This is a genomic window from Streptomyces sp. SP17BM10, assembly GCF_036322405.1.
GTDB lineage: Bacteria > Actinomycetota > Actinomycetes > Streptomycetales > Streptomycetaceae > Kitasatospora.
Genome location: NZ_JAQYXB010000595.1, coordinates 55,848 through 171,190 on the forward strand (window position 1 = coordinate 55,848; position 115,343 = coordinate 171,190).

Genomic DNA, 115,343 nt, shown 5'->3' on the forward strand with positions numbered 1-115,343 from the left:
ACGACGACGTGGTCCAGGTGCTGGAGGACGAGGGCGTCGAGAAGTTCGAGCAGTCCTGGACCGAGCTGCTCGACACCGTCACCGCCTCGCTCGCGTCCTTCGCCGACGAGAAGTGACCCCTGCTCACAGCCAGCGCACGAAAGCGGAGCCCATCAAGTGAGCACTGATTTCCCCGAGTTGACACCGGTGTCGGACGCGGACGATCTCCCGCCCACCCCCGTCAATCCGCTTCGTGACCCCGCAGACCGACGGCTCCCGCGCATCGCGGGGCCGTCGGGCCTGGTCATCTTCGGGGTCACCGGCGACCTGTCCCGCAAGAAGCTGATGCCGGCGATCTACGACCTCGCCAACCGCGGACTGCTGCCGCCGGGCTTCTCGCTCGTCGGCTTCGCCCGCCGCGAGTGGGAGGACGAGGACTTCGCCAAGGAGGTCCACGACGCCGTCAAGGACCACGCCCGGACCCCGTTCCGGGAGGAGGTCTGGCAGCAGCTCGCCAAGGGCATGCGCTTCGTCCAGGGCACCTTCGACGACGACGACGCCTTCGACAAGCTCCGCCAGACCATCGAGGAGCTCGACAAGGCCCAGGGCACCGGCGGCAACTTCGCCTTCTACCTGTCCGTCCCGCCGAAGTTCTTCCCGACCGTCGTCCAGCAGCTCAAGAAGCACGGCCTGGCCGACCCGCCGCAGGGCTCCTGGCGCCGCGCCGTCATCGAGAAGCCGTTCGGCCACGACCTGGAGAGCGCGCAGGAGCTCAACAAGGTCGTCCACGAGGTCTTCCCGCGCGACGAGGTCTTCCGGATCGACCACTACCTGGGCAAGGAGACGGTCCAGAACATCCTGGCGCTGCGCTTCGCCAACCAGATGTTCGAGCCGATCTGGAACCGGTCCTACGTCGACCACGTGCAGATCACGATGGCCGAGGACATCGGCATCGGCGGCCGCGCCGGCTACTACGACGGCATCGGCTCCGCCCGCGACGTCATCCAGAACCACCTGCTCCAGCTGATGGCGCTCACCGCCATCGAGGAGCCCGCCTCCTTCCACCCGAAGGCGCTGGTCGCCGAGAAGCTGAAGGTGCTCAGCGCCGTCAAGCTCCCGGCCGACCTCGGCCGGCACACCGTGCGCGGCCAGTACGCGGCCGGCTGGCAGGGCGGCGAGGAGGTCGTCGGGTACCTCGACGAGGACGGCATCGACCCGGACTCCAAGACCGACACCTACGCGGCCATCAAGCTGGAGATCAACAACCGCCGCTGGGCGGGCGTCCCGTTCTACCTGCGCACCGGCAAGCGCCTGGGCCGCCGCGTCACCGAGATCGCGGTCGTCTTCCAGCGCGCCCCGTACCTGCCGTTCGACTCCTACGCGACCGAGGAGCTCGGGCAGAACGCCCTGGTCATCCGGGTCCAGCCGGACGAGGGCGTGACGGTGCGGTTCGGCTCCAAGGTGCCCGGCACCTCCTTCGAGGTCCGCGACGTCACGATGGACTTCGCCTACGGCGAGTCCTTCACGGAGTCCAGCCCCGAGGCCTACGAGCGGCTCATCCTCGACGTGCTGCTCGGCGACGCCAACCTGTTCCCGCGCCACCAGGAGGTCGAGCTCTCCTGGCAGATCCTCGACCCGATCGAGAAGTACTGGGACACCCACGGCAAGCCGGCCCAGTACGCGGCGGGGACCTGGGGCCCCGTCGAGGCGGACGAGATGCTCGCACGAGACGGCAGGAGCTGGCGCCGGCCATGAAGATCGACCTCACCAACACGACCTCGAGCAAGATCAACGCCGCGCTCATGGAGGCGCGCCGCGCCGGTGGCAGCACGGCCGCCGGCATGGTGCTCACCCTGGTGATCGTGACCGACGAGGGCAGCGCCTACGACGCCCTCAAGGCCGCCAACGACGCCTCCCGCGAGCACCCCTCGCGCACCCTCGCGGTGATCAAGCGCGCCGGGCGCTCGCCCCGGGCCCGCGCCGAGACGCGCCTGGACGCCGAGATCCTGGTCGGCTCGGACGCCGGCTCCGGCGAAACGGTCGTCCTGCGCATGCACGGCGAACTCGCCGCGCACGCCCAGTCCGTCGTGCTGCCGCTGCTGCTGCCGGACGCCCCGGTCGTCGTCTGGTGGCCGGAGAACGCGCCGCTCCACCCCGCGCAGGACCCGCTCGGCTCGATCGCCCAGCGCCGGATCACCGACGCGGTCACCGCCGAGTCCCCGGTCGGCCAGCTCGCCCAGCGGGCCCAGAGCTACACCCCGGGCGACACCGACCTCGCCTGGACCCGGATCACCGGCTGGCGCTCGATGCTCGCCGCGGCGCTCGACCAGCGCCCGTCGCACATCGTCTCCGCCGTGGTCGAGGGCGAGTCGTACAACCCCAGCGTCGAGCTGCTCGGCCTGTGGCTGCACAACCGCCTGCACGTCCCGGTCGAGCGCGTCGTCACCGGCGGCCCCGGCATCACCGCGGTGCACCTGCGCACCAAGGACGGGGACATCACCCTGGACCGCCCGGACGGCCTGATGGGCACCCTGTCGATGCCCGGCTCGCCGGACCGCCAGGTGGCGCTCAAGCGGCGCGAGACCGCGGAGCTGATCGCCGAGGAGCTGCGCCGGCTCGACCCGGACGACATCTACTCGACGGCCGTGCGCACGCCCGTGGACCGCCTCCGCGAGCCCTCCAACGCCGAGACGGCGGCCGCCGAGCGGGTCGCCCAGGCGGTCTCCGAGGTGCCGGTGGCCAATCCCGACCGGGTGACGGCCGGCGCCGCGGAGAAGAAGCCCGCGGCGAAGAAGGCCGCCCGGAAGGGCACGGAGAAGGCCGACGAGAAGGCCGCCGGGGGCAGCGCATGACCAACGCCACCCCGCAGCTCGTCGTCCACCGCGACAAGGAGCTGATGGCCCAGGCGGCCGCGGCCCGGCTCATCACCCGGATCGTGGACGCCCAGGCCGCCCGCGGCACCGCCTCGGTGGTGCTCACCGGCGGCCGCAACGGCAACGCCCTGCTGGCCGCGATCGCCGCCTCCCCGGCGCGCGACGCGGTCGACTGGGCGCGGCTGGACCTCTGGTGGGGCGACGAGCGCTTCGTGCCCGCCGCGGACCCGGACCGCAACGCCGTCCAGGCCCGCGCCGAGCTGCTCGACGCCGTCCCGCTCGACCCGGCGCGGGTGCACGAGATGCCCGCCTCGGACGGCGTGGACGGCTCGGACGTCGAGGCCGCCGCCGCCCGCTACGCGCAGGAGCTGGCGAAGGCGGCCGGCCCGGGCGACCGGAGCGGCGTGCCGGCCTTCGACGTGCTGCTGCTGGGCGTCGGCCCGGACACCCACGTCGCGTCGCTGTTCCCGGAGCACCCGGGCGTGCGGGAGACCGAGCTGACGGTGGTCGGCGTGCGCGGGGCCCCCAAGCCCCCGCCGACCCGGATCTCGCTCACCCTCCCGGCGATCCGGGCTGCCCGCGAGGTCTGGCTGCTGGCCGCCGGCGAGGACAAGGCGGGCGCGGTCGCGCTGGCCCTGTCCGGCCCGGGCGAGATCCAGGCGCCCGCCTCCGGCGCGTACGGCCGCGGCCGTACGCTGTGGCTGCTGGACCGGGCCGCCGCCGAGCGGATCCCGCCGCAGCTGTACCCGCCGGCCTCCGCCTAGGGACGACGCCTCAAGGGGCTCAACGCCGAAGGGCGCCACCGTCGTTGACGGTGGCGCCCTTCGGGTCTTGCGGCTCAGATCTCGCCGCGCAGCTTGGCCAGCGCCTCGGCGAGGATCGCCTCGCCGTCGGCGTCGGTGCGCCGCTCGCGGACGTAGGCGAGGTGGGTCTTGTACGGCTCGTTGCGCGAGGGGGCGGGCGGGTTGTGCTCGTCCTGGCCGGCCGGGAAGCCACAGCGCGGGCAGTCCCAGGTGTCCGGGATGACGGCTTCGGCGGCGAAGCTGGGACGGGTCTCATGCTTGTTGGCACACCAGAAGGAGATCCGGTTGCGCGGGGCGGACTCGCCGCGCTCCGCCTCACCCATCGGGCCCGCTCCGACCCTGCTGCCACGGATGGCGTTGCCACTTGCCACGGTCTGACTCCCTGCGTGCTGGTACGCCGACCCGCCGCGGTGCGCGTCGGTGGCGAAAGTCGTCCTAGTGTAAGCAGGAGTTAAGGGTGCACCACCATCGCCTCCGCCCCCCGACCGTCCCAGGATAGGCGCTCGGGCGACGGGGCGTCAGGCTTGTGCGGGCTCCGTTACCAGCAGAGGTCTTCGACCGGTCCTAGCCCTTGTACTTGAGCAGCAGGCCCAGCACGATGATGCAGGCGAACCAGCCCAGGCCGACCACGATCGTGATGCGGTCGAGGTTGCGCTCGGCCACCGCGGAGCCGCCGCCGGTGGACATCGCGCCACCGCCGAACATGTCGGACAGACCGCCGCCCTTCCCCTTGTGCAGCAGCACGAGAAGGATCATCAGCAGGCTGAAGATGATCAGGGCAATCGAGAACCCGAGAACCACGACGGGACCAACTCTCTCGTATCTTCGGCGAAGGGGCCGGGCCGCTTCCGGCGGTCCGGCCCCAAAGCCTACGTTGCTGCGGCGGCGTTAGCCTACTGCCTGGTCACGGTAACGCACGATCTTGGCGAACTCCGCAGCGTCCAGCGAGGCACCGCCGATCAGGCCGCCGTCGATGTCGGGCTTGGCCATCAGGCCGGCCGCGCTCGACGACTTGACCGAACCGCCGTACAGCACACGGACCTTGTCGGCCAGCGCGCCGTCGTACAGCTCGGCGATCCGCTGGCGGATGGCGGCGCAGACCTCCTGCGCGTCCTCCGGGGTGGCCACCTCGCCGGTGCCGATCGCCCAGACCGGCTCGTAGGCGATCACGACGGTCTCGGCCTGCTCGGCCGGGACGTCCTTGAGGCCACCGTCCAGCTGGGCGAGCGTGTGCTCGACGTGGGTGCCGGCCTTGCGGACCTCCAGCGGCTCGCCGATGCACAGGATCGGGGTGATCCCGGCCCGGTAGGCGGCCTTGACCTTGGCGTTGACGATCTCGTCGGTCTCGGCGTGGTACTGGCGGCGCTCCGAGTGGCCGATCACCGCGTAGGTGCAGCGGAGCTTGGCCAGCATCGGGCCGGAGACCTCGCCGGTGTAGGCGCCGGAGTCGTGCTGCGAGATGTCCTGCGAACCGTACTTGATCTTCAGCTTGTCCGTCTCGACCAGCGTCTGCACCGAGCGCAGGTCGGTGAACGGGGTCAGGACGGCGACCTCGACGGCCGCGTAGTCCTTGTCGTTCAGGGTGAAGGCGAGCTTCTGGGTGTGCTGGATGGCCTCGAGGTGGTTGAGGTTCATCTTCCAGTTGCCCGCCATGAGCGGGAGACGTTCGGTCATTGCGTTCAGCCTTCCAGGGCGGTGAGACCCGGGAGCTGCTTGCCCTCCAGGTACTCCAGGCTCGCGCCACCGCCGGTCGAGATGTGTCCAAAGGCGTTCTCGTCGAAGCCCAGGATGCGGACGGCTGCGGCGGAGTCGCCGCCGCCGACCACGGTGAAGCCGGGGCTGTCGAGCAGCGCCTGCGCGACGGCCTTGGTGCCGTTGGCGTAGTCGGGGTGCTCGAAGACGCCCATCGGGCCGTTCCAGAACACCGTCCCGGCGTCGGCCAGCTTCTCCGCGTACAGCTCGCGGGTCTTCGGGCCGATGTCCAGGCCCTCCTTGTCGGCCGGGATGGCGTCCGAGGCGACGAGGTCGAAGGTGGCCGGGGTCTTGCCCTTGAGGTCCGGGAAGTCGGCCGACACCAGGACGTCGACCGGCAGGACGAACTCGACGCCCCGCTTCTCGGCCTCGGCCAGGTAGTTCAGGCAGACCTGGATCTGGTCCTCCTGCAGCAGCGAGATGCCGACCTCGTGGCCCTGGGCCTTGAGGAAGGTGTAGGCCATGCCGCCGCCGATCAGGATGCGGTCGGCCTTCTTCAGCAGGTTGTCGATCACGCCCAGCTTGTCGGACACCTTGGCGCCGCCGAGCACGACGACGTACGGCCGCGCGACCTCGTCGGTGAGCTTCTTCAGCACGCCGACCTCGGTGGCGATCAGGTCGCCGGCCGCGTGCGGCAGCAGGGCCGGGAGGTCGAACACCGAGGCGTGCTTGCGGTGCACCGCGCCGAAGCCGTCGCCGACGTACAGGTCGGCCAGGGCGGCCAGCCGCTCGGCGAAGGCCTTGCGCTCGGCGTCGTCCTTGCTGGTCTCGCCGGCGTTGAAGCGCAGGTTCTCCAGCAGCGCGACCTGGCCGTCGGCCAGGCCCGCGACGGCGGCCGCGGCGCCCTCGCCCACCGTGTCGGTGGCGAAGGCGACGTCCTTGCCGAGGATCTCGCCGAGGCGCACGGCCACCGGAGCGAGGGAGAACTTCGGGTCCGGCTCACCCTTCGGGCGGCCGAGGTGGGAGGCGACGACGACCTTCGCGCCGCGCTCCAGGAGCTTGGCGATGGTCGGCGCGACCGCGCGGATGCGGCCGTCGTCGGTGATCGTGGCGCCGTCCAGCGGCACGTTCAGGTCGGCGCGGACGAAGACGCGCTTGCCGGCGACGTCGAGGTCTTCGATGGTCTTCACGGGTTCTTCGGTCTCCTGGGGAGATGGTGGATGCGCAGAGGGGCGGCACGGCGCAGGGGCCGCCCAGAAGGTTCTTGTACGCAGAACGAGGGCCCGGTCGGCATCCTGCGCCGTCCGGGCCCTCGCCCTCACATCACGTCAGCTCCCACTGCGTCAGAGCCGGCCACCGACGAGGGTGACCAGGTCGACGACGCGGTTCGAGTAGCCCCACTCGTTGTCGTACCAGCCGAGCACCTTGACCTGGTTGCCCTGGACCATGGTGAGCTGCGAGTCGAAGATGCAGGAGGCCGGGTCGTTGACGATGTCCGAGGAGACGATCGGGTCCTCGGTGTAGGCCAGGATGCCCTTGAGCGGGCCCTCCTGCGCGGCCTTCTGGAAGGCGGCGTTGACCTCGTCCTTGGTCACCTCGCGCTCCAGCGTGACGACCAGGTCGGTGATGGAGCCGGTCGGGACCGGGACGCGCAGCGAGGTGCCGTCCAGCTTGCCCTTGAGCTCCGGCAGGACCAGGGCGGTCGCCTTGGCGGCACCCGTCGAGGTCGGGATGATGTTCTGCGAGGCCGCACGAGCACGGCGCAGGTCCTTGTGCGGGAAGTCCAGGGTCACCTGGTCGTTGGTGAACGCGTGGACGGTGGTCATCAGACCCTTGACGATGCCGAAGCTCTCGTTCAGCACCTTGGCCATCGGCGCCACGCAGTTGGTGGTGCACGAGGCGTTGGAGATGACGTGGTGGTTGGCGGCGTCGTACTTCTCGTCGTTGACACCCAGGACGATGGTGACGTCCTCGTCGGTGGCGGGCGCCGAGATGATGACCTTCTTCGCGCCGGCGGTGAGGTGCTTCTTCGCGGCCTCGGCCTTGGTGAAGATGCCGGTGGACTCGACGACGATGTCGGCGCCCAGGGCGGCCCACGGCAGGTTCGCCGGGTCGCGCTCGGCCGTCACCTTGAAGGTGTGGCCGTCGACGGTGATGCTGTCCTCGGTGTGCGAGACCTCGCCCGGGAAGGTGCCCAGGGTGGTGTCGTACTTGAGCAGGTGAGCCAGGGTCTTCGTGTCAGTCAGGTCGTTGACACCGACGATCTCGATGTCCGCGCCCTGGGCCTTGACCGCGCGGAAGAAGTTGCGGCCGATGCGGCCGAATCCGTTGATGCCTACCCGGATCGTCACGAACCGATCTCCTCGTTAGGTACGCCGGAGCTAAGCCGACGGGGGTGAGATTTGGGAAGTCCCCGACCGCCTATGACCCTACCCCTCCGGGGCCTGGGAGGGCACATCGCACCGATTCGCGAGACTTGGCGTGGCGCGGCCCAAACCCCATTTCAGGCCTTCCGTCCTTGGCCCTGCGGGCAGTTGGCCCCGGTCAAGTGGTCTCTACCAATTTGCCAAGCCGGGATCGGACCGCACCGGCGCGCGAAGGCGTCCGGACACGACGGCGGCCGGTGCCCGGAATCCGGACACCGGCCGCGAATCGGTCACGAACCGTGGTCGTCAGGTCGTCAGTTGAGCGCCATCTCGTCGGTGAGGTTCGCCTCGGTGCTCGGCAGGCCGAGTTCACAGGCCCGCTTGTCGGCCATCGCCAGCAGGCGGCGGATCCGGCCGGCCACCGCGTCCTTGGTCAGCGGCGGGTCGGCGAGTGCGCCGAGCTCCTCCAGCGAGGCCTGCTTGTGCTGCATCCGCAGCTGGCCGGCCGCGGCCAGGTGCTCGGGCACCTCGTCGCCGAGGATCTCCAGCGCGCGGGCCACCCGGGCGCCGGCCGCGACCGCGGCGCGGGCCGAGCGGCGCAGGTTGGCGTCGTCGAAGTTGGCGAGGCGGTTGGCGGTGGCCCGGACCTCGCGGCGCATCCGGCGCTCCTCCCAGGCGAGCACCGACTCGTGCGCGCCCAGGCGCGTCAGCAGCGCGCCGATCGCGTCACCGTCCCGGATGACGACCCGGTCCACCCCGCGCACCTCGCGGGCCTTGGCGGGGATGCCGAGCCGGCGGGCGGCGCCGACGAGGGCGAGGGCCGCCTCGGAACCGGGGCAGGTGATCTCCAGCGACGACGAGCGGCCGGGCTCGGTGAGGGAGCCGTGCGCGAGGAAGGCCCCGCGCCAGGCCGCCTCGGCGTCGCAGGTGGCCCCGGAGACGACCGCCGGGGGCAGGCCCCGGATCGGGCGCCCGCGGCCGTCGACGAGGCCGGTCTGGCGAGCGAGCAGTTCGCCGTCCTTGACCACGCGCACGACGAAGCGGCTGCCGCGGCGCAGCCCGCCGGGGGCCATCACGACGAGGTCGGAGGAGTGCCCGAAGATCTCCAGCAGGTCCTTGCGCAGGCGCCGCGCGGCCGCCCCCGTGTCGAGCTCGGCCTCGATCACGATCCGGCCGCTCACGATGTGCAGCCCGCCTGCGAACCGCAGGATCGCCGACACCTCCGCCTTGCGGCAGCAGGCCCGGGTGACCGGGAGCCGGCTGATCTCGTCCTTCACCGCTGGAGTCATCGCCATGGCCCGATCCTTCCATGTGTCCGGAAAATCCGGTCGTACGCTGCCGCCAACAGCTCCGGGTCGTGTCGCGGGGTGCCGTCGGTGCGGGCCACCCGGCCGAGCACCAGGGCCGCGCCCATCCGCTCGGCGGCCTTCTCCAGACCGTCCAGGTCGGCCTGGCCGAAGGCGCCGCCGGTGACGGCCCGCTCGTCCACCAGGATCGCATCCACGGCGAGCCCCGGGGCGTGGTCGGCGATGACCTCCAGGTGGCGCTGCGGCGTGAAGCCCTCGGTCTCGCCGGGCTGGGGGGCCAGGTTCAGGGTGAGCAGGCGGCGGGCGCGGGTCTCGACCAGGGCCTTGGCGAGGTCGGGCACCAGCAGGTGCGGCAGGACGCTGGTGAACCAGGATCCCGGCCCGAGCACCACCCAGTCCGCCTCGCGCACGGCGGCGACGGCCTCCGGGACGGCCGGCGGCTCCTCCGGCACCAGCCGGATCGACTGCACGGTGCCCGGCGTGACGGCGACGCTGGCCTGGCCGCGGACGGCCGTGACCGCGCCGGGGTGCTCCGGGTCGTGGCCGCGGACGGTGGCCTCGATGTCCAGCGGCACCGCCGACATCGGCAGCACCCGGCCCTGGACGTTCAGCAGCCGGCCGACCCAGTCCAGCGCGGCGACCGGGTCGCCGAGCTTCTCCCACAGCGCGACGATCAGCAGGTTGCCCACGGCGTGCCCGCCGAGGTCCCCGCTGCCGGTGAAGCGCTGCTGGATCACCTCGGACCAGGTGCGGCCCCAGTCGTCGTCCCCGCACAGCGCCGCCAGGGCCTTGCGCAGGTCGCCCGGGGGCAGCACGCCGAGTTCGGCGCGCAGCCGCCCGCTGGAGCCGCCGTCGTCGGCGACGGTGACCACGGCGGTCAGATCACTGGTGAGCCGGCGCAGGGCCGACAGCGACGCGGACAGGCCCTGGCCGCCGCCGAGGGCGGTGATCCGGGGGGCCGGGTTGGCCCGGGCGGGGCTGCTGCGCGGCTTGCTGGGGGCCGGGGTCCTCGCGGGGACCCCGCTCCGGTCGCCGTTCTTGTGGTGCGGCTGCCGTCCGGGCACGTATCCCGTCACACCCACCTCGCGTTCCTCGTCGCCCGCGGCCGCCCGGCCGGCGGCCCGGCGAGGAGGCGGCGGTTACTCCCGTCCCATGTCTCGGTGGACCAGCACCGTTTCGACGCCGTCGGCGATGAGGCGCTTGGTCAGGCGCTCGGACATCGCGACGCTGCGGTGCTTGCCACCGGTGCAGCCTACGGCAAGCGTCATGTAGCGCTTCCCCTCCCTGCGGTACCCCTCCGTGACGATGCGCAGCAGCTCGGCGTAGCCGTCGAGGAACTCGTTGGCGCCGGGCTGCTGGAACACGTAGTCGGCGACGTCGGAGTCGGTGCCGGTGCGGGCCCGCAGCTCGGGCACCCAGTGCGGGTTGGGCAGGAAGCGGCAGTCCACCACGAGGTCGGCGTCGACCGGCAGGCCGTACTTGAAGCCGAAGGACATCACGGTGGCGCGCAGCTCGGGCTCGTCGTGGTCGGCGAACTGGGCGTCGAGCTTGGCGCGCAGCTGGTGCACGTTGAGGTTGGAGGTGTCGATCACCAGGTCGGCCTCGCCGCGCAGGTCGCGCAGCAGGTCGCGCTCCAGGGCGATGCCGTCGACGATCCGGCCGTCGGCCTGGAGGGGGTGCGGGCGGCGCACGCTCTCGAAGCGGCGGACCAGCGCCTCGTCGGAGGAGTCCAGGAAGACGACCTGGAGCCGGACGCCGCGCTTCTCCAACTCGTCGAGCGAGGTGAGCAGGTCGTCGAAGAACTGGCGGCCGCGGACGTCCACGACGGCGCCGATCCTGGCCACGTTGCCCTGGGAGCGGGCCCCGAGGTCGACCATGGTCGGGATGAGGGCCGGCGGCAGGTTGTCCACCACGAACCAGCCGAGGTCCTCCAGGCACTTGGCCGCGGTGGAGCGGCCGGCTCCGGACATGCCGGAGATGATCACCAGCTCCGGGACGTTCTCGGCCACGTCTGACACGGTCACTTCGGTTCCCCGCTCTCGGTCTTTCTGCTGGGGAGCACGCGCATGGCGCGGCCGTACGGCGCCGGTCCGCCCGGGCGGTCGGCGGCCGGGCGCGCCGGCTGACGGGCGGCGTCGGCCGTCATGGCGTCTCCTGGGATGGTGCGGTCGTGGGTGCTGCGGCCACCGGCGCGGTGGCCCGGTCGGTCCCGTCCTCGATGATCTCGCCGGTCGCGGTGTTGACCGCGGGTGCGGCGGGTGTACGGGAGGACAACGCCGCCGCAACAGTCTCCGCCGTGCGGCGTCCGATGCCGGGTACGGCGCAGAGTTCGTCGACGGTGGCGGCCCGGAGCCTCTTCAGCGAGCCGAAGTGCTTGAGCAGCGCCTGGCGGCGAGTCTCGCCGAGGCCCGGGACGGAGTCCAGTTCCCCGGCGGTGAGTCGCTTGGAACGCTTGCTGCGCTGGTAGCCGATCGCGAAGCGGTGGGCCTCGTCGCGCACGCGCTGGAGCAGGTAGAGGCCCTCGCTGCTGCGCGGCAGGACGACGGGGTCGTCCTCGCCCGGCAGCCAGACCTCCTCCAGGCGCTTGGCGAGGCCGCACAGGGCGACGTCGTCGATGCCGAGTTCGTCCAGGGCCCGCTTGGCGGCGGCGACCTGGGGGCGGCCGCCGTCGACGACGAGCAGCTGCGGCGGGTACGCGAAGCGGCGCGGTCGGCCGTCGTCGTTGCGCAGCCCGTCGTCGCTGTGCAGGCCGTCGTCGCTGTGCAGGCCGTCGTCGCCGTGCAGGCCGTCCTCGGTCGCGGCGCCCGGGTCGTCCTCCTCGGGGACGGCCCACTCGCCGGTCTGCTCGCGCTCCTGGAGGTAGCGGCGGAAGCGGCGGCCGATCACCTCGTGCATCGAGCGGACGTCGTCCTGGCCGGCGAAGCCCTTGATCTGGAAGCGCCGGTACTCGCTCTTGCGGGCCAGGCCGTCCTCGAAGACGACCATCGACGCGACCACGTCCTCGCCCTGGAGGTGGGAGATGTCGAAGCACTCGATGCGCAGCGGGACGGAGTCCAGCTCCAGCGCGTCGGCGATCTCCTGGAGGGCGCGGCTGCGGGTGGTGAGGTCGGAGGCGCGCTTGGTCTTGTGCAGGGCCAGCGCCTGTTGGGCGTTGCGCTGCACGGTGGCCATCAGGTCCTTCTTGTCGCCGCGCTGCGGGACGCGCAGGTCGACCTGGGCTCCGCGCAGGCCGCTCAGCCACTCCCGGACCGGCCCGTCCGGCTCGGGCAGGGCCGGGACGAGCACCTCGCGCGGGACGCTCTCGCTGCCGCCGCCGTAGAGCTGCTGGAGGGCGTGCTCGACCAGGCCCGCGGTGTCGACGTCCTCGACCTTGTCGGTGACCCAGCCGCGCTGGCCGCGGACCCGGCCGCCGCGCACGTGGAAGATCTGGACGGCGGCCTCCAGTTCGTCCTCGGCGAGGGCCAGGAGGTCGGCGTCGGTGGCGTCGGCGAGCACGATGGCGTTCTTCTCCATCGCGCGCTTGAGGGCGCCGATGTCGTCCCGCAGGCGGGCCGCCTTCTCGTACTCCATCTCCGCGGCGGCCTCCTGCATCTGGTCCTCCAGGCGGCGCAGGTAGTTGCCGGTGCGCCCGGCCATGAAGTCGCAGAAGTCCTCGGCCAGCGCGCGGTGTTCGTCCGCGGTGACCTTGCCGACGCAGGGCGCGGCGCACTTGCCGATGTAACCGAGCAGACAGGGCCGGCCGACCTGCTGGGCGCGCTTGAACACGCCGTTGGAGCAGGTGCGCACGGGGAAGACGCGCAGCAGCAGGTCGACCGTCTCGCGGATCGCCCACGCGTGCCCGTACGGGCCGAAGTAGCGCACGCCCTTCTTGTGCGCGCCGCGCATCACCTGGACGCGCGGGTACTCCTCGTTGAGGGTGACCGCGAGCTCGGGATAGCTCTTGTCGTCGCGGTACTTGACGTTGAACCGCGGGTCGAACTCCTTGATCCAGGAGTACTCCAGCTGGAGCGCCTCGACCTCGGTGGCCACCACCGTCCACTCGACCGACGCGGCGGTGGTGACCATGGTCGCGGTGCGCGGGTGCAGCCCGGCGAGGTCCTGGAAGTAGGACGACAGGCGCGGGCGCAGGCTCTTGGCCTTGCCGACGTAGATGACCCGGCCGTGGGCGTCGCGGAACCTGTAGACGCCCGGTGAGGTCGGAATCGCGCCCGGGGCCGGGCGGTAGGTGCTCGGGTCAGCCATGGGTCCACCGTACCGAGTGGGGCCGGGGGTGCGGAGGGGTGATCCGTTCGGCGGACGCCGGCGCGGCGGGGGTCTGTTCGGCGGGGGTCAACTGCGTCAGCTCGGGGTCACCTTGAGGTTGCCGGCCTCGACCGTGACGGTGTAGGCGGGCAGCGGGGAGGGGGCCGGGCCGTCCGCCACGGCGCCGTCGGCGATGGCGAACTTGCTGCCGTGGCAGGGGCACTGGATCTGCTGGTTCTTCACCTGGTCGACGATGCAGCCCGCGTGGGTGCACTTGGCGCTGAACGCCTTGTACTGCCCGGCGGTCGGCTGGGTGACGACGATCTTCTGCTCGCGGAAGACCTTGCCGCCGCCCTCCGGCACCGCCGAGGCCGGGCCGAGGTCCACCGGGCCCTTGGGGGCGGCACCGGAACCGGACGAACCCGCGGACGAGCCGCAGCCGGTGAGCGCCACGGTGCCGCCGGCCGCCGCCAGGACGGCCGCGGCGCCGCACAGCAGGGTGCGGCGGGAGGTGGCGGGGGTGCTCTCGGGGGCCTCGGACATCGGTGCGCTCCTGCGGGTGGGTGCGGCGTGGGACCACGGAAGTCTATGCGGCGCGAACACGGCCGCTCCGGGTGGGAGCGGCCGTGCGCGCGTGCGTTACTTCTTCGCGGCGGCGGCGCGCTTGCGCGGCGCCCGCTTCGCCGGGGCGGCGACCGGGGCGTCCGCGAAGTCGCCCGGGAGGATGTCCCGGAGGAACTTGCCGGTGTGGCTCTCCGACACCGCGGCGATCTGCTCCGGGGTGCCCTCGGCGACCACCGTGCCACCGCCGGAGCCGCCCTCGGGGCCCATGTCGACGATCCAGTCGGCAGTCTTGATCACATCGAGGTTGTGCTCGATGACGATCACCGTGTTGCCCTTCTCGACCAGCCCGGTGAGCACCTTGATCAGCTTGCTGATGTCCTCGAAGTGCAGGCCGGTGGTGGGCTCGTCGAGCACGTAGACCGTCCGCCCGGTGGAGCGCTTCTGCAACTCCGAGGCGAGCTTGACGCGCTGCGCCTCGCCGCCGGAGAGCGTCGGCGCGGACTGGCCGAGCCGGACGTAGCCGAGGCCGACGTCGTTGAGCGTCCGGAGGTGGCGGGCGATCGCCGGGACGGCCTCGAAGAAGGCCAGCGCCTCCTCGATCGGCATGTCCAGCACCTCGGCGATGGACTTGCCCTTGTAGTGCACCTCCAGCGTCTCCCGGTTGTACCGGGCGCCGTGGCAGACCTCGCACGGCACGTAGACGTCCGGCAGGAAGTTCATCTCGATCTTGATGGTGCCGTCACCGGAGCAGTTCTCGCAGCGCCCGCCCTTGACGTTGAAGGAGAACCGGCCGGGCAGGTAGCCGCGGACCTTGGCCTCCTGCGTCTCCGCGAAGAGCCGGCGGACGTGGTCGAACACCCCGGTGTAGGTGGCCGGGTTGGAGCGCGGGGTGCGCCCGATCGGCGACTGGTCGACGTGCACCACCTTGTCCACCAGGTCGGTGCCGGTGATCCGGGTGTGCCGGCCCGGCACGCTGCGGGCGCCGTTCAGCTCCCGGGCGAGGTGGGTGTAGAGGATGTCGTTGACCAGCGTCGACTTGCCGGAGCCGGACACGCCGGTGATCGCGGTGAAGGTGCCGAGCGGGAAACCGACCGTGACGTCCTTGAGGTTGTGCTCGCGGGCGCCGTGGACGGTCAGCTGGCGCTTCCTGTCCCGCTCGCGGCGGGCCGCCGGGATCGGGATCGACCGCTTGCCGGACAGGTACTGGCCGGTCAGCGACTCCTTGTTGGCGAGCAGCTGCTTCAGCGAACCGGAGTGCACCACCGTGCCGCCGTGCTCGCCGGCGCCCGGGCCGATGTCGACCACCCAGTCCGCCGTCTTGATGGTGTCCTCGTCGTGCTCGACGACGATCAGGGTGTTGCCGATGTCGCGCAGACGCACCAGTGTCTCGATCAGCCGGTGGTTGTCCCGCTGGTGCAGGCCGATGGACGGCTCGTCCAGCACGTAGAGCACGCCGACCAGGCCGGAGCCGATCTGGGTGGCCAGCCGGATCCGCTGGGCCTCGCCGCCGGACAGGGTGCCGGCCGCGCGGTCGAGCGAGAGGTAGTCCAGGCCGACGTCGACCAGGAAGCGCAGTCGCTCGTTGACCTCCTTGAGGACGCGCTCGGCGATCTGCTTGTCCCGGGCGCTCAGCTTCATCGCGCCCAGGAACTCGGCGCAGTCGCTGATCGACATCGAGGAGACGTCGGCGATCGACCGGTCCTGGACGGTGACCGCGAGCACGACCGGCTTGAGCCGGGTGCCCTGGCAGGTCGGGCAGGGCACCTCGCGCATGTAGCCCTCGAAGCGCTCGCGGCTGCTGTCGCTCTCCGCCTCGGTGTGCCGGCGCTGGATGAACGGGACGGCGCCCTCGAAGCCCGTGCTGTAGGAGCGCTCGCGGCCGAAGCGGTTGCGGTAGCGCACCTCGACCTGGTGCTTGTGGCCGTACAGCAGCGCCTTCTTGGCGCGGGCCGGCAGCCCGGCCCACGGGATGTCGGTGCGGAAGCCCAGCTCCTGGGCGAGCGCGTCGATCAGGCGCTGGAAGTACTCCTTGGCGTGGCCGGCCGACCACGGGTGGATGGCGCCCTCGTCGAGCGAGCGCTCCGGGTCCGGCACGACCAGCTCCGGGTCGACCTCCATCCGGTTGCCCAGGCCCGAGCAGTCCGGGCAGGCTCCGAACGGCGAGTTGAACGAGAACGAGCGCGGCTCCAGCTCCTCGAACGACACGTCGTCGTACGGGCAGTAGAGGTGCTCGGAGTACATGCGCTCGCGCTCCGGGTCGTCCTCCGGGAGGTCGACGAAGTCGAGCACGACCATGCCGCCGGCCAGCCGCAGGGCCGTCTCCACCGAGTCGGTGAGCCGCCGCTTGGCGCTCTCCTTGACGGTCAGGCGGTCGATGACCACCTCGACGGTGTGCTTCTCCTGCTTCTTGAGCTTCGGCGGCTCGGCGAGCTGGACCGTACCGCCGTCCACCCGGGCGCGCGAGTAGCCCTTGGACTGGAGGTCGGCGAAGAGGTCGACGAACTCGCCCTTGCGCTCGCGTACCACCGGGCTGAGCACCTGGAACCGGGTGCCCTCGGGGAGTTCCAGCACCTTGTCGACGATCGCCTGCGGCGACTGCTTGGCGATGGCGCGGCCGCAGTGCGGGCAGTGCGGCTTGCCGATCCGGGCGAACAGCAGGCGCAGGTAGTCGTAGACCTCGGTGATGGTGCCGACGGTGGAACGGGGGTTGCGGTTGGTGGACTTCTGGTCGATCGAGACGGCCGGGGAGAGGCCCTCGATGAAGTCCACGTCGGGCTTGTCCATCTGCCCGAGGAACTGGCGGGCGTACGAGGACAACGACTCGACGTAGCGGCGCTGGCCCTCGGCGAAGATCGTGTCGAAGGCGAGCGAGGACTTGCCGGAGCCGGAGAGGCCCGTGAAGACGATGAGGGAGTCGCGGGGCAGGTCGAGCGAGACGTTCTTGAGGTTGTGCTCGCGAGCACCGCGGACGATGAGGCGGTCGGCCACTGCTTCTGGCGCCTTTCTCCGGGGCGAGAGGGCTTGCGGTGTGAGGTGTTCTTCTTCCAGGATGCGGCAGCCAGCCTATAGCTCAGACGTTCGAATCTCGACTTTGTCCACCCGAGTCCACCCGAACGAGTGAGGGCCGCCCCGGGGCCGTCCGTACCCGAACGCGAAAAGGCCCTGCTCAGGCCCCGGAGTCGGCGGTAGCGTCGCCTGGTCAACGAGCGAAGCCCTGTCCGGGCAACGCGCCGTTCCGCAGAGAAGGCAGATTCGATGACCGACCCGCAGTCCGCAGCCTCCGTCGCCGCCCGGTGGCTGAGCCTGGTCGAGGAGAGCACCCGCGGCATGCTGCAGAGCGTCTCCGCGCTGTTGCCCGAGGCCGTCGCCGAGCCCTCCGCGCTCCCCGGCTGGACCCGCGGCCACGTACTGGCCCACCTCTCCCGCAACGCCGACTCCCTGGTCAACCTGCTGACCGGCGCCCGCACCGGCACCGACATCCCGCAGTACGCCAGCGAGCAGGCCCGCGACCAGGGCATCGAGGACGGTGCCGGCCGCCCGCTGGACGAGCAGCTCGCCGACCTGCGCGAGTCGCACGAGCGCTTCGCCGCGGCCGCCGGGCTGATGACCGACGAGGACTGGGCCGCCGAGGTGCGCCACCGCTCCGGCGCGGTCTTCCCGGCCTGCGACCTCGTCTGGAAGCGCCTCGGCGAGCTGGAGTACCACCTGGTCGACCTGGACGCCGGCTACGGCCCCCAGCGGTGGCCGGAGGTCTTCGCGGTCACCGAGTTCCACAAGCTCGCCGTCACGCTGCACGGCACCGACCTGCCCGCCGTCGAACTGGTCGCCGAGGACACCGGCGACCTCGGTCTGATCGGCACCGGCGAGCCCGCCCTGACCGTCCGGGGCCCGGTCCGCGCCCTGCTCGCCTGGCTCTCCGGCCGCTCCGACGGCGCCGACCTGAAGCACACCCCCGACATCGCGCTCCCCCGGCTTCCCCCGCTGGGCTGACGGGGCGAGGATGATCCCAGAACCGACACGACGAGGAGCGGACGGATGACGTACCACGGAGCGGTCAAGGTCGGCGGGCCCCCGGACGTGCGCGAGCTGGCCCACCTGATCATCACCAAGGTGGCCGTCGGCCCGTACGACAACAACGCCTACCTGCTGCGCTGCCGCGCCACCGACGAGCAGCTGCTGATCGACGCGGCCGCCGACGCCCCGGTGCTGCTGGAGACCGTCGGGGACGACCTCGAAACCGTGGTCACCACCCACCGGCACCACGACCACTGGGGCGCGCTGGCCGAGGTGGTCGCCACCACCGGCGCCCGCACCGCCGCCGGCGAGCACGACGCCGAGGGCATCGACGTGCCCACCGAGCTGCTGCTCGCCGACGGCGACAGGCTGCGGGTCGGCGACGTCGAACTCACCGTCCGGCACCTGGTCGGGCACACCCCGGGCGCGATCGTGCTGATCTACGACGACCCCCAGGGCCACCCGCACGTGTTCACCGGCGACTGCCTCTTCCCGGGCGGCGTCGGCAACACCTGGGGGGACCCGGAGGCCTTCCGGACGCTCTTCCGGGACGTCAACGAGAAGCTCTTCGACGTCCTCCCGGACGAGACCTGGGTCTACCCCGGCCACGGCAACGACACCACCCTCGGCGCCGAGCGCCCGCACCTGGAGGAGTGGCGCGAGCGCGGCTGGTAGGCCCGTCGGGCGCCGAACGGCCAGGAGCCCCCGGGACGGCGTCCCGGGGGCTCCTGGCGTGCGTGCGGGGGGTCAGGCGTCGAGCTTCTCGGGCTCGCGCCCGGCCTGCTCCTGCTGCTTCTTCGAGGCCATCAGGCTGGTCACCGTGGTGACCGCCAGCACGACCACGATGAAGCCCAGCGAGAACGGGATGCCGATCTCCGGCACGTGCGCGCCGGCCTCGTGAGCGGCGTGCAGGACCAGCTTCACGCCGATGAAGCCGAGGATCACCGAGAGGCCGTAGCTCAGGTGGACCAGCTTCTTCAGCAGGCCGCCGATCAGGAAGTACAGCTGGCGCAGGCCCATCAGCGCGAAGGCGTTGGCGGTGAACACGATGTACGGGTCCTGGGTCAGGCCGAAGATGGCCGGAATCGAGTCCAGCGCGAACAGCACGTCGGTCGTGCCGATCGCCAGCATGACGATCAGCATCGGGGTCATCAGCCGGCGGCCGTTCTCCCGGACGAGGAGCTTGGTGCCGTGGTACTTGTCGGTCGACGGGAAACGCCGCTCGATGGACTTGAGCAGGCGGTTCTCCTCGAACTCGTCCTCCTCCTCGCCGGCCCGGGCCTCCTTGATCAGCTTCCAGGCGGTCCAGATCAGGAAGCCGCCGAAGATGAAGAACACCCAGGAGAACTGCGTCACCAGGGCTGCGCCACCGGCGATGAAGATCGCCCGCAGCACCAGCGCGATGATCACGCCGAACATCAGCACGCGCTGCTGGTAGATCCTGGGCACCGCGAACTTGCCCATGATCAGGATGAACACGAAGAGGTTGTCGACGCTGAGCGACTTCTCGGTGATGTAGCCGGCGAAGAACTCGCCCGCCGGCTGCGCGCCGGAGTGCCACCACAGGAAGCCGCCGAAGAGCCCCGCCAGCACGACCCAGACCGCGGTCCAGATCCCGGCCTCCTTGATCGAGACCTCGTGCGGCTTTCTCCCGCCGATGAAGAAGTCCGCCACGATCAGTGCGATCAGCACACCGACCGTGGTGACCCACATGGCTACGGAAACGTCCATTACTGCTCCTCCGGCAGCTAGGCGAGACAGGTCGTCACTGCCGGAGGTCTCTTCCGCCCACGGGACTCAGCCGGGGACCAGCGCCCCGGGGCGCCGCGACGGGGCGCCCGTGATGACGGGGACGACTGCGGGGGAATACTCCCCTCCGCTGCCGTCGAGAGTAACAGAGGAGGCAAGGGAAGGTAAAGAAGGTAAAGGATGCGACGTCAGAGGAACGGCTCGATCGCCGGGAGCAGGTCCTGGAAGGTCCGGCCGCGGGCCGGAGCGCCGATCGCCTGCATCGCCCAGCCGCCGGAGCCGTCGCGGAACACCTTCGCCATGATCTGGCCGGTGTGCGGCCCTCCCCCGGCGAGTTCGTAGCGGGCCAGCTCCATCCCGGTCGTCTCGTCCACCAGGCGGCAGTGCGCGTTCCGGACCTCGGCGAAGGTCTGGCCGGTGTAGGAGCTCACCGTGAAGACGACCTGGGTGATCTGCGTCGGCACGCGCAGCAGGTCGACCAGGATCGCCTCGTCGTCGTCCGTGCCCGAGCCGCCCTCCAGGTTGTCCCCGGTGTGCCGGATCGAGCCGTCGGTGGACTCCAGGTGCTGGAAGAACACGACGTCGGAGGGCGTCCGCTCGGCGTAGAGCAGGGCCGAGGCGTCCAGGTCGATCTTCCGGGTGCGGGTGCCGAACAGGCCCCGTTTGGGCGCGGCCTGCCAGCCGAGGCCCATCCGGACCACGGTGAGCTCGCCGCCCGAGCCCTTCTGGAGGCTGACCTTCTGGCCCTTGGCAAGGCTCACCGACACGACGTTGTCCTCTCTGCCCGGCCGCGCGCCCGGTCCGCGCGCGGCTCCCTGCTGGAACACCCCGTCGCCGTCCCCCGGCTGAGGCCCCCTCGTCTTCCGGCCCGCCACTCCGTCCCGGGAGCGCGGGTGCCGCAGGCAAGCCTAGGGCCTGCGGCACCCGCGAACCCCAAGCGTTCGCCGGTTTGTGGCAAGGCTGAGACACCGTCGGCGTTGACCGGTACCGAACCGGCCGGCGCCGACGGCGCCGGGACCGGGCCGCGGCTCAGGCGACCCCGGCCTCCCGCATCTGGCGCAGCTCCTTCTTGAGCTCCTTGACCTCGTCGCGCAGCCGGGCCGCCACCTCGAACTGGAGGTCGGCGGCGGCCGCGTGCATCCGGTCGGTCATCTCCTGGATCAGGTCCGCCAGCTCGGCGGCCGGCATCGACTTGGCGGGCTTGCGCTCGGCGCCCAGCATCGGCACCGGGGCCCTGCCCTTGCCCGCGGCGCCGCGGTAGCCGGTGGAGAGCAGCTCGTCGGTGTCGACGTCCTCGCGGGCGAGGGTGTCGAGGATGTCGCCGATCTTCTTCCGCAGCGGCTGCGGGTCGATCCCGTGCTCCTTGTTGTACGCCTGCTGGACGGCGCGGCGACGGTTCGTCTCGTCGATGGCCTTCTCCATCGCGGGGGTGATCCTGTCCGCGTACATGTGCACCTGACCGGAGACGTTGCGGGCGGCGCGCCCGATCGTCTGGATCAGCGAGGTGCCGGAGCGCAGGAAGCCCTCCTTGTCCGCGTCCAGGATCGCCACCAGCGACACCTCGGGCAGGTCGAGGCCCTCGCGGAGCAGGTTGATGCCGACCAGCACGTCGTACCGCCCGGCCCGCAGCTCGCGCAGCAGCTCGACGCGGCGCAGGGTGTCCACGTCGCTGTGCAGGTACCGGACCCGGATGTCCAGGCCGAGCATGTAGTCGGTGAGGTCCTCGGCCATCTTCTTGGTCAGCGTGGTGACCAGGACGCGCTCGTCGCGCTCGACCCGCTTGCGGACCTCGTGCACCAGGTCGTCGATCTGGCCCTCGGTCGGCTTGACGATCACCTCGGGGTCGATCAGGCCGGTCGGGCGGATGATCTGCTCGACGTGACCGTCACCGCGGGACAGCTCGTAGGCACCCGGGGTGGCCGACAGGTACACCGTCTGGCCGATCCGGCCGAGGAACTCCTCCCACTTCAGCGGGCGGTTGTCCATCGCGGACGGCAGGCGGAAGCCGTGCTCGACCAGCGTGCGCTTGCGCGAGGCGTCGCCCTCGTACATCGCGCCGATCTGCGGGACGGTGACGTGCGACTCGTCGATGACGAGGAGGAAGTCCTCGGGGAAGTAGTCGAGCAGCGTGTTCGGCGGGGAGCCGGGCTCGCGGCCGTCGAAGTGCATCGAGTAGTTCTCGACGCCCGAGCAGGTGCCGATCTGGCGCAGCATCTCGATGTCGTAGGTGGTGCGCATCCGCAGCCGCTGGGCCTCCAGCAGCTTGCCCTGCTTCTCCAGCCGGGCGAGCGTCTCCTCCAGCTCCTTCTCGATGCCGGCGACCGCCCGCTCCATGCGCTCGGGACCGGCCACGTAGTGCGAGGCGGGGAAGACGTAGACGGAGTCGTCCTGGCTGATGATCTCGCCGGTGAGCGGGTGCAGGGTGTAGAGCGCCTCGATCTCGTCGCCGAACATCTCGATCCGGACGGCGAGCTCCTCGTAGACCGGGAAGATCTCGACGGTGTCGCCGCGCACCCGGAAGGTGCCACGGGTGAAGGCGACGTCGTTGCGCGCGTACTGGATGTCGACGAAGCGGCGCAGCAGCACGTCCCGGTCGATCTCCTGGCCGACCTTGAGCGGCACCATCCGGTCGACGTACTCCTGCGGCGTGCCCAGGCCGTAGATGCAGGAGACGGACGCGACGACGATCACGTCCCGGCGGGTGAGCAGCGAGTTCGTGGCGGAGTGCCGCAGCCGCTCGACCTCCTCGTTGATCGAGGAGTCCTTCTCGATGTAGGTGTCCGTCTGCGGGACGTACGCCTCGGGCTGGTAGTAGTCGTAGTACGAGACGAAGTACTCGACCGCGTTGTTCGGCAGCAGTTCGCGGAACTCGTTGGCCAGCTGGGCGGCCAGCGTCTTGTTCGGCGCCATCACCAGGGTGGGCCGCTGCAGCTTCTCGATCATCCAGGCCGTGGTGGCCGACTTGCCGGTGCCGGTGGCGCCGAGCAGGACGACGTCCTTCTCCCCGCCCTTGATCCGCCGCTCCAGCTCGGCGATCGCCGCCGGCTGGTCCCCGTTGGGCTGGAAGGGACTGACGACCTCGAAGGGCGCCACTGACCGCTCAATACTCGTGATGGGTCGCACGTGTCCACCGTACGACCCACCACCGACAAGCGGTGCCTACTTCGCGCTGTCCCGGGCCAGGGCGACGAGGCGGGAGATCGCCCGCAGGTACTTCTTGCGGTAGCCGCCGCGGAGCATCTCCTCCGGGAAGACCCGGTCGAAGGGCAGGCCGGAGGCGGTGATCGGCAGCTCGCGGTCGTACATGCGGTCGGCGAGGACGACCAGGCGCAGCGCCGTGGACTGGTCGTCGACCTGGTGCACGCCGCGCAGGCAGACCGCGGTGACGTCGTCCAGCAGGGCGCCGTAGCGGCTGGGGTGGACGGCGGAGAGGTGGGCGAGGAGGGAGTCGAAGTCGTCCAGGGAGGCACCGGGGGTGCGCGCGGCGACGGCGTCGACCGTCTCGTCCGGGTACGGCGGCGGGGCGTCCGGCAGGCCGCGGTGGCGGTAGTCCTGGCCGTCGATCCGCATCGGGCGGAAGTGCGCGGACAGGCCCTGGATCTCGCGCAGGAAGTCGGCGGCGGCGAAGCGGCCCTCGCCGAGCTTCTCCGGCAGCGTGTTCGAGGTGGCGCAGAGCTTGACGCCGTTGTCGACCAGGCGTCCGAGCAGGGTGGAGACCAGGACGGTGTCGCCCGGGTCGTCGAGCTCGAACTCGTCGATGCACAGCAGCGTGTGCCCGGACAGCGTCTGGACGGCCTGCTGGAAGCCCAGCGCGCCGACCAGGTTGGTCAGCTCGACGAAGGTGCCGAAGGCCTTGGGGCCCGGGGCGGCGTGCCACAGCGAGGCGAGCAGGTGGGTCTTGCCGACGCCGTAGCCGCCGTCGAGGTAGACGCCGGCCGGGCCGGTGGGCGCGGGGGCGCTGCGGCGGAACCAGCTGCGCTTGGGCGCGGAACCGTTTCCCCGGCCGAGGGTGCCGGCGAACTGCTCCAGGACCTGGACGGCCTCGTACTGGCTCGGCTGGCTCTGGTCCGGGATGTACGTCCCGAAGCTCACGTCGGCGAACCGGGGCGGCGGGACCATCTCGGCGACCAGGCGCTCGGCGGGCACGACGGGGCGGCGGTCGGTCAGCGCGACCGGGGAGCCGGGCGCGGGCGCGGCGGCTATGGACTCGGTCGCGGTGGCGGGGCGGGGAGCTGCGGGCACGTTAGTAGAGGGTACGCCTGCTCCCGGGCCCCTTTGACCCCGTGCCGGGGACGGCCGGTGGAACACTGGCGGTATGCACCTGTTGATCAGCCCGCTGACCGAGCCGGTCGCCGACCCGGGCTCGCTGGAGTCGCTCGCCGCCCTCTACGCGTACCCCGACCAGGTGAATCGGGGCCGGCCGTGGCTGCGCGCCAACATGGTGGCCGGACTGGACGGCGGCGCGAAGGTCGACGGCCTGTCCGAAGGCCTCTCCGGGGACGCTGACAAGCGGATCTTCGGGGTGCTGCGCGCGCTGTCGGACGTGGTGCTGGTGGGGGCCGAGACGGTGCGCGCGGAGGGCTACCGCCCCGCCCGGGTCCGGGCGGAGTTCGCGGCGGCGCGGGCGGCGGCCGGGCAGGCGCCGGCCCCGGCGATCGCGATCGTGAGCCGGTCGCTGGCGCTGGACCTGGACGCGCCGCTGTTCACCGGGCCGCTGGTCAGGACGGTGGTGATCACCACCGCGGACGCCCCGGCCGAGCGTCGCCGGGCGGTGGCCGCGGTGGCCGACCTGGTGGTGGCCGGCGAGGGCTCGGTGGACCTGCGGGCGGGCGTGGCCGCCCTGGTGGAGCGGGGCTGGACGCGGCTGCTGACCGAGGGCGGCCCGCGCCTGCTGGGACAGCTGGCGGCGGCGGACCTGCTGGACGAGTTGTGCCTGTCGCTGGCCCCCTTGATCACGGGCGGCGACGCGCCGCGCATCGTCCACGATGCGCAAATGCCTGACGTGCGGACGATGCGGCTGGTCTCATTGATCGAGCAGAAAGGATTCCTCTTCACCCGCTACCTGCGTCACCTGCGTTCGGATGACCCCGTGACCCCCTGATCGCGATCCCGTTCCCCTTGGGGGCCTTTCGTCCGCGCGGCCCGCGTGCCGGGTGTGCAGCGAGCCGAAAGCTTCCGCCGGGCACTATGGGATGCGACGCCGGGGCCCGGGGGCCGGCCACTGGAAGGGACTCACGTGTTCAAGACGGTACTGATGATCGAAAAGGCGCTCTCCGACGCGGACGTGGAGCTCGTCACCACGCTCCACAGCGACGAGAAGGTCTCCTTCGTCGTCCTGATGCAGCCGCGCGGCAGGCAGGACGAGCTGCTGCGGGCGCTGGACGACGTCGCCCTCGGCCACCTGGACAAGGTGGTGCACGAGCACGACGAGTCCGGGACCGGGCCGACGGTGGCGTCCGAGTCGCTCGAACACAGCCTGCGCCACCTGCGCCGGGCCGGGGCCGAGGCGGTCGGCGAGCTGGTCGAGGACAAGCCGCTGGAGCGGCTGAAGGCGGTGGTGCGCGAGCAGCAGGCCGACGAGGTCGTCGTACTCACCTCCCCGCACTTCGTCGAGGAGTTCTTCCACCGGGACTGGGCCTCACAGGCCCGGCACAAGGTCGGCGTCCCGGTGCTGCGGCTGTTCGCCAGCGACTCCTGAGCCGACCGACCCGACCCGACCTTGGTGCAGAATCGTCCTTGCGGTCCGTCCGCGAGGACGATTCGCACGTCGCCCCCGTGGGCGGCGCCCGCCCGCCCACAAGCCCCCGCCCCAACGGAGCCCCGCCTTGAACGACGCCGCGCACGACCTGCACGCCCCGCACTTCATCGGCATCGGCGGCGCCGGCATGTCCGGCCTGGCGAAGATCCTCGCGGTGCGCGGTGCCAGCGTCTCGGGCAGCGACTCCAAGGAGTCCGAGACCGTCCTCGCGCTGCGCGCCCTCGGCGCGACCGTCCACGTCGGCCACGCGGCCGAGCACGTGCCGGACGGCACCAGCAGCGTGGTCGTCTCCAGCGCGATCCGCGCCGACAACCCGGAGCTGGCCGCGGCCCGCGAGCGCGCCATCCCCGTGGTGCACCGCTCCGACGCGCTGGCCGCGCTGATGGGCGGGCGCCGCGCGCTGGCCGTCGCCGGCACCCACGGCAAGACCACCACCACGAGCATGCTGGCCGTCGCGCTCGGCGAGCTCGGCCTGGACCCGTCCTACGCGATCGGCGGCGACCTCGACGCGCCGGGCTCCAACGCGCACCACGGCACCGGCGAGATCTTCGTCGCCGAGGCCGACGAGAGCGACCGCAGCTTCCACAAGTACGCGCCCGAGGTGGCGATCGTGCTCAACGTGGAGCTCGACCACCACGCCAACTACGCGTCGATCGAGGAGATCCACGAGTCGTTCGAGACCTTCGTCGGCCGGATCACCCCGGGCGGCACCCTGGTCGTCTCGGCCGACCACGACGGCGCCCGCGAGCTCACCGCCCGGGTCGCCGCGCGCGAGGGCCTGAACGTCGTCACCGTCGGCGCCGCCGAGGACGCCGACCTGCGCGTCCTGTCGGTGGTCGCCCACGGCATGACCAGCGAGGTCACCGTCCTGCTGGACGGCGCCGAGCTGACCTTCACCGTCTCGGTGCCCGGCCGCCACTACGCGCACAACGCCGTCGCCGCGCTCGCCGCGGGCGTCGCGCTCGGCGTGCCGGCCGCCGACCTGGCCAAGGCGCTCGGCGCCTACACCGGCGTGCGCCGCCGGCTCCAGCTCAAGGGCGAGGCGGGCGGCGTCCAGGTGATCGACTCCTACGCCCACCACCCGACCGAGATGGCCGCCGACCTGGAGGCCATCCGCGGGGCCGCCGAGGGCCGCGTCCTGGTGGTCTTCCAGCCGCACCTGTTCAGCCGCACCCAGCAGCTCGCCGAGGAGATGGGGCAGGCGCTCGCGCTGGCCGACGCCTCGGTCGTGCTGGACATCTACCCGGCCCGCGAGGACCCGATCCCCGGCGTGACCAGCGAGCTGATCATCGACGCGGCCCGCCGGGCCGGCGCCGACGTCACTCCCGAGCACGACTTCGCGGCCGCCCCCGCCGCGCTGGCCGGCCTCGCCCGCCCGGGCGACCTGCTGATCACGATGGGCGCCGGGGACGTCACCAACCTCGGTCCTGAAATTCTCGAGCACCTCGCGAACGTTGCCTCCAACGTCTGACCCACGCCGACGGGAGCCGTGATGAGCTACGAGATCGAGAAGACCGACGCCGAGTGGCGCGAGCAGCTCAGCCCCGAGGAGTACCACGTGCTCCGCGAGGCGGGCACCGAGCGCCCGTTCACCGGCGAGTACACCGACACCAAGACCGTCGGCGTCTACGCCTGCCGGGCCTGCGGCGCCGAGCTGTTCAGCTCCGAGACGAAGTTCGACAGCCACTGTGGCTGGCCGTCGTACTACGCGCCGCTGGCCGGGGACCGGGTCCAGTACATCGAGGACACGTCGCTCGGCATGCGCCGGGTCGAGGTGCGCTGCGCGCGCTGCGGCGGGCACCTCGGGCACGTCTTCGAGGGCGAGGGCTACGGCACGCCGACGGACCAGCGGTACTGCATCAACAGCGTCTCGCTGACGCTGAAGCCGGTGTCCGACGAGGACTGACGGCTGACGACTGGAGGACGGGAGAGGCCCGGGCATCCGTGACGGACACCCGGGCCTCCCGCGTACTCGGACCGGCTGTTCAGACAACCGGGGCGAAGCGGACCGGCAGGTGCACCAGGGCGCGGTGGAACGGGCCCGGGCGCCAGAGCAACTCCTGGGTGGGCAGCGTGAGTTCGAGGTCGCTCAGGCGGCTGGTCAGCTGCTCGATCGCCGAGATCGCGATCAGCAGGGCCGGGTCCCGGGCCGGGCAGGCGTGCGGGCCGGCCGCCCAGGCCAGGTGGGCGCTCTCGCCGCTGCGCAGTCCGGGTCCGTCGGTCGGCGGCGCCGCCTGGTTGTTGGCCGCCGCGTAGGAGACGAGCATCAGCGTGCCGGCCTTGATCTCGCGGCCGTGGAAGGTGATGTCGTACCGCGGGTAGTGCGCCGAGAGGTTGGCCAGCGGCGGCTCGTGCCACAGCACCTCGTCGATCGCCTGGTAGGCGGTCATCGCGCCGCCGAACAGCGAGCCGGCGTAGCGCTCGTCGGTGAGCAGGCGCAGCAGGGCGTTGCCGATCAGGTTGGTGGTCGGCTCGTGCCCGGCGATCATGGTCAGGGTGATCTGGCGGATCACCTCGTCGTTGTCCAGCCCGGCCGGGTGGGTGACGAACCAGGAGGTGAGGTCGTGCCGGGGGCGCCGGCGCCGGTCGGCGACCATCTCGGTGACCACGGCGAGGAGGTCCCCGTAGGCGGCGACGGCCTTCTCGGTGGACTCGATCATCTTGGAGATGCCGGCCACCAGGCGGTCGCTGTGCTCCTCGGGCACGCCGAACCAGGTGTTGAAGACGAAGACCGGCAGCTGGCGGGCGTATTCGGCGATCAGGTCGGCGGTGCCGGCCGCCTCGAAGCGGTCGATCAGCCGGTGGGCGACCTCACCGACGCGGCGCTGGAGCACGTGCGGTTCGAGCAGCCGGAGGCCGTCGGTGATCACCGCGCGGTAGCGGTCGTGGACCTCGCCGTCGCTGAACAGGGCGGTGGGGCGGTAGCCGAGCACGACCAGGAGCGGGGAGTCCGGCGGGACGGTCCGCTGCCAGGCCCGGGAGTCCTTGGAGAAGGTGTCGGTGTCGCGCAGGAGGTCCAGCGCGGCCTGGTAGTCGGTGACGAGCAGGCCCTCGACGCCGGGCGCGACCTCGACCGGGGCGACGGCGCCGTAGCGGCGCAGCCGGTCGTAGACCAGGTGCGGGTCGGCGGCGAACACCGGCCCGTAGATCGGCGTCAGGCGGGTCTCGGTGGTCACGGTCCCTCCTGGGGGTCCGGGCCGGCCGGCAGGCCGTGCAGGACGTGCTCGGTGAGCGCGATCAGCGCGTCGAGGCTGGCGTCGCGTTCGCGGGCGTCGCAGAGCACGAGCGGGGTGTCGGGGTGCAGGTCGAGGTGGGCGCGCAGGACCTCGATCGAGTGGACGGGCGCGTCCGGGAAGCCGTTGACGGCGACGGCGTAGGGCAGGCCCTGCTCCTCGACCATGTCCATGATCTCGAAGGAGTCGGCGAGCCTGCGGGTGTCGGCGAGCACCAGGGCGCCGAGGGCGCCGCGGGCGATGTCCTGCCAGAGCGGGAAGAAGCGGCGCTGGCCGGGGGTGCCGAACATGTAGAGCACGACGTTGCCGGGCAGGGTGAGCCGGCCGAAGTCGACGGCGACCGTGGTGGTGGTCTTCTCCGGCAGGTCGGCGAGGTCGTCGACCGGGCGGCCGGTCTCGGTCATCGCCTCCTCGGTGTGCAGGGTGGCGATCTCCGAGAGGGTGCGGATGAGCGTCGTCTTGCCGACCCCGAAGGGGCCGGCCACGACGAGCTTCATCAGCGTCTGGTCCGGGTCGGGCAGGTAGCCCACCCGGCTGGGCCGGTCGGCCGGGCCGCCGGGGGCCGGGCTACCGGAGCGTGCGGAGTCCAACGAGGAGCCTCTCGACGATGGAGCGGTCGGTCTGCTGGGCGCGCGGGATCGGCGCGCGGGCGTTCAGGCAGCCCGCCTCGACCAGATCGGCCGCGAGGAAGACGGTGGCGCTGACCGGCAGGCGCAGGTGCGCGGCGGCCTCCACCACGGTCAGCGCGCCGGGGCGCAGCAGTTCCCAGAGCCGTTCGTGTTCGTGTTCCAGTCCGTCCGGCGGTTCGGCGCGGGCGGCGTACAGCACGGTCAGCCGCTCGAAGCCGGCGCTGCCGGGGCGGGTGCGGCCGCCGGTGGCGAGGTAGGCGGGCACCATCCGCCTGCGGGGTACGCCGGTCATGACCGGGGCGTGCCGTCGGGCTGCCGGGCCGGGCTCGCGAGCGCGCGGCCCAGGGCGGCGACCTGGACCTGCATCTGGTAGGCCACGTTGCCGAGCTGGGCCTCGGGCGAGGTGAAGACGGCGAGCGAGGTGTTCTCCCCGGCCGGGACGACGACGGCGTAGCCGAGGTCGGACTCGACGACGGTCTGGGCCAGCCGGGGCTGGGCGCTGTCGGTGAAGGCGCTGGTGAAGGCCCGGGCGGCGGCGTGGACGGTGGCGGTCATCGCGGCGACCCGCTCGGCGCAGGCGCGGTCGAGGCCGTCCGAGGCGCCCTCGACGAGGCCGTCCCCGGTGGCGATGACCGCGTGCAGCACCCCCGGGAGCTCCAGCAGCGGGGTGAGCACCCACGAGATCTCGTCGGTGGCGGTCGGGCTGGACGTGCTGCTCACTGCTCGGCTCCTTCGGGGGTCTGGGCTTCGCCCGTGGACTGGGGTCCGCCCGTGGGCGGGGCGGCGCCGTCGCGCGCGGCGGCGGCCACCGCGGCGCGGCCCTCGCCGGTGCCCTGCTGGAGGGCGTTCCAGTGCCGGGCGGCCCGCTCGGGGGTGCGGGCGGGCGTCCCGGGGGCCTCGGACGGGCCGGGTGCGGCGGGACGTCCGGGGGCCTCGGCGGGCCCAGCCGCGGGGGCGGCGAGCGGCTGGCGGCGGCGTCGGCTGGGCAGGCCGCTGCCGTCGCCGGGCCGTCCGGCGGCCGCGGACGGCACGACGTGCATGGCGGGCGCCGGGTGGGGGCCCGGCTGGTGGTGCCGGTCGGCGAGCGGGGGCGCTCCGGCGTCCTCCCCGGCGTCGCGCATCGGCGGGACGGCCTGGACGGTCGGCGCGGGGGCGGGCCCGGCGCCGGCCCGCAGCGGCAGCGGGGTGAGCACCGACAGCGGCTGCTCGTCGTCGACGACGGTGACGAGCGCGGCCGGGATGCGCAGGATCGTCCGCATGCCGCCGTAGGGCGAGGGCTCGATGTGGCAGGAGAAGCCGTACTGGCGGGCGAGCTTGCCGATCACCGCGAAGCCGGTCTTGGGCGGGTTGCCGAGCTCGGTGAGCAGGACGTCGGGCGGGCCGGCCAGCAGACGGCGGGCGCGGCGCAGCTGGTCGTCGTCCATGCCGATGCCGCTGTCGTCGATGATCACCAGCGCGCCGCGGCCGCCCTGCTGGACGGTGACCGGGACGTCGGTCTCCGGGTGCGAGTAGGCGGTGGCGTTGGCGAGCAGTTCGGCGACGGTGATGGCGAGCGGCTCGGCGGCGCGGGCGACCACGGCGAGGCGGTTCTCGCGCAGGTGATTGGCGACCTTGATCCGTGCGTAGCCGGGCACCCGGGAGAGCGCGCCGACGACGACCTCGGCGAGCGGGGAGTCGCTGCGGGCGAGGCCGGGCCAGGCCTCGCAGAGGACGGCGACGGTCTGGATCCGGCGCAGGGCGACCTCGTTGCGGAAGTCGACCTCCAGCAGCCGGGGGTCGTCGTTGTCCTCCTGGAGCTGCTGGACCAGGCTCTGGATCTGGTAGAGCAACGTCTGGATCTTGGAGGTGGCACCGCGCATCGCGGCGCGGGCGGCGGCGTCGACCCGCTCGCGCTCGTCGGTGATGGCGCCGGCCGCGGCGTCTAGGACGGCCTGCAGCGCCTCGGTCGCGTCCGGGCCGACGACCTCGGCGGACAGCGGGCCGACGGCGGGGGCGTTGACGTGGCTGAGCCGCACAGCGGTGGCGGGCAGGCGCTCGTCGGCGAGGTGGCGGACCTCGGCGAGCAGGGCGGCGCCGCGCTCCTCGGCGACGGCGAGCCGGCGCTCGGCCTCGGCGGCCCTGGTGTCGGCGGCGGCGGTGCGGCCGTCGGCCTCGCGGGTGGCGTCCCGCGCGTCGCGGGCGGCGTCCTCGGCGGCGCGGGCGCGCAGTTCGGCGTCGCGGGTGCGCTCCTCGGCGGCCCGGTAGCGGGCCTCGGCCTCGTCGGTGGCCTCGCGGGCGGCGGTGGCCGACTCGTGCAGCCGGTGCTCGGCGCGGGCGAGCCGTTCCTCGGCGGCGCGGGCGCGCTGCTCGGCGACGTGGGCGCGCTCGTCGGCGACGGCCGCCCGGGTGGTGGCCCGGGCCCGGCCGCGGGCCAGCACGCCCGCCGTCGCGGCGGCCAGCACCGTGGTGATCAGCGCGATCAGCGCGATCTGCGTCATTGATTTCCTCGGGGGGGTTCCTCGGGGGACTTCCTCGCCGGCCGGCCGGGGGGCGGGCCGGGGCCCGGTCAGTCCCGGTAGCCGATGTCGGGGAGGAACCGCCGGGCGCGGCCGGAGTCCTCGGCGATCTCGCGGGCGACGAGGGCGACCTGGGTCATGGCCTCCAGGACGTTCGGCGCCTCGCCGCCGTCCAGGTGCCGGTACTCGGCCGCGACGGTGAGCACCAGCCTTTCGGGCAGGCCGAGTTCGGGGTGGCGCTGCTCGGCGATCACCCGGCGCGCGGCGTCCAGCGCGGGGATGCCGGCGGTGTGCAGGGCGTGGGCGCGCTCGCGGACGTACTCGAGGTAGGCGATGTGGGCGCGGACGCCGTCGCGGTCGAGCACCGGGCCGTGGCCGGGGACGACGGTCTCGGCGCCGGTGTCGAGGATGCCCTCGCACGCGGCGACGACGTTCTCCAGCGGCCCGGCCCAGTGCGAGGGGTGGTCGCCGGGCTGCTCGGCGGTCGACCCGAAGATCACGTCGCCGGCGAACACCGTGCGCTGGCGCGGCAGGTGGACGATCAGGTCGCCGCCGGTGTGGGCCGGGGGCAGGGCGGTGACGTGCACCGGGTGGTCCCCCACGGTGAGTTCGAGCTCGCCGGTGAAGACGGTGTCCGGGCGCACCGGCTCGGTCGACGACCAGTCGAAGGCGCCGAAGTGCTCGCGCAGGTAGCCGCCGAGCGGGGAGTCCGGGTCGCCGCCCGCGACCAGTGCGTGCTGCTGCTGCGGGGTGGGCTCGTAGTGGATGTGCTCCAGCGCCTCGCGGGTGGAGATCACCTCGGCGTCCGGCAGGACGCCGGCGCCCCAGAGGTGGTCGCCGTTGGCGTGCGTGACGATCACCCGGTCGACGGTGACGCCGTCGGCCAGCACCCGGCGGCTCTCGGCGAGGAACTCCGAGGCCAGCGCCAGGTCGTAGGGGGTGTCGATCCAGAGCGCGGTCTTCCGGGAGGTCAGCAGCCCGCAGTTCGCCAGTCCCCAGCCCCGCTTCGGGGGGAGCCACACGTGGAGGTCATCGGCGATCGCACTCAGGGAGGCACGGTTGATCGTCATGTGCGCGATTATGCCGACGACCTGTCAGGAGCGGGGCAAAACCTGTGCGATCGCCGTGAGTTCGTGCCCCAGACGCTCCCGAACCGTCCGGATTCGTTCCACCTGGTCGAGACCAATCGTCTCACCCGTCGGGACGGTACGTGGACACCGCGAACCGTCGCGGTTGCGGGTCCGGCGTCAGGGCACCGGCAGGATCCGGCACACCTCGACCGTCACGTCCACCGTGTCCAGCCCGATCACCCGTCCCTCGACCGCGACGAATCCTTTCTCCCCCGAGCGGAAGAGCGCCGCCAGCGGCGATTTCCGGCCCGCCCCCGCGAGCGCCTCCACCGCCATCGCGGAGCCGAACGCGAACACCCCGCACAGCACGACGCACGGCGCGTGCCGGGGCGTGCGGGTCACGAAGATGAAGCCGTGGTCCCGGATCAGCTCGTCGGAGGCGTTGTACAGCGCCTCGAACGTCATCCCGCCCCACCGGGCGCGCGCCGCCTCCGGGTACTCGATGCGGAAGTCCGGGAACGCCGCGGACAGCACGCCCCCGGTGTACGGGTTCACGCTCGGGCCGCCGATCGAGAAGGTCGGCATCCGCGGGTCCTGCGCGCCGGCCGCGACCAGCTCGATCGTCGCCTTCCGGTTGACCTTGCGGAGCAGGTCGATCAGCTGGGCGATCGCCCTGGCCTCCGCCATCGGCATGAACAGCACGTTCTTCGGCGCCCGCGCGGTCAGCCGCAGGCCGTCCCTGGCGAAGGCGAACTCCGCGACCTCGATGCTCGGGGTGATGATCTGGACCCTGCTGTACGGCGCGAGCAGTGCCCGCAGGAAGCCGTAGCGCAGGAACAGCCTGGTGCGGGCGAGGGAGCGGGCCGCGAGGAAACCGATCGCGGCCGGGACCGATGCGATCAACACTTGGAGCAGGATCTCCATTTGATCCCCCGGAGGAAGACTCGACCACGAACTGTGCGCCCTGGTTAAGTCCCCTCCCGTGGCCGGAAATACCCCAATCGCGGCGATTCGGAGCGTCACGATCTCCACACGGACCGTTACCCCAGGCGCTTGATCCCCTTGCGCTCCCCCGCGCACCGCTCGTACCCCAGCCAGGCGTTGACCGCGAGCATCGGCGCGTTGGTCGTGTCGTTGCTGGTGTACGCGTGCCGGTAGCCCGCCGCCGCGGCGAGCCGCAGCGACTCCCGCTTGGCCAGCTTGCTCAGACCGCGGCCGCGGAACTCCCGGCGGCAGCCGGTGAACGCGGACCAGTAGCGGTCCGCGCCGTCGGTCGTCGCCATGGTGAACGCCGCCGGTTCGCCGTCCACCACGGCGACGACGGTCAGCTCCCGGTCCAGGTCGGGCCGGGCCCAGTCGCCGTGCAGCCACGCCTCGTAGTCCAGGTTGTCCATCGTCACCTCGCCGGGCTCGTCCCGGATGGCGTCCGCCTCCACGAGGAACAGCGGGCGCGGGTCGTGCGCCCAGTCGGAGGCCGGGCGCAGCTCGACGCCGGCCGGCCGTTCCGGCGCCGGGGGCAGCGGCAGCCTCAGGTCCCGCCCGCCGAACTGGGCCTCGCGCCCGACCTCGTAGCCGCGGGCGGCGGCGAAGGCCAGCGAGGCGGGCTCGTCGTCCAGCCAGGTGTGCATCTCGGTCACCCCGTGCTCGGCCAGGTGCCCCTCGGCGGCGGCCAGCAGCGCGGTCGCCGCGCCGCGCCGGCGGAACTCCGGCAGCACGCTGCCGTTGGCGTAGCCGAGGCCGCCGGTCGTGGTGCCGAGCGTGAGCGCGCAGCGCACCGCGCCGACCACCCGGCCGTCCAACTCGGCGACGAAGGTGCGGAAGTGCTCGTCGGGGTTCTGCCGGGCGTTCGCCCAGAGCAGGGCCTCGGCACTCCACACCAGGTGCTCGCGCCCGGCCCGGTGGGCGGCCGCCACCGCCTCGGCGTCGGCGGGGCGGAATTCTCGGATCGTCGGTTCGTCGGAAGTCATGGGTTCGCACGCTATCCGCGGTTCCCGTCCCGCGCCTCCGAATTTCTCCCGCGCGGGCCACCCCACCTGCGCGAACGGATCCGGCCGGGCGCTAGAGTCCCTCATCGGCAAGCTCAAATAATGCTCTGAGAAGACCGGGTGGGGCTTGGCAGCCATCCCACCTGGGGACATTCTCGGCAACACGGCCCACGGGCGGTCCCGGCGACGGAGCCCGCACCACCCGACGGCCCCTCACCCCGGCCCTCCGAAGGGGGCGTACCGATGACTTCCCCTGCACTGAACCTGCCCGCACGGGCCGTCTCCGGCGACGGCGCCCCGGCCGGCCCGGCCGCCGTGCCCCGGCTGGGCGTCGGCCTCGGCTGGCGCAGCGAGATCGACACCGTGGTGGAGCGACAGCCCGGCCTGGACTGGGTCGAGGTCGTCGCGGAGAACGTCTGCGCCGGCCATCTGCCCACCTCGCTGACGGTGCTGCGCGAACGCGGCGTCACCGTCGTGCCGCACGGCGTCTCGCTCGGCCTCGGCGGCGCCGACCGGCCCGATCCCGGGCGCCTGGCCGCACTCGCCGGTACGGCCGCCGCGTTGGACTCGCCGCTGGTCACCGAGCACCTGGCGTTCGTCCGGGCCGGCGGCCTGGAGGCGGGCCACCTGCTGCCCGTCCCGCGCTCGTGGGACGCGCTGCGGGTGATCGCCGAGAACGTGCGGATCGCCCAAGACCAGCTTCCGGTGCCGCTGGCGCTGGAGAACATCGCCGCGCAGCTGGCGTGGCCGGACGACGAGCTGACCGAGGGGCAGTTCCTCGCCGAGCTCGTCGAGCGCACCGGCGTGCGACTGCTGATCGACGTCGCCAACCTGCACACCAACCGGGTGAACCTCGGCGTCGACCCGGCCGCCGAACTCGACCGCCTGCCGCTGGAGTCCATCGCCTACGTGCACGTCGCGGGCGGCACGATGGTCGACGGCGTCTGGCACGACACCCACGCCCACCCCGTCACCGAACCGGTGCTGGAGGTGCTGGCCGAACTGTGCGCGCGGGTCGCACCGCCCGGCGTCCTGCTGGAACGGGACGCGGCCTTCCCGCCGCCCGGCGAGCTGGCCGGTGAACTGGACGCCATCCGCCGGGTGCTGGAGGGGAGCATCCGACCATGACCGAACGCCTCGCGGAAGACCTCGCCACGGCTCGGCGGGAACTCGCCCGGCGTCAGGAGGAGTTGCTGGCCGCCCTGGTGGCCGGCGGCCCCGTCCCGCCGGGCTTCGACCCGGCGCAGGTCCGCGCCCAGTCCACCGGTCTCGCCGCCAAGCGGCGGGACACCGTCGCCCGCGTCGCGCCCGAACTGCCCCGCCAGCTCGGGCCGCGGTACGGGCCGCTCTTCCTCACCTACGCCCGCACCCACCCGCAGACCGCCGGCTACCGGGCCGACGCCCGGGCGTTCGCCGCGTGGGCGCTCACCCACGCGCGCCCGCTGGCCGCCGACTGCCACCGCGCCCTGGAGCAGTGGCTGCACCCGGCGCCCGCCCGCCCTCCGGGACCGCTGGCCCGTCTGCGCCGGGCCCTGCGGCGCCGGTAACACTCTTCACTCTCGGGGGAATCAGCCCATGTGGGACAACAGCTACTTCATCGTTCCCGCCATCCTCGTGGTGGCCGCGGTCCTGTACGTGGACCACACCGCGCGGCGCGTGCGGCACGTCCCGCACCCGAAGGGCCTGCCCGGCCGCGGCCTGTCACTGCTGAGCGCCGCGTTCCTGGCGGGCGGCCCGGGCCGGGTCTTCGACACGGCGCTGGTCCGGATGCACCTGGCCGAGCGCGCGGTGGTCAGCCGCGGCGGCACCGTCACCCTCACCCACGACCGGCCGTACGACGCCGTCGAGGAGGCGATCATGACGGCCGTCGGCCCGACCCGCAGCCGTGACCTCGGCCCGCTCCGCGCGGAGGTGATGCGCTCCCCCGCCGTCCAGGACCTCGGCGACGAGCTCGCCGACCGCGGTCTGCTGCGCCGCCCCGACCGGATGGGGGCCGCCCGCAAGGCCCGCCGGCTGCTGTGGCTCGCGGTGGGCGCCGTGGCGCTCGTCACGGTGCTCTCCTTCGTGCTCTCCGGCGTGGACGACGGGCGCGGCGACCGGCCGGCCGTGCTGGTCCCGGTGGTCCTGCTGGCGCTCGGCCTCGTCACCCTGGTCGCCTCCCGCCCGGCCAAGGGCCGGATCACCCCGGCCGGACAGCGACAGCTCTCGCTCATGGACACCGGCAAGCCGTGGTCGCCCGGCTCGGGCGTGTACGGGAACCCGGCCAACGGCGCGATGCTGGGCGCACTCGCGCTCGGCGGGCTGGCCGTCGCGGGGGCGGAGCTCGCGAACGAGGAGCTCCAGGAGGCGATGGTCGGCGCGGCGGCCCAGCAGGCGATGGCCCAGCAGGCGGCGGCCCGGGGCGCGTTCGGCGGCGCGTCCGGCTCCTCGAACTCGTCCTGCTCGGCGGCCTACTCCTGCGACACCTCCGGCTCCTCCGGATCGTCGTCCTGCGGCGGCGGCACGGTGTCCTGGTGCGGCGGCGTCTCGGACACCGGGACGTCCTCCGGGTGCGGCTCGTCGAGCTGCGGATCGTCATCGTCCTCGCACACCTGCGGCTCCTCGTCGCACAGCTGCGGATCCTCGTCCTCCCACAGCTGCGGCTCGTCCCACAGCTGCGGGTCCTCGTCCAGCTGCGGGTCCTCGTCCAGCTGCGGGTCGAGTTGCGGTTCCAGCTGCGGTTCCTGACGTCACAGTTCGGTATCGCGCCGCCGGAAGCCGTTCCCCGGGCCGTCGGCGGCGGCATACAACAAGGCCATGTGGTTGCTGTTCCTCATACCGGCGTGTGTGGCCGCGGTGCTCTCCTGCCTCCGGCTCGTCCGGATGACCGCCACCGCCGACGCCCTCGCCGGACAGGACGGGCCGCGCCCGCCGGAGGCCGTCGGAATCGGCCTGTACGAGACGGCCTACCTGGCCGGCGGCCCGGACCGGGTCGTCGAGCTCGCCCTCGTCCTGATGGCCGGCCGCGGCCGGCTGCACCTCGCCCACACCGGCTGGACCACCGTCGTCGACCCCAAGGGCCGCAGTCGGCTGGAGCGGGCGGTCATCTCCACCGTCGGCCCGGACGGCCAGTGCCGCACCGACGGGCTGCGCCGGGCGATGGGCGAGCACCCGACCGTGCTGGAGATCGGCGCCCGGCTCTCGCTGGCCGGGCTGGCCACCCCGGCGCTGATCCAGCGCAACACCGTCGTCGTGGTCCGCCAGGTGCGGCACGCGCTGCTGCTGGCCCTCGCCCTGCTCGCCGCCGCCCTCGCCGTCGGATGCTTCACCGACGGCGACGCCCTCGCCCCGCTCGCCTGGTTCTCGCTGCCGCTGGTGCTCACCTCCGGCACCCTGCTGATGGCCCGGGTCGACGTCTATCCGTACACCCGCTGGGCCTCCCCGATCGGCCAGGAGGTCCTGCGCGAGGTGCGCCCGGCCCGCCAGCACGGCCTCGGGGACGACGAGGAGCGCGAACTCCTCACCGCCGTCGCCATGAACGGCCCCGCCGCCCTCGCCGACCCCCGCCTGCGCGCCGCCCTGCGCCCCCACCGCACCTGAACGCGAAGGGGGGCCCGCCGAAGCGGGCCCCCTTCCACCTCACGTCTCAGACCAGGCCGTTGAGCAGCTCGCTGACCGGCTTGCGGCGCCCGGTGAAGAACGGCACCTCCTCGCGCACGTGCAGGCGCGCGCGGGACGGGCGAAGGTCGCGCATCAGGTCGACGATGCGGTGCAGCTCGTCCGCCTCGAAGGCGAGCAGCCACTCGTAGTCGCCGAGCGCGAACGAGGCGACCGTGTTGGCCCGGACGTCAGGGTAGCCGCGCGCCATCTGGCCGTGCTCGGCGAGCATCGCGCGCCGCTCGGCGTCCGGCAGCAGGTACCACTCGTAGGAGCGGACGAACGGGTACACGCAGACGTAGTCGCGCGGGCGCTCGTCGGCGAGGAACGCCGGGATGTGCGACTTGTTGAACTCGGCCGGGCGGTGCAGCGCCATGTTCGACCAGACCGGCTCCAGCTGACGGCCGAGGCCCGTGCGGCGGAAGCGGTTGTACGCCTCCTGCAGGTCGTCCGAGTCGGCGGCGTGCCACCAGACCAGGATGTCGGCGTCCGCGCGCAGACCGGACACGTCGTACGTGCCGCGCACGGTCACGTCCTTCGCGGCCAGCTGCGCGAACAGCTCGTCCACCTCGGCGGCCAGCGCGGTGCGGTCCTCGGGCAGGGCGCCCTCGAGCTTGAACACCGACCACATCGTGTAGCGGATGACCTGGTTCAGGTCGCGCGCCTTCTTCTTCTCGGGCTGCTGCTCCGGCTGCCGCTCAACGGTCTCAGTCATGCGCCCATTGTCCTCTCCGTGGAACCTTCCCCGGTCTCCGGGGTCGACAGTCTGTCGAGCGCCGCCACGGCCGCGGCCGCGGAGGCGATGCACGCCGGGATCCCCACGCCGTCGTACGCGGCGCCGCACACCGCCAGGCCGCCCGCCCCGGCCACCGCGGTGCGGATCCGGGCCACCCGGTCCAGGTGGCCCACCGGGTACTGCGGCAGGCCGGCCTCGAAGCGGGAGACGGCGCTGTCGTACGGGCGAGCGGTGAGGCCGATCGCCTCGCCCAGCTCGGCGAGCGAGAGCGCCACCAGCTCCTCGTCCGCCAGAGCCAGTGCCTGCTCCTCGCGGTGGCGGCCCAGCGAGGTGCGCAGCAGGAACGCGTCGGGGGCCGAACGCTCCAGCCAGCCCCACTTGTTGGACGAGAAGGTCGACGCCTTGATCCGCCGCCCGTCCACCGGCGGCACCAGGAAGCCGCTGCCGGACGGCACCTCGGCCAGGTCGGCCCGGCGGAACGCCAGGGTGACCAGGGCCGTGCCCGCGTACTCGACGGCGTCCAGCTCGGCGGCCGCCGCGGGCACGTCCGTGCGCAGCAGCCGGGCCGCGGCGGGCGCCGGGACGGCCAGCACGACGGCGTCCGCGGCGAGCACCTCGCCGCCGGCCACGACGCGCCAGCCCTCGGGGGTGCGGCGCAGTTCGTCGACGGCGGTCTCGGTGCGGATGTCCGCCCCCGCCTTCGCGCAGGCGGCGGCGACGGCCTCCGGGAGGGTGCCGAGGCCTCCCCGGAGCCCCTGGAAGACGGGCGTGCCGACGATCTGGGGCCGGGAGGCGAGCGCGTGCACCCCCTCGACGAGGGACCCGCCGCCGCGGGCGATCGGCAACAGCTGCGGCACGGCGGCGCGCAGCGAGATCTCGTCCGCGCGGCCGGCGTAGACGCCGCCCAGCAGCGGCTCGACGAGCCGGTCCACCACCTCGCGGCCGAGCCGGTCGGCGACGTACCGGCCGATCGCGACGTCGTCGCCGACCTCGGTGACACCCTCGTGCCGCGCCCGCTCCAGCCCCTCGGCGGACAGCACCCGCGACGCGGCCAGCGCCTCGAGGTCCCCGGGGACGCCCATGACCTGCCCGCCCGGCAGCGGGCGCAGCGCGCCCCTGGTCCAGATGGCGGCCTTCGCGGTGGTCGGCGGCTCCAGCGCCTGCGCCAGCCCGACGGCCCGCGCCAGCTCGACCGCCTCCGGCCGCCGCGCCAGCATCGACTCGGCCCCGAGGTCCACCCGCACCCCGCCGACCTCACCCCCGCGCAGCTTCCCCCCGAGCCGCCCGGAAGCCTCGACCAAGGTCACCCGCGCCCGCGCCGGCCCCCCACCGGCCGCCCCGCTGAGGAACGCGGCCGCGGCCAGCCCCGCGATCCCGCCACCGATGACGACGACATGTGCATCCGACATGCGTCGCAGTCTCGCAGGTCCTTACACGAATGCCTCAATCCCCTGCACTCCTCGCGCCCTTCGGCACCAGCGCGTCCAGGTCGATCGGGAGCCGGAACGGCACCGGCCGGAGGGCAGGCCGTGCTCGTCCGCGGCGTGCCGCCGGGGCCGTCAGCGCTCGCTGGTCTCGTGGACGAAGGCGACGAGGCGGCTGAGGGCGTCCGGGTCCATGCTGGGCAGGACGCCGTGGCCGAGGTTGAAGATGTGGCCGCTGGTGCCGAGCGCCTGGGCGGCGTGCAGGACCTCGCGGGCCTTGGTCTCGACGACCCGGGTGGGGGCGAACAGCACGGCCGGGTCGAGGTTGCCCTGCAGGCCCTTGCCGGGGCCGACCCGCTCGGCGGCGACGTTCAGCGGCACCCGCCAGTCCACGCCGACGATGTCCGCGCCGGCCTGGCCCATCAGGCCGAGCAGCTCGCCGGTGCCGACGCCGAAGTGGATCCGCGGCACGCCGTAGTGGGCGACGGCGTCGAAGACCTTGGCGCTGGACGGCATGACCGAGCGGCGGTAGTCGTCGGGGGCGAGCGAGCCGACCCAGGAGTCGAACAGCTGCACCGCCGAGGCGCCGGCCTCGATCTGCACCTTCAGGAAGGCGGAGGTGATGTCGGCGAGCCGGTCGACGAGGGCGGCCCACAGCTCGGGCTGCCCGTACATCATGGCCTTGGTGTTCTCGTGGTTCTTGGACGGCCCGCCCTCGACCAGGTAGCTGGCGAGCGTGTACGGCGCGCCGGCGAAGCCGATCAGCGGGGTGGCGCCGAGCTCCTCGACGAGCATCCCGACGGCCTCGGTGATGTAGGGGACGTCGTCCGGCTCCAGCGGGCGCAGCCGCTCGAGGTCCTCGGCGGTGCGGATCGGGTCGGCGATGACCGGGCCGACGTTCTGCTTGATCTCGACGTCGATGCCGACCGCCTTGAGCGGCACCACGATGTCGCTGAAGAAGATCGCGGCGTCCACCTTGTGCCGGCGCACCGGCTGCAGGGTGATCTCCTTGACCAGCTCGGGCCGCATGCAGGACTCCAGCATGGGGATGCCCTCGCGGACCTTCAGGTACTCGGGCAGCGAGCGGCCGGCCTGGCGCATGAACCACACCGGCGTGTGCGGCACCGGCTCGTGCCGGCAGGCGCGCAGGAACGCGGAGTCGTACGCGGCGCCGCGGCGCTCGGGGATGGACCGGCCGTCGGGGGCGGCCGCCGTGGTGTCTGCCGTAGTCTCGCTCACGGTTCAAATCTTCGCACGCGCCCCGGACCGCACTCCCCGGCCGGTCTCGTCGGTTCCTCCAAGATCTGGCCGGGTTTGCCGTTCCGGCACGCCGCGCAGGCGGAAGTTGCGGCGATAACCCGGGTCTTCGACCTAGTCTTCGGGGCATGGCAGCGGTCGGCGGGCACCCCGCGCAGGGTGGCGGAACAGGTGGCGGAACTGGTCGGGAGGGGGCGCCGAGCGAGTTCCGGGCCGCCGTGGCGGCGTTCGACGGGGCGCGGCTGCGGCCCGAGGTGCAGCTGTCCCCCGCGCCGGCCCCGCGCCGTCTGGCCCCGCACGCGTTCGCGGTGACCGCCTCGGTCGAGGTGGACGGCGAGGAGCTGGCGGACGGCCGGCTGGTGCTGCTGTACGACCCGGCCGGGCAGGAGGCCTGGAACGGGGAGTTCCGGGTGGTGACGATGACCCGGGCCGAGCTGGAGCCGGAGATGGCCGGCGACCCGATGCTGTCCGAGGTCGGCTGGGCCTGGCTGCTGGACGCGCTGCAGGCGCACGGCGCCGGGTACGCGGAGCCGTCCGGCACGGTGACCAGGTGCGCCTCGCAGTACTTCGGCGGGCTCGCCGACCGTCCGTCCTCCACCGAGATCGAGATCCGGGCCTCCTGGACGCCGGCCGACGGCCGCTTCGAGCGGCACCTGGCCGCCTGGGGGGAGCTGCTGTGCACCAGTGCGGGCCTGCCGCCGGTCGCCCCGGCCCCGCCGGCGTCCGCCGACGTCCCGTCACTCGGTGGAGTGGTCCCGATGCCCGCCCGGCGGCGCCCGCGCTCGCACTGAGGGGTGGCGTCGGGGCCGCGCGGCGCCGGTCGGCCCCGACGCCACCCCCAGGGCTGACGGAGTGTGACTTCGGATCCGCTCTGCGTCAATTCACCGGTCGAAAGCGATCGCCATCGACCTAGTCGGGGACGAATCTGATCGATTTTGTGCGAATACCAGGCATGTCGCATCAATCATTTGCGCGATTTGTCCGTATTGTTACTCACTAGATCGTGATCTTTCGCTAAAGCCGGGCACGGTAGCTGCCGAAGCAGACTGTGACCCTTTCCGAACGCGGAACACTCCGACCGCCCCCATCGGGGTTCCGTCCGCCACTCCCCGCAGGAGGCCTGGTGTCGGTCCTTCTTGAGCACCCCGCAAACGTGGTCGCCTACCGGCCGACCAAGCCCACCGCCATGGTGGTCATCGCCGATCCGCGCGTCCGTAACACCGTCACCCGCCACCTGTGGGCGCTCGGCGTCCGCGACGTGATCGAGGTGTCCTCGATCGCCGAGGCCCGCCCCCGGGTCTCCACCCCGCGCGACATCTGCGTCGCCGACGTGCACCTGCCGGACGGCTCCGGGCTGACCATCCTGGCCGAGACCCGCGCCGCGGGCTGGCCCAACGGCCTCGCCCTCTCCGCCGCGGACGACATCGGCGCCGTCCGCAGCGCCCTGGCCGGCGGCGTCAAGGGATACGTCGTCACCGGCACCCGTACCAACGTCGCGATGCCCGGCCGCCCCGGCCTGCCGCTGGGCGCCGCCGGACTGGCCGGGCGGATGCGCCGCCCCGGCATGCCGGGCGTGCCCGGTGCCCCCGGTGCGCACGGTGCGCACGGTGCCCCGGGCGCCCCCGGTGCCCCGGGCGCGCAGCCGACCGCCTACCGCGAGCTGTCCGGCCGCGAGGTCGAGGTGCTGCGGCTGGTGGCCGAGGGCCAGTCCAACAAGGCGATCGGCGTCGCGATGGGCCTGTCCGCACTGACCGTCAAGAGCCACCTGGCCCGCATCGCGCGCAAGCTCGGCACCGGCGACCGGGCCGGCATGGTCGCGGTGGCGCTGCGCACCGGGATCATCCACTGAGCCGATCGGGGCCGCGCCGTCGAACCGGAACACCGCGGCGGCTCAGGAGGAACGTTTCCTCCTGAGCCGCCGCGGCGCTCCCGGAGGTCCCGTCGGCATGCTCGGTGACCCGGTCTGACCAGTCCGACAACACTCCCGGTTCCGAGGACCGTCGTACCCTTGGTGAGTGACCGACGCCGTAGCAGCCATCCCAGAAGAAGCAGCCCCGGTCCCGCTCCTTGAGCCCAAGGAGGGGATCCCGCCCGTCGTGGCGGACGAGGAGGCGCTGGCCGCCACCGTCGCCGCCTTCGCCGCGGGCACCGGACCGGTCGCCGTCGACGCCGAGCGGGCCTCCGGCTACCGCTACGGGCAGCGCGCGTACCTCATCCAGCTGCGCCGCGCGGGCGCCGGCACCGCGCTGATCGACCCGATCGCCTGCCCCGACCTCTCCGGGCTCGGCGCCGCCCTCGCGGACGCCGAATGGGTGGTGCACGCCGCCACCCAGGACCTGCCCTGCCTGGCCGAGGTCGGCATGAGACCGCGGCGACTGTTCGACACCGAGCTGGCCGGGCGGATCGCCGGCTTCGCCCGGGTCGGCCTCGGGCCGATGACCGAGAGCGTTCTCGGCCTGAGCCTGGCCAAGGAGCACTCGGCGGTCGACTGGTCCACCCGTCCGCTGCCCGAGCCGTGGCTGCGCTACGCCGCTCTGGACGTCGAGGTGCTGGTCGAGCTGCGGAACGCACTCGAACGGGAGCTGGACGCCCAGGGCAAGCTGGGCTGGGCACTGGAGGAGTTCGCCGCGATCGCCGCCGCCCCCCGCCCGGCCCCGCGCACCGACCCGTGGCGGCGCACCTCGCAGCTGCACAAGGTCCGCCGGCGCCGCCAGCTGGCCGTGGTGCGCGAGCTGTGGCTGGCCCGGGACCGGATGGCGCAGGAGCGCGACGTCTCACCGGGCCGGGTCCTGCCGGACGCCGCGATCGTCAACGCCGCGCTGGCCATGCCGCTGAACATCGCCGCGCTCCAGGCCGTCCAGGGCTTCGGGCCCCGTGTGCACCGGCGCCAGCTGGAGCAGTGGCTGGCCGCCGTGCAGCGCGGCCGGGAGGTGCCGGAGAACCAGCTGCCGCCGGCCGCCGCGCCGCACGACGGGCCGCCGCCGCCGCGCGCCTGGGCCGAGAAGGACCCGGTCGCCGCCGCCCGGCTGTCCGGCGCCCGCAGCGCCGTCAGCGAGCTGGCCGAGAAGCACAACCTGCCGGCCGAGAACCTGATCACCCCGGACCTGGTCCGCCGGGTGTCCTGGGAGCCGCCGGCCGACCCGGGCGCCGCCGGGGTGGCGGCCGCGCTGCGCGGCCTGGGGGCCCGGCAGTGGCAGGTCGACCTGGTCGCCCCGGTGATGGCCGCCGCGTTCGCCGCGGCGACCGCCGAGCAGGCCTGACGCCGGGCACGGGTCCCGCCTCGCGCATCGGCCGGAGGGGACGTCGTCCGCAGGGACGGCGTCCCCTCCGGCGCGTCCGGGGCCGGTGCCGGGGAGCGGTCCTGGTCGGACGTGTCGCGGGACACACCGGGTGAACCCGCCGAGGGGCCTGGGCAGGTTGGTTACCGACCGGTAGCATGGCGGTGAAGCGGCGCCGCTCGGGTCTTCGCCGGCGGCAGCCTGCCCACCTCGAAATGTTGGTCCCTGGGAGGAGAGCCCCCGTGCCTCGTACCGCGAGGGACGTCGTCTTCGTCGATGGCGTCCGCACCCCGTTCGGCAAGGCCGGCCCGAAGGGCATCTACCACGAGACGCGCGCCGACGACCTGGTCGTCAAGTGCATCCGGGAGCTCGTGCGCCGTAACCCGAACCTGCCCGTCGAGCGCATCGACGAGGTCGCCATCGCGGCCACCACGCAGATCGGCGACCAGGGTCTGACCATCGGGCGCACCGCCGCCCTGCTGTCCGGCCTGCCCAAGTCCGTGCCCGGCTACGCGATCGACCGCATGTGCGCCGGTGCGCTGACCGCCGTCACCACCACGGCCGGCGGCATCGCCTTCGGTGCCTACGACGTCGTCGTGGCCGGTGGCGTCGAGCACATGGGCCGCCACCCGATGGGCGAGGGCGTCGACCCGAACCCGCGCTTCGTCTCCGAGAAGCTGGTCGACGAGTCCGCCCTGTTCATGGGCATGACTGCGGAGAACCTGCACGACCGCTTCCCGCACATCACCAAGGAGCGCTGCGACGCCTACGCCGTGCGCTCCCAGGAGAAGGCCGCCAAGGCGTACGCCAACGGCGACATCCAGCCCGACCTGGTGCCGATCACGATCCGCAACACCAACCCCGAGGTCGGCGAGACCGGCTGGGGCCTGGCCACCGTGGACGAGCCGATGCGCCCGGGCACCACGATGGAGTCGCTGGCCGGCCTGAAGACCCCGTTCCGTCCGCACGGCAACATCACCGCGGGCAACTCGGCCGGTCTGAACGACGGTGCCACCGCCTCGCTGCTGGCCGCCGAGGACGTCGCCGAGGAGCTCGGCCTCCCGGTCAAGATGCGCCTGGTCTCCTACGCCTTCGCCGGCGTCGAGCCCGAGGTCATGGGCATCGGCCCGGTCCCGGCCACCGAGAAGGCGCTGGCCAAGGCCGGTCTCACCATCGACGACATCCAGGCCTTCGAGGTCAACGAGGCCTTCGCCGTCCAGGTGCTGTCCTTCCTCGACCACTACGGCATCGCGGACGACGACGAGCGGGTCAACCCGTTCGGCGGCGCGATCGCCTTCGGCCACCCGCTGGCCTCCTCCGGCGTCCGCCTGATGAACCAGCTGGCCCGCCGCTTCGAGCAGCGCCCGGACGTCCGCTACGGCCTCACCACGATGTGCATCGGCTTCGGCATGGGCGGCACCATCATCTGGGAGAACCCCCACTTCGAGGGTGGTAAGTGAGCATGAGCAACACCACTGAGCTGCTCCAGCACGGCGCCGAGCTGTTCCCGGGCGAGGTCGTCACGACCGCGCACGTGCGCCACCTGGACCTGCCGCTGCAGGCCGGCAAGCTGGCCCTCATCACCCTGGACAACGGCTTCGACCACACCAAGCCGACCACCTTCGGGCCGGGCTCGCTGCTGAAGCTGAGCGTCGCGCTGGACCAGGTCGAGGCCGAGGCCGCCGAGGGCAGGATCGTCGGCGCCGCGATCACCGGCAAGCCGTTCATCTTCGCCGTCGGCGCCGACCTCAAGGGCGTCGAGCTGCTCAAGGAGCACGCGGACGCGCTCGCCATCGGCAAGGGCGGCCACGAGGTCTTCAAGCGGATCGCCGCGCTGCCCGTCCCCACCTTCGCCTTCTACAACGGCGCGGCGATGGGCGGCGGCGTCGAGGTCGGCCTGCACTGCGACTACCGCACGGTGTCGGCGGGCGTCCCGGCGTTCTCGCTGCCCGAGGTCTTCCTCGGCCTGGTCCCCGGCTGGGGCGGCTGCACCATCCTGCCGAACCTGATCGGCCCGGCGAAGGCCGTCAAGGTCATCATCGAGAACTCGATGGCGCAGAACAAGCAGCTCAAGGGCAAGGACGTGTTCGAGCTGGGGATCGCCGACGCGATCTTCGAGCCGGCCGACTTCCTGGAGCAGTCGCTGCTGTGGGCGGCCAAGGTCCTCAAGGGCGACGTGGCCGTCGAGCGCGAGGCGATCGACCGCGGCAAGGCCTGGGACGACGCCGTCGCCTGGGGCCGCCTGGTCGCCGACGCCAAGGTGCACGGCGCGGCACCGGCCGCCTACCGCGCGCTGGACATCATCGCCCAGGTCAAGGACCAGGACCTGCAGGCCGGCTTCGACGCCGAGGACGCCGCCCTGGCCGACCTGATCATGGGCGGCGAGCTGCGCAGCGGCATCTACGCCTTCAACCTGGTGCAGCGCCGGGCCAAGCGCCCGGTCGGCGCGCCGGACAAGTCGCTGGCCCGCCCGGTCTCCAAGGTCGGCGTCGTCGGCGCCGGTCTGATGGCCTCGCAGCTGGCGCTGCTGTTCGCCCGCCGTCTGGAGGTGCCGGTGGTCCTCACCGACATCGACCAGGAGCGCGTCGACAAGGGCGTCGGCTACGTCCACGCCGAGATCGACAAGCTTCTCGGCAAGGGCCGCATCGGCCAGGACAAGGCCAACCGCCTCAAGGGCCTGGTCACCGGCTCGCTCGACAAGGCCGCCGCCTTCGGCGACGCGGACTTCGTCATCGAGGCCGTGTTCGAGGAGATGGGCGTCAAGCAGACCGTCTTCGCGGACCTGGAGAACGTGGTCTCGCCGACCTGCGTGCTGGCGACCAACACCTCCTCGCTGTCGGTCACCGAGATGGCCTCGAAGCTGAAGCACCCCGAGCGGGTCGTCGGCTTCCACTTCTTCAACCCGGTCGCGATCCTGCCGCTGCTGGAGATCGTCCGCGGCGAGCTGACCGACGACGCCTCGCTGGCCACCGCCTTCGCGGTGTCCAAGAAGCTGAAGAAGACCTCGGTCCTGTGCAAGGACGCCCCGGCGTTCGTGGTGAACCGGATCCTGACCCGCTTCATGGGCGAGATCCAGAGCATCATCGACGAGGGCACCCCGATCGCCAGCGTCGAGAAGGCCGTCGAGCCGCTCGGCCTGCCGATGTCCCCGATCATGCTCCTGGAGCTGGTCGGCCCGGCCATCGCGCTGCACGTCTCGGAGACCCTGCACGGCGCCTTCCCGGAGCGGTTCTCCGTGTCCGAGAACCTCGGCCGGGTGGTCAAGGCCGGCAAGCGCGGCTTCTACACCTGGGTGGACGGCAAGCAGGTCCTCGACCCCGAGGTGCTGGAGCTGCTGGCCTTCGGCGACTCGGTGCTCACCGAGGAGCAGGTCCTCAGCCGCGCCCTGGAGGCCGTGGCGCAGGAGATCGGCCTGATGCTGGAGGAGGGTGTCGTCGCCGAGGCGCAGGACATCGACCTCTGCATGATCACCGGTGCCGGCTGGCCCTTCCACCTGGGCGGGATCACCCCGTACCTGGACCGTGAGGGCGTCTCGGAGCGCGTCAACGGCAAGCGGTTCCTCGCCCCCGGCGTGGCCTCGGTGCCCGCGTAAGGCGTAGCCCGTACGAACGGCGGAGCCCCGGTGACCTGGACGGTCACCGGGGCTCCTTCGTGCGCTGTCCCGGCTTCTCGCGGCTCGCGCGGCTCGTCGGGGTGTGGGGGGTCCGGCCGTGGGGGGCGGCGTCAGTGCTTGAGGCGGTAGAAGACGGTGTCGCCGATGACGCCGATCATCTCGTAGTGGGTGTCCAGCAGGTTCTCGATCCGGGGGACCAGCACGGGCTGGTAGGGGGCGATGCCGGAGTCGTCCACGAAGACCTCGGGCAGGCCGTTGGCCAGCTCCTTGTCGAAGGTCTGCCAGGCGTTGGAGACGCTGAACTGCTCGCCGACGTTCTGACCGCCGTCCTTGCCGCCGCTGTAGTTGGTGAGGAAGCCGGCGGTCAGGTAGCGGGTGGCGGGCTTGCGGTCGGCCAGCCAGTACAGCTCGGGGTGCATGCCCCAGACCAGCACGGTGTCCTTGGGGGTGGTCTGGGCGGCCACCGCCGTGGCGACCTCGGTGGTGCGGCTGAGCCGCTCCCCGGGCCAGGCCAGGGCGAGGCCCCAGAAGACGGTGGAGGCGACCGTCGTGTACACCAGGACGGGCTTCCAGCGGACCGCCGAGGTGGCCACCGCACCGGTGCCCAGGAGCACCAGCGGCGGCATCAGCTGGAGGTAGTAGTGGCCGAAGAAGTGGAAGCCCACGCTGACCGCGACGACCGACGAGAGCAGCCACACCCACAGGTCGGCGGTGGAGCCGTGCTCCTCGCCGGCGACCGGCAGCGGCCGGTGGCGGTGCTTGAGCCACACGCGTCGGCCCACCGGCAGCAGGAAGCCGAGGCCCGCGGCGACCAGGATGGCCGAGTTGCCGAGCGCGCGGCCGGTCATCTGCAGCCAGGCGCCGCCGAAGGAGGCGTAGTCGCCGCTGCCGGTGACCACCCAGAAGAGGAAGCCCTTGGGCTTGGTCAGGATGACCGCGACCAGCGCTATCGGCAGCGCGAAGCCGAAGCCGATCTTGAACAGGGCGGGCGGCCAGCGCACCCCTCGGCGGCGGGCGTCCTGGAGGAGCATCCACAGCACCGGGAGCAGCACCGCGCCGCCGGTCTGCTTGGTCAGCGAGCAGAGCGCGACGGCGATGCCGGCGGCCAGCCAGCGGCGGCGCTCGGCGTAGCGGAAGGCGGCCACCATGGCGGGCAGCATGAAGACCTCGAACGTCGCCGCCTGGGTGTCCTCCGGGGAGAGCCCGATGGAGACCAGCAGGTAGAGCAGCCCGGCGCCGGCGCCGGCCCGGTTGCCCCAGCGGCCGCGGGCGATGGAGGCCAGCAGGATCGCGGTGACCAGGTGGGCGACCACCGCGAGGGTGCGCAGCGGCCACAGCGAGGCGGAGCCGAAGACGGCGAAGCAGGCCTGGTAGAGCCAGGGCAGCAGCGGCGGCTTGCGGTCGACCACGGTGTCGTACAGGACCCCGCCGTCGGCCAGCATCCGGGCCTGGGTGGCCAGGAAGCCCTCGTCGGGGCTCCACACCGGCCGGGCGAAGGAGGGGATGTGGGTGGCGAGCGCCACCAGTGCCAGCACCGGCACCAGCCTGGTCCAGTACCCGGTCGTGACGTGGGTACGGACGCGCTCGGGCAGGCGCTGGGCCAGCCGGGCGAGGCGGGGGTGGGTGGGGGTGGTCGGCACCTTCACAACCTACCGGGCGGGATCGGCGCGGGCAGCGCCGGTCCCGCCTTTCGGTGCGATTATCAGCTCGTCCGGTGACGAGCTGTTACAGAGTTGGGGCGAACGGCCCCTGCGGCGGGGCTCAGGCCTCGACGCGCGCCTCGGTGGCGGCCTTGTCCAGACCGGCCACCAGAGCGGTCACCTTGCGGGCGATGTCCGGGGCGTTGAGGCCGATCTCGGCCAGGATCTCGGCGCGGGTCGCGTGGTCCAGGAACTCCTGCGGGATGCCGAAGTCGCGCACCGGCAGGTCCACGTCGGCGTCGCGCAGCGCCTGCGCCACGGCGGCGCCGACGCCGCCCGCGCGGCCGTTGTCCTCGATCGTGACGACCGCGCGGTGCTCGGCGGCCAGGCCGGGCAGGGCCGGGTCGACCGGCTTGACCCAGCGCGGGTCCACCACGGTCGCGGTGATGCCCCGGGCGGCCAGCAGGTCGGCGACCTCCAGGCTGGTGCCGGCCATCGCGCCGACCGAGACGATCAGCACGTCGGCGCGGTGCGCCCCGGCGGACTCCTCCGCGGCGCGCAGCACGTCCATGCCGCCGACCCGGCCGACGGCGGCGACGGCCGGGCCGACCGTGCCCTTGGAGTAGCGCACGACCGTCGGCGCGTCCTTGACCTCGACGGCCTCGCGCAGCTGGGCGCGCAGCTGGTCGGCGTCGCGCGGGGCGGCCAGGCGCAGGGTCGGGACGACCTGGAGGATCGACATGTCCCACATGCCGTTGTGCGAGGCGCCGTCGTTGCCGGTGACCCCGGCCCGGTCGAGCACGAAGGTGACGCCCAGCTTGTGCAGGGCGACGTCCATCAGGACCTGGTCGAAGGCGCGGTTGAGGAAGGTCGCGTAGACGGCGACGACCGGGTGCAGGCCGCCGGTGGCGAGGCCTGCGGCGCTGGTGACGGCGTGCTGCTCGGCGATGCCGACGTCGAAGATCCGCGTCGGGAAGGCCTCCGCGAACGGGGCGAGGCCGACCGGGTGGAGCATGGCGGCGGTGATGCCGACCACGTCCTCGCGCTCGCGGCCGATCGCGACCATCTCCTCGGCGAAGACGGACGTCCAGTCCTTGCCCGCGCTCTTGATCGGCAGGCCGGTCTCCGGGTGGATCACGCCGACCGCGTGGAAGCGGTCCTCGTCGTTGTTCTCGGCGGCGTGGTAGCCGCGGCCCTTCTCGGTGAGGCAGTGGACGATCACCGGGCCGCCGAAGCCGCGCGCCTTGGTCAGCGCGGACTCCAGGGCGGTGAGGTCGTGGCCGTCGATGGGGCCGATGTACTTGAGGCCGAGGTCCTCGAACATGCCCTGCGGGGCGATGAAGTCCTTGAGGCCCTTCTTGGCGCCGTGCAGCGTCTCGAAGAGCTGCTGGCCGACCACCGGGGTGCGCTGGAGCGCGTCCTTGCCCCAGGAGAGGAAGCGCTCGTAGCCCTGGGTGGTGCGCAGCGTGGAGAGGTGGTTGGCCATGCCGCCGATGGTCGGCGAGTAGGAGCGCTCGTTGTCGTTGACGACGATGACGACCGGGCGGTCCTTGGCGTCGGCGATGTTGTTGATCGCCTCCCAGGCCATGCCGCCGGTGAGCGCGCCGTCGCCGATGACGGCGACGACCGGGTCATTGGTGCCCTTGAGCTGGTTGGCCTTGGCCAGGCCGTCGGCGTAGGAGAGCACGGTGGAGGCGTGGGAGTTCTCGATCACGTCGTGCTCGGACTCGGCGCGGGACGGGTAGCCGGACAGGCCGCCCTTCATCCGCAGCATCGAGAAGTCCTGGCGACCGGTGAGCAGCTTGTGGACGTAGCTCTGGTGGCCGGTGTCGAAGAGGATGCGGTCGCGCGGGGAGTCGAAGACCCGGTGCAGCGCGATGGTGAGCTCCACCACCCCGAGGTTGGGGCCGAGGTGGCCGCCCGTCTTGGAGACCTCCGTCACCAGGAAGGTCCGGATCTCCTGCGCCAGTGCGGCCAGCTGGCCGGGCGTGAGCCGGTCGAGATCGCGCGGTCCCCGAATGCGGGTCAGCAGGGCCACCCGTTCCTCCTCGTTCAGTGTTCGCGGACCGCGGCCGGTCCGACGGGCGTCGCTGCCCGGTGTGCCGGTGCGCCTCGACGGTCCGCTGCGACGGTCGTGGTCGGTGCCGACCGGTCGAGTCTAATGTCCGCCTGCCGGACACCGAGCGGCGCGCCCGGTGCCACCGGCCGGTCATGGACGATCCCCGAGGTGACGGGGGTCCGGGCGGGGCCCGGTCGCGTCAAGCCCGGTTGACGGAGGCGGCCGCGAGGGCGCCCGACTCCCCCATCTCGCTCATGACGAGCGCCAGCGCGCCCAGCACCTCCGCGCGGCCGCCCAGGGTGCCCGGCACCACGGACAGCTGGCGGGCGGCGCTGGGGATCGCGTAGCGGGCGACCGAGTCCCGGATCGGGGCCAGCACCAGCTCGCCGGCCTCGGCGAGGTCGCCGCCGAGGATCACCCGGCGCGGGTTGAGCAGGTTGCACAGGGTGGCGACGCCGGTGCCGATCTGCCGGCCGGCGTCGGCGATCACCCGGCGGCAGCCGAGGTCGCCCTGGTGGGCCAGCTCGACCACCCTGGGCAGGGTGAGGTCGGGGCCGAGGGTGGGGGAGAGCAGGGAGAGCAGGTAGCGGGAGCCGACGAAGGTCTCCAGGCAGCCGCGGTTGCCGCAGCGGCAGACCGGGCCGGCCTCGTCCAGCGTGATGTGCCCTATCTCACCGGCGGTGCCGCCCGGGCCGCGGTAGATCTGGCCGTTGACGACGAGGCCGGCGCCGACCCCGCTGGCGATCTTGATGTAGGCGAGGTCGCTCAGGCCGCGGCCGGCGCCCCAGACCAGCTCGCCGAGCGCGCCGAGGTTGGCGTCGTTGTCGACGCGCACCGGCATGCCGAGCCGCTCGGCCAGCTCGCGGCCGGGGGCGATGCCCGTCCAGCCGGGCAGGATCGCGGTGGAGCCGAGCGCGCCGGTCTCCACGTCGATCGGGCCGGGCACGCCGAGGCCGACGCCGATCACCTTGTCCGGGCGGAAGCCGGCCTGTGCCAGGAGCCGCTCGACCATGGCCTCGGCGCGGTCGAAGCCCTGGGCGGCCGAGACGTCGACGTCGATCGGGGCGCTCTCCTCGGCGAGCACCCGGTGCGCGAGGTTGCCGACCGCGACCCGCAGGTGGGTGTGGCCGAAATCGATGCCCACGACGATGCCGGCGTCGCCGCTGAGCGAGACGCTGCGAGCCCGGCGGCCGCCGGAGGAGGTGTCGGCGACGACGACCGTGCCGCTCTCCTTCAGTTCCCGCACGATGTTGGAGACGGTGGCCGCCGAGAGGCCGGTGCCGCGGGCGATCTCGGCCTGGGTCAGCGAGCCGGCCATCCGCACGGCCCGCAGCACGCGCTCCAGGTTCGCCCGGTGCAGCGATGACTGAGAGCCCGGTGTGTCCGTCGCCATGATCCACCATCCCAAGGGGGCGGGGACCCCTCCACCGGGCGTCCCCTTCAACTCCTGAAGCCTACGGCTCCGGGTGCGGGGCGGGGGTATTGGAGGCGGGATCGGGCGGCGGCGGAGTGACGGCGGGCTGGACGGGCGACGGGGGCGGGAGCGCGGACCGGGCGGCCGTCGGGGCCGTCAGGTCACGGGGGCATTGAGGTGGTGGGGGGATCCCGAGGGGGTCCCGGGGGGCTTTCGGGCTCCTGCCAGCAGCCGAAAACCGGTCACCACTACCATGGTGCCCAATCTCACGCGTCCCACCGGACCGCGGACGGTACCGGCAGAGGACGAATCCAGACATGACGGGGAATCAGATGGCAGGGGATCACCCTACGCCGGGGGCAGGCGAAACACCGGGCAGCGGCCCGCAGGAACACCGCGGCGTCTCGTTCGGGCGCCAGCCCGGCGTCGACCCGGCCGCCGTCGCCGACCAGATGACGCAGTTGGACGGCTCGGCGATCCCGGGACCGGCGGCGCCCGCGGGACCGCCGGCCCAGCCGCCGGCGCCGCCGGCCGCACCGCCGACCGGCCCGGCCTACGCGCCGACCGCCGCCGCCTTCCCCTCCCAGGCCCCGCCGCCGCCCCCGGCGGGCGCGCCGGTGGGCCCGTACGACCCGGTGCCCGGCGGCGGCTACCCGGCGCCCGACGCCGGGCAGACCTACGGCGGCGGTTACGGCTACCCGCAGGAGCAGCAGCAGAGCGGCTACGCCTACCCGACCGCGCCGGTGCCGGCCGTGCCCAAGCAGCGCAACCCCGTGATGGTCTGGGGCGGCATCATCGGCGGCGTGCTCGCGATCGCCATCGTCGCCGCGCTGATCGTGCTGCTCAAGCAGTCCGACAACCCGGACACCCCGGTCGCGAACACCGGCGGGACCACCAGCGGCACCTCCGGCAGCGGCGGCAGCAGCTCCGGGACCAGCGGCAACGGCGGCACGGGCGGCGGCGGTGCCAGCTACAACGTCGCCTGGTCCGTCCCCAAGGCCGCCGACTCGGACGGCGGCAACCAGATGCTCGGCATCTGGGCCACCGACAAGGTCACCGTGCGGGTGGACTCCAACGGCGTCCGCGCGTACAACCTGTCGGACGGCAAGCCCGCGTGGTCCATCCCGGTGCCGAACGGCGCCAAGGAGCTGTGCGCCGCGTCGAACAGCACCAACTCCAAGAACATCGGGGCCATCGCCTTCAACACCGGTGACAGCGACTGCTCCACCATGGGCGCCGTCGACCTCACCTCCGGCAAGATGCTCTGGAGCGTCAAGGTCTCCAACGACCGGATCTCCTCCCCGACGCTGAGCGTCACCGACAAGGTCGTCGTCATCGGCGGCCGCGTGGTCGGCGCGGTCAACATCGACAACGGCCTCACCCTCTGGTCGTGGAAGCCGCGCGACAGCAGCTGCACCGTGACCGGCCGCACGGCCGGTGCCCAGGTCGTGGTCAGCGACCGCTGCTACGAGAGCAGCCCCAAGTCCCAGCTGTACGTGGTGGACTCGGAGACCGGCACGCAGAAGAGCACGCCGCTCGCGCTCGCCGGCAGCATCGAGGCGGTCGACAAGGTCGTCTCCGCCGACCCGCTGGTGGTGCTCATGACCAACGGCACCAACGGCGACTACGTCCTGCCGTTCGACAAGAGCGACAAGCCGGGCAACCCGATGTCGGTCAAGGAGCCCGGCGCCGACAGCCTGCGCCTGACCGGCCTGAGCGACGCGATCAGGGCGAACGTCGTCAGCGGGAACATCCTGTACGTGCAGGCCAGCGGGAGCAAGGACGCCATCAACGCGTACGACCTGACCACCGGCAAGCGCCTGTGGTCGGCCGCCAACCCGACGGCCAACCAGGACATCCGCCTCGTCTCCGGGTACGACAAGGACGGCAAGGTCCGCGCCGTCCTGACCCAGGGCTACAAGAAGCCCGCGCGGCTCGTGACGCTCTCGCCGGCCGACGGCTCGATGACCGACCTCGGGACCCTGGCCATGCCGGACGGCTTGGACATCGGCGCCGGCCTGAACGAGTACAAGATGGCGCAGGACGCCAGCGAGGTCATCACCTTCTCGCGGTACGGCTCGGACTCGCCGATCACCAAGTGGGCGAAGAAGTAGGGATGACGGACTGACGTCCGTCCCGGCGAGGGGCGGGTCGGGGCTGCGGCCCCGGCCCGCCCCTCTTCCGTCGTCTCCCCGCCGTTGCCGGGCCGGGCCGTCCGCCTGCGATTATTCGGCGGCCCCGCGCGTTGCCCGTGGGAAGATGCGCAACACCAGCCCGACGAAGGAGTTCACCGAGTGCCCGGCACCAACCTGACCCGTGAGGAAGCCCGCACCCGGGCCGACCTCCTGCACGTGGACGCGTACGACATCGAGCTCGACCTCGGCACCGCCCGCGAGGGCGGGACCTTCCGGTCCACCACCGTCGTCCGGTTCACCGCCACGACCCCCGGCGCGGACACGTTCATCGACCTCGTCGCCCCCGGCGTCGAGGAGATCACCCTCAACGGCACCGCGCTCGACCCCGCGAGTTTCGCCGACAGCCGCATCCCGCTGCCGGGCCTCGCGGCCGAGAACGAGCTGCGCGTCGTCGCCAACTGCGCCTACACCAACACCGGCGAGGGCCTGCACCGCTTCGTCGACCCGGTCGACGGCGAGACCTACCTCTACACCCAGTTCGAGGTGCCGGACGCCCGCCGCGTCTTCGCCACCTTCGAGCAGCCCGACCTGAAGGCCTCGTTCACCTTCACCGTCACCGCCCCCAAGGGCTGGGTCGTCGTCTCCAACTCCCCGACGCCGCAGCCGACCGGTGACGGCGACACCCAGGTGTGGGCGTTCGAGCCGACCGGTCGCATGTCGACCTACATCACCGCGCTGATCGCCGGCCCCTACGTCGGCGTCTTCGACACCTACGAGAACGGCGACCAGAAGGTGTCGCTCGGCGTCTACTGCCGGCCCTCGCTGCGCGAATTCCTCGACGCCGACGCCGTGTTCGAGGTGACCAAGCAGGGATTCGACTACTTCCAGGAGAAGTTCGACTACCCCTACCCGTTCCCCAAGTACGACCAGCTGTTCGTCCCGGAGTTCAACGCCGGCGCGATGGAGAACGCGGGCGCCGTCACCCTGCGCGACCAGTACGTGTTCCGCTCCAAGGTCACCGACGCCGCCTACGAGGCCCGCGCCGCGACGATCCTGCACGAGCTCGCCCACATGTGGTTCGGCGACCTCGTCACCATGGAGTGGTGGAACGACCTCTGGCTGAACGAGTCCTTCGCCACCTTCGCCGAGGCCGTCTGCCAGGCCGAGGCGCCCGGCTCCCGGTGGCCGCACTCCTGGACCACCTTCGCCAACCAGATGAAGACCTGGGCGTACCGGCAGGACCAGCTGCCGTCCACCCACCCCATCATGGCCGACATCAACGACCTGGAGGACGTCCAGGTCAACTTCGACGGCATCACGTACGCCAAGGGCGCCTCGGTGCTCAAGCAGCTCGTCGCGTACGTCGGCCAGGACGCCTTCTTCCAGGGCGTGCAGGCCTACTTCAAGCGCCACGCCTGGGGCAACACCCGCCTCGGCGACCTGCTCGGCGCGCTGGAGGAGGCCAGCGGACGCGACCTCAAGGCGTGGTCCAAGGCCTGGCTGGAGACCGCCGGCATCAACGTGCTGCACCCCTCGATCGTCCTCAACACCGACGGTGAGATCGAGTCCTTCACCGTGCTCCAGGAGGCCCCGGCCCTCCCCGCCGGCGCCAAGGGCGACGCCGTGCTGCGCCCGCACCGCATCGCCATCGGCCTGTACGAACTCGCCGACGGCGACACGCTGGTGCGCACCGACCGGATCGAGCTGGACGTCGACGGGCCGCGCACCGAGGTGCCGCAGCTCGTCGGACGGCACCGGCCGGCCGTCGTCCTGCTCAACGACGACGACCTCTCCTACGCCAAGATCCGGCTCGACGAGGACTCCCTCGCCGTCGTCACCGAACACCTCGGTGCCTTCACCGAGTCGCTGCCGCGCGCCCTGTGCTGGGCCTCGGCCTGGGACATGACCCGCGACGGCGAACTCGCCGCCCGCGACTACCTCTCGCTCGCGCTCTCCGGCATCGGGCGCGAGAGCGACATCGGCGTCGTCCAGTCCGTGCAGCGGCAGGTCAAGCTCGCCCTCGACGCCTACGCCGACCCGGCCTGGCGCGAGGAGGGCCTCGGCCGCTGGGCCGCCGCCGCCGAGGAGCACCTGCGGGCCGCCGAGGCCGGCAGCGACCACCAGCTGGCCTGGGCCCGCACCCTCGCCTCCGTCGCCCGCACCGACGCCCAGCTCGACCTGCTCGCCGGACTGCTCGCCGGGACCACCGAGATCAAGGGCCTGGCCGTCGACACCGAGCTGCGCTGGACCCTGCTGGTCCGGCTCTCGGCCACCGGCCGCGCCGACGAGGCGGCCGTCGCCGCCGAGCTCGAGCGCGACAACACCGCGGCCGGCCAGGAGCACGCCGCCACCTGCCGCGCGGCCCGGCCCACCGCCGAGGCCAAGGCGCAGGCGTGGGCGGCGGTCGTCGAGTCCGACACGCTCACCAACTACGTGCAGGAGGCCACCATCGCCGGCTTCCAGCAGGCCGACCAGCGGGAGCTGCTCGAACCGTACGCGGCGAAGTACTTCGACGCCGTCAAGGGCGTCTGGGAGACCCGCAGCCACGAGATCTCGCAGCAGATCATCGGCGGGCTCTACCCGGCGTTGCAGGTGTCGCAGGCGACGGTCGACGCGACCGACGCGTGGCTGACCGCGGCCGAGCCGGCGCCGGCGCTGCGGCGCCAGGTCGTCGAGGCCAAGGCCGGCGTCGAGCGGGCGCTGCGGGCGCAGGCCGCCGACCGGGCGGCCGGGGCGCACCGGTCCTGACGACGCGAAGGGGCGCCGGACTCGGTCCGGCGCCCCTTCGGCGTTGTGGTGCGGGTCTCACGGGTGGACGGCCGCGGGGCCGTCGGCTACTTCTTCTTGCCCTTGCCGTACGGCAGGCCCGCGAGGGCGGCGATGATCACGAAGGCCGCGATCGGGACCAGTACGTACAGGCCGATGGTCTGGCCGACGCTGAGGCCGGAACCCGGGTCGTCGCCGTCGTCCCGGGTGAAGGCCATGGCGGGCGACGACAGCAGCATCATCAGCGTGACCGTTGCGGAGACCGCGCCGGCTCGCAAAGCGTTCCTCTTGTCCACGTTTTCCAACTTACCCGGGGCTTATGGGGTGGCGCGCGTCGGGGTGGGCCTGACGGGATGGGGGGGACGTGCGGGGTGCCCTCCGGGCGGGGGGACGGGCAGGGGCGGGTGGGGCGGGGGCTCAGGGGCGGGGGTGTGGGGGGCGGGCCAGGAGGTGGGAGAGGAAGGGGGCGGCGGGGGCGGTGGCGAGGGTTTCCAGGGTCACCGGGTGGCCGGCGCCGTCGGCGATCGGGAGGCGCCAGTTCGGGTACTGGTCCCAGGTGCCGGGGAGGTTCTGCGGGCGCGGGTCGCCGACCAGGTCCGGCAGCCACACACCCACCAGCCCGGCCCCGGTCGCGCCCAGGAAGCGGTACAGCACCGGCATCGACAGCGGCTCCCCCGGCGCCAGCAGCCCCAGGCGGGTCAGCGCCGCCCGCCACTCGGCCAGCTCCGCCTGCGCCTGCGCCTGCTCGTCCCCGAGCGGCCGGGCCAGCAGCCCGAGCCGGTGGCGCAGCTCGACGTGCTCGCCGGAGAGCCGGGCCGCCGTGCTGGGCAGGTCGTGGGTGGTGAGGGTCGCCAGGCAGTCGCGGCGCCAGCGGTCCGGTGGCAGGACCTCCCCGCCGGCCGCCCAGTCCCGTTCGAACCACAGGACGGACGTCCCGAGGATCCCGCGCGAGGCCAGTTCCTCGCGGACGCCCGGCTCGACCGTGCCGAGGTCCTCGCCGATCACCGCAGTCCCGGCGCGGTGCGCCTCCAGGGCGAGCACGCCGAGCATCGCCTCGGCGTCGTAGCGGACGTACGCGCCCTCCGTCGGCGCGTGCCCCTCCGGCACCCACCACAGCCGGAACAGCCCCATCACGTGGTCGATCCGCACCGCGCCCGCGTGCCGGGCGGCGGCCCGCAGGAGTTCCGCGTACGGGGCGTAGCCGGCGGCGGCGAGGGCGTCGGGGCGCCAGGGCGGCAGGCCCCAGTCCTGGCCGTGGGCGTTGAACGCGTCCGGCGGGGCGCCGACCGAGATGCCGCCGGCCAGCACGTCCTGTAGCGCCCAGGCGTCGGCGCCGTCCGGGTGGACGCCGACCGCGAGGTCGTGGATCAGGCCGACCGGCATGCCGGCGCCGTCGGCGGCGGCCTGGGCGGCGGCGAGCTGCTGGTCGACCTGCCAGGCGAGCCAGCGGTGGAACTCGACCCGGTCGGCGAAGCCCTTGCGGGCCCGCTCGATCCCGGAGCCGTCCGGGTGGCGCAGCCCCTCGGGCCACGTGTGCCAGTCCGGGCCGTGCTCCTCGGCGATCGCGTTCCACAGCGCGTACCGCTCCAGCCACTCACCCTCGCGGCGCAGGTAGGCCCGGTAGGCGGCGTCGCGGCCGGCGCCGCGCGGCACCTCGTGCAGCGCTTCCAGGGCCTCGCGCTTGAGCGCCCAGACGGCGTCCCGGTCGATCAGGCCGTCGTGCACCAGCACCTCGGCGCGGAGCCGGGCGGCCCGGCGGCCGAGTTCCTCGGCCTCGGCGCGCTGGTCGCCGACCAGGTAGGCGTACTCGGGGACGGCTTCGACGCGCAGGTGGACGGGGTCGGCGAAGCGGCGGGAGGAGGGGCGGTAGGGGGAGGGGTCGGAGGGGGCGCCGGGAAGGCCGGCGTGGAGGGGGTTGATCTGGACGAAGCCCGCGCCGAGGTCGGCGCCGGCCCACTGGGCGAGGTCGGCGAGGTCGCCGAGGTCGCCCATGCCCCAGGAGCGGTCGGACAGGAGGGAGTACAGCTGGGCGAGGAAGCCCCAGCTGCGGGTGGGGAGTTCGGGGAGTTTGTCGGGGGCGACGACGAGGGCCGCGCGCGCCGAGCGGCCGGCGCACTCGGCGTTGAGGACGTGTCGACCGAGGGGCAGGTCGGCCGGGAGCCAGTGGGAGTGGCCGCGGGGCAGTTCCCAGACGCCGCCGTCCTCCAGATCGATGTGGAGGCGGGCGTCGGCGGGGACGTCGAGCGCGGTGCGGCGGCCCCGGCGGACGACGACGCAGGGCGGGAGCAACCTGGCCTGCTGCTCCGCCCGGTGACGTTCCAGCGCCGCCCGCACCTCCTCCGGCGTCCCGGCCTCGACCCCGAGCGCCCGCAGCACCGCCACCAGCGTCCGCGCGCCGACCGGCACGCCGCCGGGGCCCGGGTCCTTCGGGTCGACCCCGTGCGCCTGTGCCAGCGCCACCAGTTCGGGCGGCGGGGCCGGGGCGTCCTGCGCCGGCACCTTGAGCCCGTCGGCTCCGTCACGGTCGAGATAAGCGGCCACTCGCGGCTCCTGCGATGTCTCGGCAACGCCAGTTCAGGACGACACAGTCCTACCCGCGTGACGGCCCGATGACGCTGCGCGACACGGGCGCGAGCGGTCGACCGGCCGTCAGGAGGACCGCCGGCTCCGGGCCGTTCCGCTGATGACGGGGTGGCGGGGGCAGGGCCGCGAGGTGATCAATTGGGCAAAGTGGACATACCTGACGACGGCGTTGACACCGGGTTGGGTAGCTGGTGGGGTTGCGGCGATGTGGTCCAGGTCTGGCGAGGAGGCTCCTGTGCAAGCCCGAGTTTCCGTTGCGGCCGGACGACGGCTGCGGCAGCAGCTGGAGCAGAGCTCCGCGCTGCGCGAGGTCCTCCACCACCCCACGGCGCTGGCGGCCCGGCGGGCCACCGCCCGGACGTGCCGTCAGCTGGCCCCGAAGACGGCGGACCGGCTGATCGCCGACCTCAAGGGGACGGAGCCGCTGCTCGCGTCCGTCCGGGCCGAGCGGGCGGCCGGGGGCCGCGCGCCGGGGCGGCGGGCCCTGCAGATCGCGGCGGGGGTCGCCGCGGCGGCGGTGTTCGGCGGACTGCTCGCGGGGCCGGTGCCGATGGCGGCGGCGTACGCGGGGGCACCGGTGCCGGACGTGGTGAGCACCGCGCCGCAGACGCCGCTGGGGAGCGTGACGGACCCGCAGGTGTTCCCGCGGCCGCAGGAGCGGACGGTGGCCGGGAAGCCGGTCGTGGTGCCGGCCGCGGTGACGCTGGTGACGGCGCCGAAGGCGGACCACGGCGCGGTGGACGCGGTGCACGAGGTGCTCGGGATCGCCGGCGCGACGGACTTCACCACCGTGTCCGACGTCGCCGCCCCGCCGGCCGCGGGCTCGCTCGTCGTGTACGTCGGCGGGCCGGCCGAGGGCGCGGGCGGCGCGGTGGACCGGGCGCTGCGCGACCTGGCCGCCGCGGGCGGGACGAAGGACGGCGCCGCGCCGTCGCTGATCGGGATGCCGATCGGCGGCTACGTGCTGATGGCCGGTCAGCTGCCGGCGCAGGGCGGCGGGACGTACGGCGCGGTGGTGCTGGCTGGCGCGGACTCGGCGGGCACCTTCTACGCGGCGCAGAGCCTGCGGCAGATACTGGCGGCGGTGCCGGCCGGGCAGGGGCAGAACCAGGCGCCCGGCGCCTCGGGGCTCGGCCTGCCGGGGATCACGCTGCGCGACTGGCCGTCCGGGGCGCCGGTGCGCGGCACCGCGGAGGCGTTCTACGGCACGCCGTGGACGGCGCAGCAGCGGCTGGACCAGGTGGAGTTCCTGGGCCGCTCCAAGCAGAACTTCTACCTCTACGCGCCCGGCGACGACCCGTACCGGCTGTCCCGCTGGCGCGACGCGTACCCGGCGGACAAGACTGCCGAGCTGCGCGAACTGGGCGGCCGGGCGGCCGCCAACCACGTGACGCTCGGCTACGCCGTCGATCCGGGCCAGTCGTTCTGCTTCAGCTCGGGCAAGGACGTGGACGCGCTGGTGGCGAAGCTGGACGGGCTGCGCGCCCTCGGCTTCTCGGCGTTCCAGCTGCAGTTCCTGGACGTCAGCTACGACGAGTGGCACTGCTCCGACGACCGTTCGACGTACGGCACCGGGCCGGCCGCCGCGGCCAAGGCGCAGGCCGCGCTGGCGGCGAAGGTGCAGGACCGCCTGATCTCGAAGAACCCGGGCCTGGCGCCGCTGTCGATCGTGCCCACCGAGTACCACCAGTCGGGTTCGACGCCCTACCGCAAGGCGCTCGCGGACGCGCTGCCGGCCGGGGTGCAGGTGGCGTGGAGCGGGGTCGGGGTGATCCCGGAGAAGATCACCGGCGCTCAGACCTCGGACACCGCGGGCCTGTACGGGCACCCGCTGGTCACCATGGACAACTACCCGGTCAACGACGCATCCCCGGACCGGCTCTACCTCGGCGCCTACACCGGGCGCGACGCGGAGGTGGCCAGCCGGTCGGCGGTGATGCTGACCGGGGCGATGCAGCAGCCGGTGGCCTCCCGGATAGCCCTGTCGACGGCCGGCGACTTCGCCTGGAACCCGGCCGCGTACAAGCCGGACGAGTCCTGGCAGGCCGCGCTGCGCACGATGGCCGGGCCGACCGGCGCCTCCGCGACCCCGGCCGGGTCGGCGCTGGCGGCGGTCACCGCGCTGGCCGGCAACAGCTCGTCCTCGCCGCTGTCCAAGCAGGAGTCGGGCTACCTGACGCCGCTGATGGACACGTTCTGGGCGACCGCCGAGCCCACCTCGGGCGCGGCCCCCGACGTCGCCAGGCTGATAGAGGCCGCCGGCCCGCTGCGGGAGGCGTTCGGCGCGATGGCCTCGGCCCAGGAGACGCTGGCCGGCACCCAGGCGACGTCGGCGCTGGCCGCCGAGGCCGGGCCGTGGCTGACGCCGCTGCACGACTACGGGCTGGCCGGGCAGGCCGCGCTCGACATGCTGCTGGCGCAGCACGGCGGTGACGGCGCCGCCGCCTGGAAGGCCCGGGTGGAGCTCAACCGGCTGCGCGAGCAGCTGGCGCAGAGCCCGGCGACGATCGGCGCGGGTGTGCTCGCCCCGTTCCTGGAACACGCGCTGCGGGCCGCCGACAACTGGGCGGGCGTGGTCAGCGGGGGCATCAGCCCGACGACGACGATGGGCTCCGCGCACGACCACCTGCCGGCGCTGATGACCGACGGCCAGGCCGGCACCTTCTACTGGAGCTCCGCTCCCCCGCAGCCCGGCGACGCGGTCGGCGTGGACCTCGGCTCCGGGCGCCCGGTCAGCGGCGTCACCGTCCTGATGGGCGGCTGGGGCGACGGGCCGGACGCGCAGAGCGCGGTGGACGACTACATCCGCGACGGCGTCCTGGAGTACTCGACCGGCGAGGGCGGCTGGAAGCAGCTGGCCGTGGTGAAGAACCAGAAGACGGTCAGTGCCCAGGTGCCCGCGGGCACGGTGGTGCGGGCGGTGCGCCTGCGCGCCACCTCCGCCCAGAAGACCGCGGTGGCGGTGCGCGAGTTCACCGTGACCGCGCCGGACGAGGCCCCGACGAGCGTCTCCGGCGGCCCGGCCGCGCTGCCCGGTTCCTCGCCGGCCGCGGTGCTGGACGGCAACCCGGACACCGCCTACCGGGCGGCCAGCGCGCCGACCGCGCAGGACGAGCCCCTGACCGTCGAGCTGGGCTCGGCCCGGCCGGTGGACCGGCTCACCGTGCTGACCGACCCCGGTGTGAAGGCCACCGCGACCGTGGCGCTGCGGCGCCCGGACGGCACCTGGTTCGACATAGGGACGATCAACCCGGGCTACAACGAGCTGCCGGCCGGCGGCCAGCCCGCCGACGCGTTCCGCCTGACCTGGAAGCCGGGCGGCGACCCGCCGGTCGTCAACCAGGTGATCCCCTGGTACGCGGACGCCCCCGCGGCCCGGCTCACGCTGGCCGACCCGTCCCTGGACGTCGTGACCGGCGCGGCCGCGCCGACCCAGACCCAGGCGACGGTCACGGCCGGCCGCCCCGAGGGCACCACCGGCAGCCTGCAGGCCGACGTGCCGGCGGCCGCGAAGGGCCTGACGGTGGCGCCGGCGGCCGGGGTGACGGTGCCGCGCGGCGGGAAGGTCGGGGTGCCGCTGCTGGTGAGCGCCGCGGCCGGGACGCCGTCCGGGACGTACCAGGTGCCGGTGCAGTACGTGGCCGGCTCGACCGTCGTCAAGCAGGTGCTCCAGGTGCACGTGGTGCCGCCGACCGGCGGGGCCGACCTCGCGGCGGGCGCCAAGGCCACCTCCTCCGGCGACGAGACGCCGAACTTCCCGGCCTCGAACGTGGCCGACCGCGACCCGAAGACCCGCTGGTCCTCGCCCGCGCAGGACGACGCCTGGGTGCAGCTGGAGCTGCCGCAGGCCGTCCGGCTCGGTGCGGCGGTGCTGCACTGGCAGGCCGCGTACGCCGCGTCGTACAAGATCCAGACCTCGGCGGACGGGGTCACCTGGACGACCGCGGCGAGCGTGGACAACGGCAAGGGCGGCGACGAGACCGTGCGCTTCGACGCCGCGAACGCCAAGTTCCTGCGGGTGCAGGGCGTCACCCGGGCCACCAAGTACGGCTACTCGCTGTGGGGGATCGAGCTGTACGCGGTGACGCCGCCCGCGCAGCCGCAGCCTCCGGCGACTCCCCCGGCCCAGCCGGGGACCCCTGGCACCCCCGGGGGCGCGCCCGCGCAGCAGCAGCCGGGCCAGCCGGCCACGGGCACCGGTCAGCAGCCGGCGGCGGGGACCGCGCCCAAGCAGTAGCCGCCCGCCCGGCGGCCGTACACACGGCGGGCCGCCGTGCTCCCCGGTGGGGTGCGCGGCGGCCCATGAGGCGTACCGAGATGTGACGGGGCAGGCCCTTGTGGAGCTCTGGTTCAGGCGGAGAGCGGTTCCGGCTGCTCGCCGCGGCGGACGGGGGCGGCGTGGGCGCCGTGCGCCCGGCCGATCGGGACCGAGTGGTTGGGCTCGGTATGGTCGTGGTGCTCGTACTCGCCCCACTGCGGGGCGCGCAGCTGGTCGCCGCCGCCGTACGGCTCCAGGTAGGGGCGCCAGCGGGGGTCCTTGATGCCGGTGCCGATGATCCGCCAGGCGAGGCCGGAGGGCGGGGCCGGCGGGCGCTTCATGCGCCAGCCGAGTTCGGTGAGGTGGCGGTCGGCCTTGGTGTGGTTGCAGCGGCGGCAGGCCGCCACGACGTTGTCCCACCGGTGCTGGCCGCCCCGGCTGCGCGGGACGACGTGGTCGACGCTGGTGGCGGCGGCCCCGCAGTAGACGCAGCGGCCGTGGTCGCGGGCGAACAGCGCCCGGCGGGTGAGCGGGACGGGCCCGCAGAACGGGACCCGGACGAAGCGGGTCAGGCGGACGACGGACGGCGCCGGAAGGGCGCTGGTGGCGCTGTGCAGGGTGACTCCGGTGTCCTCCAGGCTGACCGCCTTGTGGTTGAGGACCAGGATGAGTGCGCGGCGCATCGATACGACGCCGAGTGGCTCGTAGGACGCGTTGAGGACCAGGACATGCGGCACGGATGCCTCCTTGGACGCCTGCGGCGCGTGGCTCGCGCCGGGACGAGCGGTTGGATCACCCAACGGGTGAGTGATCTCCCCCAGTGTCGCCTTACGCCTTCGTACGGCGCCACCACTCCTGTGTAACGGACCTGACGTGATCTCCGGGTGTGGTTTCCGTCATACCCGATATGCCCGGCGGAGGGTCGGGTTGCACCCGGGCCCCCGGTAGCGGCCCCTCCGCTTCTCCCCCGGGGGCCGGCTCGGCCGGTCAGACCAGCGGTGGGGCCCTGTGCGGGCGGCGCCCCGGCGGTGAGGAGGCGGTGCCCGGGCGGGTGCGCGCGGGAGCGCACCGGGGCGTTGACGGGGCGTCCGGGGCGGTCCGCGCGCCGTTCGGCGGGTCCGGTCGGGTCTTCGGTGCCCGCTAGGCTTGGGCGACGGTCCGCGGGTCGGGCTCGCTGCGGCACGGGACCGGGTGATGCCCCCTGCAAGGAAGGTCCCGCTCGTGTTCCGCTCCGGCGCCATCGGCCTCGCCGACGCGTCCTCCTACCCGACGACGCCGTCCTCCAGCCCGACCGGGCCGCAGCTGCCGCAACTGGACCTGCGGATCCCGACGAGCACGCAGGAGGTCTCCGACACCACCAAGCAGGCCGCCAGCTGGTTCGACACCCACTGGCAGTCCTGGCTCGCCTCCGGGGTGCGGATCGTCTTCATCATCGTCCTGGCACTGATACTGCGGGCGGTGGTGCGCAAGCTCATCACGCAACTGATAACCCGGATGGCACGCGCCCACGAGAGCCACGAGGAACAGGGCCGGATCGGCGGGCTGCTCGCCAACACCGGGGTCGTCAACCCGGAGCGGCGCCAGCAGCGCTCGGAGGCGATCGGCTCGGTGCTGCGCAGCGTCGCGTCGTTCAGCATCCTCGGCACGGCGGCGCTCATGGTGCTCTCCGCGCTCGGGGTGAACCTCGCGCCGCTGCTGGCGAGCGCCGGTGTGGCCGGTGTGGCGATCGGCTTCGGCGCCCGCAACCTGGTCACGGACTTCCTCTCCGGCGTATTCATGATCATGGAGGACCAGTACGGTGTCGGCGACGAGATCGACACCGGGGTGGCGGCCGGCACGGTGCTGGAGGTCGGCCTGCGGGTGACCAAGCTGCGCGGCGCGAACGGCGAGATCTGGTACATCCGCAACGGCGAGGTGAAGCGGATCGCCAACATGAGCCAGGGCTGGTCCACGGCCACCGTGGACGTCCAGGTCGGGTACAAGGAGGACCTGCTCCGGGCCGAGGACCTGATCCAGGAGACGACCGAGGCGATGTCCAAGGAGGCTCCGTACGACGAGCTGATCTGGGCGCCGGTGTCGGTGCTGGGCGTGGAGTCGGTCGCGGCCGACTCGGTCGTGGTGCGGATCGAGGCCAGGACGGCGCCGGGCAAGGCGGCGACGGTGGCCCGGGCGATGCGCCAGCGGCTGAAGACGGCCTTCGACCACGCCGGGATCAAGGTCAAGGAGGAGGCGGCCGCCACGGGCGTCGCGATCGCCGCGGCGCCGGACCCGTCTCCGCCGTCCTCGCTGGCCGACCCGACCTCGGCGCGCTACAAGGCGACCGAGCCGATACCGGCACCGAAGCCGCCGATGGACGACCTCGCGAAGCCGTAGCGCCCTTCGCGGCACCCCGGAGAAGACGACACGGGCCCCGTTCCCACGGACGTGGGGGCGGGGCTTCGTGCTGCCCGGTAACGCTTCGGCAACCACCGCTCCGCGGGCCATTGACACTCCGCTGACGCTGACCGTACGGTCCTTTCCAAGCGACTGGAAAGTTTCCTAACAGTTCACTCCGGACATCCCCGACCTCCCGGGGCACCCCTCGGGAGTTCCCCCCGGTGTTCCCCCGACCTGCCGGAAGAGGAGGATTCTGCGCGTGACCAAGACCACCGCCAAGGCCCCCCTCGCCGGCACCCCCAGCCTGCTGCGCGCCATCAACGACCGTGCCGCCCTCGAACTGCTGCTGGAGAACGGACCGCTCTCCCGCACCCAGATCGGCACGCTCACCGGGCTGTCCAAGCCCACCGCCTCCCAGCTGCTGGCCCGGCTGGAGGCGGCCGGGCTGGTCCTGCCGGTCGGCACCACGGCGGGCGGGCCCGGGCCCAACGCGCAGCTGTACCAGGTGAATCCGGCCGCCGGCCACGTCGCCGGGGTGGACGTGACGGCCACCGGGATCCGGGTCGCCGTCGCCGACATCACCGGCGGCACGCTCGCCGAGCACGTCGTGCCGGTGAAGGGCGCCCCGGCCGCCGGAACCGTCCCCCGGGTCGCCGCGGCGGTGGCGGACACGGTGCGGGCGGCCGGGCTCGACGACGGCGCGCTGCACACCGTCGTGATCGGCGTCAGCGGTGCGCCCGATCCCGTCACCGGCAAGCTGCGCTACGCCTCCCACCTGGCCGGCTGGCACTCGCCGACGCTCGTCGAGGAGCTGACCGAGGAGATCGGCGCGCCCGTGTCGATCGAGAACGACGTCAACCTCGCCGCCGTCGCCGAACAGGCATCCGGCGCGGCGCGGGGCTCCGAGGACTTCGTCCTGCTGTGGGCCGGTGCCGGCATCGGGGCCGCGATCGTGATCGCCGGGCGGCTGCACCGCGGCTTCACCGGCGGCGCCGGGGAGGTCGGCTACATGCCGGTGCCCGGCTCACCGGTCGTGCGGGACGTGCGCCGCCGCAACTTCGGCGGGTTCCAGGACCTGGTCGGCGCCGCCGCCGTCCGGGCTCTGGCCCGCGAGCACGGACTCGGCGCGCCCACCGCCGAGGAGACCATCGCCAAGGCCCTGGCCACCCCGGGCGCCGGCGAGGAGTTCCTGCGCGAACTGGCCGGCCGGATCGCCGTCGGGCTGGCCGTGATCGTCGCCGTCGTCGACCCCGAGCTGGTGGTCCTCTCCGGCGGGGTGCCGAGCGCGGGCGGCGAACGGCTGCGCGCGCTCGTCCAGGAGGAACTCGCCCGGCTCTCGATCGCCCGGCCGGAGGTGCGCAGCAGCGCACTGTCCGGTTCGCCCGTCCTGCTCGGCGCGCTCCAGCGCGCCCTGGCGACCGCCCGCGAGGCGGTCTTCTCCACCCACTGAGCCCCCTTCCCTCGCCGACACCCCCGATTCCCCCGACTCCCCCGCGATCCACCCCCGCACCCACCTCTCCCCATCCCCCGACCGCGGGCGACGAGGCGATGACGCCTGCCCGCGCACCCCCAGGAGGACCTCGAAGTGCACCCCGCCACCTCCCGCAGAGGCCGCCGCGCGATCGCCGCCGTCACCGGCAGCGCCGTCCTCGCCCTGCTCGCCACCGCCTGCACCGGCACCAACGACGCCGGCGGCAGCGACGACTCGGCGAGCGGCAAGGACGTCACCATCACCTTCTGGCACGGCTGGAGCCAGGACAACGAGGTGAAGGCGATCAACGACAACATCGCCGCCTTCGAGAAGGCCCACCCGAACATCCACGTCAAGGCCGTGGGCAACATCGCGGACGACAAGGTCAACCAGGCCCTGCGGGCCGGCGGCGACGACGCACCGGACGTGGTCTCCTCCTTCACCACCAACAACGTCGGCATGTTCTGTTCGACCAAGGCCTTCATCGACCTCAACCCGTTGCTGCGCAAGAGCGGCGTCGACGCCGCCAGGACCTTCCCGTCGGCGATGCTCAACTACACGCAGTTCCAGGGCAACCAGTGCACCCTGCCACTGCTCGGCGACGCCTACGGCCTCTACTACAACAAGAAGGCCTTCGCCGCCGCCGGCATCACCGCCCCGCCGAAGACCTTCAGCGAGTTCGCCGACGCCGCGGCCAAGCTCACCGTCCCGGACGGCGACGGCTTCAAGCAGCTCGGCTTCATGCCGGACTACCACGGCTACGAGTCCACCACCGAGCACTTCCTCGGCCAGTACGGGCCCGCGTACTTCGGCGCGGACGGCAAGTCGGCCATCGCCTCGGACCCGAAGGTCGCCGCGATGCTCACCTGGCAGAAGGGCCTCGTCGACAAGCTCGGCGGCTTCGACAAGCTGGAGAAGTACCGCTCGACCTTCGGCGAGGAGTTCAGCGAGAAGAACCCCTTCCACACCGGCCAGGTCGCCATGGCCATCGACGGCGAGTGGCGCACCAACTCGCTCAGCGAGAGCAAGCCCGACTTCGACTGGGCCACCGCCCCGTTCCCGGTGCCGGACGACCAGGCCGCCACCTACGGCCGCGGCTACCAGACCGGCACCGTCATCGGCATCGCCCGCAGCAGCAAGAAGCAGGCCGCCGCCTGGGAGCTCGTCAAGTACCTGACCACCGACACGGACGCGGTCGTCGGCTTCGCCAACGCGATCCACAACGTGCCGAGCACCTTCGACGCGCTCGACTCGCCGAAGCTCATCAGCGACCCGAACTTCAAGACCTTCCTGGACATCGCGAAGAACCCGAACTCCGGCACCACCCCGGCCAGCGCCAACGGCGGTGCCTACATCGTGTCGCTGCAGAACCTCGGCTACGCGTACGAGTCCGGCAAGCAGCCCGACCTCGCGGCCGGCCTCGCCGCCACCGCCAAGGAGATCGACGCCGCCATCGCCCAGGCGAAGTAACCGTCCCGCCACGGCAGTTCGACGCAACACGGCACTCGGAGCACCCCATGGCACTCGCGTTCGGCACCCGCAAGGGCACCGGACCCACCGACCCGGCGGCGCACTCCACGCAGCACCTGCTGCGCCGGAAGCGCCGCCGGGAGGCGGCCCGCACCCTCGCGTTCCTCTCCCCCTGGCTGATCGGCTTCGGCGTCTTCTTCCTGTACCCGCTGGTCTCCACCGTCTACTTCTCCTTCATGAAGTACGACGGGTTCTCGGCCCCCACCTTCAACGGGCTGAAGAACTGGGACTACGTCTTCGCCCACTACCCCTTCTTCTGGCAGGGCCTGCGCAACACCCTGTGGCTCGTCGTCGTCATGGTGTCCCTGCGCGTGGTGTTCGGGCTCGGCATCGGGCTGCTCATCACGAAGATCAAGAGCGGCGTCGGCTTCTTCCGCACCGCCTTCTACCTGCCCTACCTGGCCCCGCCGGTGGCCGCGACCGTCTCCTTCGCGTTCCTGCTCAACCCCGGCACCGGCCCGGTCAACCACTTCCTCGGCGAGCTCGGGCTCCCGCAGCCCGGCTGGTTCGCCGACCCGAACTGGTCCAAGCCCGCGCTCACCATGCTCGCCATGTGGGGCATCGGCGACCTGATGGTCATCTTCATGGCCGCCCTGCTGGACGTGCCCAAGGAGCAGTACGAGGCCGCCGAACTCGACGGCGCCGGGCCGCTCCAGCGCTTCCGCTACGTCACGCTGCCGAACATCTCGCCGATCATCACGTTCGCCGTGGTCACCGGCGTGATCCAGACCATGCAGTACTACACCCAGGCGATCGTCGCCGGGCGGGTCGCCAGCGGCATCGCGGGAAACTCCGGGCAGCAGTTCGAGCCCGGCTTCCCGCAGGGCTCCACCTGGACCCTGCCGCAGATGGTGTACAACCTCGGCTTCCAGCGCTTCGACACCGGCTCCGCCTGCGTCGTCGCCCTCGTCCTGTTCGCCATCGCGATGGCCGTCACCTCTCTCCTGCTGCGCCGCCGGTCCGGCTTCATGGCGAGCGAGGACTAGCCGAGTTCCGTGCGGATCGGTCGCGATGAGCCGCGACCGGTCGCGACGAGCCACGATGAGCCGCGATGAGCCGCGACCGGTCGCGACCGGTCGCGGACCAGTGAGGACCCTTCCATGACCACCAGCACCCCCACGCTCACCAAGTCGCCCACCACGCCCGGCGGACCGGCCCCGGCCGGCGCCGCGCTGCGGGCCGCCCGGCGGCGCGCCGCGCTCACCTGGGTGGCCGTCCACGCGCTGGGCATCGCCGCCGCGCTGTTCTTCATCCTCCCCTTCGTCTTCGCGTTCCTGACCTCCGTCATGACGGACAGTCAGGCCCTGACCACCAGCTACTGGCCCGTCTCCTGGCAGTGGGGCAACTACACCAAGGTGTGGGAGGCGCCCGGGTTCCTCACCTGGTGGCGCAACACCCTGGTCTACGCCGGCGCCGGCACGCTGCTGACCGTCGTCTCCAGCCTCCCGGTCGCCTACGCGCTCGCCAAGTTCCGCTTCCGCGGCCGGAAGCTGGCGCTCATGGCGGTCATCTCGATGATGATGCTGCCGCCGCAGGTCACCATCATCCCGATGTACCTGTTCTGGGCGAAGCAGATGCACCTCACCGGCACCCTGTGGCCGCTGATCATCCCGCTGGCCTTCGGCGACGCCTTCTCCATCTTCCTGCTGCGCCAGTTCCTCACCACCATCCCCAAGGAGTACATCGAGGCGGCCCGGATCGACGGCTGCGGCGACCTGCGCACCCTGCTGCGCGTCGTGCTGCCGATGGCCAAGCCGGCCATCGCCGCCGTCGCCCTGTTCCAGTTCTTCTACTGCTGGAACGACTACTTCGGCCCGCAGATCTACGCCAGCGAGAACCACGCCGCCTGGACCCTCTCCTACGGCTTGGAGTCCTTCAAGGGCGCGCACCACACCAACTGGAACCTCACCATGGCCGCCACTCTGCTCGTGATGGCACCGGTGATCGTCCTCTTCTTCTTCGCACAGAAGGCCTTCATCGAAGGCGTGACACTGACAGGGGTCAAGGGCTGATGTCCGCACTCAAGTTGGCAATCGTCGGCGGCGGTTCGACGTACACCCCGGAGCTCATCGACGGCTTCGCCCGGCTGCGGGACACCCTGCCGATCGGCGAGCTCGTCCTGATCGACCCGGCCGCCGAACGGCTGGAGCTCATCGGCGGGCTGGCGCGGCGCATCTTCGCCAAACAGGGCCACCCGGCCGTCGTCACCACCACCGCGGACGTCGCTGCGGGCGTCGACGGCGCCCACGCCGTCCTCCTCCAGCTGCGCGTCGGCGGACAGGCCGCCCGCAACGAGGACGAGACGTGGCCGCTGGAGTGCGGCTGCGTCGGTCAGGAGACCACCGGGGCCGGCGGGCTCGCCAAGGCGCTGCGCACCGTCCCCGTGGTGCTGGACATCGCCGAGACCGTCCGCCGGGCCAACCCGGACGCCTGGATCGTCGACTTCACCAACCCGGTCGGCATCGTCACCCGCGCCCTGCAGGAGGCCGGGCACAGGGCCGTCGGCCTGTGCAACGTCGCCATCGGCTTCCAGCGGAAGTTCGCGGCGCACCTCGGGGTGGCGCCGGAGCTCGTCCGGCTCGACCACGTCGGGCTCAACCACCTCACCTGGGAGCGCGGCGTCACCCTGCTCGACGCCCCCGGCGCGGCCGACGGGCGCGAGGTGCTGCCGGAGCTCCTCGCCTCGCACGGCAAGGAGATCGCCGACGACCTGCACCTGCCGCAGGCCGTCGTGCAGCGGCTCGGCGTCGTCCCGTCCTACTACCTGCGGTACTACTACCAGCACGACGAGGTCGTGGAGGAGCTCAAGGCGCAGGGCTCGCGGGCCGCACAGGTCGCCGAGATCGAGCGGCAGTTGCTGGAGATGTACGCCGACCCCGCCCTCGACACCAAGCCCGAACTGCTGGGCGAGCGCGGCGGCGCCTTCTACTCCGAGGCCGCCGTCCAGCTCATCGCCGCTCTGCTGGGCACCGGCACCTCCGTGCCGTCCGTCCAGGTGGTCAACACGCGCAACGACGGGGTGCTGCCCTTCCTGCCCGACGACGCCGTCATCGAGGTGCCGGCGGAGGTCGACGCGGCCGGCGTCCGGCCGCTGCCACAGCGGGCCGTCGAGCCGCTCTACGCCGGGCTCGTCGCGGCCGTCACCGCGTACGAGCACCTCGCCCTCGACGCCGCCCTGCGCGGCGGGCGCGACCGCGTGTACGACGCGCTGCTCGCCCACCCGCTGGTCGGCCGGTTCGACCTCGCCGACCGGCTGACGGACCGGCTGCTCGCCCACAACCGCGAGCACCTCGCCTGGGCCTGACCAAGGTCGGCTTCGGTCCGGCCCGCATTCCCCTCCGGGAATCGCGGGCCGGACCGTGAGGAGCCCCAACCGCTGACCACGGCCACGCCACGGACGAGTCGCCGGGACCTGGTGACCTCCTCCTCCAGCCGAAGCCGGGGGAGCCCACCCCTCACGGACCGGGCTTTTCTGCGTCCCAGCCGGCCGCCGACCCGGGACCACCCGCAGAGGGACGGTGTGCCACCCATCGGTCGTGCATCAGCTCCACAGACCTGACTTCCCGCCAGCCCGGCGGTAGGCCCGGCCGGCTCGGTCGTCACCGACCGGACAGGCCACCCCTGCCATCCGCGCATGAACCGTGACGGACAGTTGTGATGACCCACCAGCCCGAACCACTCCTGCCCGGCGTGCTCGCCATCGACGCCGGCAACTCCAAGACCGACGTCGCCCTGATCGGCACGGACGGCACCGTCCTCGGCACCGCCCGCGGCGGCGGCTTCGCACCGCAGAAGATCGGCGGCCCGGCCGCCGTCGCCGGCCTCGCCCCGCTGGTCGAGGAGGCCGCCCGCGCGGCCGGCCACCCGTCCTGGACCGGCCCGCTGACCACCCACGTCAGCGCCTGCCTCGCCAACGCCGACCTCCCCGTCGAGGAGGAGGCGCTGCGCGCCGCGCTGGAGTCCCACCCCTGGGGCGTCAGCACCACCGTCGTCAACGACACCTTCGGCCTGCTGCGCGCCGGCACCGACGGCCCGCGCGGCGTCGCCGTCGTCTGCGGCGCCGGCATCAACTGCGTCGGCCTCCTCCCGGACGGCCGCACCGCGCGCTTCCCCGCCCTCGGCGAGCTCACCGGCGACTGGGGCGGAGGCGCCAGCCTCGCCAACCACAGCATGTGGCACGCCGTGCGCGCCGAGGACGGGCGCGGCGGACCCACCGCCCTCGCCCGCGCCATCGCCGAGCACTACGGGCTGCCCACCGCCGGCGCCGTCGCCGAGGCCGTCCACCTCGGGCACCTGCCGACGGCCCGGCTGCACGAGATCGTCCGGGTGCTGTTCGCCGTCGCGAACGCGGGGGACCCGACCGCGCTGGAGCTCGTCGACCGGCAGGCCGACGAGATCGTCCGGCTCGCCGTCGTCGCGCTCACCCGGCTGCAGCTGCTCGACGCGCCCGCCCCCGTCGTGCTCGGCGGCGGGGTGCTCGCCTCCCGGCAGCCGCTGCTCCTCGACAACGTCACCGCGCGGCTCGCGCAGGCCGCGCCGCGGGCCGAGCCGCGGGTCGTCGTCGCGCCGCCGGTGCTCGGGGCGGCACTGCTCGGGCTCGACCACCTGGGCGGGGACGCGCGGGCGCAGGCTCGGGTGCGGGAGGCGTACGAGGCGGGGCGGGCGGTCGCGGCGTGAGGCGGTGCTGATCCCTCCTCAGCTTCCCGTCCCCGTCGGGTCCGCACATCTGACGGGGACGGGAACCGCACTCCGGCCGGCACCCGTGTAACCGGATGTCCGCGTCGGCGACCGGACGTCCGAGACCGCAGCGGACGTACCCCGGCGGCGACTGGACGCACACGTCCGCCACCTCGCCGGGGAGACTGGTGCCATGGCCACGCCCCGCATGCTGCTCACCGCCCTCCTCTCGTGCGCCGCCGTGGCCCTCACCGTCGCCGGTCTCACGGCCTGCACCCCCGTCGACGAGAACCCCACGGCCGTGAGCGCGTCCGGCGAATCCAGCGGCCCGGACGACGACCCCGCCGACCCCGCCGACCCCGGCGACCCCCGCGACGATCCGGACGACGCCGTCGAGGCGGCCCCTGCGCTGCCCTCCCCCTCCGCCTCGTGCTCCCCGGCCGGCGAGCACCCCGGGCACACCGTGCTGCGCGTCGTCGCCGCGGACCCGGCACGTGCTGCGGACGCCGTGGGCTCCCCGGACGGTCCCGGCCTCAGCGCACGGGCCACCCGGTACCTCTGTGCACCGAACCGCTTCGAGCCCGTCGGCGCTCCGGTGCGCTACACCTTCGCCGCCGCCGGCGTCGACGCCGCCCTCGCCGACCGGCAGCACGGCGATCCCGCCAGACCGGTGCCGCTCCCCGAACTCCTCGCCCACCTCGACGCCTGCCTCGCCACCCGCCCTCCCGCCGCCCCCGACGGCTGCTACGACAACACGTACGACGTCGTCCTCGACTCGCACGGGCGCATCATGCGGATCACGGAACTCGGCCGCCCGTAGGGGATTCAGCGGGGCCCCACCCCCGGGATAGGTTGGTGCCCCGATCGATGGGAGGGGCGGATGACGTGCGCGAACACGAGCCGGACGGCACGGACCGTCCCGCCGCGCCCGTACATCCGCCGGGCCGCGCCCGCGCCATCGCCGACAAGATCGACCACCTGATCTCCCGCGACGCCGCCCGGACCGGCGGACGCGCCCCCACCTACCGCGAACTCGCCGACCGCATCAACACCCTGGCCGGACGCGACGTCATCTCCAAGGACACCATCCGCAACCTCCACCACGGCGTCACGCAGAAGGGCCAGAGCCCCAACCCGACCGTCGACACCCTCGACTGGCTCGGCCGCGGCTTCGGCATCCGCCAGGGCGCGGCCTACTTCCTCGACGACCGCGGGACCGCCGAGGTCGACGAACAGATCGACCGGCTCGACACGTTCGGGGACCTCCGGCAGGCCCTCGGCAACTCCGGGGTGGTCAGCCTGGTCAAGCGCGCCTCGGGACTGTCCGACCACAGCCTGAACATGCTGCTCGTGCTCGCCGAACGGCTCAAGACCCTGGAGGACGGGGCCTCGGAGACGGACGGCGCCGGGACGCCGGACGGGAACTGACGTCCGTCCGCCTGCTCGCGCGTGGGAAGTCGGGCCGGCCGGCCCTGGGGCGGGGTGTCCATTGGGTGGGCGGGGGTGGAGACGGTGGGGGCGGGCAGGGTTGGGTGAGGGGTATGGGTGACGGGCGGCGGTGGGTGGTGTTGGTCGTCGGGATGGTGGCGATGGCCTCGGGATGTGCGTTCCAGTTCGGGTTGCCGTACCTCATTCCGGCCTTGCGGGCGGCCGGGTTGTCGCTGGGGCGGGCGGGATTGGTGGCGGCCTGTCCCACCGTCGGGTTGGTGTTGACGCTCGCGGCCTGGGGCGCGGCGGCGGACCGCTGGGGGGAGCGGTGGGTGCTGGCCTCGGGGCTCGGCGTCGGGGGGCTGGTGCTGCTGGGGGCGGCGGCGGTGCGCGGGACGGTCGGGTTGGCGGTGTGTTTCCTGGTCGCCGGCGCGGCCGGGGCGTCGGCGCACGCGTCGAGCGGGCGGTTGATCCTCGGGTGGTTCCCGGCGCGGGAGCGCGGGCTGGCGATGGGGCTCCGGCAGACCTCGCTGCCGCTGGGGGTCGCGCTGGCGGCGCTCCTGCTTCCGCCGTTGGCCGTACACGGACGGTCATTGGCGCTGGTGGTCCTCGGGGCGTTGAGCATCGGGGCGTCGCTCCTGGTCGTCGCGCTGGTGCGGGATCCGGCACGGGCCGGGGCCGGCCACGGCGCGCGGGCCGGGAACCCCTACCGGACGCCGGTGTTGTGGCGGCTGCACGCGGCGGCGACCCTGCTGGTCGTACCGCAGTTCACGGTGTCGGTGTTCGCCTTCGTGTTCCTGGTGGAGGAGCGCGGCTGGTCGCCGTCGACGGCCGGTCCGGTGCTGGCGGGTGTGCAGGTGGCGGGGGCCGGGGCGCGGTTGGCGGCGGGCTGGTGGTCGGACCGGGCGGGGAGCCGGACGGCGCCGATGCGGCGGCTGGCGCTGACGGCGGCCGGCGTGCTGGCGGTGCTGGCCGCGGGGGCGTTCGCGCACTCGGTGGCGGCGACGGCCGCGTTGATGGCAGCGGGTGTGGTGACGGTGTCGACGAACGGGCTGTCGTTCACCGCGGTGGCCGAGTACGCCGGTGGCACGTGGGCGGGCCGCGCGCTGGGGGTGCACACGACGGTGCAGAACGCGGTGGCGGCAGGCGTCGCCCCGGCGGCGGGGGCGCTGATCGGCGTGACGGGCTACGCGTGGGCGTACGCGGCGGTGGTGGTGTTCCCGCTGGTCGCTGCGGTGGTCGTACCGGAGCCGGACCCTGTACAGGGGACGGCACGTGACCTCGAGGGCGCTTGAGCCCATCGAATGGTCGTCGGGGCCACGGTGGGTTGTGGGGGCGGTCTCCATACTGTTGCGGAACTCCCCTCCGAATGTTGATAGACGGCGTCGCTACGCGCATGGATGCGGGCTGACCTGCGACCTTTTGGAGTTCGCTACGGTACGGCTGGGTTTCCTTTGCTTCCGGTCTCGTTGACCCGCTGTCAGAGCGCTGCTTTGCTTCAGGCCTTCCCTTCGCCCCCATGGCCTGCCGGCGCTCCCCACAGTCTGCGCCGGCAGCAGAGAGGAACCCTCACGATGGGCATGTCCCCCTCCTCCAGAGTCCTGACCGGTCTCTCCTCCCTGGTGCTGGCCGCCGCGGGCTTCGCCGCCGCCGCGCCCGCGCAGGCGGACCAGCCGAGCGGCGAGTTCGCCGGGCCGTCCCACCCCTACCGGCACGGCACCGTCCCCACCAAGGAGGCGGCCGGTTCCGCCACCGCCGGGAAGCGCACGTCCAACCTCAAGTTCGGCGGCGGGGTCGACGGCGTCGGCGTCACGACCGGGGCGCCCAAGGTCTACCTGGTCTTCTGGGGCTCCCAGTGGGGCACCCAGGGCACCGACGCCAACGGCTACACCACGCTCTCCGGCGACCCGAGCGGCGAGGCCGTCCGCGCGCAGCAGTTGTTCAAGGGCCTGGGCACGAACAGCGAGACCTGGTCCGGTGTCATGACCCAGTACTGCGAGGGCGTCGCGACGGGCGCGACCTCCTGCCCGTCCACCGCCGCCCACGTCGGCTACCCGACCGGTGGCGCGCTGGCCGGCGTCTGGGTCGACACCTCGGCCACCGCGCCGGGCCAGGCCACCGGCAACCAGCTGGCCAACGAGGCGATCAAGGCCGCCGGCCACTTCGGCAACACCACCTCGGCGGCCAACCGCAACGTCCAGTACGTGGTGCTCTCCCCCACGGGCACCCACCCGGACGGCTTCAACACCAGCAGCGGCAGCTTCTGCGCCTGGCACGACTGGAACGGCGACACCACCCTGAGCGGCGGCGCGGCCGCATCCCCGTACGGCGACATCGCGTTCACCAACGACCCGTACGTCACCGACATGGGCACCTCGTGCGGCCAGAACTACGTCAACAGCGGCAGCGCGGGCCTGCTGGACGGCGTGACGATCGTCTACGGCCACGAGTACTCCGAGACCGTCACCGACCAGAACCCGGCGGGCGGCTGGACCGACTCCACCGGTTACGAGAACGCCGACAAGTGCGCCTGGAAGGGCACCGGCGGCGTGGGCGGCGCGCAGAACGTGACGTTCGCGACCGGCTCGTTCGCGATGCAGGGCACCTGGGCGAACGACTACAACGGCGGCGCGGGCGGCTGCGAGATCTCGCACCCGGTCGTTCCGTGAGGTGCCGGAGTACCGGGCTGAGCACCACGTGAGAACCATCTGAAGGCCGCCGGAAAGAGGCGCCGGGGCGGGCAGTGCGGGCCCGCCCCGGCGCTTTCCCGTGTCCGGACGGGGCGAGGGGTGGGGTGAGGGCAGAAGCCGGGGCGAGCGGCAGGGCCGGGGGCCGGCGGGGTTACGGGGCGACGAGGCCGAACTCGTAGGCCTGGATGACCAGGTGGACGCGATCGCGGGCGGCGAGTTTGGCGAAGAGCCGGGCGACGTGCGCCTTCGCCGTGGCCACGCTGATCACGAGTTCTTCGGCGATCTCGGCGTTCGACAGCCCCCGCCCGACCAGCGTGAGCACCTCGCGTTCGCGCTCGGTGACGGTCGAGGCGACGGGCCGGCGCGCCGTCGGCGCGGACCGCGGGCGGGCCGCGAACTCGCCGATCAGGCGGCGGGTGACGCTCGGTGCGATGAGGGCGTCCCCGGCGGCGACGACCCGGATGCCGTCGAGGATGGTCTCCAGGGCGAGGTCCTTGACGAGGAACCCGCTCGCGCCGGCGCGCAGCGCGCCGTACACGTAGTCGTCGTCGTCGAAGGTGGTGAGGACGAGCACGTGGGTGTTCACGCCGGGATCGGCGGCGATGCGGCGGGTGGCCTCGATGCCGTCGACGCCGGGCATCCGGATGTCCATGACGGCGACGTCCGGGCGCAGCCGGGTGACCAGGTCGACGGCCGCGGCGCCGTCACCGGCCTCGCCGACGACCTCCAGGTCGGGGGCGTCGGCGATGAGCACGCGCAGTCCGGTGCGGATGAGCGGCTGGTCGTCGACCAGGACGACTCGGATCACGGTCCCACCTCCAGGGGGTGTTCCGCGGGGTGTTCCGCGGGGAGCGGCAGTCGGGCGGCGACGCGGAAGCCGCCTTCGGGGCGCGGGCCTGCGCTGAACCCGCCGTTCAGCAGGCTGACGCGCTCGCGCATGCCGGCGATGCCGTAGCCGGGCGCGCCGGAGCCCGCGCTGCCGCCGGCTCCCAGGTCGACGACGGTGACGGCGACGGCGGCCGGCTCGTAGTCGACGGTGACGTGGCAGTCCCTCGTCCCGGAGTGCTTGACCACGTTGGTCACCGCCTCCTGGACGATCCGGAAGGCGGCGAGGTCGACGTCGGCGGGCAGTCGGCGCGGCTCGCCGGTGCGGGTGAGCGCGACGCGGACGCCGGCGACCGCGCTGTTCGCCACGAGCCGGTCCAACTCGGCCAGTCCGGGCGCGACGTCGAGCGGCGCGGACTCGCCCTCGCCCTGCCGCAGCGCGCCGAGCATGCGGCGCAGTCCGGCGAGGGTCTCGCGGCTGGTGGCCTCGATGGCGTCGAGGGCGTTGCGGGTCTCGGTGGGCTGGGTGTCCATGACGCGGCGGCCCATGCCGGCCTGGATCGCGATGATGCCGATGTTGTGGGCGACCATGTCGTGCAACTCGCGGGCGATGCGCAGCCGTTCGGCGGTGACGGCCTGTTCGGTCGCGCGCCCGCGGAGGGCTTCGGCGTGGCTGCGGCCCTGGTGGACGGTGTTGCCGACGAGCCAGGCGATGGCGACGGTCGCGGCGATTCCGCCGTAGGCCATCGGGTTGACGGGGTAGCCGTTGAGGGCGCCCCAGAGGAACAGCCCGAGGAGCATGGCGAGCGGCATCCCGGCGGCGCCGAGGGACACGGGCCGGGAGCGGGTGGCCGCGCAGTAGCCCACGACGGCGTCGGCGATGAGGAACTGGAGGGCAGTCGTCTCGGGGACCTTCCACATGCCGAGCGAGAAGAGGCCGCCCCCGAGCGCCACCGCGATGGCGGCGAGCGGCTGGCGCACCAGCAGCGTGGCGACGGACGTGGTGACGACCGCCGTGACGACGAGCGGCATGTCCTCGGGGTTGCCGTCGTAGGTGAGGAGGTGGCGCAGTTCGTCGGTGCGCGTGAAGAACCGGAAGACGACGACGGCCGCCCAGAACGCCGCCACCCACACGCCCGGGGGCAGGCGCCGCAGCAGCGGCGGGCGGGCTTCGGTGATCATCGCCCGATCGTATCGATCATCCGTACGGCGCGCAGTGGTCCGCGGGCCTAATCCCCAGGGCCGAGAGGCGGGCCGCCGGTGTGTCCCGACGGTCCGTCCGGTGTGTCCCGTCGCCCGATGCCGGTGCACGGCCCCGAGGGGCACCGTTGTCCCGTGATCGAGATCGAGCGACTCAACAAGCGGTACGGCGACAAGCTCGCCGTCGACGACCTGACCTTCACCGTCCGCCCGGGCACCGTCACCGGCTTCCTCGGCCCCAACGGCGCCGGCAAGTCCACCACCCTGCGGATGGTCCTGGGGCTCAACGCGCCCACCAGCGGCACCGTCACCGTCGACGGCGTCCCGTTCGCCGGCCGCCCGCGCGGCCTGCGGCACGTCGGTGCCCTGCTGGACGCCCAGGACGTACACGGCGGGCGCAGCGCCCGGGCGCACCTCGCGGCACTGGCCCGCAGCAACCGGATCCCGCTCGGGCGGGTGGACCAGGTGCTGGCGGAGGTCGGGCTCGGCAAGGCCGCCGGGCGGCGGATCGGCGGGTACTCGCTGGGCATGAAGCAGCGGCTGGGCATCGCCGGCGCGCTGCTGGGCGATCCGCCGGTCCTGCTCTTCGACGAGCCGCTCAACGGGCTGGACCCGGAGGGCGTGCTGTGGGTGCGCGGACTGTTCCGGCGCCTCGCGGACGAGGGGCGGACGGTCTTCGTCTCCAGCCACATGATGGCCGAGATGGAGCACACCGCCGACCGCCTGATCGTGATCGGCCGGGGCCGGCTGATCGCGGACGAGAGCCTCGCGGACTTCTCGGCCCGGCACGCGGTGGCGGGCGTGGCCGTGCGGGCGCCCGAACTGGCCGCAATCCTGCCGGTGTTGACGGGCGCGGGCGGCGAGGTGCGGCGCGACGGGCCGGACACCTGCCTGGTGACCGGTCTGCCCGCCGCCCGGATCGGCGAACTGGCCCTGCGGCACGGCGTGGTGCTGCACGAGCTCGCCCCCCGTACATCCTCCCTGGAGTCCGCGTTCATGTCCCTGACCGCCCACAGCGTCGAGTACCTGGCAGGAGAAGCCCGATGAGTGCCGTGACCGTTCACCCCGAGGCATCGCTGCCGCGCTTCACCGACCTGCTCGCCGCCGAGTGGATCAAGCTCCGCTCGCTGCGCTCCACGTACTGGGTGCTCGCGCTCGCCTCGCTGGTGGCGATCGCGGTCAACGTCAACGCCGTCCACACCGACCTGACGTACATCGACCACCCGCCCGCCCGGATGCCCGGACAGCCGCCGTACACGTACGACCCCCTGTTCCACGGGCTCGGCAGCATCTCGAGCGCGCTGATGGCGGTCGCGGCGGGCAGCCTCGGGGCGATCACCGTCTTCGGCGAGTACACCACCGGGCTGATCCGCACGACGTTCGCCGCCGTGCCCGACCGGCGCGGGGTGATCGGCGCCAAGGTGCTGCTGATCGGCGGGATCACCGCGCTCGCCGGGGCGGTGGTGTCGGCGGGCTCCTTCTTCGCCACCAACGCGATGCTGGCCTCCCGGCACGTCGGGCTCTCCGTCACCGACGACGGCTGCCTGCGGGCCGTCCTCGGCTACGCGGCGATCGTGCCGGTCTGCGCGCTGATCGGGATGGCGCTGGGGGCGCTGCTGCGGCACGCCACCGCGTCGATCGTCTCGCTGGTGATGCTGCTGTTCATCCTGCCGATGATGTTCGGCGGGGACCGCTACCGGTGGCTCAAGGAGATCGGCACCCACCTGCCGCTGGCCACCGTGCAGCGGCTCTCCATCAACCCCGACTCGACCACCACGATGGGGAAGTACGCGCCGAGCGTGCTGGACTCGTGGATCACGATGGGGGTGTGGGGCGCGGCCGCCGTGGTGGTCACGATGGTCCTGGTGGGGCGCCGGGACGTGTGAGCGCGGCGGGACGCGTGAGCCCCAGGCCGCGGTGCATCAGCCGGCGCAACCGCCCCGCCGCCGCCAGCGCCGGATCGGGGCCAGCGTCGGGGGCGTACGCCCGGCGGATGACGATCGTCCGCTCGTCGTGGTCGGCCCGGATCTCGCACAGCGCGGCCATGCCGGGGCACCCTGCCGGCAGGGTCTGGGCGGCGGCAGCGGGATTCGCGGGGCCCCCGGCGTCAGCCGACGGCGGGCTCGACGGCGTCGGCCATGGCGGTGGCATCGCTCACGGCGGCCTTGGCGCGGAAGGCGGACAGCGTCTCCTCGCTCACGCCACAGGCCGGGAGGAAGGCGGCGGCGCCGCCGTGGCGGGCGCGGACCAGGTCGAGGAACACGGCCATCGCCTCGGCCGGCGCCTGCAACAGCGGGGCCGGGATGTGCAGGTCGGGCCGGTCGTTGAGGGCGGTGCGGTGGCGGTCGGCGAGGCCGGCGAAGATCTGCGGCAGGGCGTCGGCGGTGCGGACGTAGTCGGCGACGATGAGCTCGGCCGGGACGCCCAGCAGGTCGAGCAGCAGCGCGGTGAGCAGGCCGGTGCGGTCCTTGCCTGCCGCACAGTGCAGCAGGACGGCGCCCGGACGGGCCGCGGCCTCGACGGCGGCGACGACGGCCGCGGGGGCGGACTCGGCCATCAGCACGTAGAAGTCGCCGAGGTCGGCGGCGGTGGCCATGGTGCGCATGCGCTCGGCGAGCCCGTCGGTGGCCGGGTTCACCGGGGCCGCGACGACGGCTATGCCGGCGGACTCGGCGGCGGCCCAGTCGGCCGGGTCGGTCTCGGAGCCGTCCCGCAGGTCGACGATGGTGCGGATGTCGCAGGCCCGCAGCTGCTCGACGGTCGCCGCGTCGGCGGCCGGGAACGGCTGGGCGGAGCGGTAGAGCACACCGGGGCGCACCCGCAGGCCCTCGGGGTCGCCGAGGACGGCGGAGTCGCGGAAGTTGACCAGGGACATGCGCGGCCTATGCCTTTCGAGAGGGCATCTAGACATCTAGATGTGTCATCCAGATGTCTAACCGCTCCGGGGGGTCGCGGGCAAGCCGCCCTCCTCCGGGGCTACCTTCCATGGCACCGCTCCGGGGTCGGATCGTCGAGCCGGCGGACCGTCGAGCCGGGAACCCGCGCAGGAGCGGGCTTCGTAGGATCGTGCCCGTGGCGACCTACCCTCCCAGCACCCCCCTCTACCGCCGCCTGGCGCGACAGCTCCAGGAGCGGATCGACGCCGGCGCGTACCCGGCGGGCGCCCGGCTGCCCAGCGAGCCGGAGCTGAGCGCCGAGTTCGGCGTGAACCGGCTCACCGTCCGGCAGGCGGTGGCGGAGCTGGAGCGCGCGGCCGTGGTCGAGATCCGGCGCGGGGTCGGCACGTTCGTGCGGCCCCCGGCGGTGCGCGTGTCGATCACGGTGGACCCGCGCAGCCAGCGGTTCGACCTCGGGAGCGTGCACCGCGCACTGCCCGGGGCCTCGGGAGGAGAGGACGGGGAGTTCGTCCTCGGCGCACGGCCGGTGTCCGGCTCGGCGGAGGACGAGGAGGCCGCCCGGCAGCTGGGCCGCGAACCGGGCGAACTGTCGCGCGTCGACACGGTGATCCGCCTCGGCGGGCGGGCCCGCGCGGCGTGCAGCTACTGGATGCCGTTCGGGCCGCTGCCCCGCGAGCTCGTCCGGCCCGGCCGCCCCGGCAACCTGGTGCTCGACCTCGCCCGCGCCGTCGGCGTCGAGCTGGAGTACGACTGGCGGGCCTTCGGCGCGATCGGCGCCGACCTCGCCGACGCCGAACTCCTCGGCGTCCCGGCGGGCACGCCACTGCTCGTGCGCGAGGGCGTCAGCTGCACCCCGGACGGCGCGCCGGCGCTGTACGTGCGGCGGCGGATCGACGGCAGCAGCGCGCGCTTCGTCCTGCACTTCCGCGAGCCGGGGGCGGGGACCGACGAGCCGGCGCCGGGCGGGGGCGGGCCTGCGCCGGAGGCGCCGTAACGCTCCTGCTAGGGTTCCGCGCCGGTGACGGGCACGAACGAAAAGCGGGGCGGAACACGATGACGGCGGGGAACGAACCCGGATCCGACCCCGGCCTGACCGCCGAACTGGCCACCGCCTGCACGGACTTGCTCGCCCAGGTCGCCCACACCGGCCGGCTCCCGCGCCGCGCCGAACTGGAACACCTGCGCACCCTCGGCGAGCACTGCGCCGAAGCCGGCTACGGCCTGCGCGAGGTGGTCGCCCACGGCCTGGCCGCCACCCGCCGGGCCTGGCACACCCTGCCGGACGTCACCGCGGCGAGCGGCGTCGGCGACCTGCGCCGCACCGGCGACGCCGTCCTCGCGGCGACCGAGGCCGCCCTCGGCGCCCTCGGCGAGGGCCACGAGCGCGCCCAGCGCATGGCGGCCCGCCAGGAGGAAGCGGCCCGGCGGGAGTTCATCGACGACCTGCTGCACGGCCGCACGGACCTCGGTGCCCTCGCCGAACGCGCCGAACGCTTCGGCCTGCGACTCGCCAGCGCCTACGCCGTCGCGGTGGCCGCCGTCGACGGGCCGGCGGCGGACGTGCACCACCTGGCGAGCCGGGTCGAACGGGAACTGGTCGGGCGCTTCGGCGAGCGGGACGTCCTGCTGACCGGCAAGGACGGCCGGCTGGTGTGCATCGCCCCGGACAGCGAGCGCGTGGTGCTGGAGGCGTTCACCGAACTCGCCCTGCGCCCCGGCACCGGCTACCGCCCGGTCCGGCGGGTGGCGACGGGCCGCCGCCACTCGGGCGCGAGCGGCGTGCTGCGCAGCTACGAGGAGGCCCTGGGGGCGCTCGACGCCGCGGAGCGACTCGCCCTCCCGGCACAGCAGTTGAAGGCGGAGGAGCTCCTCGTCTTCCCGGTGCTGATGCGCGACCGCGCGGCCATGGCGGACCTCGTGCGGACGGTCCTGGGCCCGCTGACGGAGGCGAGGGGCGGAGCCCGCCCGCTGCTGGACACGATCGTGGTCCAGTCGGAGACGGCCTACGTCAACGCGGAGGCCGCCCGCCGCCTGGGCCTGAGCGTCCGGACCCTGGGCTACCGCCTGGAGCGGATCAAGGCCCTGACCGGCTACGACCCGTCCGACGCACTGCAGCGCTTCACCCTGGAGACGGCGGCCATGGGGGCCCGGCTCCTGAACTGGCCGGAGCAGCCGCTGTAGCCGGGCGGGCGGCGGGTGCGCTTGGCCGGGGGGCCAGGGCGGGGGCGGGGCGGGGGGCACTCGGGCGGAGGCGCGTTTCCGGGTGTCAAAGGGGCGTCAAGATTGCCGGATCCTGGCAATGTGCGGAGGGCCTCCGTACTGCCACGATCTCCGTGGCGCCGAGGTGTGCGGTGCCGCCGGAGCGCGCTCGGGGGGCGCGGCCCGCGACGGGGGGACGTCGTGGCCGTGGCGGGCTGTCCGGCGGTGCCGGCGGGCCCGGCGCCGGCGGCCGTCGCCGGGTTCCGACCGACGGCCGCGGGTCGGCGCCCGACAGGGGATGGCGTCGGCCGCACCGGAGGTGCCGGGCACCGTGTCGGGGGGCACGTGCCGATGGGCACCGGGGGGGTATGCCGGTCACGTCGGCCACGGTGTCGGGGGACACTGTGCCGGCGCGACCGGCCACCGCGCCCGCCGCGCGAGCCGACGGTTCACCGGCTCGAAGGCCGTCCGGGGCCACCGCCGTGCGCCTGGCCCCGGCCACCGGGCACGGCACGATCACGAAGGTGGACGGGGCGATGGGGCTCATCGCCGCCTGGCCGCGGAAGACGATGGTCGGCTGATCCGCTCTTCGCAAGAACTCGCACCACCGAGCCCCGCGCGTGGCGCGCGAGTCCGCGCCTCACGCGCGGGGCTAGCTTGTCCGCATGATCGCTCAGGAACCCGATCTCGCCGGACTGCGCCGGGTCTACGGGCGGGCGGGCAGCCGGCTGTTCTACACCCGGGTGGCCCGCAACGCCCGGCACTGGGGGTGGACCGAGCCCGGTCAGTCGAAGTGGCGCCTCTGGCGGGCGCAGCGGCAGCTGGAGGACGTGCTCGGCCGCAAGCTCGCGCTGCCGCCGGGCGCCGGCGTACTGGACGCCGGCGCCGGAGCGGGCGTGGTGGCGCGCGCGATGGCGCTCCGGTTCGGGCTCGCGGTCACCGGCGTCGACGTCCTGGACTTCCACGTCGACGAGGCGAACCGGCTGAGCGCCCGCGCGGGACTGTCCGACCGCACCGTCTTCGCGTGGGGCGACTACCACCGGCTCCCGTTCCGCGACGGCACGTTCGACGGCGCGTACTCGATGGAGACGCTCGTCCACTCCTACGATCCACCGCGTGCCCTCGCCGAGTTGCACCGGGTGCTGCGCCCGGGCGGGCGGCTGGTGCTGCTCGGCCCCATGAGCACCGTCCCGCTGGACGAAATGGCGCCGGACGCACGGGCGTTGCTCGAACCGTACCTGGACGCGATGGTGATGACGGGCGCCAAGGTCTACCACGCCCGCAACCTCCCGCGGCTGCTCGCCGAGGCCGGGTTCGAGGTCGAGGAGGCGCTGGACGCCACGCCGTACTACACGCCGACGACGGAGGCCGTGTACGCGTACTTCCGGCTGCCGTGGGCGGTGCTGCGCCGGTTCGGGGATCCGGCGCGCTGGCTCAACCTCCGTTCCACGGTGGAGATGTACGCCGTGCGGGAATACGTCGCCTGGTACGTCCACACCGCCGTCAAACCGCTCGCCGCTCGGTCTCCGAGGTGAACCGCATGACGAACGCCGCCCCCCTGCCGTACCCGAGCGGCTGGTTCTGCGTCGGCCTCGCCCGGGACGTCCCGCCCGGCCGGGTGCGGACGGCCCGCCTGATGGGCGAGGACGTCGTGCTGTACCGCACCCGGCGCGGCACGCTGCGCGCGGTCGGCCCGCACTGCCCTCACCTGGGCGCGCACTTCGGGGCGGGCGGGACCGTCCGGGGCGAGGACCTCGTCTGCCCGTTCCACGGCTTCGCGTTCGGGCCGGACGGCTCGTGCACGGGCGCGCCGGACGGCACCCGGCTGCGGGCCGGCCTGGCGCACCACCACCTCGCCGAACGGGACGGCGTCCTGTACGTCTGGCGGGGGATCGCCGACGAGCCGCCCACCTGGGAACTCCCGCCGCCGGTCGGGGCGGTGCCGCTCGCGTGGTGGCGCGGGGAGGTGCTGTCGCACCCGCAGGAGGTGATGGAGAACGGCGTCGACTTCCGGCACGTCTCCGTCCTGCACGGCCTGGACACCCGGGAGACCGCGCCGCCGGAGGTCGCCGGCCCGCTGTTCACCATCCACCAGCGCACGACCACCCGCTTCCCCGGCCTCGGGGCGGTCGGCCTGGACCAGCCGGTGGCCCTGGCCGGGCTCGGGACGATGCGGCTCGTGGCCGAACTGCCGGAGCTGGGCGGCCGGTTGCGGGTCTGGGTGCTGGCGACGCCGGTCGCGCCGTGGCGGACGCTGGTGCGGTTCGCGGTGGCGTGCAGCGCGTCGGCGGGCGTCCCCGGGGTGCTCGGCGCGGCCGCGGACCGGGCGGCGTCGTGGGTGGCGTTGCGGGCGGCCGTGCGGATCATCAAGCAGGACCGCCCGGTGCTCGCCCACAAGCGCTACCTGGCGCAGCCGCGCCTGGTGCCCGGGGAGCGCTCGATCGGGCTGTTCCGGCGCTGGGCGCGGCAGTTCTACGGCGAGGAGGCCTGCCGCGCCGAGCCTCGTGCCGACGGGGCGCCGGCGGACTAGCCGCCCCCGCCGGTCAGCTCCGCGCCGCCTTCCCGCCCGCCGCGAGCGCGACCAGGCCCTTGTGAACCGACACGTGCCCCAGCGCCTCGATTCTTGGTGGATCAGGCCGGCGCGGTGCACCTCGTGCAGTGCCTCGGCGAGCCCGGCGGCCAGCGTGCGGACCGTCCTCTCGGGTAACGGGCCGTGCTGCACCACGGCCTCCCCGCAGCGGGACGCCCACGACGAACCCTCGGTGAGGTGACAGTGGATCATCCGGGCTTTATCGCCCCGGCACCACCCGGCACCCATAGCGGCGGCGGCGCCGCCAGACTCTCCCACACCGGATCCGCCACCCCCGGCACCGCCCGCCCCTCCGCCCACCAGAGCCGCACCAGCTCGGCGTAGATCGGCACTCCGGCAGCATCCTGCAGAAACGTTTCCTCGCCCATCGCCGCAACACCATCGCCCACACCCCGCCCAACGCCCCCACCCCGCCGGAGACACGCCCCCGCCACCCCTTCACCCCGAATCCCCACCCCAAGTCGCACAGGAAGTCGACCGGGTCGACTTCTCATGCGCTCACCTTCGAGCCGAGGGGCGCCCCGCACGGAAGGTCGGCGTGGCCGACTTCTCGCGCAGGCGACCCGCACGGCGACCTGCGAACCTCGCCCACCCAGGAAGTCGGCCCCCACGACTACTTCCCGTGCGAGGTGGCGGAGGAAGGGCAGCGCCGACAGGTGCCGCACGTGGACGAACGAAAAAAGGACCAGCGATGCGCAGGAAGTCGGACCGGCCGACTTCCCGCGCGGATGGCGGGCAGAGAGCAGTGCCAGCACGTGCCACACGTATACGAACAAGAAGGAGCAGCGGTGCACAGGAAGTCGGGCGGCCCGACTTTCCGTGCGCACCGTGAGGGGCGGGAGCACGTGGGGATCGCCGGTGCGCAGGAGGTGGGTGGGGTGGCCTTCCGGCTACGGCTTGCCGCGGGCGGCGGTCAGGAGGTCCGGGATCGTGGCCAGTTTCACGCGGGGGCGGCCTTCGGCTTCGCCGCGGGTGCGTTCGGTGCGGTCGACGGCTCGTAGTTCCTTCAGGCCCATCGTGTCGGGGCGCCGGGAGCGGATGAGGCGGTCGAGGTCCTTGCGGGTGGCGGCCGGGGTGGGGAGGAGGGTGCGGGCGGTGGCGTCGTCGAGGAGGGCGTCGACGGTTTCGCGGGCGCAGGCGCGGTTGGCGCCGATGCCGCCGGACGCGCCGCGTTTGGCCCAGCCGACGACGTAGGTGCCGGGGAGGCCGTCGACGCGGCCGCCGTGGTGGGCCACCGTCTCCGTCGTCCCGTCGAACGGGAGGCCGGGGATCGGGACGCCCCGGTGGCCGATGGAGCGCACGACGAGGCCGGTCCGGATCACGTCCTCCTCCCCCGTGGCCCGCCGGACCGCGACCCCCGTCACGCCCCCGTCGTCCCCGATCAGGGCCGAAGGAGTGGAGTGGAAGCGGAGGACCAAGCGGCGAGCCCCGGCGGGCCCCGCCGAGCCGTCGAAGCGCACCTGCGGCAGCCCGTCCAGGAGCGGTGCCGAGGAGTCCCCGGACGAGTCCACCGCCACCTCCACTCCCGGCAGTTGCCGCAGCGCGAGGAACTCGGAGCGCGTCCACGCCGCCTCCGCCGGCCCGCGCCGCGCGAGCAGGACGACCTCCCGCACCCGGCTGCCGCGCAGGGCGGCGAGCGCGTGGTCGGCGATGTCGGTGGCGGCGAGCCGGTCGGGGTCGGTGAGCAGGATGCGCGCGACGTCGACGGCGACGTTCCCGTTGCCGATCACGACGACCCGTTCGCACGAGGAGGCGGACAGCGTCACCGCGTCGGCCGGCACGGTCGGTTCGGCGTTGTACCAGCGCACGAAGGTGGTGGCGGGGAGGCTGCCGGGCAGGTCTTCGCCGGGTATGCCGAGTCGCCGGTCGGCCGCCGCGCCGACGGCGTAGACCACCGCGTGGTGGTGGGCGGCGAGTTCGTCGTGCGTGACGTCCGTACCGACCTCGACGTTGAGGTACATCCGCAGGCGCGGGTCGTGGAAGACGCCGGCGAAGCTCTCCGCGATGCGCTTGGTCGACTGGTGGTCGGGGGCGACGCCGTGCCGTAGGAGGCCGCCGGTGACGGGCAGCCGGTCGAGCATGGTGATCTCGGCGCCGGTGGTGCGCAGGAGTTCCTGCGCGGTGTACCCGGCGGAGGGCCCGGTGCCGACGACGGCGACCCGCAGCGGCCCGAGCCCGTCGGGCAGGCTGCGGGGGAAGGTGGGCGCGCCCCACGCGTGGTCGTTGGGGTGGTCGCGGTACCAGTCCCGGTTGAGGTCGCCGTACATGGTGTCGGGCCCGCGCAGCCGGTCGACGGGGAAGACCGCGTCGACGGGGCAGGCGTCCGCGCACGCGCCGCAGTCGATGCACGCCGCCGGATCGATGTACAGCATGTCGGTCGTGCCGAACTCCGGTTCGTCCGGGGTCGGGTGGATGCAGTTGACCGGGCAGACGGACACGCAGGAGGCGTCGTTGCAGCAGGTGCGGGTGATCGCGTAGGCCATGGCCGGGGGTGGGTCCTCACTGAGCGGGGAGTAGGAGGGGGAGGTCAGGAGGGGGGTCAGAGCATGTTGACGCGCCGGTAGATGGCCGCCGAGCGCTGCGTGAGGAGCCCGGTCTCGGCGAGGAAGGCCATCAGGTGCCGGGAGCTGGTGCGCATCATGGCCTTGCGGTGCTCGTTGCCCTGGACCTCGGCGAGGGCCCGCGCGACGTCGAGTCCGGCGGCCTTGTACACCCCGGGGTGCACCATGCTGGTGACGATGACGTACGCGCCCATGGCGATGCCGGTCGCGGAGGTGCGCCGGCGGGCGGGGCCGGCGTGCCGCATGCGTTCGCGGATCTCCTGGCGGGCGAACTTCATGTGCCGGGACTCCTCGACGACGTGGATGCGCGAGGTGCCACGGACGATGTCGAGGACGTTCTCGCCGCGCATCCAGTCGCGCTGCATGACGTCGAGCACCTCCTCGGCCACGAGGATGCCGCCGTAGGCGAGTTCGCCCTTCGCGAGGGACTTGAAGGCGCGGCCGGCGTGGGCGATGACCTTGTTCGGACGGTACGCGGGCACACCCATCTTCTTGCAGGCGCGCGCGAACATGATCGAGTGCCGGCACTCGTCGGCGATCTCGGTGAGCGCGAACTGGAACTCGGAGCCGGCGGGGTCCTTGAGGTACTGATCGCGGAGCACCATCTGCTGGAGGATCATCTCGAACCAGATGCCGGTGTTCATGATCGAGCAGACCTCGTGCCGGGTGAGGGTCACCCGCTGCTGCTCGGTCATCTCGTCCCAGAGCCGGGTGCCGTAGAGCGTGCTCCACTCCGGGTTGAGGCCGTAGTGCTCGTCGGGGAGGGGGGCGTCCCAGTCGATCTCGGTCGACGGGTCGTACGAGAGCATGGCGGCCGACTCCAGCAGCCGCTTCGAGACGTCGTCGTCGGCAGCGGTGTGTCCGTGGCCGTGATCGTGTCCGTGACCGTGACCGTGGCCGTTTTCGTGGTGACCGACTCTGCGCGCCGCCGGGTCGGTGAGAGCCATGGCTGCCTCCAGGTGCCTGCTCCTGCGGGTTCCCGCTGACCCGCTTATTAGACGGACAGTACAATAAGAGCCCGCCGCCGAGAACCCCCCGTGCAGCGGGCGGGGGCGCACGGCGAAAGGCCCGCGCACCGGGAACGGATCCCGGGGCGCGGGCCTGCGCAGCTTGGAGCAGGGCCTACCGCAGCGCCTTCCGCAGCGCCTCCGCCGCCTCCGCCGTCGCCTCGCGGAACCGGTGCCCGATCCCGATGTAGTTGGCGTACCCGTGGATCAGGTCCGGCTGCCGGCTCAGCTCCACCGCGACCCCCGCCGCCCGCAGTGCCTCCGCGTACGCCTCGCCCTCGTCGCGCAGCGGGTCGTAGCCCGCCGTGCCGACGTACGCGGGCGGCAGGCCGGTGAGGTCGGCGGCGCGCAGCGGCGAGACGCCCGGGTCGGCGCGGTCGACCGGCTCGGGGGCGTAACGGTCCGCGAACCAGTCCATGTCGGCGCTGGTGAGGAAGTAGCCGTCGGCGAAGAGGTCCCGGGACGGCCGACGGACGGAGGCGTCCGTCGCCGGGTACAGCAGCAGCTGGAACACGGGCGCGGGCCCGCCCCGCCGTACGGCCCGCTGCGCGGCGACGGCAGCGAGGTTGCCGCCCGCGCTGTCGCCGCCGACGGCTATCCGGGCCGGGTCCGCGCCGAGGTCGCCCGCCTTGGCGAGGGCGAAGTCCAGGGCGGCGAGGGCGTCGTCGGCCGCCGCCGGGTACGCGTGCTCGGGCGCCAGGCGGTACTCCACCGACAGCACCCGCACCCCGGCCCGCTGGGCCAGGAACCGGGCGACGTGGTCGTGGCTCGCCCGGGAGCCCACCACCCACCCGCCGCCGTGGAAGAACACGAGCAGCCCGGACCGCTCCCCCAGCCCGGCCGGGCTGTACAGCGTCGCCGCCAACTCGCCGTCGCCGGAGGCCGATTCCGACGGGATCTTGAGCTCCCGGACGGCCACCGACCCGATCGTCGGCCCGCCCACCAGGTGCCGCCCGTACTCCATCGCCGTCCGCGAGGGCCCGACCCCGCCCGGCAGGACGAGGGCCGCCTTCGACAGCCGCTGCAGCTTGAGGATCAGCTGCGCGTCCAGGGCGAGCGTCTGCCCGTCCCGCACGACCGGCGCCCCCGCGATCGCCCGCCGCACCCCCTCCGGCAGCGCGTACGCGCCCCGGACGACGGCGGCCTGGATCCGGACGGGGAGTGGAATCGACATCTCTGCCTCCTGGGGACGCTGCTGGGGAGCCCCATGATGGGACCGCCCGCCGGTCGGGGGAACCCCGCCTCGACGGCGCGGCCCCGCCACCGGTCGGCGGGGCGTACGACCTCCGCCACGGCCCCGGCGCCCCCGCCTCCACAGCGACGAGCAGATCAGCGGCCGGCTCGACGAACTGCGACGGACCCGCCGGGCGACGTCAGGAGGTGACCCGGCGGGCCCGCTCCGCCAGGTAGCGCCGCTCGGGGGCGCTGGCCGTGCGGGCGGCCGCCTCCCGGTAGGCGACGGCCGCCTCGCCCGGCGTCGGTGAGGAGCATGAGGGCGAGCAGGCCGGCCGTCTCGGCGTCGTCGGGGACGAGCCACAGGAGCAGCCGGGTGAGGCGGATGGCCTCGCCGGACAGTTGCGGCGCGGTCAGCTCCTCGCCCCTGCTGGCGCTGTAGCCCTCGTTGAAGATCAGGTAGAGCACGTGCCGCACGTCCGCCGAACTCCCCGAACTCCCCGAACTCCCCACCAGAGCAACGCCCTTGAGCGTCTGCTTCGCCCGGCTGATCCGCTGTGCCATCGTCGCCTCCGGCACGAGGAGCGCGGCGGCGATCTGCGCGGTGCTCAGGCCGCCGACCGCCCGGAGGGTGAGCGCGGTGCGGCTCGGCGCGGAGAGCGCCGGGTGGCAGCAGAGGAAGAGGAGCGCGAGCGAGTCGTCCCGGTCCGGTACGGGCGCGGCCGCGTCGGCGGCGGGCGCGAGCAGCGCGGACTGCGGAGTGGCGAGCATCAGCGCCTCCTCCCTGCGCCGCCGCGCGGAGTCGCTACGGATCCGGTCGACGAGTCGCCGGGACGCGACGGTCAGCAGCCAGCCGCCCGGGTTCGCCGGGAGGCCGTCGTCCGCCCACTGCACCGCCGCGGCGAGCAGCGCCTCCTGCACGGCGTCCTCGCACACGTCGAGCGCCGCCCCGGCGCCCGCCCCGCCGTGCCGGCGCACGAGCGCGCCGAGGACCTGCGGCGCCAGCTCGCGCAGCAGGTCCTCGGCGTCCCGGACCAGCAGGCTCACGCGTCCGCCGCGTTCGACGGCGACTCGTGCAGGATCGGCCACAGCTCCACGGGGTCGACGTCCGCGAACGGGAAGTCGGCGGCGATCTGCTGGGCGCGCTCCTGGTCCTCGCAGTCGAGGAGGTAGAAGCTGGCCAGGTACTCCTTGGTCTCCAGGTACGGCCCGTCGGTGACGACCGCCGCGCCGTCCGTCCGCCGCACGAGCCGGGCGGCGGCCGCGTCGGCGAGGCCGTACGCGCCGAGGAGTTCGCCGGTGGCGCGGTACTTGGCGTTGAACGCCTCGACCTTGGCGATGGCGGCCGGCCACTCCTCGGCGGGGAAGGCGTTCCACTTCTCCTGGTTGCCGTAGATCATCGCGATGTACTTCATGGTGACGAGTGTCCTCTCGGTGTCCGGTGCGCCGCCCTTCGGCGTCCCGTCACCCAGGAGTCGGAGCGGCACCCGGGCCCTCGACACCGGCCCGCGAAGAATTTCGGGAACCGCCCGTGGTCGGTGGGGATTGGTAGGTTCCCGCGCATGGCTGACTTCACCAATCGCCGCCCGATCACGTCGGCGGCCCCGCTCACCCCGATCCACGCGGCGCAGGTCGCCCTGAGCGGCCGGCGCTACGACGGCGAGGACCTGCCCGCCGAGCAGCGGCTGCCCGCCGACGGCGACGGCGACGACGAGGCGGTGCTGAACTCCTGCGAGCTCTGGGACGTGGTGGCCGACGGCGTGCCGCGCTACGAGGCCTGGCTCTACCAGGCGGACAGCGGCTCGATCTTCCTGGCCGGGACGACGGAGATGGTCGCGGAGGTCCTCCAGTGCGGGCTGGAGTGCGACGACCCCGAGCGGCGCCTGGAGCTCGGCACGGCGATGGTCCGGGCCGGCCTGCTGCCCGCGTCGGACTCGGCGTACCGGGAGTTCCGCGAGGCGGCCGAGAACGCCGGGTGAGAAAAGGCCGGTGGGCCCGACGTCCGTGACGCGGGCCCACCGGGTTTCCCAACGGGTGGATCAGGACGAGAAGTACCCGACCAGGTCGGCGACCACGTCCGTCGACCCCCACTGGTTGACGAACGACACCCGGCCGTCCACCACGGGGGCCACCACCAGCGCGGAGACGACCTGCCCCGGCCGGTAGTTGATGCTCGACGCGTCCGGGCGGGCCGTCCCGTGCGGGAAGACCGTCAGGAAGCTGGTGTCCGTCGGCCAGACCGCCGTCACGTTCATGACGACGGCGGTGACCCCGGTCGCGGGCATCCCCTCGACGCCGGCCACCCGCAGGCTGACCTGGTCGTTCGAGCCGCCCAGGGAGCCCACGCGGACGCCCTCGCCGTCACGGGTGTCCATCAGCCGCACCAGCGGGGACGCGGTGTAGGTGGAGCCCGAGTCGGTGTAGTACCCCATGATGTCCACGCCGAGGTCGACGTCGCCCCAGGCGTTGCGGATGTCCACCACGCCGTTCACGACCGGGACGGTCACCAGGTTGGTCACGTTCTGCCCGGCGGCGAAGTTGACCGCCGAGGCGTCCGGCACCGGCAGGCCGTCCGGGTACACCGTGAGGTAGCTGGTCTGCGACGGGTTGACGGCCGTCACGTTCATCACGACCGCCGTCACGCCGGTCGTCGGGACGCCGCCCACACCCGCGACCTTGAGCGGCACGACGCCACCGCCGTGGACCCGGCCGGCGGGCGCGCCGACGCCCCAGACGGTGTTCAGGATGCGCGACGGGGTGACCGGGCGCAGCAGGGAGCCGGCGCCGCTGTCGGTGTAGTAGCCGAGGATGTCCACGCCGAGGTCGACGTCGCCCCAGGCGTTGCGGATGTCCACCTTGCCGTTGGCGAGCGGCACCGTCACCAGGTTGGTGACGATCTGCCCGGCGGCGAAGCTGACGGTCGGCAGGTCGGGCACCTTCTGTCCACTCGGGTACACCGAGACGGCGCTGTTGCTGGAGGGGTTGACGGCCGTCACGTTCATGACGACGGACGTGACGCCGGTCGTCGGGACGCCGGCGACGCCCGCCACCTGGAGCGACAGCACCCCGCCCTGGCCGAGGCGCCCGGCGGGCGCGCCGACGCCGGAGACGGTGTTGAGGATGCGGTTGGGGGTGAGCGGGACGAGCCGGCCCTTGGTGGCCGGCGCGGCGGCGGTCACCGTGAAGGCCTTCGGGAAGTAGTTCGGGGATGGCACCCCGGTGGTGTAGCCGATTCCATCGAGCACCACGTCGTAGGTGCCCGGCGTCATCCCGTTGGTGTCGGCCATGACGTGGAGCGAGGTGCCGTCGGGGCTGACGGAGACCGGGCGCATCGGGTACGTGGAGCCGCCGAACTTCACCTTGGTGCCCAGGGTGAGGTTCGTGCCCCGGATCTCGATCTGGGTCTGGGTGCCGGCCGCTCCGGTCGTCCCGTTGATCGCGATGAGGGACGGACGCGGCGGGTTGGTGCAGGTGGGGTAGTCGCACGCGGCCTGCATGCTGTACTCCACCGGCATCACGGTGTTACCCGGGCTGAGCAGCAGGACGGCCTTGCCGGGCACGGCGTTGTTGAGGCTCTGGCAGCGGGCACCGAACTCGCCGTAGTTTGCGCTGCACTGGTACGTGGAGTCGTACTCCTCCCAGGTGGCCGGGCCCAGCAGGGTCAGGAGCGGCTGCGCGAGGTTGGTGGCGCTGCTGGTGCCGACGACGTTGAGGGACTGCGACGCCTTCATGTCGACGACGGCGCAGTAACCGGTCGAGGACTCCGTGAGCAGTCCGCTGCGGAGCGGGAAGCCCTGCACCGAGATCGGGTGGGAGGTGCACTCCGGTGCCCAGCCGTCCGGTGTGCCGACCTTCCAGGTGTCCACGGCGGCGTGGATGTTCTGGCCCCGGTACCCGGAGGCGAGCACCGCCATGGTGTAGGAGGTAGAACCGGTGACCTTGCAGTAGCTGCCGTTCACGCCGCAGACGGTCTTGCCGTTCGCGTCGATCACCAGCGGCACCGCCGTGCCCTGGTAACCGTTGCCGACGGTGGCCGTCCGCACGCTGAGCCAGAACTTGTCGGTGGCCGCGGCGCTGACCCGCACGCAGCGGGCATCGAGGGCCGAGCCCAGGTCCAGCTGGACGGACTGGCCGCCGACGGCGGTCGAGTCCGGGGTGAGGCAGTTCGCGGTCGGCGAGAAGTCCCGCCGGACCAGCTTGTAGCTGTCGCCCCAGGTCGAGTTGGTCAGCAGCGCGGTGTACGGGACACCGGCCGCGAGCCGGCAGGTGAACGTCGAGCTGCCGGCGGTCGAGCACACCACGTTGCCCTGCTGGTCGATGACCTGCAGGGACGCGTTGGTCTGGTTCGCCGTGTTGGTGTAGTCGAGCAGCTCGGAGGTGCTGTGCTGGCCGGCGGGGAGGGCGAAGCAGGCCTGCTTGACGTTCGCCGTCAGTGCGGCCTCGGCGCCCCACGTGCCGTCGAACCCGCTCTGCGGCCAGGCGGTGCAGCCGGCCGTCTCACCGGTCCGGTGGATCGCCAGCGAGAACGCCTTGCCGGGCGCGCCGGTCACGACGGCGCGGAAGGGGGCCGTCCCGGTCAGCTTGCAGGGGATCGCGGGGTTGCTGTTGTCGCACTGGAAGGTGCCGGCCGCGTCGTAGACGGCGACGTCGGCGCTGGTGCCGTCGGTGGGCACCCGGTTGATCAGGTAGAGACCGTTGCCGGTCGCGGTGGGCAGCGTCAGGCAGAGCGCCTGCCCGGCCGTGCCGAAGGTGCCGGTGACCGGACCGGACACCAGGTCGTCGTCGGCGGCCGCCGTGCAGCCACGGGTCTCCTTGGCCGAGTGGAAGACGGTGCCGAACGGACCCGCCGTGACGGCCTGGCCGGCGTCGGCCCAGGTGTAGGAGCCGGGCGCCAGGTTGCAGAGCCGGCTCAGCTGGCCGCAGTTGGCCACCGTGCTGCCGTCGGCCTGGTACAGCGGGCCGGAGATGGTTTCGCCGCTGGCCGTCACCTCGCTGAAGGAGTACCAGCCGGCGTCGGTCACATGGAGGATCCGGCAGCGCGCCACGACCAGGTCAGGTGCGGTGCCGAACGCCTGCGGCTCAACGGTCAGGCAGCCTTCCGGGGAGGAGAGGCGCGCGAGCGTCAGGTCGTAGGTCTGGGCGTCGCCGTACGTCGACTGGACCACCACGCGGTACGGCGCGGTCCCGGCGAGGCGGCAGTACAGCGTGGTGTCCAGGCCGGAAACGGCGCACACCTCCTTGCCCGTCGCGTCGACGACGCGCTGGCTACGCAGGCCGGCGAAGGTCCGCAGCATGTCACCGGGGGCGAGGTCCACCGTGTAGCAGTCGCCGGCCCAGGCCGTTGGCATCGAGCCGTGGAACGCCTTGGGGGCGCCGAGGGTGCGGTCGGTGGGGTCCACGGTCTTGCAGGTGCTGGTGAGCACCGGGAGGTACGACACCGAGATGCCGCTCGCCTGGAAGTTTCCGTTGACGACGTCCAGCTTGTAAGTGCCCTGCTGCGTGGTGGCGCAGCGCATCACCGTGACGAACGTGTCGCAGGCCACAGCGGTGCCGTCGGGCGCGGTCAGCTTGGGGTAGGCCGAGTAGTTGACCCCGACGGTCTGGAAGTAGACCAGGTCCTGCGTCGGCAGGGTCAGCGAGAAGGTCGCCGACTTGTACGAGTCGACCGTGCAGGTGGTCACCACGCCCGGGTCCAGGGTGGCCGGACAGGGGCCGGCCGGGTCGGCCTGCTGGACTTCGCGGGCCGCCTTCTCCTGCGCGGCCTTGGGGTCCACGGTCGGCGCGCCCGTCGGCCCGGCGGTGGGCGCGGCGGCCGGGGCCGGGGCCGGGGTGGTGGTCGGCGCGGCGGTCGGGCTCGCGGACGACGTGGCTGCGGGCGGCGCGGCGGCGGCAGCCGGGTTGGCCTGGCCCACGAAGGTGGCCAGGACGGCGAGCAGCAGGGCGCCGGGAGCCGCGAGTGAGGCTCTCCTCCCCCTGTGTCGCGTTCGTCTGTCGGTGGACAGGAACGTCACACTTTCCCCCCATGTCGGAAACGCCCGACTCCCATGTGCATCATGGAAGTTCGCGGGCGGGCGGAGTCTAGCGAGCGCAAACGACGAGCTGAGAGGCGCCCTCGACCCCGCGAGAGGGTCCCACGGAGGCCCCTTCGAGCGCGATGAGTTTTTGGGCAGCTCTTGACCTGGGCGGCTGGTTCGGGGAACGACAAAACGGCCGGTCGATCCGAAGATCGACCGGCCGTTCGCTGTGCGCGAGGGGGGAGTTGAACCCCCACGCCCTTTCGGGCACTGGAACCTGAATCCAGCGCGTCTGCCTATTCCGCCACCCGCGCATCTGGGTGATGAGGAATATCGTAGCCCATCCGCGCAGGTGCTCCGGACCAGGCCGGAAGGGGGAGGGTCAGCCGGCGAGCTGCGCGACGATCCAGTCGACCAGCGCGCGGGAGACGTGACTGTGCTCGGTGTTGGCGTCGTCGAACTCGACGGCGTCCAGGTGGCCGCGCTCCAGGTCGTCGTCGGAGATCGCGGCGGCCGGGTCGACGTCCCACTTCACCGGGTCGAAGTCCAGCGCCGCCGCACTGACGGCCGGCACGAAGGTACCGCTGCGGTAGTCCTCGGAGATCTTCGCCTTGAGAGCGTCCGCGACCTTGCCGAAGGAGTCCAGTGTGCCGCCCGGCACGGCGTCCAGCGCCGGGACCTCGCTGGTGGTGCTGCGGCGCACGGCGAGGCCGAGGTGCATGCCACCGATCCGCTGCTTGTCGCCCTTGTCCGGCTGGAAGCGGGCGGTGGCGCTGGCGACCAGCGCCTGCCAGTCGAACGCCACCTCACCCACCGGCAGCGGGAGGCCGACCCCGTCACGCCGGCCGTTGGAGACGCCGAGCTTGCGCGGGATCATCGGGAAGTTGCCGACCCGGGCGAGATCCTCGAGGAACTCCTGGCGCAGCGGGCTGGACGTGGCGACCGGGCCGGAGTACTTCGCGTTCTCGACCCACGCCCAGAGCAACTGCTGGGCGGCGGGGCTGCGGACCAGGTCGGCCTGCTTGGCACCGTCCGGACCGGCCGGGGTGTAGTCCTCGAAGAAGTACGCCATCTGCTGGAGGATCAGCGGGATCCAGGCACCGTTGTGCGGCGAGTCGAACGAGAGGTACGTCGCCGTCTGGTGGTCCATCCGCTGGGTCTCCAGCTTGGCGAGCGCGTAGCGGGTGATGATGCCGCCCATGCTCACCCCGCCGACGGTCAGCCGCTCGTCGCCCACACGCTCCGCGATGGCCCGGAAGACGGCGTCCGCCACGACCTCGGCGTTGGCCTGGATGTGGGTGTGCCGCTCGGCGAAGCCGATCAGGACGATGTCGTAGCCCCTTCCGAGCAGCTCGTCGAAGAGGCCCGGCCGGCCGTCGGCGACGGTGTTGAAGTACGCGAACAGGCCGGGCAGGTCGCTCGGGCCGTAGTTGAAGCCGTCCGCGAAGAGGAAGGGCTTCCGCAGGCCGATCTTCGGGTTGGCGTAGTAGACCGCCGCCTGGCCGGTCGCCACCTGCCCCTTGTACGGCGCGCCGGTCAGGTCCCAGACCACGTCGGCGTCGCGGCCGCGCTCGCCGGACAGCTCGCCGGCGAACCAGACGCCGGGCTTGAGCGAGTCGGCGATCTCCGCCAACTCGGCCTTGGTGGGCTCCGCCTGGCCCTCCTTGAGGGCCGTCAGCGCTACGTCGATACGGGGGTCTTGTGCCATGGGTACCGCCTCGGTCGATGCGAGCAGGGTCATGTGCGCACAGTGATGGACCGTAATGGTTCGGTTACTCACGGCACCAGGGTCACGTCGGAAGTGATCGAAATCATCCGGATGCGACCGAGGTTGACCGGCTAGACCGGGAACTCGCCGACGCGAACGGCGGCGAGGAAGGACTCCCAGGCGGGGGCGGGGAAGACGAGGGCCGGGCCGTCGGGGTCCTTGGAGTCACGCACTGGGACGACGCCCGGGAGGGAGTCGAGGGCCACCTCGATGCAGGTGCCGCCGTTGGTTCCGCTGTAGCTGCTCTTCCGCCAGGTCAGCTTCATGCCGGGAATTCTCCTGTCTGGACCGCCGCGACAAACGAGTCCCATGCTGTCGTCGAGAAGACGAGGGCCGGGCCGTCGGGGTCCTTGGAGTCACGCACTGGGACGACGCCCGGGAGGGATTCGAGGGCCACCTCGATGCAGTTGCCGCCGTTGCCGCCGCTGTAGCTGCTCTTTCGCCAGGCGTTCGCGTCGAGCTCGTTCCTCGTCATCTCTGAACCCTTCCAGCGCATCGGCGATCAGCGCGAGCGAGTCGGCTACCGGCAGAGCCTCCCCGTGGAGCAGATCATAGCTGCGCCGATGTCTGGCCACGATCTCCGGATCATCGGTGGAGTCACCGCGATCGAGGCTCTCCGAGTAGACCCACGTGCGGCCGTCAGGCATCTCCAGCAGCACCATCGACGTGTTGACGATGACGCCGCGCCGCGTGAACGGAATGACCTGGATGATCACGTTCGGGAGCTCCGCAACAGCCAGAAGGTGTTCCATCTGACGTCTCATCACTGTCGGCCCGCCAAAGACCGTTCGGATGGCGCTTTCATCCAGAATAACCAGCAGCAACGGCCCCTCGGGGTCGAGAAACCGCTTCTGCCTGGCAAGCCGGGCCGCGGTTCGTTCCGCGATGACATCAGGCCTGCCCGCCGCATCACTGACCGAGAACACGGCCTCCGCGTATTCGCGGCACTGAAGTAGGCCGTTCATCACGGCCAGTTCGAAGGCCCTGACCCCCACGGCCTCGGACTCCATGTCGACATGGCTTTGGAACCAGTCCGGATGCTCGACTCCCACGCTCCAGTCCACCCGGGCCCAGAGTCGCATCAGCGCACCACCGGTCTTCAGCAGCACGTCGGCCTGCTCGACCATCTCGGGCTGCATGCGGCGCTGGCCGGACTCGTACCTCGTGATGTTCGGCCGCGTGCAGTGCAGGGCCTTCCCCAGCTCCTCCTGGGTCATGCCGGCCATCTCCCGGTAGAACCGCAGCTCTTCGCCGAACATCACGGCCGAACTGGCCGTCGGTTCCCGCTTCAGCTTCCGGTGTGCCACGGCAACCCCTCTCACGTAACACGTGTGCCCGGTACCAGATTTCGGCCATCACCGTACCTCCGCGCACCGGATGATTGAGACCGGAACGCAATCATCTGCATGCATAGCGTGATTGCACGCCCCTCTCTTGCTCCCCATCCGCCCCCGAGGGCCCCGCCATGCTCAAAACCGTCCGCCGACCCCGCACGTTCGCCGCGCGCCTCGACTCCCGCCCCTCCTCGACCCCCATCGCGCGCCACCTGCTCCGCGCGTACCTCTCCGCCCTCCCCTTCGGCGAGCGCTACTCCGACATCGCCGAGCTCCTCCTCACCGAGCTCTTCGCCAACGCCGTCCAGCACTCCGACGCCCCCGACGACCGCCTCGTCGAGATCCGCTTCGCCCTCATCGGCAACCGTCTGCGCCTCGAAGTCCACGACGCCGGCACCGGCCGCCCCGCCCTCCACCCGACCACCCCCACCGACGAACACGGCCGTGGCCTGCACCTCGTCAACGAGCTGGCCGAGCGCTGGGGTTGCTGCCCCAGAGCCGGAGGCGTCGGCAAGTTCGTGTGGACCCTCATCGCCCCCGCCCCCACCCCCGCCCGCCTCTCCGTCCTCGCCGTCTGAAAGTCGCCCGCCCATGCAACCGCCCTCCCCCGTCACGATCGCCCGGCACGCCTTCGACACCGGTGCCACCCCCGCCGACGCCTACGCGACCCTCGCCCGCCGCATCCGCGAACCCGTCACCGCCGCCCGCGCCGTCTGCCTCGCCCTCGGGATCCCCGCCGACGAGACGACCCGCCGTATCGACGAGTGCCACGACGCCCTCCTCGCCGACCCCCGCCCGGGTTCCGAAGCCGACACCGGCGAGATCCTCGAAGCCCTCGGCGTGTTCGACGTCCCCAGGCCGCTCGACGCCCGCGACCTCGCCGTCGTCGACCAGTTCCTCCTCGCCATCGACGCCCTCGGCGCCATCCGCGCCGGCCATCAGCACGGCCTCAGCCGCTGGTTCGTCACGGGCAACCTCACCGCCGCCTACCTCTCCCTCGCGGCCACCCACCCCCGCCCCGGGATCGGTGACGCGGCCCACTACTGGTCCGCCCTCGTCACCGCCGGCGAACTCCTCGCCGCCGCCCCCACCCCCGACCCCCGCATCAAGCCGGCCCTCGCCCGCTGCCGCGCCCGCGCGGCGGCCGTCTCCCGCTGAACGATGATCAGGAACCGCGGACCCTTCGGGCGGAGAACCTCGCCCCCCGTCACCCGGCGGACCGCCGAGTCCACCCCAAGGTGGGGTTTGGCTCAACGAACCCCGGGCCGGGTGCCGAAAGGCCAACGGGGGCGGCGGAGCTGAGGGCCGCCGCCCCGCCCTCCACTCGTCACACCGTGGCGAGGAACTCCCGCACCACGCGCTGGAATTCGTCCGCCGCGCCGGTGACCAGCAGGTGGTCGGCATCCAGCTCCGCCAGGACCGTCCCCGGGCGGCGGGAGACCATCTGCGCGGCCTGCTCGGCCGGGATGGTGCCCCTCGTGCCGCGCACGATCAGGGCCGGGCAGGTGGTGACCGTCCAGTCCGCCCAGTGGTCGCCGTGGACGTCCGCCTCGGAGGCGTACATGTCCAGCGGGTGGAAGGGCAGGCGCCAGCTGCCGTCGGCGCCCTCCCGCAGCCGCTCCTCGAAGTGGGGCGCGGCGGGGCCGAGGGCGGCGAGGAGGGCGCCCCGGCTGGAGGCGTCGTAGGGCAGGTCGAGCAGGAACGCCAGCGGGTGGCTCCCGTCGAGGCCGAGCGCGGCCGGGCCCTCGGCGTTGACGATCGCCCTCACGCGCGCGGGGTGACGGGCGGCGAACTGGTAGGCGTTGATCGCCCCGAGCGAGTGGCCGAGCAGGACCACGCTCTCCAGGCCGAGGTGGTCGAGCAGCGCCTCGACGTCGGCGAGGTAGCCCTCCCGCGCGTAGTCGGCGGCCCGGTCCGACTCGCCCTGTCCCCGCTGGTCGGGCGCGATGACCCGCCACTGCGGGCCGAGCGCGGCGGCGAGCGGCGCGAAGACGGCGCCCTCCGCGAGGTGGCCGTGCAGGGCGAGCAGCGGGCGGCCGGTGCCGCCGAAGTCGAGGTAGGAGAGCCGGCGGCCGTCGAGGACGAGCTCGGAGCGGATGGCGTCGTTCATGGTGGTACCCCCGTGGATCGGTTGACGGGATCACCATACGCAGGACTTGGACGAGCGTGCAAGACAAATGTACAAGACGGATGTCTCGACTCGCCCCTGCCTCGACACCACTTCTCAACGTCACCGCTTCACCGTCACCGCTTCACCGTCACCGCAGCACCGTCACCGCAGCACCGTCACGGCGCCGGTCGCGCACGGCACCGCGCTGATGTCCCCGCCGGACGCCGACGACCGACTCAACTCGCCCGGAACGCCCGGCGGTACTCGCGCGGGGCCACGCCGACCCTCGCCACGAAGACCGGCCGCAGGGAGACCGCCGACCCGAAGCCGCAGCGGGTGGCCACGGCGTCCACCGGCAGGTCCGTCTCCTCCAGCAGGCGTTGGGCGGCCAGCACCCGCTGTTCGAGGAGCCAGCGCAGCGGCGTCGTGCCGGTGGTCTCGGCGAAGCGGCGGGCGAAGGTGCGCTCCGACATCAGTGCGGCGGCGGCCATCCGGCGGACCGTCCAGGGCGTGTCGAGGGCGGCGAGGATCTCGGCGCGCGCGGTGGCCAGGGCGTCGCCGCCGCCCGCCGGCACCGGGGACGGGATGAACTGCGCCTGCCCGCCCGCCCGGAACGGCGCGGTGACCATCGAGCGGGCGATCGTCGCGGCCGCCCGCTGGCCGTGGGCCGCACGGACCAGGTGCAGGCACAGGTCGATGCCGGCGGCGACCCCGGCGGACGTCCACAGGCCGTCCCCGCCGGTGAACAGCACCTCGGGACGGACCTCCACCGCCGGGAAGCGGCGCGCCAGTTCCGGCGCGAGTGCCCAGTGCGTGGTGGCCTCCCGGCCGTCCAGCAGCCCGGCCTCCGCCAGGACGAACGCCCCCGCGCAGAGCGAGGCGATCGGCACCCCGCGCGCGTGCGCGTCCCGCAGGGCGGCGAGGACGGCCGGATCCCGTGCGTCCGCCGGATCCTCCACACCGGGCACGAGGACGAGATCGCACGCCGCCAGCCCGTCCAGCCCGGCGTCCGGCACGCGTTCCAGCCCGCCGCCGAGCCGCACGCGGGCGCCGCCGGGCCCGCACACGCGCAGCTCGAAGGCCGGCAGCCCGGGGCGGCTCGTCCGGTTCGCCCACACCTCGCCGATCACCGCGTAGTCGAAGGCCCGCACCCCGTCGAAGATCAGACACGCCACCGATCGCATGGCGGGAATCTATCGATGGGTGGCACCAGCGCCACTCACGGCCACCCGGACCGCCCCGCCACCATGGACGCATGACGAACACCGACGCCTTCGACGCCCCGCTCGCCCTCGACCCCGACGCCGTCCTGATCGTGATCGACGTCCAGCAGGGCTTCGAGGACCACGACTACTGGGGCCCGCGCGACAACCCGCAGGCCGAGCAGCGGATCGCCGAGCTGATCGCCGCCTGGCAGGCCACCGGCCGGCCGATCGTCACCGTCCAGCACGCCTCCCCGGCGGGGCCGTTGGCGCAGGGGACGCCCGGCTACGAGCTCAAGGACTTCGTCGCCGCGATCACGCCCGACCTGCACATCACGAAGAGCGTCAACTCGGCCTTCTACGGCACCCCCGACCTGCACGCCTGGCTCCGCGAGCGCGGTGCGCGGCAGGTGGTGATCACCGGGATCATCACGAACGTCTGCAACGAGACCACCGCCCGCATGGCCGGCAACCTCGGCTACGACGCGGTCTTCCCCGCCGACGCCATGCACACCTTCGACATGACCGGGCCGGACGGCGTGACCGTCCCGGCCGCCGAACTCGCCCGCGCCACCGGCACCGTGCTGCACGCGATGCGGTTCGCGAAGGTGGTCACGACGGAGGCCGTGCTCAAGGCGGCTGCCGGGGCTCAGACCAGGGGCCGATAGGCGCAGCCCTCCACCGCGTTGAGCAGAACGTAGGCGCGGCCGGGGCCGGTGGCGGTCTCGCGGAGGCGGGTGAGGGCTTCGAGTTCGGTGGGGAGGGTGAGGCCGAGGGCCTGCGCCGCCGCGGCGCGGTCGGCGGGGAGGTCGGGGTCGTCCTCCAGGTAGTCCTCGGCGGCCTCGGCGCTCTCCTCCGCGGTGAACGCACGGCAGCTCTGCCACCAGGGGACCGCGATCAGCAGCTCGACCAGTTCGCGGAAGTTCAGCGCCATGAGGGCCGCGCCGCCCTCGGAGTCGGCGAACAGGACCGGACGGTCCTCGCCCAGCTCGCTCGGCCCGCAGAAGAAGTACGTGCCGCCGCCGCCCTCCTTGGCGAGGAGTTCGAGCGGCTCGCCGGAGGCCAGCACGACGTCCTCGACGTGCGGGTAGGCGTCCAGGTTGAAGTCGCCCGGCCATGCGAGGAAGTCCTCGGCGGCGGGGTTGGCGCGGATGGCGGCGATCAGGGAGGGTTCGGCGGTCATGGGCGTCACCCTAGACCCGGGCTCCGACGTTCCCGCGGGAACGGTTAGGTTGCCTGTGCTGCAGCTTCCACCAGCGGGCCAACGGGGACGAGGTAAACGAACGGTGAATCAGATGACCGCACCTGCCGATCGGTTCGAGGAGCACCGGCCGCACCTGCGGGCCGTCGCGTACCGGATGCTCGGCTCGATCGCGGAGGCCGACGACGCCGTCCAGGAGACGTGGCTGCGCTACGACCGCACCGAGACCGGCGCGGTCTCGAACCTCGGCGCCTGGCTGACCACGGTCGTCTCCCGCGTCTGCCTGAACCTGCTGCGCTCGCGCGCGCAGCGGCAGGAGGAGCCACTGGAGACGGGTGAGGACGGCACGGCGGGAGCGCCGCGCATCCCGGACCCGATCCTCGGGCGGGCCGGCGTGGTGGACCCGGAGCAGGAGGTGCTGCTCGCGGACTCCGTCGGCCTGGCGCTGATGGTGGTGATGGAGTCGCTGGCGCCCGCCGAGCGGGTCGCGTTCGTGCTGCACGACATGTTCGCGGTGCCGTTCGAGGAGATCGCGCCGCTGATCGAGAAGACCGCCGCCACGACCCGCCAGCTGGCCAGCCGCGCCCGCCGCAAGGTGCAGGGGCAGGCGCCGGCCCCGGACAAGGACCTGAACCGGCAGCGGGCGGCGGTCGACGCGTTCTTCGCGGCCGCGCGCGAGGGCGACCTCGGCGCGCTGGTGGCCGTGCTCGACCCGGACGTCGTGTTGCGCTCGGACGGCGGCGCCGTGCGGGCCCGGCACTCGGTGGTGTTCAGGGGCGCGTCGACGGTGGCCGGGCAGGCGGTGCTGTGGGGCAAGCTGGCGCCGTTCGCGCGACCGGCGCTCGTCAACGGCACGGCGGGCGCGGTGGTCATCGGGCAGGGCGGGAAGCCGATGTCCGTCATGGCGTTCACGGTGGTCGGCGGCGCGATCGTCGCGATCGACGTGCTCAACGACCCGGAGCGGCTGGCCGCGCTGGACCTGTCGGTCGTCGACTGAGACGGACCGGGGAGCGGGTGGGCCCCCGCAACGGGAGCCCACCCCGCCTCAGCGCCCGGTCACGCCGTCCACCTGCTCGCGGATGATGTCCGCGTGCCCGGCGTGCCGGCCGGTCTCCTCGATCATGTGGACGAGCACCCAGCGCATCGACGGCGCCTCGCCGCCCGGCCGCAGGGAGCGCGCACCCGGCCGGTCGAGGTCGGCGCCGACCTGCGCGGCGACGGCGTTCGAGCGGGCGATCGCGGCCCGGTAGGCGGCGATCTCGTCGGCCACCGTGGCGCCGTCGAGCGGGACTTCGTCCGTTTCCAGCGGCTCCCCGCCCACGCCCCGGTACGCCCACTCGAACCAGTTGTGCTCGACGACGGCGAGGTGGCGGACCAGCCAGAGCAGGCTCGTCCCGGAGGCGACCCCGGGGCGGCGGGCGTCGTCGTCCGGGAGCCCGGCGAGCTTGGCGATCACCGCCTCGCGCAGGTAGTCGAGGAAGGTCAGCAGAGTGGTCGGCTCGTCGGCGTTGACGCCGGGCGGGCGGACGTCCGGGCGCGGGGAGGGTGCGGCGTTCTCGGTCACCGCGCCACCCTAATAACGCCGGGCACGGGCCCGAAAGACCGTCACCAGCCCTGCGCCGCGACCCACTGCGCGAGGTGGCGGGCACATCCGTCGACCGACTCGCGCCACGAGTGGGCGGCGCCCTCGCCGGCCTCGTCGCTCACGTGCTTGACCAGCCGCACCGGCAGGCCGGCCCGGTGGGCGACGGTCGCGACGGCGTAGCCCTCCATGTCGACGAGGTCGGCGTGCTCGGCGAGGCGGTCGCGGGCGGCCGGGTCGGAGACGAAGAGGTCGCCGGTGGCGAGGATCGGGCCCTCGCCCTTGCCGACCACGAGCGGCGGGCCGTAGGTGCGGCCGGTGAGGGCCAGCAGCGCGGGCGAGTCGAGGTCGTGCTGGATCACCTGGGTCACGTGGTGGGTGCCCTCCCAGCCGGGGCGCAGCGCGCCGGCCGTGCCGAGGTTGATCACCTCGGAGGGCTTCTCGCCCCGGGCGAGGACGGTGGCGAGCGCCGCGGCGGCGTTGACCTTCCCCATCCCGGTGAGCAGCACGGGCAGCCGGTCGTCCAGGTGGGCGGCCTCCTCGCGGACGGCGACGACGAGCAGCGGGCGGTCGGGGGCGATCGTTCCAAGCAGGCGCATGGACCCATCGTACGGAGCGCGGGCGCGGGAGCCCCGGCGGCGACGGCCGGACGACGTACGGGCCGGGGACCGACAGGCCGGGGACTGACGGACCGCACGCCCGGGAACCGCGCGGGCCCGGATCCGCGTCGCAGCGGTCGCCGCCCGCCTCCGCCCAGGGGGACCGATCGGGAATACGTATGAAGAATTCGCGGAGGCAGCGGGCCCCTGTCGTGCACGGCGAAGCTCAAGATCGGCGCAACTCGGGTGTGGCCGGGGGGAGTCACGGCCATACTGCTGGCATCGGCCGGGCACCGGAGGACGGGCCGGGCCCCAGGGGAGGATGAGGCGGGTGGCGACACCAAGAGGTAGCGGCGCGGCGGGCGCCGTGGTTCCGGCACGGCCGAACCGTCCGCCGGCGACGCCGGGCCGGGCGGGCGCCCCGGCGCCGCGGCCCGGCGGGGCACCGGCCGGGCGCCGGCCTTCGGCGCTGTCACCGGCCGGCGTGAAGGCCCGGCTGGCGCGGGCCGCGCGCACCGCGCCCGGCCGGCTGCGACTGGCCGGGGCGGTGCTGGCGGTGCTGACCGTGGCGTTCGGGGGGCTGAGCGCCTGGCAGCTGGAGACGCGGGCGCAGGCCGCCGAGCGGGTGGTGTCGTACAGCCAGCCGCTGAGCGAGGCGGCCGCGGACATCCACCGTTCGCTCGCGGACGCGGACACCACCGCGGCCACCGGCTTCCTGCTCGCGGGCGCCGAGCCGAAGGCCGTCCGGGACCGCTACGAGCAGGACCTCTCGACGGCCGCCCGGCTGATCGCCGAGGCCGCCGCCCGGACGACGTCCTCCTCCCCCGCGCAGGGCTCGCTGGCCCGGCTCAACCAGCAACTGCCCGTCTACGCCGGCCTGGTGGAGAGCGCGCGGGCGGACAACCGGCAGGGCTTCCCGCTCGGCGGCGCCTACCTGCGCTACGCCTCGGACCAGATGCGCAACGTGCTGCTGCCGGCCGCGGCCGAGCTGACGGCGTTCGAGAACAAGGAGCTCTCGGACGACTACGACCAGGCGAAGTCCGCCCCCTGGGGCGCCTACGCGCTCGGGCTGCTCACCCTCGGCACGCTGGTCTGGGTGCAGGTGGTGCTGTTCCGCCGCACCAACCGGGTGTTCAACGTCGGCCTGCTGGGCGCCACCGCCGCCGTCCTCGCGGGCGCGCTCTGGCTGGCCGTCACCGGCGCCACCACGAGTTCCGCGCTGGACGACAGCGACCGCCTCGGCGCCACCCCGCTGCGCGCCCTCAACACCGCGCGGGTGGACGTGCTGACGGCCCGCCTGGCGGAGAACCTGCACTACGTCGCCCGCGGTTCGACCACCAAGTACGCGGAGCTGTGGTCCGCGACGACGACGCACCTGGCGCAGGCCGTGCCCGCGGGCACCCCGGAGGAGTCCCGCCCCGGCTCGCTGCCGGAGGCGTTCCGGCTGGCGCCGGCGTCCGCCCGGGACACCGTCGGCGAGGCGGCGGAGCAGTTCGACGCGTGGTCCGCCCGGCACGACGCGGCCAAGAAGCTGGAGACGGACGAGGCGGACTACCAGGGCGCCCTGGACGCGACGGTGACGGCCGACCCGGCCAAGGCGCCGAACACCGCCGACGCCGCGTTCAACGCGACCGACCAGCAGCTCGCGAAGGCCGCGGAGACCGAGCAGCGGGAGTTCCACAAGGCCGCCGACGGCACCGACGGCGACCTGCGCACCACCGCCGCCGCGGTCGCCGTCCTCGGCCTGCTGGCCGCGGCGGCGGCGCTGCGCGGCCTCGGCCGCCGACTGGCCGAGTACCGGTAGAGGGGGGAGGGACACATGCGCGACAAGGGGACCGTACGGACCCGCACGGTGACGGCGCTGGCGCTGCTGGCGTCCTGCGCCGTGGTGCTCGGCGGGGGCGGCCCGTCCGGCGCCGCACCGCTCGCGGCGCAAACGGCGCCGCTGGCACCGCGGCAACCGCAGGCCGGGCCCTGCGACATCTACCAGAGCGTGCCGCCGAGCACGGAGGACGGCCCGGCGGTGAAGGCCGTCAAGGCCCGGCGCAGCCTGGTGATCGGCGTGGACCAGAACAGCTTCCGCTGGGGCGCCCGCAACCCGAACACCGGCCAGATCGAGGGCTTCGACATCGACCTCGCCCGCGCGATCGGCGCCGCCATCATGGGCGACCCGAACAAGGTCGTGCTCAAGCCGGTGGCGACGGCCGACCGCGTCGACGCCATCCAGAAGGGCCGGGTCGACCTGATCGTCCGCACCATGACGATCAACTGCCAGCGGATGGAGCAGGTGGCCTTCTCCAAGCCGTACTTCAACATCACCCAGCGGGTGCTGGTGCCCCGGGCCTCGCCGGCGAAGAACCTCGACGACGCGATCACCGACAAGACCGTGTGCGCCGCCAACGGCTCCACCGCCGCGACGGTGCTGAAGGACGTCAAGAAGGTCGCCAAGCAGGTCGTCCCGGTCGAGAACCAGCTGGACTGCCTGGTCCTGATGCAACTCGGCAAGGTCGACGCCACGATGACCGACGACGGCCTCGCGGCCGGCCAGGCCGCCCAGGACCAGACGGTGCGGATCGTGGACGGCGAGGCGCAGCCCGAGGTCATCGGCGTCGCGATGCTCAAGAGCAGCCCCGATCTCACCGCGCGGGTCAACCAGGTACTGGCCGACTACTACGCGAGCGGCGCCTGGCGCAGCTCGTACGAGCGCTGGCTCAAGCCGTACATGCTCAACGACGCCGACCACTACTGGCCGGGCGGGACGGCCCACTAGGAACGGCCCGCCGGGAACGGCCTGCGGCGGGCCGGAGCGGGCGCGGACCGTTGACGCCGTCTTGACGCCCCGCGCCCGCTCCCCCCGAAGGGGCACCGGCTAGGGTTCGGGACGATCACCACGGGGAGACCCGTCGTGCACGGGGAGATCCGCAGCCCGTCAGGGCCGGGTCGGTGAAGGAAGGATGGACGGCGGTGGCATCTGCTGGCCCGGTACTGAACCGGGAGGAGGTGGACCGCGCGCTCGCGCGCCTCGGCGCCGAGCGCGACGCGGTCGAGTCGGCGCTACTGGCCCTGCAGGACCACCCGGGCCTGCGGCTGCTGGACGGCGCCGGGCTGTCCGGGCGGACGCAGGAGCGCTGGGCCGTCGCCGGGAAGGGCCTGCCGCTGCTGTGGGCGCTGTTCGACCGGTACTCGGAGGCGCTCGCCTCGGCGCGCGCCGTACGGGCCCGCAAGGCCAAGCCGGGCTCGGCCGAACTCGCCGAACTGAGCGAACTGTTGACCGGCGACGCGGTGACCGTCCCGGGCGGCGCGCTGCCGGATGGACCGCACCTGCTCGGCGCGCCCGCCAAGCTGGTCGAGCGGGTCAGCCTGGACGCACTGATGGCCAGGATGAACTCCTGGTACGCCACCGTCCTGGAGGTGGTCAGCGCCGCCGACGCGGTGTGGTCCGCGCTGCCGGCCCGGATCGACCTGCTCCTCGCCGAACTCCAGCGGGTGCGCACGCTCGCCGCCTCGCTCGGCGTCCACGCCGCCACCCACCCGCTGGGCGACGACCTGGCCGCTCTGGACGCCGACCTGACGGCCCTGCGCACCGAGGTGCGCGGCGACCCGCTCGCGCTGTGGCGCCCGGCCCGGGTGCCCGCCCAGCGCGGCACCGTCCCGGAGGGCGGCGCGTTCGCCTCCCCGACCGGGGTGGTGGACACCGAGCGCTTCGACCGGGCCGGGCGGGCGCTGGACGGCGTCCGGCTGGAGCTGGAGAACCTGCTGCGGCTGCGCGACGACGCCGAGGAGCGCCTCCAGGGCGTCGGCGACCTGCTCCAGCGGGCCGACGCGACGCTCGGCGAGGCCCGCCGCGCGCGCGGCGAGGTGCTGGCGAAGATAGCCGCCAGCGACGTCCCCGCGGTGCCCGGCCCGGCCTCGGCGCTGCGCGAACGGATCGTCGTGGCCCTGGAGTTGCGGCAGGCCGGCCAGTGGAGCCGGCTGGCGCCGCTGCTGGACGCGCTGGAGGACGCCGCCGCCAAGGAGCTGGCCCGCGCCCGCCAGTCGCTGACCGAGGTCACCCAGCCGCTCGCCGTGCGGGCGGAACTGCGCGGCCGGCTGGACGCCTACAAGGCGATGGCCGCGCGGCTGCGGGTGTCCGAGGACCCGGAAGTGATCGAGCGGTACGAGAAGGCGCGCTGGCTGCTGTGGAGCGCGCCCTGCGACCTGCGGGCGGCGGCCGCCGCGGTGGCCCGCTTCCAGCAGTCGCTGCGGCCGGCGCACGCCGAGCCCGCACACGAGGAGACCGGCCAGACGCCGGTCGACGGACAGGTCCAGGGGGGCTGAGGTTGATGGGCGAGGCGTGCACACGGCCGGATTGCACCGGCAACGGGACGATCGACGCCGACGGCTACTGCGACGAGTGCGGGCTGGCCCCGGTGGCCGGCACCGCCTCCGCGAAGGCCGCCGCGCCCCCGAAGGCGGTGGCCGGTCCCGGCTCCCCGTGCCCGCGCGACTGCGCCGGCACGATCGACGCGGACGGCTACTGCGACGAGTGCGGCCTCACCGCGCCCGGCACCGACACCGGCATCACCCAGCCGTACGTGCCCTCGGCCCGGGTCGCCCCGGACACCGGCAACTCCGTCCGCTCGATGTCGGCCCGCACCGGCTCCTCGCGCTCGATGTCCGGCCGTTCCCGCTCGCACCGCTCGACCCGCACCGGCAGCAGCCGCTCGGTCTCGGTGCGCAGCACCCGCGGCAGCGTCAGCGCCGGCACCCGCAGCAGGCTCGGCGCCGGCCTGGTGAGCGTCCCGACCGTGGAGACGGCCGACCCGTCCCTCGCGGTGCTGGAGAACCCCGAGGTGCCCGAGCGCAAGCGCTTCTGCGCCAAGTGCGAGGCCCCGGTGGGCCGGGAGAAGGACGGCCGACCGGGCCGACCGGACGGCTTCTGCACCAAGTGCGGCACGCCGTACTCGTTCACGCCCAAGCTGCGCCGTGGGGACCTCGTCGGCGGGCAGTACGAGGTGGTGGGCTGCCTGGCGCACGGCGGCCTCGGCTGGATCTACCTCGCGGTGGACCGCCGGGTCAACGACAAGTGGGTGGTCCTCAAGGGCCTGCTGAACACCGGCGACGAGGACGCGCTGGCCGCGGCCGTCGCCGAGCGGCGCTTCCTGGCCGAGGTGGACCACCCGAACATCGTCCGGATCATCAACTTCGCCGAGCACCTGGACATCGGCTCCGGCTCCACCGACGGCTACATCGTCATGGAGTACGTCGGCGGCAAGTCGCTCAAGGACATCGCCAACGACCGCCGCACCCCGGACGGCCGGCGCGAGCCGCTGCCCGTCGAGGTGGGGATCGCGTACGCGCTGGAGGCGCTG

General features: G+C 73.1%; 96 protein-coding genes, 1 tRNA gene and 2 pseudogenes (2 of these 99 cut by a window edge). 47 read left to right on the forward strand and 52 right to left on the reverse strand.

Annotated elements, in window-relative coordinates:
• From tal to pgl, 4 genes are all read left to right on the forward strand, one after another.
• Positions 1 to 116: the 3' end of a transaldolase gene (gene tal, locus PUR71_RS20510; protein ID WP_329928511.1), read on the forward strand. It extends 1,027 nt beyond the left edge of the window; 116 of the gene's 1,143 nt are visible here — the last part of the coding sequence; the start codon falls outside the window, past its left edge; the stop codon is at positions 114 to 116.
• A gap of 70 nt (positions 117 to 186) precedes the next feature.
• Positions 187 to 1,734, forward strand: a complete 1,548-nt coding sequence (gene zwf, locus PUR71_RS20515) for a glucose-6-phosphate dehydrogenase (RefSeq protein WP_329928626.1) — start codon at positions 187 to 189, stop codon at positions 1,732 to 1,734.
• On the forward strand, positions 1,731 to 2,831 hold the full coding sequence (gene opcA, locus PUR71_RS20520; RefSeq protein WP_329928512.1) for a glucose-6-phosphate dehydrogenase assembly protein OpcA: 1,101 nt from the start codon (positions 1,731 to 1,733) through the stop codon (positions 2,829 to 2,831). Before zwf ends, opcA begins: the two co-directional genes overlap by 4 nt.
• Positions 2,828 to 3,616, forward strand: coding sequence for a 6-phosphogluconolactonase (gene pgl, locus PUR71_RS20525; RefSeq protein WP_329928513.1), 789 nt, complete (start codon positions 2,828 to 2,830; stop codon positions 3,614 to 3,616). Before opcA ends, pgl begins: the two co-directional genes overlap by 4 nt.
• Before the next feature lie 74 nt (positions 3,617 to 3,690).
• Here pgl and PUR71_RS20530 read toward each other — a convergent pair whose 3' ends face one another.
• The 11 genes from PUR71_RS20530 to uvrA all read right to left on the reverse strand — a co-directional run bounded on the left by PUR71_RS20530 (position 3,691) and on the right by uvrA (position 16,814).
• On the reverse strand, positions 3,691 to 3,978 hold the full coding sequence (locus PUR71_RS20530; protein WP_030308030.1) for an RNA polymerase-binding protein RbpA: 288 nt from the start codon (positions 3,976 to 3,978) through the stop codon (positions 3,691 to 3,693).
• A gap of 241 nt (positions 3,979 to 4,219) precedes the next feature.
• The gene (gene secG / locus PUR71_RS20535) at positions 4,220 to 4,456 is read right to left on the reverse strand and encodes a preprotein translocase subunit SecG (RefSeq protein WP_030055964.1); all 237 of its coding nucleotides are present in this window, start codon (positions 4,454 to 4,456) and stop codon (positions 4,220 to 4,222) included.
• A gap of 87 nt (positions 4,457 to 4,543) precedes the next feature.
• Positions 4,544 to 5,329, reverse strand: a complete 786-nt coding sequence (gene tpiA, locus PUR71_RS20540) for a triose-phosphate isomerase (protein ID WP_329928514.1) — start codon at positions 5,327 to 5,329, stop codon at positions 4,544 to 4,546.
• A 5-nt stretch (positions 5,330 to 5,334) separates the two neighbouring features.
• Positions 5,335 to 6,537, reverse strand: a complete 1,203-nt coding sequence (locus PUR71_RS20545) for a phosphoglycerate kinase (RefSeq protein WP_329928515.1) — start codon at positions 6,535 to 6,537, stop codon at positions 5,335 to 5,337.
• Positions 6,538 to 6,690: 153 nt separating this feature from the next.
• Entirely contained in the window at positions 6,691 to 7,698 is a 1,008-nt protein-coding gene (gene gap, locus PUR71_RS20550; RefSeq protein ID WP_329928516.1) for a type I glyceraldehyde-3-phosphate dehydrogenase, read from the reverse strand.
• A 329-nt stretch (positions 7,699 to 8,027) separates the two neighbouring features.
• Entirely contained in the window at positions 8,028 to 9,008 is a 981-nt protein-coding gene (gene whiA, locus PUR71_RS20555) for a DNA-binding protein WhiA (RefSeq protein ID WP_329928517.1), read from the reverse strand.
• Positions 8,999 to 10,096, reverse strand: a complete 1,098-nt coding sequence (locus PUR71_RS20560; protein ID WP_443077510.1) for a gluconeogenesis factor YvcK family protein — start codon at positions 10,094 to 10,096, stop codon at positions 8,999 to 9,001. The genes whiA and PUR71_RS20560 overlap by 10 nt, the downstream gene beginning before the upstream one ends.
• A 63-nt stretch (positions 10,097 to 10,159) precedes the next feature.
• Complete coding sequence (gene rapZ / locus PUR71_RS20565; protein ID WP_443077500.1) at positions 10,160 to 11,044, reverse strand: RNase adapter RapZ; 885 nt, start codon at positions 11,042 to 11,044, stop codon at positions 10,160 to 10,162.
• A 118-nt stretch (positions 11,045 to 11,162) separates the two neighbouring features.
• Positions 11,163 to 13,262, reverse strand: a complete 2,100-nt coding sequence (gene uvrC / locus PUR71_RS20570) for an excinuclease ABC subunit UvrC (RefSeq protein ID WP_329928518.1) — start codon at positions 13,260 to 13,262, stop codon at positions 11,163 to 11,165.
• A 96-nt stretch (positions 13,263 to 13,358) separates the two neighbouring features.
• Positions 13,359 to 13,805, reverse strand: a complete 447-nt coding sequence (locus tag PUR71_RS20575; protein ID WP_329928519.1) for a Rieske (2Fe-2S) protein — start codon at positions 13,803 to 13,805, stop codon at positions 13,359 to 13,361.
• Between the two features lie 96 nt (positions 13,806 to 13,901).
• Positions 13,902 to 16,814 (reverse strand): excinuclease ABC subunit UvrA, encoded by a 2,913-nt coding sequence (uvrA, locus tag PUR71_RS20580; protein WP_329928520.1) that lies wholly within the window; start codon positions 16,812 to 16,814, stop codon positions 13,902 to 13,904.
• A 267-nt stretch (positions 16,815 to 17,081) separates the two neighbouring features.
• Here uvrA and PUR71_RS20585 point away from each other — a divergent pair, with 267 nt between their 5' ends.
• The gene (locus tag PUR71_RS20585) at positions 17,082 to 17,816 is read left to right on the forward strand and encodes a maleylpyruvate isomerase family mycothiol-dependent enzyme (RefSeq protein ID WP_329928521.1); all 735 of its coding nucleotides are present in this window, start codon (positions 17,082 to 17,084) and stop codon (positions 17,814 to 17,816) included.
• Between the two features lie 45 nt (positions 17,817 to 17,861).
• Positions 17,862 to 18,515 carry an MBL fold metallo-hydrolase gene (locus tag PUR71_RS20590; RefSeq protein WP_329928522.1) on the forward strand — a complete coding sequence of 218 codons (654 nt, stop codon included), beginning with the start codon at positions 17,862 to 17,864 and terminating at the stop codon, positions 18,513 to 18,515.
• Between the two features lie 72 nt (positions 18,516 to 18,587).
• Here PUR71_RS20590 and PUR71_RS20595 read toward each other — a convergent pair whose 3' ends face one another.
• From PUR71_RS20595 to zapE, 4 genes are all read right to left on the reverse strand, one after another.
• A complete protein-coding gene (locus tag PUR71_RS20595; protein WP_329928523.1) occupies positions 18,588 to 19,571 on the reverse strand; it encodes a TerC family protein in 984 nt (327 codons plus the stop codon).
• Between the two features lie 206 nt (positions 19,572 to 19,777).
• Entirely contained in the window at positions 19,778 to 20,356 is a 579-nt protein-coding gene (locus tag PUR71_RS20600) for a TerD family protein (RefSeq protein ID WP_329928524.1), read from the reverse strand.
• A gap of 262 nt (positions 20,357 to 20,618) precedes the next feature.
• Positions 20,619 to 22,712 carry an excinuclease ABC subunit UvrB gene (gene uvrB, locus PUR71_RS20605; protein WP_329928525.1) on the reverse strand — a complete coding sequence of 698 codons (2,094 nt, stop codon included), beginning with the start codon at positions 22,710 to 22,712 and terminating at the stop codon, positions 20,619 to 20,621.
• Positions 22,713 to 22,748: 36 nt separating this feature from the next.
• On the reverse strand, positions 22,749 to 23,792 hold the full coding sequence (gene zapE / locus PUR71_RS20610; RefSeq protein WP_329928629.1) for a cell division protein ZapE: 1,044 nt from the start codon (positions 23,790 to 23,792) through the stop codon (positions 22,749 to 22,751).
• A 112-nt stretch (positions 23,793 to 23,904) separates the two neighbouring features.
• Here zapE and PUR71_RS20615 point away from each other — a divergent pair, with 112 nt between their 5' ends.
• The 4 genes from PUR71_RS20615 to msrB all read left to right on the forward strand — a co-directional run bounded on the left by PUR71_RS20615 (position 23,905) and on the right by msrB (position 27,253).
• Positions 23,905 to 24,690, forward strand: a complete 786-nt coding sequence (locus tag PUR71_RS20615; RefSeq protein WP_329928526.1) for a pyrimidine reductase family protein — start codon at positions 23,905 to 23,907, stop codon at positions 24,688 to 24,690.
• 135 nt (positions 24,691 to 24,825) lie between these two features.
• The gene (locus PUR71_RS20620; protein ID WP_329928527.1) at positions 24,826 to 25,287 is read left to right on the forward strand and encodes an indole-3-glycerol phosphate synthase; all 462 of its coding nucleotides are present in this window, start codon (positions 24,826 to 24,828) and stop codon (positions 25,285 to 25,287) included.
• Positions 25,288 to 25,435: 148 nt separating this feature from the next.
• A complete protein-coding gene (gene murC, locus PUR71_RS20625; RefSeq protein WP_329928630.1) occupies positions 25,436 to 26,818 on the forward strand; it encodes a UDP-N-acetylmuramate--L-alanine ligase in 1,383 nt (460 codons plus the stop codon).
• 21 nt (positions 26,819 to 26,839) lie between these two features.
• Positions 26,840 to 27,253: a peptide-methionine (R)-S-oxide reductase MsrB gene (gene msrB / locus PUR71_RS20630; protein ID WP_329928528.1), complete on the forward strand. Its 414-nt coding sequence runs from the start codon at positions 26,840 to 26,842 to the stop codon at positions 27,251 to 27,253.
• A 79-nt stretch (positions 27,254 to 27,332) separates the two neighbouring features.
• On the opposite strand, the gene PUR71_RS20635 is transcribed toward msrB, so the two are convergent.
• The 8 genes from PUR71_RS20635 to PUR71_RS20670 form a co-directional block, all read right to left on the reverse strand.
• Positions 27,333 to 28,523 carry a cytochrome P450 gene (locus PUR71_RS20635; RefSeq protein WP_329928529.1) on the reverse strand — a complete coding sequence of 397 codons (1,191 nt, stop codon included), beginning with the start codon at positions 28,521 to 28,523 and terminating at the stop codon, positions 27,333 to 27,335.
• Positions 28,520 to 29,077 carry a GTP-binding protein gene (locus PUR71_RS20640; protein WP_329928631.1) on the reverse strand — a complete coding sequence of 186 codons (558 nt, stop codon included), beginning with the start codon at positions 29,075 to 29,077 and terminating at the stop codon, positions 28,520 to 28,522. The genes PUR71_RS20635 and PUR71_RS20640 overlap by 4 nt, the downstream gene beginning before the upstream one ends.
• A 70-nt stretch (positions 29,078 to 29,147) precedes the next feature.
• On the reverse strand, positions 29,148 to 29,501 hold the full coding sequence (locus tag PUR71_RS20645; RefSeq protein ID WP_329928530.1) for a DUF742 domain-containing protein: 354 nt from the start codon (positions 29,499 to 29,501) through the stop codon (positions 29,148 to 29,150).
• The gene (locus PUR71_RS20650; protein WP_329928531.1) at positions 29,498 to 29,929 is read right to left on the reverse strand and encodes a roadblock/LC7 domain-containing protein; all 432 of its coding nucleotides are present in this window, start codon (positions 29,927 to 29,929) and stop codon (positions 29,498 to 29,500) included. The genes PUR71_RS20645 and PUR71_RS20650 overlap by 4 nt, the downstream gene beginning before the upstream one ends.
• Positions 29,926 to 31,686: an ATP-binding protein gene (locus PUR71_RS20655; RefSeq protein ID WP_329928532.1), complete on the reverse strand. Its 1,761-nt coding sequence runs from the start codon at positions 31,684 to 31,686 to the stop codon at positions 29,926 to 29,928. Before PUR71_RS20655 ends, PUR71_RS20650 begins: the two co-directional genes overlap by 4 nt.
• A 68-nt stretch (positions 31,687 to 31,754) precedes the next feature.
• On the reverse strand, positions 31,755 to 32,774 hold the full coding sequence (locus PUR71_RS20660) for an MBL fold metallo-hydrolase (protein WP_329928533.1): 1,020 nt from the start codon (positions 32,772 to 32,774) through the stop codon (positions 31,755 to 31,757).
• Between the two features lie 177 nt (positions 32,775 to 32,951).
• Entirely contained in the window at positions 32,952 to 33,680 is a 729-nt protein-coding gene (locus tag PUR71_RS20665) for a hypothetical protein (RefSeq protein ID WP_329928534.1), read from the reverse strand.
• A 134-nt stretch (positions 33,681 to 33,814) separates the two neighbouring features.
• Entirely contained in the window at positions 33,815 to 34,741 is a 927-nt protein-coding gene (locus PUR71_RS20670; protein WP_329928535.1) for a GNAT family N-acetyltransferase, read from the reverse strand.
• 333 nt (positions 34,742 to 35,074) lie between these two features.
• On the opposite strand from PUR71_RS20670, the pseudogene PUR71_RS20675 reads away from it, so the two are divergent.
• The 3 genes and pseudogenes from PUR71_RS20675 to PUR71_RS20685 all read left to right on the forward strand — a co-directional run bounded on the left by PUR71_RS20675 (position 35,075) and on the right by PUR71_RS20685 (position 38,338).
• Positions 35,075 to 36,306 (forward strand): annotated as a pseudogene (locus tag PUR71_RS20675) (DUF692 domain-containing protein).
• 28 nt (positions 36,307 to 36,334) lie between these two features.
• On the forward strand, positions 36,335 to 37,486 hold the full coding sequence (locus PUR71_RS20680; RefSeq protein ID WP_329928536.1) for a TIGR04222 domain-containing membrane protein: 1,152 nt from the start codon (positions 36,335 to 36,337) through the stop codon (positions 37,484 to 37,486).
• Between the two features lie 69 nt (positions 37,487 to 37,555).
• The gene (locus tag PUR71_RS20685; RefSeq protein WP_329928537.1) at positions 37,556 to 38,338 is read left to right on the forward strand and encodes a TIGR04222 domain-containing membrane protein; all 783 of its coding nucleotides are present in this window, start codon (positions 37,556 to 37,558) and stop codon (positions 38,336 to 38,338) included.
• Positions 38,339 to 38,384: 46 nt separating this feature from the next.
• Here the strand turns inward: PUR71_RS20685 and hemQ are convergent, their stop codons facing one another.
• The 3 genes from hemQ to hemE form a co-directional block, all read right to left on the reverse strand.
• A complete protein-coding gene (hemQ, locus tag PUR71_RS20690; protein WP_329928538.1) occupies positions 38,385 to 39,110 on the reverse strand; it encodes a hydrogen peroxide-dependent heme synthase in 726 nt (241 codons plus the stop codon).
• A complete protein-coding gene (hemG, locus tag PUR71_RS20695; RefSeq protein ID WP_329928539.1) occupies positions 39,107 to 40,540 on the reverse strand; it encodes a protoporphyrinogen oxidase in 1,434 nt (477 codons plus the stop codon). The genes hemQ and hemG overlap by 4 nt, the downstream gene beginning before the upstream one ends.
• A 150-nt stretch (positions 40,541 to 40,690) precedes the next feature.
• On the reverse strand, positions 40,691 to 41,743 hold the full coding sequence (gene hemE / locus PUR71_RS20700; protein ID WP_329928632.1) for a uroporphyrinogen decarboxylase: 1,053 nt from the start codon (positions 41,741 to 41,743) through the stop codon (positions 40,691 to 40,693).
• A gap of 197 nt (positions 41,744 to 41,940) precedes the next feature.
• Here hemE and PUR71_RS20705 point away from each other — a divergent pair, with 197 nt between their 5' ends.
• The 5 genes from PUR71_RS20705 (at position 41,941) to PUR71_RS20725 (ending at position 48,682) form a co-directional block, all read left to right on the forward strand.
• Positions 41,941 to 42,603, forward strand: coding sequence for a DUF3000 domain-containing protein (locus PUR71_RS20705; protein ID WP_329928540.1), 663 nt, complete (start codon positions 41,941 to 41,943; stop codon positions 42,601 to 42,603).
• A 332-nt stretch (positions 42,604 to 42,935) separates the two neighbouring features.
• Complete coding sequence (locus PUR71_RS20710; protein WP_329928541.1) at positions 42,936 to 43,661, forward strand: response regulator transcription factor; 726 nt, start codon at positions 42,936 to 42,938, stop codon at positions 43,659 to 43,661.
• A gap of 166 nt (positions 43,662 to 43,827) precedes the next feature.
• On the forward strand, positions 43,828 to 45,072 hold the full coding sequence (locus tag PUR71_RS20715) for a ribonuclease D (RefSeq protein WP_329928542.1): 1,245 nt from the start codon (positions 43,828 to 43,830) through the stop codon (positions 45,070 to 45,072).
• Between the two features lie 260 nt (positions 45,073 to 45,332).
• Positions 45,333 to 46,550, forward strand: a complete 1,218-nt coding sequence (locus PUR71_RS20720; protein WP_329928543.1) for a thiolase family protein — start codon at positions 45,333 to 45,335, stop codon at positions 46,548 to 46,550.
• A 2-nt stretch (positions 46,551 to 46,552) separates the two neighbouring features.
• Positions 46,553 to 48,682, forward strand: coding sequence for a 3-hydroxyacyl-CoA dehydrogenase NAD-binding domain-containing protein (locus tag PUR71_RS20725; RefSeq protein ID WP_329928544.1), 2,130 nt, complete (start codon positions 46,553 to 46,555; stop codon positions 48,680 to 48,682).
• A 131-nt stretch (positions 48,683 to 48,813) separates the two neighbouring features.
• Here PUR71_RS20725 and PUR71_RS20730 read toward each other — a convergent pair whose 3' ends face one another.
• From PUR71_RS20730 to PUR71_RS20740, 3 genes are all read right to left on the reverse strand, one after another.
• A complete protein-coding gene (locus tag PUR71_RS20730) occupies positions 48,814 to 50,343 on the reverse strand; it encodes an ArnT family glycosyltransferase (RefSeq protein WP_329928545.1) in 1,530 nt (509 codons plus the stop codon).
• A 121-nt stretch (positions 50,344 to 50,464) separates the two neighbouring features.
• Positions 50,465 to 52,381, reverse strand: a complete 1,917-nt coding sequence (gene dxs, locus PUR71_RS20735; protein ID WP_329928546.1) for a 1-deoxy-D-xylulose-5-phosphate synthase — start codon at positions 52,379 to 52,381, stop codon at positions 50,465 to 50,467.
• A 220-nt stretch (positions 52,382 to 52,601) separates the two neighbouring features.
• Positions 52,602 to 53,795 (reverse strand): ROK family transcriptional regulator, encoded by a 1,194-nt coding sequence (locus PUR71_RS20740; RefSeq protein WP_329928547.1) that lies wholly within the window; start codon positions 53,793 to 53,795, stop codon positions 52,602 to 52,604.
• 353 nt (positions 53,796 to 54,148) lie between these two features.
• Between PUR71_RS20740 and PUR71_RS20745 the strand changes: the two genes are divergently transcribed.
• A complete protein-coding gene (locus PUR71_RS20745) occupies positions 54,149 to 55,930 on the forward strand; it encodes an outer membrane protein assembly factor BamB family protein (RefSeq protein WP_329928548.1) in 1,782 nt (593 codons plus the stop codon).
• A gap of 180 nt (positions 55,931 to 56,110) precedes the next feature.
• Positions 56,111 to 58,699, forward strand: a complete 2,589-nt coding sequence (gene pepN / locus PUR71_RS20750) for an aminopeptidase N (RefSeq protein WP_329928549.1) — start codon at positions 56,111 to 56,113, stop codon at positions 58,697 to 58,699.
• A gap of 86 nt (positions 58,700 to 58,785) precedes the next feature.
• Here the strand turns inward: pepN and PUR71_RS20755 are convergent, their stop codons facing one another.
• Both PUR71_RS20755 and malQ read right to left on the reverse strand, forming a co-directional pair.
• Complete coding sequence (locus PUR71_RS20755) at positions 58,786 to 59,013, reverse strand: hypothetical protein (protein ID WP_329928550.1); 228 nt, start codon at positions 59,011 to 59,013, stop codon at positions 58,786 to 58,788.
• A 121-nt stretch (positions 59,014 to 59,134) separates the two neighbouring features.
• Positions 59,135 to 61,216 carry a 4-alpha-glucanotransferase gene (malQ, locus tag PUR71_RS20760; RefSeq protein ID WP_443077511.1) on the reverse strand — a complete coding sequence of 694 codons (2,082 nt, stop codon included), beginning with the start codon at positions 61,214 to 61,216 and terminating at the stop codon, positions 59,135 to 59,137.
• Positions 61,217 to 61,535: 319 nt separating this feature from the next.
• Between malQ and PUR71_RS20765 the strand changes: the two genes are divergently transcribed.
• Positions 61,536 to 65,537, forward strand: coding sequence for a beta-N-acetylglucosaminidase domain-containing protein (locus tag PUR71_RS20765; protein WP_329928551.1), 4,002 nt, complete (start codon positions 61,536 to 61,538; stop codon positions 65,535 to 65,537).
• 113 nt (positions 65,538 to 65,650) lie between these two features.
• Here the strand turns inward: PUR71_RS20765 and PUR71_RS20770 are convergent, their stop codons facing one another.
• On the reverse strand, positions 65,651 to 66,295 hold the full coding sequence (locus tag PUR71_RS20770) for an HNH endonuclease (protein ID WP_329928552.1): 645 nt from the start codon (positions 66,293 to 66,295) through the stop codon (positions 65,651 to 65,653).
• A gap of 457 nt (positions 66,296 to 66,752) precedes the next feature.
• Between PUR71_RS20770 and PUR71_RS20775 the strand changes: the two genes are divergently transcribed.
• The 11 genes from PUR71_RS20775 to PUR71_RS20825 all read left to right on the forward strand — a co-directional run bounded on the left by PUR71_RS20775 (position 66,753) and on the right by PUR71_RS20825 (position 79,709).
• Positions 66,753 to 67,931 (forward strand): mechanosensitive ion channel family protein, encoded by a 1,179-nt coding sequence (locus tag PUR71_RS20775; RefSeq protein WP_443077501.1) that lies wholly within the window; start codon positions 66,753 to 66,755, stop codon positions 67,929 to 67,931.
• A gap of 262 nt (positions 67,932 to 68,193) precedes the next feature.
• Positions 68,194 to 69,384 (forward strand): ROK family transcriptional regulator, encoded by a 1,191-nt coding sequence (locus PUR71_RS20780; RefSeq protein ID WP_329928554.1) that lies wholly within the window; start codon positions 68,194 to 68,196, stop codon positions 69,382 to 69,384.
• Between the two features lie 135 nt (positions 69,385 to 69,519).
• Positions 69,520 to 70,875: an ABC transporter substrate-binding protein gene (locus tag PUR71_RS20785; protein ID WP_329928555.1), complete on the forward strand. Its 1,356-nt coding sequence runs from the start codon at positions 69,520 to 69,522 to the stop codon at positions 70,873 to 70,875.
• 47 nt (positions 70,876 to 70,922) lie between these two features.
• A complete protein-coding gene (locus PUR71_RS20790) occupies positions 70,923 to 71,921 on the forward strand; it encodes a carbohydrate ABC transporter permease (protein WP_329928556.1) in 999 nt (332 codons plus the stop codon).
• Between the two features lie 114 nt (positions 71,922 to 72,035).
• Positions 72,036 to 72,947 (forward strand): carbohydrate ABC transporter permease, encoded by a 912-nt coding sequence (locus PUR71_RS20795; protein ID WP_329928557.1) that lies wholly within the window; start codon positions 72,036 to 72,038, stop codon positions 72,945 to 72,947.
• Positions 72,947 to 74,239: a 6-phospho-beta-glucosidase gene (locus PUR71_RS20800; RefSeq protein WP_329928558.1), complete on the forward strand. Its 1,293-nt coding sequence runs from the start codon at positions 72,947 to 72,949 to the stop codon at positions 74,237 to 74,239. Before PUR71_RS20795 ends, PUR71_RS20800 begins: the two co-directional genes overlap by 1 nt.
• A gap of 353 nt (positions 74,240 to 74,592) precedes the next feature.
• On the forward strand, positions 74,593 to 75,612 hold the full coding sequence (locus PUR71_RS20805) for an N-acetylglucosamine kinase (protein ID WP_329928559.1): 1,020 nt from the start codon (positions 74,593 to 74,595) through the stop codon (positions 75,610 to 75,612).
• Positions 75,613 to 75,805: 193 nt separating this feature from the next.
• A complete protein-coding gene (locus tag PUR71_RS20810; RefSeq protein WP_329928560.1) occupies positions 75,806 to 76,432 on the forward strand; it encodes a hypothetical protein in 627 nt (208 codons plus the stop codon).
• A 65-nt stretch (positions 76,433 to 76,497) separates the two neighbouring features.
• On the forward strand, positions 76,498 to 77,040 hold the full coding sequence (locus PUR71_RS20815) for a hypothetical protein (RefSeq protein ID WP_329928561.1): 543 nt from the start codon (positions 76,498 to 76,500) through the stop codon (positions 77,038 to 77,040).
• 113 nt (positions 77,041 to 77,153) lie between these two features.
• Complete coding sequence (locus PUR71_RS20820) at positions 77,154 to 78,335, forward strand: MFS transporter (RefSeq protein WP_329928562.1); 1,182 nt, start codon at positions 77,154 to 77,156, stop codon at positions 78,333 to 78,335.
• Between the two features lie 279 nt (positions 78,336 to 78,614).
• Entirely contained in the window at positions 78,615 to 79,709 is a 1,095-nt protein-coding gene (locus tag PUR71_RS20825) for a hypothetical protein (RefSeq protein WP_329928563.1), read from the forward strand.
• Positions 79,710 to 79,881: 172 nt separating this feature from the next.
• Here the strand turns inward: PUR71_RS20825 and PUR71_RS20830 are convergent, their stop codons facing one another.
• Positions 79,882 to 80,538, reverse strand: coding sequence for a response regulator transcription factor (locus PUR71_RS20830; protein WP_329928564.1), 657 nt, complete (start codon positions 80,536 to 80,538; stop codon positions 79,882 to 79,884).
• Positions 80,535 to 81,737: a sensor histidine kinase gene (locus PUR71_RS20835; RefSeq protein WP_329928565.1), complete on the reverse strand. Its 1,203-nt coding sequence runs from the start codon at positions 81,735 to 81,737 to the stop codon at positions 80,535 to 80,537. Before PUR71_RS20835 ends, PUR71_RS20830 begins: the two co-directional genes overlap by 4 nt.
• A gap of 153 nt (positions 81,738 to 81,890) precedes the next feature.
• Here PUR71_RS20835 and PUR71_RS20840 point away from each other — a divergent pair, with 153 nt between their 5' ends.
• Positions 81,891 to 82,802 carry an ABC transporter ATP-binding protein gene (locus PUR71_RS20840; protein WP_329928566.1) on the forward strand — a complete coding sequence of 304 codons (912 nt, stop codon included), beginning with the start codon at positions 81,891 to 81,893 and terminating at the stop codon, positions 82,800 to 82,802.
• Entirely contained in the window at positions 82,799 to 83,641 is an 843-nt protein-coding gene (locus PUR71_RS20845) for an ABC transporter permease (protein WP_329928567.1), read from the forward strand. The genes PUR71_RS20840 and PUR71_RS20845 overlap by 4 nt, the downstream gene beginning before the upstream one ends.
• A gap of 221 nt (positions 83,642 to 83,862) precedes the next feature.
• Here PUR71_RS20845 and PUR71_RS20850 read toward each other — a convergent pair whose 3' ends face one another.
• A complete protein-coding gene (locus PUR71_RS20850) occupies positions 83,863 to 84,630 on the reverse strand; it encodes a tyrosine-protein phosphatase (protein ID WP_329928568.1) in 768 nt (255 codons plus the stop codon).
• 197 nt (positions 84,631 to 84,827) lie between these two features.
• On the opposite strand from PUR71_RS20850, the gene PUR71_RS20855 reads away from it, so the two are divergent.
• The 4 genes from PUR71_RS20855 to PUR71_RS20870 all read left to right on the forward strand — a co-directional run bounded on the left by PUR71_RS20855 (position 84,828) and on the right by PUR71_RS20870 (position 89,381).
• Positions 84,828 to 85,646 (forward strand): GntR family transcriptional regulator, encoded by an 819-nt coding sequence (locus PUR71_RS20855; RefSeq protein ID WP_329928569.1) that lies wholly within the window; start codon positions 84,828 to 84,830, stop codon positions 85,644 to 85,646.
• A 59-nt stretch (positions 85,647 to 85,705) separates the two neighbouring features.
• Positions 85,706 to 86,833 carry a PucR family transcriptional regulator gene (locus PUR71_RS20860; RefSeq protein WP_329928570.1) on the forward strand — a complete coding sequence of 376 codons (1,128 nt, stop codon included), beginning with the start codon at positions 85,706 to 85,708 and terminating at the stop codon, positions 86,831 to 86,833.
• Positions 86,834 to 87,516: 683 nt separating this feature from the next.
• Positions 87,517 to 88,386: a methyltransferase domain-containing protein gene (locus PUR71_RS20865; protein WP_329928571.1), complete on the forward strand. Its 870-nt coding sequence runs from the start codon at positions 87,517 to 87,519 to the stop codon at positions 88,384 to 88,386.
• Positions 88,387 to 88,391: 5 nt separating this feature from the next.
• The gene (locus tag PUR71_RS20870) at positions 88,392 to 89,381 is read left to right on the forward strand and encodes an aromatic ring-hydroxylating oxygenase subunit alpha (RefSeq protein WP_329928572.1); all 990 of its coding nucleotides are present in this window, start codon (positions 88,392 to 88,394) and stop codon (positions 89,379 to 89,381) included.
• Positions 89,382 to 89,629: 248 nt separating this feature from the next.
• Here PUR71_RS20870 and PUR71_RS20875 read toward each other — a convergent pair whose 3' ends face one another.
• The 6 genes and pseudogenes from PUR71_RS20875 to PUR71_RS20900 form a co-directional block, all read right to left on the reverse strand.
• The gene (locus tag PUR71_RS20875) at positions 89,630 to 89,809 is read right to left on the reverse strand and encodes a hypothetical protein (RefSeq protein WP_329928573.1); all 180 of its coding nucleotides are present in this window, start codon (positions 89,807 to 89,809) and stop codon (positions 89,630 to 89,632) included.
• A gap of 522 nt (positions 89,810 to 90,331) precedes the next feature.
• Entirely contained in the window at positions 90,332 to 91,924 is a 1,593-nt protein-coding gene (locus PUR71_RS20880; protein ID WP_329928574.1) for an FAD-dependent oxidoreductase, read from the reverse strand.
• A gap of 56 nt (positions 91,925 to 91,980) precedes the next feature.
• Positions 91,981 to 92,949 carry an AurF N-oxygenase family protein gene (locus tag PUR71_RS20885; RefSeq protein ID WP_329928575.1) on the reverse strand — a complete coding sequence of 323 codons (969 nt, stop codon included), beginning with the start codon at positions 92,947 to 92,949 and terminating at the stop codon, positions 91,981 to 91,983.
• A gap of 175 nt (positions 92,950 to 93,124) precedes the next feature.
• Positions 93,125 to 94,183, reverse strand: coding sequence for an alpha/beta hydrolase (locus PUR71_RS20890; protein ID WP_329928576.1), 1,059 nt, complete (start codon positions 94,181 to 94,183; stop codon positions 93,125 to 93,127).
• A gap of 269 nt (positions 94,184 to 94,452) precedes the next feature.
• Positions 94,453 to 95,229, reverse strand: a pseudogene (locus tag PUR71_RS20895) (RNA polymerase sigma factor); the annotation flags it as partial.
• Positions 95,226 to 95,597, reverse strand: a complete 372-nt coding sequence (locus PUR71_RS20900) for a YciI family protein (protein WP_329928577.1) — start codon at positions 95,595 to 95,597, stop codon at positions 95,226 to 95,228. The pseudogene PUR71_RS20895 and the gene PUR71_RS20900, both read right to left, overlap by 4 nt.
• A gap of 147 nt (positions 95,598 to 95,744) precedes the next feature.
• Between PUR71_RS20900 and PUR71_RS20905 the strand changes: the two genes are divergently transcribed.
• The gene (locus PUR71_RS20905; RefSeq protein ID WP_329928578.1) at positions 95,745 to 96,161 is read left to right on the forward strand and encodes a hypothetical protein; all 417 of its coding nucleotides are present in this window, start codon (positions 95,745 to 95,747) and stop codon (positions 96,159 to 96,161) included.
• Positions 96,162 to 96,221: 60 nt separating this feature from the next.
• Here the strand turns inward: PUR71_RS20905 and PUR71_RS20910 are convergent, their stop codons facing one another.
• The 6 genes from PUR71_RS20910 to PUR71_RS20935 all read right to left on the reverse strand — a co-directional run bounded on the left by PUR71_RS20910 (position 96,222) and on the right by PUR71_RS20935 (position 103,271).
• Complete coding sequence (locus tag PUR71_RS20910; protein ID WP_329928579.1) at positions 96,222 to 100,193, reverse strand: hypothetical protein; 3,972 nt, start codon at positions 100,191 to 100,193, stop codon at positions 96,222 to 96,224.
• Between the two features lie 233 nt (positions 100,194 to 100,426).
• A tRNA-Leu gene (locus tag PUR71_RS20915) sits at positions 100,427 to 100,510 on the reverse strand.
• Between the two features lie 68 nt (positions 100,511 to 100,578).
• Entirely contained in the window at positions 100,579 to 101,904 is a 1,326-nt protein-coding gene (locus tag PUR71_RS20920) for a lipase family alpha/beta hydrolase (RefSeq protein ID WP_329928580.1), read from the reverse strand.
• 131 nt (positions 101,905 to 102,035) lie between these two features.
• Positions 102,036 to 102,230, reverse strand: a complete 195-nt coding sequence (locus PUR71_RS20925; RefSeq protein WP_329928581.1) for a DUF397 domain-containing protein — start codon at positions 102,228 to 102,230, stop codon at positions 102,036 to 102,038.
• Positions 102,227 to 102,361 (reverse strand): DUF397 domain-containing protein, encoded by a 135-nt coding sequence (locus PUR71_RS20930; RefSeq protein WP_329928582.1) that lies wholly within the window; start codon positions 102,359 to 102,361, stop codon positions 102,227 to 102,229. Before PUR71_RS20930 ends, PUR71_RS20925 begins: the two co-directional genes overlap by 4 nt.
• Entirely contained in the window at positions 102,321 to 103,271 is a 951-nt protein-coding gene (locus PUR71_RS20935; protein WP_329928583.1) for a helix-turn-helix domain-containing protein, read from the reverse strand. The genes PUR71_RS20930 and PUR71_RS20935 overlap by 41 nt, the downstream gene beginning before the upstream one ends.
• 158 nt (positions 103,272 to 103,429) lie before the next feature.
• On the opposite strand from PUR71_RS20935, the gene PUR71_RS20940 reads away from it, so the two are divergent.
• On the forward strand, positions 103,430 to 103,876 hold the full coding sequence (locus tag PUR71_RS20940) for an ATP-binding protein (RefSeq protein ID WP_329928584.1): 447 nt from the start codon (positions 103,430 to 103,432) through the stop codon (positions 103,874 to 103,876).
• 13 nt (positions 103,877 to 103,889) lie between these two features.
• Positions 103,890 to 104,456, forward strand: coding sequence for a hypothetical protein (locus PUR71_RS20945; protein ID WP_329928585.1), 567 nt, complete (start codon positions 103,890 to 103,892; stop codon positions 104,454 to 104,456).
• A 169-nt stretch (positions 104,457 to 104,625) separates the two neighbouring features.
• On the opposite strand, the gene PUR71_RS20950 is transcribed toward PUR71_RS20945, so the two are convergent.
• Both PUR71_RS20950 and PUR71_RS20955 read right to left on the reverse strand, forming a co-directional pair.
• On the reverse strand, positions 104,626 to 105,408 hold the full coding sequence (locus tag PUR71_RS20950; protein WP_329928586.1) for an alpha/beta fold hydrolase: 783 nt from the start codon (positions 105,406 to 105,408) through the stop codon (positions 104,626 to 104,628).
• Between the two features lie 236 nt (positions 105,409 to 105,644).
• Positions 105,645 to 106,592, reverse strand: coding sequence for a GlxA family transcriptional regulator (locus PUR71_RS20955; protein ID WP_329928587.1), 948 nt, complete (start codon positions 106,590 to 106,592; stop codon positions 105,645 to 105,647).
• Positions 106,593 to 106,663: 71 nt separating this feature from the next.
• Between PUR71_RS20955 and PUR71_RS20960 the strand changes: the two genes are divergently transcribed.
• Complete coding sequence (locus PUR71_RS20960) at positions 106,664 to 107,278, forward strand: cysteine hydrolase family protein (RefSeq protein ID WP_329928588.1); 615 nt, start codon at positions 106,664 to 106,666, stop codon at positions 107,276 to 107,278.
• Here PUR71_RS20960 and PUR71_RS20965 read toward each other — a convergent pair.
• Positions 107,260 to 107,793 carry a hypothetical protein gene (locus tag PUR71_RS20965; protein WP_329928589.1) on the reverse strand — a complete coding sequence of 178 codons (534 nt, stop codon included), beginning with the start codon at positions 107,791 to 107,793 and terminating at the stop codon, positions 107,260 to 107,262. The genes PUR71_RS20960 and PUR71_RS20965 overlap by 19 nt on opposite strands.
• A 112-nt stretch (positions 107,794 to 107,905) precedes the next feature.
• Here PUR71_RS20965 and PUR71_RS20970 point away from each other — a divergent pair, with 112 nt between their 5' ends.
• On the forward strand, positions 107,906 to 108,808 hold the full coding sequence (locus tag PUR71_RS20970; RefSeq protein ID WP_329928590.1) for a sigma-70 family RNA polymerase sigma factor: 903 nt from the start codon (positions 107,906 to 107,908) through the stop codon (positions 108,806 to 108,808).
• A gap of 48 nt (positions 108,809 to 108,856) precedes the next feature.
• On the opposite strand, the gene PUR71_RS20975 is transcribed toward PUR71_RS20970, so the two are convergent.
• Both PUR71_RS20975 and PUR71_RS20980 read right to left on the reverse strand, forming a co-directional pair.
• On the reverse strand, positions 108,857 to 109,375 hold the full coding sequence (locus PUR71_RS20975) for a DinB family protein (protein WP_329928591.1): 519 nt from the start codon (positions 109,373 to 109,375) through the stop codon (positions 108,857 to 108,859).
• Positions 109,376 to 109,416: 41 nt separating this feature from the next.
• Positions 109,417 to 109,992, reverse strand: a complete 576-nt coding sequence (locus PUR71_RS20980; RefSeq protein ID WP_329928592.1) for a nucleosidase — start codon at positions 109,990 to 109,992, stop codon at positions 109,417 to 109,419.
• 484 nt (positions 109,993 to 110,476) lie between these two features.
• Between PUR71_RS20980 and PUR71_RS20985 the strand changes: the two genes are divergently transcribed.
• The 4 genes from PUR71_RS20985 to PUR71_RS21000 form a co-directional block, all read left to right on the forward strand.
• Positions 110,477 to 111,796: a hypothetical protein gene (locus PUR71_RS20985; RefSeq protein WP_329928593.1), complete on the forward strand. Its 1,320-nt coding sequence runs from the start codon at positions 110,477 to 110,479 to the stop codon at positions 111,794 to 111,796.
• Positions 111,797 to 111,811: 15 nt separating this feature from the next.
• Positions 111,812 to 112,762, forward strand: a complete 951-nt coding sequence (locus PUR71_RS20990; RefSeq protein ID WP_329928594.1) for a glutamate ABC transporter substrate-binding protein — start codon at positions 111,812 to 111,814, stop codon at positions 112,760 to 112,762.
• 194 nt (positions 112,763 to 112,956) lie between these two features.
• Positions 112,957 to 114,309, forward strand: coding sequence for a hypothetical protein (locus PUR71_RS20995; protein ID WP_329928595.1), 1,353 nt, complete (start codon positions 112,957 to 112,959; stop codon positions 114,307 to 114,309).
• Positions 114,310 to 114,314: 5 nt separating this feature from the next.
• On the forward strand, positions 114,315 to 115,343 hold the 5' end (the start) of the coding sequence (locus tag PUR71_RS21000; RefSeq protein ID WP_329928596.1) for a serine/threonine-protein kinase. It continues 1,482 nt past the right edge of the window; the window shows 1,029 of its 2,511 coding nt (coding positions 1-1,029); its start codon is at positions 114,315 to 114,317; its stop codon lies off the right edge, out of view.

Bases quoted from the DNA above. Each gene is read 5' to 3' on its own strand.
- PUR71_RS20810 (WP_329928560.1), top strand. From the start codon at position 75,806: ATGGCCACGCCCCGCATGCTGCTCACCGCCCTCCTCTCGTGCGCCGCC.
- PUR71_RS20905 (WP_329928578.1), top strand. From the start codon at position 95,745: ATGGCTGACTTCACCAATCGCCGCCCGATCACGTCGGCGGCCCCGCTC.
- PUR71_RS20820 (WP_329928562.1), top strand. From the start codon at position 77,154: ATGGGTGACGGGCGGCGGTGGGTGGTGTTGGTCGTCGGGATGGTGGCG.
- pgl (WP_329928513.1), top strand. From the start codon at position 2,828: ATGACCAACGCCACCCCGCAGCTCGTCGTCCACCGCGACAAGGAGCTG.
- PUR71_RS20990 (WP_329928594.1), top strand. From the start codon at position 111,812: ATGCGCGACAAGGGGACCGTACGGACCCGCACGGTGACGGCGCTGGCG.
- PUR71_RS20745 (WP_329928548.1), top strand. From the start codon at position 54,149: ATGGCAGGGGATCACCCTACGCCGGGGGCAGGCGAAACACCGGGCAGC.
- PUR71_RS20655 (WP_329928532.1), bottom strand. From the start codon at position 31,686: ATGACGCAGATCGCGCTGATCGCGCTGATCACCACGGTGCTGGCCGCC.
- PUR71_RS20900 (WP_329928577.1), bottom strand. From the start codon at position 95,597: ATGAAGTACATCGCGATGATCTACGGCAACCAGGAGAAGTGGAACGCC.
- PUR71_RS20860 (WP_329928570.1), top strand. From the start codon at position 85,706: ATGACGGCGGGGAACGAACCCGGATCCGACCCCGGCCTGACCGCCGAA.
- PUR71_RS20725 (WP_329928544.1), top strand. From the start codon at position 46,553: ATGAGCAACACCACTGAGCTGCTCCAGCACGGCGCCGAGCTGTTCCCG.
- PUR71_RS20945 (WP_329928585.1), top strand. From the start codon at position 103,890: ATGCAACCGCCCTCCCCCGTCACGATCGCCCGGCACGCCTTCGACACC.
- uvrC (WP_329928518.1), bottom strand. From the start codon at position 13,262: ATGGCTGACCCGAGCACCTACCGCCCGGCCCCGGGCGCGATTCCGACC.
- PUR71_RS20880 (WP_329928574.1), bottom strand. From the start codon at position 91,924: ATGGCCTACGCGATCACCCGCACCTGCTGCAACGACGCCTCCTGCGTG.
- PUR71_RS20960 (WP_329928588.1), top strand. From the start codon at position 106,664: ATGACGAACACCGACGCCTTCGACGCCCCGCTCGCCCTCGACCCCGAC.
- PUR71_RS20965 (WP_329928589.1), bottom strand. From the start codon at position 107,793: ATGACCGCCGAACCCTCCCTGATCGCCGCCATCCGCGCCAACCCCGCC.
- PUR71_RS20645 (WP_329928530.1), bottom strand. From the start codon at position 29,501: ATGACCGGCGTACCCCGCAGGCGGATGGTGCCCGCCTACCTCGCCACC.
- PUR71_RS20795 (WP_329928557.1), top strand. From the start codon at position 72,036: ATGACCACCAGCACCCCCACGCTCACCAAGTCGCCCACCACGCCCGGC.
- msrB (WP_329928528.1), top strand. From the start codon at position 26,840: ATGAGCTACGAGATCGAGAAGACCGACGCCGAGTGGCGCGAGCAGCTC.
- PUR71_RS20870 (WP_329928572.1), top strand. From the start codon at position 88,392: ATGACGAACGCCGCCCCCCTGCCGTACCCGAGCGGCTGGTTCTGCGTC.
- hemG (WP_329928539.1), bottom strand. From the start codon at position 40,540: ATGTCGGATGCACATGTCGTCGTCATCGGTGGCGGGATCGCGGGGCTG.
- PUR71_RS20790 (WP_329928556.1), top strand. From the start codon at position 70,923: ATGGCACTCGCGTTCGGCACCCGCAAGGGCACCGGACCCACCGACCCG.
- PUR71_RS20940 (WP_329928584.1), top strand. From the start codon at position 103,430: ATGCTCAAAACCGTCCGCCGACCCCGCACGTTCGCCGCGCGCCTCGAC.
- whiA (WP_329928517.1), bottom strand. From the start codon at position 9,008: ATGGCGATGACTCCAGCGGTGAAGGACGAGATCAGCCGGCTCCCGGTC.
- PUR71_RS20615 (WP_329928526.1), top strand. From the start codon at position 23,905: ATGCACCTGTTGATCAGCCCGCTGACCGAGCCGGTCGCCGACCCGGGC.
- PUR71_RS20680 (WP_329928536.1), top strand. From the start codon at position 36,335: ATGTGGGACAACAGCTACTTCATCGTTCCCGCCATCCTCGTGGTGGCC.
- tpiA (WP_329928514.1), bottom strand. From the start codon at position 5,329: ATGACCGAACGTCTCCCGCTCATGGCGGGCAACTGGAAGATGAACCTC.
- PUR71_RS20970 (WP_329928590.1), top strand. From the start codon at position 107,906: ATGACCGCACCTGCCGATCGGTTCGAGGAGCACCGGCCGCACCTGCGG.
- PUR71_RS20825 (WP_329928563.1), top strand. From the start codon at position 78,615: ATGGGCATGTCCCCCTCCTCCAGAGTCCTGACCGGTCTCTCCTCCCTG.
- PUR71_RS20530 (WP_030308030.1), bottom strand. From the start codon at position 3,978: ATGGGTGAGGCGGAGCGCGGCGAGTCCGCCCCGCGCAACCGGATCTCC.
- PUR71_RS20590 (WP_329928522.1), top strand. From the start codon at position 17,862: ATGACGTACCACGGAGCGGTCAAGGTCGGCGGGCCCCCGGACGTGCGC.
- PUR71_RS20575 (WP_329928519.1), bottom strand. From the start codon at position 13,805: ATGTCCGAGGCCCCCGAGAGCACCCCCGCCACCTCCCGCCGCACCCTG.
- PUR71_RS20875 (WP_329928573.1), bottom strand. From the start codon at position 89,809: ATGGGCGAGGAAACGTTTCTGCAGGATGCTGCCGGAGTGCCGATCTAC.
- PUR71_RS20800 (WP_329928558.1), top strand. From the start codon at position 72,947: ATGTCCGCACTCAAGTTGGCAATCGTCGGCGGCGGTTCGACGTACACC.
- PUR71_RS20890 (WP_329928576.1), bottom strand. From the start codon at position 94,183: ATGTCGATTCCACTCCCCGTCCGGATCCAGGCCGCCGTCGTCCGGGGC.
- PUR71_RS20865 (WP_329928571.1), top strand. From the start codon at position 87,517: ATGATCGCTCAGGAACCCGATCTCGCCGGACTGCGCCGGGTCTACGGG.
- PUR71_RS20925 (WP_329928581.1), bottom strand. From the start codon at position 102,230: ATGAAGCTGACCTGGCGGAAGAGCAGCTACAGCGGAACCAACGGCGGC.
- opcA (WP_329928512.1), top strand. From the start codon at position 1,731: ATGAAGATCGACCTCACCAACACGACCTCGAGCAAGATCAACGCCGCG.
- PUR71_RS20685 (WP_329928537.1), top strand. From the start codon at position 37,556: ATGTGGTTGCTGTTCCTCATACCGGCGTGTGTGGCCGCGGTGCTCTCC.
- PUR71_RS20980 (WP_329928592.1), bottom strand. From the start codon at position 109,992: ATGCGCCTGCTTGGAACGATCGCCCCCGACCGCCCGCTGCTCGTCGTC.
- PUR71_RS20955 (WP_329928587.1), bottom strand. From the start codon at position 106,592: ATGCGATCGGTGGCGTGTCTGATCTTCGACGGGGTGCGGGCCTTCGAC.
- PUR71_RS20950 (WP_329928586.1), bottom strand. From the start codon at position 105,408: ATGAACGACGCCATCCGCTCCGAGCTCGTCCTCGACGGCCGCCGGCTC.
- PUR71_RS20835 (WP_329928565.1), bottom strand. From the start codon at position 81,737: ATGATCACCGAAGCCCGCCCGCCGCTGCTGCGGCGCCTGCCCCCGGGC.
- PUR71_RS20640 (WP_329928631.1), bottom strand. From the start codon at position 29,077: ATGAAGCTCGTCGTGGCCGGCCCCTTCGGGGTCGGCAAGACGACGCTC.
- hemQ (WP_329928538.1), bottom strand. From the start codon at position 39,110: ATGACTGAGACCGTTGAGCGGCAGCCGGAGCAGCAGCCCGAGAAGAAG.
- PUR71_RS20740 (WP_329928547.1), bottom strand. From the start codon at position 53,795: ATGGCGACGGACACACCGGGCTCTCAGTCATCGCTGCACCGGGCGAAC.
- PUR71_RS20595 (WP_329928523.1), bottom strand. From the start codon at position 19,571: ATGGACGTTTCCGTAGCCATGTGGGTCACCACGGTCGGTGTGCTGATC.
- PUR71_RS20920 (WP_329928580.1), bottom strand. From the start codon at position 101,904: ATGGCACAAGACCCCCGTATCGACGTAGCGCTGACGGCCCTCAAGGAG.
- PUR71_RS20805 (WP_329928559.1), top strand. From the start codon at position 74,593: ATGACCCACCAGCCCGAACCACTCCTGCCCGGCGTGCTCGCCATCGAC.
- PUR71_RS20845 (WP_329928567.1), top strand. From the start codon at position 82,799: ATGAGTGCCGTGACCGTTCACCCCGAGGCATCGCTGCCGCGCTTCACC.
- PUR71_RS20660 (WP_329928533.1), bottom strand. From the start codon at position 32,774: ATGACGATCAACCGTGCCTCCCTGAGTGCGATCGCCGATGACCTCCAC.
- PUR71_RS20585 (WP_329928521.1), top strand. From the start codon at position 17,082: ATGACCGACCCGCAGTCCGCAGCCTCCGTCGCCGCCCGGTGGCTGAGC.
- PUR71_RS20850 (WP_329928568.1), bottom strand. From the start codon at position 84,630: ATGTCCCTGGTCAACTTCCGCGACTCCGCCGTCCTCGGCGACCCCGAG.
- PUR71_RS20775 (WP_443077501.1), top strand. From the start codon at position 66,753: ATGCCCCCTGCAAGGAAGGTCCCGCTCGTGTTCCGCTCCGGCGCCATC.
- PUR71_RS20705 (WP_329928540.1), top strand. From the start codon at position 41,941: ATGGCAGCGGTCGGCGGGCACCCCGCGCAGGGTGGCGGAACAGGTGGC.
- PUR71_RS20885 (WP_329928575.1), bottom strand. From the start codon at position 92,949: ATGGCTCTCACCGACCCGGCGGCGCGCAGAGTCGGTCACCACGAAAAC.
- PUR71_RS20670 (WP_329928535.1), bottom strand. From the start codon at position 34,741: ATGACTTCCGACGAACCGACGATCCGAGAATTCCGCCCCGCCGACGCC.